Annotated in this window: 91 protein-coding genes and 2 pseudogenes (1 of these 93 cut by a window edge); 25 read left to right on the top strand and 68 right to left on the bottom strand. The window is 73.7% G+C overall.

Annotated features, from left to right (window positions below):
- A protein-coding gene (locus tag IE332_RS29990) for a response regulator transcription factor (RefSeq protein WP_063349384.1) crosses the window boundary here: on the bottom strand, positions 1–188 show its 5' portion. It extends 466 nt beyond the left edge of the window; the window shows 188 of its 654 coding nt (coding positions 1–188); its start codon is at positions 186–188; its stop codon lies beyond the left edge, outside the window.
- 443 nt (positions 189–631) lie between these two features.
- Here IE332_RS29990 and IE332_RS29985 point away from each other — a divergent pair, with 443 nt between their 5' ends.
- Positions 632–817 (top strand): hypothetical protein, encoded by a 186-nt coding sequence (locus tag IE332_RS29985; protein WP_030057688.1) that lies wholly within the window; start codon positions 632–634, stop codon positions 815–817.
- Positions 818–1,075: 258 nt separating this feature from the next.
- Here IE332_RS29985 and IE332_RS29980 read toward each other — a convergent pair whose 3' ends face one another.
- Together IE332_RS29980 and IE332_RS29975 are read right to left on the bottom strand one after the other, a co-directional pair.
- Positions 1,076–1,894 carry an inositol monophosphatase family protein gene (locus IE332_RS29980; protein ID WP_189922422.1) on the bottom strand — a complete coding sequence of 273 codons (819 nt, stop codon included), beginning with the start codon at positions 1,892–1,894 and terminating at the stop codon, positions 1,076–1,078.
- Between the two features lie 76 nt (positions 1,895–1,970).
- Entirely contained in the window at positions 1,971–3,113 is a 1,143-nt protein-coding gene (locus tag IE332_RS29975; RefSeq protein WP_189922420.1) for a ferrochelatase, read from the bottom strand.
- A 154-nt stretch (positions 3,114–3,267) separates the two neighbouring features.
- Between IE332_RS29975 and IE332_RS29970 the strand changes: the two genes are divergently transcribed.
- Positions 3,268–4,524, top strand: coding sequence for an MFS transporter (locus tag IE332_RS29970; RefSeq protein ID WP_189922418.1), 1,257 nt, complete (start codon positions 3,268–3,270; stop codon positions 4,522–4,524).
- A gap of 102 nt (positions 4,525–4,626) precedes the next feature.
- Positions 4,627–5,943 carry a D-arabinono-1,4-lactone oxidase gene (locus IE332_RS29965; protein WP_189922416.1) on the top strand — a complete coding sequence of 439 codons (1,317 nt, stop codon included), beginning with the start codon at positions 4,627–4,629 and terminating at the stop codon, positions 5,941–5,943.
- Here IE332_RS29965 and IE332_RS29960 read toward each other — a convergent pair.
- Positions 5,940–6,794 (bottom strand): hypothetical protein, encoded by an 855-nt coding sequence (locus IE332_RS29960; RefSeq protein WP_189922414.1) that lies wholly within the window; start codon positions 6,792–6,794, stop codon positions 5,940–5,942. The two genes, IE332_RS29965 and IE332_RS29960, sit on opposite strands and share 4 nt — an antisense overlap.
- Positions 6,795–7,311: 517 nt before the next feature.
- On the opposite strand from IE332_RS29960, the gene sepH reads away from it, so the two are divergent.
- On the top strand, positions 7,312–8,391 hold the full coding sequence (gene sepH / locus IE332_RS29955; protein ID WP_189922412.1) for a septation protein SepH: 1,080 nt from the start codon (positions 7,312–7,314) through the stop codon (positions 8,389–8,391).
- A 54-nt stretch (positions 8,392–8,445) separates the two neighbouring features.
- On the opposite strand, the gene IE332_RS29950 is transcribed toward sepH, so the two are convergent.
- The gene (locus IE332_RS29950; protein ID WP_189922410.1) at positions 8,446–9,321 is read right to left on the bottom strand and encodes a sulfurtransferase; all 876 of its coding nucleotides are present in this window, start codon (positions 9,319–9,321) and stop codon (positions 8,446–8,448) included.
- A gap of 166 nt (positions 9,322–9,487) precedes the next feature.
- On the opposite strand from IE332_RS29950, the gene IE332_RS29945 reads away from it, so the two are divergent.
- Positions 9,488–10,231 carry a VOC family protein gene (locus IE332_RS29945; RefSeq protein ID WP_308437617.1) on the top strand — a complete coding sequence of 248 codons (744 nt, stop codon included), beginning with the start codon at positions 9,488–9,490 and terminating at the stop codon, positions 10,229–10,231.
- Between the two features lie 56 nt (positions 10,232–10,287).
- On the opposite strand, the gene IE332_RS29940 is transcribed toward IE332_RS29945, so the two are convergent.
- The 4 genes from IE332_RS29940 to IE332_RS29925 form a co-directional block, all read right to left on the bottom strand.
- On the bottom strand, positions 10,288–10,944 hold the full coding sequence (locus IE332_RS29940) for a thymidine kinase (RefSeq protein ID WP_189922406.1): 657 nt from the start codon (positions 10,942–10,944) through the stop codon (positions 10,288–10,290).
- 61 nt (positions 10,945–11,005) lie between these two features.
- On the bottom strand, positions 11,006–12,193 hold the full coding sequence (locus IE332_RS29935) for an alkaline phosphatase family protein (RefSeq protein ID WP_189922405.1): 1,188 nt from the start codon (positions 12,191–12,193) through the stop codon (positions 11,006–11,008).
- A 32-nt stretch (positions 12,194–12,225) separates the two neighbouring features.
- Positions 12,226–12,825 (bottom strand): DUF5998 family protein, encoded by a 600-nt coding sequence (locus tag IE332_RS29930; protein WP_189922404.1) that lies wholly within the window; start codon positions 12,823–12,825, stop codon positions 12,226–12,228.
- A 91-nt stretch (positions 12,826–12,916) separates the two neighbouring features.
- Complete coding sequence (locus IE332_RS29925) at positions 12,917–15,718, bottom strand: bifunctional acetate--CoA ligase family protein/GNAT family N-acetyltransferase (RefSeq protein ID WP_189922472.1); 2,802 nt, start codon at positions 15,716–15,718, stop codon at positions 12,917–12,919.
- Positions 15,719–15,959: 241 nt separating this feature from the next.
- Between IE332_RS29925 and IE332_RS29920 the strand changes: the two genes are divergently transcribed.
- Positions 15,960–16,238 (top strand): HPr family phosphocarrier protein, encoded by a 279-nt coding sequence (locus IE332_RS29920; protein WP_189922403.1) that lies wholly within the window; start codon positions 15,960–15,962, stop codon positions 16,236–16,238.
- Positions 16,239–16,299: 61 nt separating this feature from the next.
- On the opposite strand, the gene IE332_RS29915 is transcribed toward IE332_RS29920, so the two are convergent.
- The 3 genes from IE332_RS29915 to IE332_RS29905 form a co-directional block, all read right to left on the bottom strand.
- Positions 16,300–17,493: an RtcB family protein gene (locus IE332_RS29915; protein ID WP_189922402.1), complete on the bottom strand. Its 1,194-nt coding sequence runs from the start codon at positions 17,491–17,493 to the stop codon at positions 16,300–16,302.
- Between the two features lie 314 nt (positions 17,494–17,807).
- Positions 17,808–19,172: a M16 family metallopeptidase gene (locus tag IE332_RS29910; RefSeq protein WP_189922470.1), complete on the bottom strand. Its 1,365-nt coding sequence runs from the start codon at positions 19,170–19,172 to the stop codon at positions 17,808–17,810.
- Positions 19,173–19,192: 20 nt separating this feature from the next.
- Entirely contained in the window at positions 19,193–20,581 is a 1,389-nt protein-coding gene (locus tag IE332_RS29905; protein ID WP_229929024.1) for a M16 family metallopeptidase, read from the bottom strand.
- A 274-nt stretch (positions 20,582–20,855) separates the two neighbouring features.
- Here IE332_RS29905 and IE332_RS29900 point away from each other — a divergent pair, with 274 nt between their 5' ends.
- Entirely contained in the window at positions 20,856–23,306 is a 2,451-nt protein-coding gene (locus tag IE332_RS29900) for a DNA gyrase/topoisomerase IV subunit A (protein ID WP_189922401.1), read from the top strand.
- A 133-nt stretch (positions 23,307–23,439) separates the two neighbouring features.
- Positions 23,440–24,342 carry a ferredoxin family protein gene (locus tag IE332_RS29895; RefSeq protein ID WP_189922400.1) on the top strand — a complete coding sequence of 301 codons (903 nt, stop codon included), beginning with the start codon at positions 23,440–23,442 and terminating at the stop codon, positions 24,340–24,342.
- A 119-nt stretch (positions 24,343–24,461) separates the two neighbouring features.
- Here IE332_RS29895 and IE332_RS29890 read toward each other — a convergent pair whose 3' ends face one another.
- The 3 genes from IE332_RS29890 to IE332_RS29880 all read right to left on the bottom strand — a co-directional run bounded on the left by IE332_RS29890 (position 24,462) and on the right by IE332_RS29880 (position 27,330).
- The gene (locus IE332_RS29890; protein WP_189922398.1) at positions 24,462–25,535 is read right to left on the bottom strand and encodes an ABC transporter substrate-binding protein; all 1,074 of its coding nucleotides are present in this window, start codon (positions 25,533–25,535) and stop codon (positions 24,462–24,464) included.
- 96 nt (positions 25,536–25,631) lie between these two features.
- Complete coding sequence (locus IE332_RS29885; protein ID WP_189922468.1) at positions 25,632–26,483, bottom strand: ABC transporter permease; 852 nt, start codon at positions 26,481–26,483, stop codon at positions 25,632–25,634.
- Between the two features lie 37 nt (positions 26,484–26,520).
- The gene (locus tag IE332_RS29880) at positions 26,521–27,330 is read right to left on the bottom strand and encodes an ABC transporter ATP-binding protein (RefSeq protein WP_189922396.1); all 810 of its coding nucleotides are present in this window, start codon (positions 27,328–27,330) and stop codon (positions 26,521–26,523) included.
- Positions 27,331–27,635: 305 nt separating this feature from the next.
- Between IE332_RS29880 and IE332_RS29875 the strand changes: the two genes are divergently transcribed.
- Together IE332_RS29875 and IE332_RS29870 are read left to right on the top strand one after the other, a co-directional pair.
- On the top strand, positions 27,636–29,231 hold the full coding sequence (locus tag IE332_RS29875) for a sensor histidine kinase (RefSeq protein ID WP_189922394.1): 1,596 nt from the start codon (positions 27,636–27,638) through the stop codon (positions 29,229–29,231).
- A complete protein-coding gene (locus IE332_RS29870; protein WP_189922392.1) occupies positions 29,231–29,917 on the top strand; it encodes a response regulator in 687 nt (228 codons plus the stop codon). Before IE332_RS29875 ends, IE332_RS29870 begins: the two co-directional genes overlap by 1 nt.
- 277 nt (positions 29,918–30,194) lie before the next feature.
- On the opposite strand, the gene IE332_RS29865 is transcribed toward IE332_RS29870, so the two are convergent.
- The 6 genes from IE332_RS29865 to IE332_RS29840 form a co-directional block, all read right to left on the bottom strand.
- Positions 30,195–31,985 (bottom strand): solute symporter family protein, encoded by a 1,791-nt coding sequence (locus IE332_RS29865; protein ID WP_229929023.1) that lies wholly within the window; start codon positions 31,983–31,985, stop codon positions 30,195–30,197.
- On the bottom strand, positions 31,982–32,677 hold the full coding sequence (locus IE332_RS41350; protein WP_229929022.1) for a DUF485 domain-containing protein: 696 nt from the start codon (positions 32,675–32,677) through the stop codon (positions 31,982–31,984). The genes IE332_RS29865 and IE332_RS41350 overlap by 4 nt, the downstream gene beginning before the upstream one ends.
- A gap of 130 nt (positions 32,678–32,807) precedes the next feature.
- Entirely contained in the window at positions 32,808–33,497 is a 690-nt protein-coding gene (locus IE332_RS29855; RefSeq protein ID WP_189922390.1) for a response regulator transcription factor, read from the bottom strand.
- Positions 33,494–34,654, bottom strand: coding sequence for a sensor histidine kinase (locus IE332_RS29850; RefSeq protein ID WP_189922388.1), 1,161 nt, complete (start codon positions 34,652–34,654; stop codon positions 33,494–33,496). Before IE332_RS29850 ends, IE332_RS29855 begins: the two co-directional genes overlap by 4 nt.
- A gap of 108 nt (positions 34,655–34,762) precedes the next feature.
- A complete protein-coding gene (locus tag IE332_RS29845; RefSeq protein WP_189922386.1) occupies positions 34,763–35,227 on the bottom strand; it encodes a CcdC protein domain-containing protein in 465 nt (154 codons plus the stop codon).
- Positions 35,228–35,393: 166 nt separating this feature from the next.
- Positions 35,394–37,505 (bottom strand): DNA gyrase/topoisomerase IV subunit B, encoded by a 2,112-nt coding sequence (locus IE332_RS29840; protein ID WP_189922384.1) that lies wholly within the window; start codon positions 37,503–37,505, stop codon positions 35,394–35,396.
- A 537-nt stretch (positions 37,506–38,042) separates the two neighbouring features.
- On the opposite strand from IE332_RS29840, the gene IE332_RS29835 reads away from it, so the two are divergent.
- Entirely contained in the window at positions 38,043–38,276 is a 234-nt protein-coding gene (locus IE332_RS29835) for a DUF7455 domain-containing protein (protein ID WP_189922382.1), read from the top strand.
- A gap of 292 nt (positions 38,277–38,568) precedes the next feature.
- Here the strand turns inward: IE332_RS29835 and IE332_RS29830 are convergent, their stop codons facing one another.
- The 8 genes from IE332_RS29830 to IE332_RS29795 all read right to left on the bottom strand — a co-directional run bounded on the left by IE332_RS29830 (position 38,569) and on the right by IE332_RS29795 (position 49,444).
- Entirely contained in the window at positions 38,569–39,432 is an 864-nt protein-coding gene (locus IE332_RS29830; protein ID WP_189922462.1) for a S1 family peptidase, read from the bottom strand.
- Positions 39,433–39,800: 368 nt separating this feature from the next.
- Positions 39,801–41,453 carry an RNA polymerase sigma factor gene (locus IE332_RS29825; RefSeq protein ID WP_189922380.1) on the bottom strand — a complete coding sequence of 551 codons (1,653 nt, stop codon included), beginning with the start codon at positions 41,451–41,453 and terminating at the stop codon, positions 39,801–39,803.
- Between the two features lie 477 nt (positions 41,454–41,930).
- The gene (locus IE332_RS29820) at positions 41,931–42,863 is read right to left on the bottom strand and encodes a FadR/GntR family transcriptional regulator (RefSeq protein ID WP_308437616.1); all 933 of its coding nucleotides are present in this window, start codon (positions 42,861–42,863) and stop codon (positions 41,931–41,933) included.
- 197 nt (positions 42,864–43,060) lie between these two features.
- On the bottom strand, positions 43,061–43,966 hold the full coding sequence (locus IE332_RS29815) for a hypothetical protein (RefSeq protein WP_189922375.1): 906 nt from the start codon (positions 43,964–43,966) through the stop codon (positions 43,061–43,063).
- Between the two features lie 3 nt (positions 43,967–43,969).
- Complete coding sequence (locus IE332_RS29810; protein WP_189922373.1) at positions 43,970–45,601, bottom strand: ATP-binding cassette domain-containing protein; 1,632 nt, start codon at positions 45,599–45,601, stop codon at positions 43,970–43,972.
- A gap of 256 nt (positions 45,602–45,857) precedes the next feature.
- Positions 45,858–46,136 (bottom strand): hypothetical protein, encoded by a 279-nt coding sequence (locus tag IE332_RS29805; protein WP_189922365.1) that lies wholly within the window; start codon positions 46,134–46,136, stop codon positions 45,858–45,860.
- Positions 46,137–46,365: 229 nt separating this feature from the next.
- Positions 46,366–47,124, bottom strand: a complete 759-nt coding sequence (locus IE332_RS29800) for an NUDIX hydrolase (RefSeq protein WP_189922363.1) — start codon at positions 47,122–47,124, stop codon at positions 46,366–46,368.
- Positions 47,125–47,320: 196 nt separating this feature from the next.
- Entirely contained in the window at positions 47,321–49,444 is a 2,124-nt protein-coding gene (locus IE332_RS29795; protein ID WP_229929033.1) for an amylo-alpha-1,6-glucosidase, read from the bottom strand.
- A gap of 775 nt (positions 49,445–50,219) precedes the next feature.
- Between IE332_RS29795 and IE332_RS29790 the strand changes: the two genes are divergently transcribed.
- Positions 50,220–51,533, top strand: a complete 1,314-nt coding sequence (locus IE332_RS29790; protein WP_189922361.1) for an alpha/beta fold hydrolase — start codon at positions 50,220–50,222, stop codon at positions 51,531–51,533.
- A gap of 30 nt (positions 51,534–51,563) precedes the next feature.
- Here IE332_RS29790 and IE332_RS29785 read toward each other — a convergent pair whose 3' ends face one another.
- The gene (locus IE332_RS29785) at positions 51,564–53,135 is read right to left on the bottom strand and encodes a DUF4192 domain-containing protein (RefSeq protein ID WP_189922359.1); all 1,572 of its coding nucleotides are present in this window, start codon (positions 53,133–53,135) and stop codon (positions 51,564–51,566) included.
- Positions 53,136–53,363: 228 nt separating this feature from the next.
- On the opposite strand from IE332_RS29785, the gene IE332_RS29780 reads away from it, so the two are divergent.
- Positions 53,364–55,559 (top strand): RecQ family ATP-dependent DNA helicase, encoded by a 2,196-nt coding sequence (locus IE332_RS29780; protein ID WP_189922356.1) that lies wholly within the window; start codon positions 53,364–53,366, stop codon positions 55,557–55,559.
- 378 nt (positions 55,560–55,937) lie between these two features.
- Positions 55,938–56,642, top strand: a complete 705-nt coding sequence (locus IE332_RS29775; protein WP_229929032.1) for a hypothetical protein — start codon at positions 55,938–55,940, stop codon at positions 56,640–56,642.
- A gap of 278 nt (positions 56,643–56,920) precedes the next feature.
- Here the strand turns inward: IE332_RS29775 and IE332_RS29770 are convergent, their stop codons facing one another.
- The 3 genes from IE332_RS29770 to IE332_RS29760 all read right to left on the bottom strand — a co-directional run bounded on the left by IE332_RS29770 (position 56,921) and on the right by IE332_RS29760 (position 59,165).
- On the bottom strand, positions 56,921–57,598 hold the full coding sequence (locus IE332_RS29770) for a hypothetical protein (protein WP_189922354.1): 678 nt from the start codon (positions 57,596–57,598) through the stop codon (positions 56,921–56,923).
- Positions 57,599–57,699: 101 nt separating this feature from the next.
- Entirely contained in the window at positions 57,700–58,398 is a 699-nt protein-coding gene (gene rnhB, locus IE332_RS29765) for a ribonuclease HII (protein WP_189922352.1), read from the bottom strand.
- Positions 58,399–58,613: 215 nt separating this feature from the next.
- Positions 58,614–59,165 carry a TetR/AcrR family transcriptional regulator gene (locus IE332_RS29760; protein WP_189922350.1) on the bottom strand — a complete coding sequence of 184 codons (552 nt, stop codon included), beginning with the start codon at positions 59,163–59,165 and terminating at the stop codon, positions 58,614–58,616.
- Between the two features lie 451 nt (positions 59,166–59,616).
- Here IE332_RS29760 and IE332_RS29755 point away from each other — a divergent pair, with 451 nt between their 5' ends.
- Positions 59,617–61,164 carry an MFS transporter gene (locus tag IE332_RS29755; RefSeq protein WP_373313874.1) on the top strand — a complete coding sequence of 516 codons (1,548 nt, stop codon included), beginning with the start codon at positions 59,617–59,619 and terminating at the stop codon, positions 61,162–61,164.
- Between the two features lie 141 nt (positions 61,165–61,305).
- Here the strand turns inward: IE332_RS29755 and IE332_RS29750 are convergent, their stop codons facing one another.
- The 16 genes and pseudogenes from IE332_RS29750 to nrdR form a co-directional block, all read right to left on the bottom strand.
- Entirely contained in the window at positions 61,306–62,826 is a 1,521-nt protein-coding gene (locus IE332_RS29750; RefSeq protein WP_189922348.1) for a DUF4153 domain-containing protein, read from the bottom strand.
- Positions 62,827–63,346: 520 nt separating this feature from the next.
- Complete coding sequence (locus IE332_RS29745; protein ID WP_229929020.1) at positions 63,347–64,378, bottom strand: carbohydrate ABC transporter permease; 1,032 nt, start codon at positions 64,376–64,378, stop codon at positions 63,347–63,349.
- Complete coding sequence (locus tag IE332_RS29740) at positions 64,375–65,442, bottom strand: carbohydrate ABC transporter permease (RefSeq protein WP_189922345.1); 1,068 nt, start codon at positions 65,440–65,442, stop codon at positions 64,375–64,377. The genes IE332_RS29745 and IE332_RS29740 overlap by 4 nt, the downstream gene beginning before the upstream one ends.
- Before the next feature lie 197 nt (positions 65,443–65,639).
- Positions 65,640–67,028 carry an ABC transporter substrate-binding protein gene (locus IE332_RS29735; protein ID WP_189922343.1) on the bottom strand — a complete coding sequence of 463 codons (1,389 nt, stop codon included), beginning with the start codon at positions 67,026–67,028 and terminating at the stop codon, positions 65,640–65,642.
- A 368-nt stretch (positions 67,029–67,396) separates the two neighbouring features.
- Positions 67,397–68,611 carry a cytochrome P450 family protein gene (locus IE332_RS29730; RefSeq protein WP_189922341.1) on the bottom strand — a complete coding sequence of 405 codons (1,215 nt, stop codon included), beginning with the start codon at positions 68,609–68,611 and terminating at the stop codon, positions 67,397–67,399.
- A gap of 124 nt (positions 68,612–68,735) precedes the next feature.
- A complete protein-coding gene (locus IE332_RS29725; protein ID WP_189922339.1) occupies positions 68,736–69,980 on the bottom strand; it encodes a cytochrome P450 in 1,245 nt (414 codons plus the stop codon).
- On the bottom strand, positions 69,977–70,723 hold the full coding sequence (locus IE332_RS29720; protein WP_189922337.1) for a GTP-binding protein: 747 nt from the start codon (positions 70,721–70,723) through the stop codon (positions 69,977–69,979). Before IE332_RS29720 ends, IE332_RS29725 begins: the two co-directional genes overlap by 4 nt.
- A complete protein-coding gene (locus tag IE332_RS29715; protein ID WP_189922335.1) occupies positions 70,704–71,072 on the bottom strand; it encodes a DUF742 domain-containing protein in 369 nt (122 codons plus the stop codon). The genes IE332_RS29720 and IE332_RS29715 overlap by 20 nt, the downstream gene beginning before the upstream one ends.
- Positions 71,073–71,176: 104 nt before the next feature.
- Positions 71,177–71,581, bottom strand: a pseudogene (locus IE332_RS29710) (roadblock/LC7 domain-containing protein); the annotation flags it as partial.
- Entirely contained in the window at positions 71,581–73,365 is a 1,785-nt protein-coding gene (locus IE332_RS29705) for a sensor histidine kinase (RefSeq protein WP_229929019.1), read from the bottom strand. The pseudogene IE332_RS29710 and the gene IE332_RS29705, both read right to left, overlap by 1 nt.
- Positions 73,366–73,746: 381 nt before the next feature.
- On the bottom strand, positions 73,747–74,133 hold the full coding sequence (locus tag IE332_RS29700; protein WP_505744310.1) for a Clp protease N-terminal domain-containing protein: 387 nt from the start codon (positions 74,131–74,133) through the stop codon (positions 73,747–73,749).
- 36 nt (positions 74,134–74,169) lie between these two features.
- Positions 74,170–74,319 (bottom strand): annotated as a pseudogene (locus tag IE332_RS42580) (Clp protease N-terminal domain-containing protein); the annotation flags it as partial.
- A 3-nt stretch (positions 74,320–74,322) separates the two neighbouring features.
- Positions 74,323–74,559 (bottom strand): RNA polymerase subunit sigma-70, encoded by a 237-nt coding sequence (locus tag IE332_RS29695; protein WP_189922329.1) that lies wholly within the window; start codon positions 74,557–74,559, stop codon positions 74,323–74,325.
- Between the two features lie 59 nt (positions 74,560–74,618).
- Positions 74,619–75,386, bottom strand: coding sequence for an SDR family oxidoreductase (locus IE332_RS29690; protein WP_189922327.1), 768 nt, complete (start codon positions 75,384–75,386; stop codon positions 74,619–74,621).
- A 183-nt stretch (positions 75,387–75,569) separates the two neighbouring features.
- Positions 75,570–78,449 (bottom strand): vitamin B12-dependent ribonucleotide reductase, encoded by a 2,880-nt coding sequence (locus tag IE332_RS29685; protein WP_189922325.1) that lies wholly within the window; start codon positions 78,447–78,449, stop codon positions 75,570–75,572.
- A 211-nt stretch (positions 78,450–78,660) separates the two neighbouring features.
- Complete coding sequence (nrdR, locus tag IE332_RS29680; RefSeq protein ID WP_189922323.1) at positions 78,661–79,161, bottom strand: transcriptional regulator NrdR; 501 nt, start codon at positions 79,159–79,161, stop codon at positions 78,661–78,663.
- 528 nt (positions 79,162–79,689) lie between these two features.
- Here nrdR and lexA point away from each other — a divergent pair.
- Positions 79,690–80,385, top strand: coding sequence for a transcriptional repressor LexA (lexA, locus tag IE332_RS29675; protein ID WP_189922451.1), 696 nt, complete (start codon positions 79,690–79,692; stop codon positions 80,383–80,385).
- 169 nt (positions 80,386–80,554) lie between these two features.
- On the opposite strand, the gene IE332_RS29670 is transcribed toward lexA, so the two are convergent.
- Genes IE332_RS29670 through IE332_RS41340 form a run of 5 tightly spaced genes read right to left on the bottom strand, consistent with a single transcriptional unit; the run spans position 80,555 to position 88,374 of the window.
- The gene (locus IE332_RS29670) at positions 80,555–82,684 is read right to left on the bottom strand and encodes an ATP-dependent DNA helicase (protein ID WP_189922321.1); all 2,130 of its coding nucleotides are present in this window, start codon (positions 82,682–82,684) and stop codon (positions 80,555–80,557) included.
- 12 nt (positions 82,685–82,696) lie between these two features.
- On the bottom strand, positions 82,697–84,520 hold the full coding sequence (locus IE332_RS29665; RefSeq protein ID WP_308437614.1) for an IucA/IucC family protein: 1,824 nt from the start codon (positions 84,518–84,520) through the stop codon (positions 82,697–82,699).
- Positions 84,498–85,904 (bottom strand): lysine N(6)-hydroxylase/L-ornithine N(5)-oxygenase family protein, encoded by a 1,407-nt coding sequence (locus IE332_RS29660; RefSeq protein WP_189922319.1) that lies wholly within the window; start codon positions 85,902–85,904, stop codon positions 84,498–84,500. Before IE332_RS29660 ends, IE332_RS29665 begins: the two co-directional genes overlap by 23 nt.
- Positions 85,905–85,912: 8 nt before the next feature.
- Entirely contained in the window at positions 85,913–86,647 is a 735-nt protein-coding gene (locus IE332_RS41345; RefSeq protein ID WP_229929030.1) for a GNAT family N-acetyltransferase, read from the bottom strand.
- Positions 86,539–88,374: an IucA/IucC family protein gene (locus IE332_RS41340; protein ID WP_229929017.1), complete on the bottom strand. Its 1,836-nt coding sequence runs from the start codon at positions 88,372–88,374 to the stop codon at positions 86,539–86,541. The genes IE332_RS41345 and IE332_RS41340 overlap by 109 nt, the downstream gene beginning before the upstream one ends.
- Positions 88,375–88,951: 577 nt before the next feature.
- Between IE332_RS41340 and IE332_RS29650 the strand changes: the two genes are divergently transcribed.
- Together IE332_RS29650 and IE332_RS29645 are read left to right on the top strand one after the other, a co-directional pair.
- On the top strand, positions 88,952–90,151 hold the full coding sequence (locus IE332_RS29650; protein ID WP_189922317.1) for a trypsin-like serine peptidase: 1,200 nt from the start codon (positions 88,952–88,954) through the stop codon (positions 90,149–90,151).
- Between the two features lie 55 nt (positions 90,152–90,206).
- Positions 90,207–91,325, top strand: coding sequence for a trypsin-like serine peptidase (locus IE332_RS29645; protein WP_189922315.1), 1,119 nt, complete (start codon positions 90,207–90,209; stop codon positions 91,323–91,325).
- A 130-nt stretch (positions 91,326–91,455) separates the two neighbouring features.
- On the opposite strand, the gene hflX is transcribed toward IE332_RS29645, so the two are convergent.
- The 5 genes from hflX to miaA form a co-directional block, all read right to left on the bottom strand.
- The gene (hflX, locus tag IE332_RS29640) at positions 91,456–92,958 is read right to left on the bottom strand and encodes a GTPase HflX (protein ID WP_189922313.1); all 1,503 of its coding nucleotides are present in this window, start codon (positions 92,956–92,958) and stop codon (positions 91,456–91,458) included.
- 301 nt (positions 92,959–93,259) lie between these two features.
- Positions 93,260–95,440, bottom strand: coding sequence for a RelA/SpoT family protein (locus IE332_RS29635; RefSeq protein WP_189922311.1), 2,181 nt, complete (start codon positions 95,438–95,440; stop codon positions 93,260–93,262).
- Positions 95,441–95,609: 169 nt separating this feature from the next.
- Complete coding sequence (gene dapF, locus IE332_RS29630) at positions 95,610–96,521, bottom strand: diaminopimelate epimerase (RefSeq protein ID WP_373313873.1); 912 nt, start codon at positions 96,519–96,521, stop codon at positions 95,610–95,612.
- Positions 96,522–96,656: 135 nt separating this feature from the next.
- Positions 96,657–97,169 carry a hypothetical protein gene (locus IE332_RS29625; protein ID WP_189922309.1) on the bottom strand — a complete coding sequence of 171 codons (513 nt, stop codon included), beginning with the start codon at positions 97,167–97,169 and terminating at the stop codon, positions 96,657–96,659.
- Between the two features lie 227 nt (positions 97,170–97,396).
- Positions 97,397–98,356 (bottom strand): tRNA (adenosine(37)-N6)-dimethylallyltransferase MiaA, encoded by a 960-nt coding sequence (gene miaA, locus IE332_RS29620; RefSeq protein WP_189922307.1) that lies wholly within the window; start codon positions 98,354–98,356, stop codon positions 97,397–97,399.
- A 196-nt stretch (positions 98,357–98,552) separates the two neighbouring features.
- Here miaA and IE332_RS29615 point away from each other — a divergent pair, with 196 nt between their 5' ends.
- Positions 98,553–98,798, top strand: a complete 246-nt coding sequence (locus tag IE332_RS29615) for an antitoxin (protein ID WP_189922305.1) — start codon at positions 98,553–98,555, stop codon at positions 98,796–98,798.
- 59 nt (positions 98,799–98,857) lie between these two features.
- Here IE332_RS29615 and IE332_RS29610 read toward each other — a convergent pair whose 3' ends face one another.
- Positions 98,858–99,565 carry a class III extradiol ring-cleavage dioxygenase family protein gene (locus IE332_RS29610; RefSeq protein ID WP_189922303.1) on the bottom strand — a complete coding sequence of 236 codons (708 nt, stop codon included), beginning with the start codon at positions 99,563–99,565 and terminating at the stop codon, positions 98,858–98,860.
- 228 nt (positions 99,566–99,793) lie between these two features.
- Positions 99,794–101,296: a tRNA (N6-isopentenyl adenosine(37)-C2)-methylthiotransferase MiaB gene (gene miaB, locus IE332_RS29605; protein ID WP_268256640.1), complete on the bottom strand. Its 1,503-nt coding sequence runs from the start codon at positions 101,294–101,296 to the stop codon at positions 99,794–99,796.
- A gap of 194 nt (positions 101,297–101,490) precedes the next feature.
- Here miaB and IE332_RS29600 point away from each other — a divergent pair, with 194 nt between their 5' ends.
- Positions 101,491–102,510 carry a TAXI family TRAP transporter solute-binding subunit gene (locus tag IE332_RS29600; protein ID WP_189922301.1) on the top strand — a complete coding sequence of 340 codons (1,020 nt, stop codon included), beginning with the start codon at positions 101,491–101,493 and terminating at the stop codon, positions 102,508–102,510.
- Positions 102,511–102,546: 36 nt separating this feature from the next.
- On the opposite strand, the gene IE332_RS29595 is transcribed toward IE332_RS29600, so the two are convergent.
- Together IE332_RS29595 and IE332_RS29590 are read right to left on the bottom strand one after the other, a co-directional pair.
- Positions 102,547–103,971, bottom strand: a complete 1,425-nt coding sequence (locus tag IE332_RS29595) for a sensor histidine kinase (protein ID WP_189922299.1) — start codon at positions 103,969–103,971, stop codon at positions 102,547–102,549.
- 6 nt (positions 103,972–103,977) lie between these two features.
- Positions 103,978–104,736 (bottom strand): response regulator transcription factor, encoded by a 759-nt coding sequence (locus IE332_RS29590; protein WP_189922297.1) that lies wholly within the window; start codon positions 104,734–104,736, stop codon positions 103,978–103,980.
- 391 nt (positions 104,737–105,127) lie between these two features.
- On the opposite strand from IE332_RS29590, the gene IE332_RS29585 reads away from it, so the two are divergent.
- From IE332_RS29585 to IE332_RS29565, 5 genes are all read left to right on the top strand, one after another.
- Positions 105,128–105,901: an amino acid ABC transporter ATP-binding protein gene (locus IE332_RS29585; protein WP_189922295.1), complete on the top strand. Its 774-nt coding sequence runs from the start codon at positions 105,128–105,130 to the stop codon at positions 105,899–105,901.
- 130 nt (positions 105,902–106,031) lie between these two features.
- A complete protein-coding gene (locus tag IE332_RS29580) occupies positions 106,032–106,931 on the top strand; it encodes a glutamate ABC transporter substrate-binding protein (RefSeq protein WP_189922292.1) in 900 nt (299 codons plus the stop codon).
- A gap of 72 nt (positions 106,932–107,003) precedes the next feature.
- Entirely contained in the window at positions 107,004–107,654 is a 651-nt protein-coding gene (locus IE332_RS29575) for an amino acid ABC transporter permease (RefSeq protein ID WP_189922290.1), read from the top strand.
- Positions 107,651–108,499 carry an amino acid ABC transporter permease gene (locus IE332_RS29570; RefSeq protein WP_189922288.1) on the top strand — a complete coding sequence of 283 codons (849 nt, stop codon included), beginning with the start codon at positions 107,651–107,653 and terminating at the stop codon, positions 108,497–108,499. Before IE332_RS29575 ends, IE332_RS29570 begins: the two co-directional genes overlap by 4 nt.
- A 122-nt stretch (positions 108,500–108,621) precedes the next feature.
- Entirely contained in the window at positions 108,622–110,367 is a 1,746-nt protein-coding gene (locus tag IE332_RS29565) for an FAD-dependent monooxygenase (RefSeq protein WP_189922286.1), read from the top strand.
- A 105-nt stretch (positions 110,368–110,472) separates the two neighbouring features.
- Here the strand turns inward: IE332_RS29565 and recX are convergent, their stop codons facing one another.
- The 5 genes from recX to IE332_RS29540 all read right to left on the bottom strand — a co-directional run bounded on the left by recX (position 110,473) and on the right by IE332_RS29540 (position 115,051).
- Positions 110,473–111,627, bottom strand: a complete 1,155-nt coding sequence (gene recX / locus IE332_RS29560; protein WP_373313872.1) for a recombination regulator RecX — start codon at positions 111,625–111,627, stop codon at positions 110,473–110,475.
- 4 nt (positions 111,628–111,631) lie between these two features.
- A complete protein-coding gene (gene recA / locus IE332_RS29555) occupies positions 111,632–112,756 on the bottom strand; it encodes a recombinase RecA (RefSeq protein ID WP_189922284.1) in 1,125 nt (374 codons plus the stop codon).
- A gap of 196 nt (positions 112,757–112,952) precedes the next feature.
- Positions 112,953–114,209, bottom strand: coding sequence for an AI-2E family transporter (locus IE332_RS29550; RefSeq protein WP_373313871.1), 1,257 nt, complete (start codon positions 114,207–114,209; stop codon positions 112,953–112,955).
- 59 nt (positions 114,210–114,268) lie between these two features.
- The gene (locus tag IE332_RS29545; protein ID WP_189922282.1) at positions 114,269–114,463 is read right to left on the bottom strand and encodes a DUF3046 domain-containing protein; all 195 of its coding nucleotides are present in this window, start codon (positions 114,461–114,463) and stop codon (positions 114,269–114,271) included.
- Positions 114,464–114,466: 3 nt separating this feature from the next.
- Positions 114,467–115,051 (bottom strand): GNAT family N-acetyltransferase, encoded by a 585-nt coding sequence (locus tag IE332_RS29540; RefSeq protein WP_189922280.1) that lies wholly within the window; start codon positions 115,049–115,051, stop codon positions 114,467–114,469.
- Positions 115,052–115,343: the final 292 nt, after the last annotated feature.

The following is a 115,343-nucleotide window of genomic DNA, read 5'->3' as shown; positions in this document are numbered from 1 at the left end:
CAGACGTCGTCGCCGTGGACCAGCGGGAGGTCCCGGTCCAGGACCACCACGTCGTAGTCGTTGACCGCGATGCGCTGGAGCGCGGCCTCCCCGTCGTACACCACGTCGACGGCCATCGCCTCGCGGCGCAGGCCGGTCGCGACGGCCTCGGCAAGCAGCTGCTCGTCCTCGACGACGAGAACCCGCACGGTCGTTGTCCCTTCTCCAGGCCGGCCCCGGAAAGCGGACGCACGGCTCCGACGGTGCCTCCATCCTGCCTGGTCCTGCGGTAAAGCAGCGATAAGCTGCCACTCGGGCAGGACGCCCGGGGCCGCGACGGTGACCGTTCGTGTCGGTATCACTCCGCTTGGAATGTGACACGGGCAACTTTCTTCCGCCGGGAGGTTTCCCGGCCCCCTCCCGGGGGAGGACAGCTGCACACCCGCGATCTGGTTCTTGGCCGATCGCACCCACCCGCCGTGCGTTCATCCGCGCCGGCCCTGGGGCTGGGACATCACCGGGAGCGGCCGAAGGCCGTCTCCGCGCCCGACCGGAGAGCCACCACCTGCCGGCCGGGGCGCATTCACCGGCTGAACCTCCTCGGGGCGGAGAACGCACGACCGTGCACGTCCGACACAGTAAGGGGGCCCGTATGGACGCCTTCAAGGCCGGAATCCTGCAGCGCATAGCCAACGCCGAGCAGGACCTGCACCGCGCGATCGAGGCCGGGGACGAGTTCCTCGCCGAGGTGGAGCAGTCCGAGCTGGACGACCTCCGCCGACTCGCCGCCGAGCACGGCGTCGACACGGTGCTGGAGCGCCACCGCACCGCTGCCTGACCCGTCCGGTACCACCGACCCGTCGCCGGGACTCCGGCACCTGCGGCCCTGTGGGGGCCGTGCGAAACCCCAGGCCCTGGCATCCCCCGTATGCCAGGGCTCTTCGCATGCCCGGGCCCTTCGCACGTTTCGCGCGATTCACGTGTTTCGCATGCTTCGCGTGTTCGGGTTCGCCGCCGGCCCCGGGCTCTTGTCGTGCCCGGGGCCGGTCGGCGGGTGGCCCGTCGGCCGGCCCCGGTCCGGGCCGACCGGAGCCGGTCAGTCCGCCCAGGCGCGCAGCGCGGCCAGGCGCTCCTGCAGCGGCTCGTACACGCCCGGGGCGGCGGCCACGGTCAGCTCGCGGTCCGGGTCGTGCCCGGGGCGGCCGCCGGTCAGGGCGCCGGCCTCGGCGGCGATCAGGCAGCCGGCCGCGCGGTCCCAGGGGGCGAGGCCGCGCTCGTAGTAGCCGTCCAGCCGCCCGGCGGCGACGTCGCACAGGTCCACGGCGGCCGCCCCGCCCCGGCGGACGTCCCGCACCTCGGGCATCAGGGCCAGCAGCACCTCGGCCTGGCGCACCCGCACCGACTGGACGTAGTTGAAGCCGGTGGCGATCAGCGCCTGCCCCCACGGCGGGGCCGGGCGGGCCGAGAGCGGCGCGCCGTTCAGCCGGGCGCCCCGGCCCAGCACGGCGTGGAACAGCTCCTCGCGCGCCGGGGCGTACACCACGCCGACGACCGCCCGGCCGTCCACCTCGGCGGCCACGCTGACCGCCCAGGAGGGCAGCCCGTACAGGTAGTTGACCGTGCCGTCGAGCGGGTCCACGACCCAGCGGACCCCGCTGGTGCCGGACCGCTCGGCGCCCTCCTCGCCGAGGTAGCCGTCCGCCGGGCGGCGTTCGGTGATCAGCTCCAGCACGAGCTTCTCGGACGCGAGGTCCATCTCGGTCACCACGTCGACCGGGCTGCTCTTGGTGCCGGCCACACCGAGGTCGGCGGGGCGGCCGTCGCGCAGCAGGGCGCCGGCCTGCCGGGCCGCGTCCAGGGCGACGTCCAGCAGGTCGTCGAGGAGCCGGTCGTCGGGCTGGGCGGGGGCGGTCACGGGATTCTCCTCCGGAACGGCGGGACGGACGGTCGGCGGGCGGGCGGGCAGGACGGCCGGCACGCGGGACGGACGGTCAGCGCTCGGCGACGGCCGGGCGCTGGGAGCGCGGGTTGGGGCAGCAGGCCACCGCGCACACGTCCTGGCTGGGGCCGAGCCGGCCGAGGGCGCAGCGGGTCACATCCTCGCCGCGCTCGGTCGCGGCCCGCTCCAGGAGCAGCTCGCGCACGGCGGCGGTGAAGCGGGGGTCGGCGCCGACGGTGGCGGCGCGGGCCACCGGCAGGCCGAGTTCGGCGGCCTTGGCGACGGCCTCGGTGTCGAGGTCGTACTTGACCTCCATGTGGTCGGAGACGAAACCGATCGGGACCATCACCACGGCGGGCGCGCCCTCGGCGTGCCGCGCCTCCAGGTGGTCGCAGATGTCCGGTTCCAGCCACGGGGTGTGCGGGGCTCCGCTGCGGCTCTGGAACACCAGGTCCCAGGGCCGGTCGGCGACGCCGGTGCGCTCGGCGACGGCCGCGGCGATCAGCCGGGCCACGTCCAGGTGCTGGGCGACGTAGGCGCCGCCCGGCGTGCCGCGGGCCGGGTCGTCCGGGGCGCCGGAGGTCTCGGCCATGGTGTCCGGGATGGAGTGGGTGGTGAACGCCAGCCGGGCGCCGGCCCGGACGGCCTCGGGGAGCTCCGCCAGCGCGGCCAGGGTGGCGTCGGTCATCGGCTCGACGAAGCCGGGGTGGTTGTAGAAGTGCCGCAGCTTGTCGACCCGCAGCGCGGGCACGCCCTCCGCGGCCAGCGCGGCCAGCGCGTCGGCGAGGTTCTCCCGGTACTGGCGGCAGCCCGAGTAGCCGGCGTAGGCGCTGGTGGCGAGCACGGCGATCCGGCGGTGGCCGTCGGCGGCCATCTCGCGCAGGGCGTCGACCAGGTAGGGCGCCCAGTTCCGGTTGCCCCAGTAGACCGGCAGGTCCAGCCCGTTCTCGGCGAAGTCCTTGCGCAGCGCGGCGAGCAGCTCGCGGTTCTGCTCGTTGATCGGGCTGACCCCGCCGAACAGGAAGTAGTGCTTGCCCACTTCCTTCAGCCGCTCGGTGGGGATCCCGCGGCCGCGGGTGACGTTCTCCAGGAACGGGACGACCTCCTCGGGGCCCTCGGGCCCGCCGAAGGACAGCAGCAGCAGGGCGTCGTACGGGGCGGCGCCGGAGGGGGAGGGTTTGCGCGCGTCGGACATGGCACCGATCCTGCCACTGAGGGGTCGGGTGCCGTCGCCGGGGCCGCGCCGGTGTCCGGAAAATACCGTTTGCCAACGTACGTAAGCTGTGTACGCCAATCTTGTTCCTTACTTCACCCCTGACCCCGGTCCTCACTCCCCACGGAGATCCCCCGTGCTGTCCAGCTACCGCCGGATATTCGCCGCCCCCGGCACCCTGGCCTTCTCGTCCGCCGGGTTCATAGCCCGTCTGCCGATCTCCATGGCGGGCATCGGCATCGTGACCATGCTCTCCCAGCTGACGGGGTCGTACGGCCTGGCGGGAGCGGTCTCGGCGACCATGGCCGTCGCCGCCGCCGCCCTCGGCCCGGCGGTCTCCTGGCTGGTCGACCGCCGCGGACAGCGCCGCATCGCCCTCCCGGCCACCGCGTTCACCGTCGCCGCCGCGACCGGACTCCTGCTCTGCGCCCACTTCCACGCGCCGTCCTGGACCCTGTTCCTCTTCGCCGTCGGCCTCGGCGTCATGCCCAGCGCCGGCGCCATGGTCCGCGCCCGCTGGGCCCACCTCTACCGCGACGACGCGGCCAAGCTGCACACCGCGTACTCCTTCGAGGCCGTCGTCGACGAGGTCTGCTTCATCGTCGGCCCGATCCTCGCCATCGGCCTGGCCACCAACGTCTTCCCCGAGTCCGGCGTCCTGGTGGCCGTCATCGCGCTCGCCGTCGGCATCGCCCTGTTCACCGCCCAGCGCCGCACCGAGCCACCGGTCCACCCGGCCGCGGCCCACAGCGGCGGCAGCGCCATCCTCAACGGCGGCCTGGTCGTCCTGGTGCTGACCTTCGTCGCCACCGGCGCGATCTTCGGCTCGGTCGAGATCGTCACCGTCGCCTTCGCCGACGCCCAGGGGCACAAGGGGCTCTCCAGCGTCGTCCTGGCCGTCTGGGCGCTCGGCTCCGGCCTGGCCGGCGTCGTCTACGGGGCGCTCAAGCCCAAGAGCCCGCTGTCCACCCGCTTCCTCGTCGGCGTGGTGATGATGGCGCTCAGCATGATCCCCATCCTGGTCGTCGCCTCCACCGTGCACGGCGTCGGCGCCCTGATCGCGGCCGGTGCCGCCCTGCTGATCGCCGGCGTCGCCATCTCCCCCACCCTGATCTCCGCGATGGCCCTGGTCGAGCGGCTCGTCCCGGCCGCCAAGCTCACCGAGGGCATGGCCTGGACCACCACCGGACTCGCCCTCGGCGTGGCCTTCGGCTCCTCGGTCGGCGGCTGGGTGGTCGACGCCTCCGGCGCCTCGGCGGGCTACTGGGTGCCGCTGGCCGCCGGCGCCCTCGGCGTGGTCGCCGCGGTCTCCGGACTCGGCCGCCTGCGCGCCGGAGTCGCCGCGAACGAGCCCGCCGACGAGGCCGGACGACCCGTAGACGCCGAACGGTGAACTGACTAATCTCTCGCCCTACCCATGGGTAAGCCCGTGGGTAGGGCGGCCCGCCGCCCTGACCGCGCCGACCCGTTCGGCCACGGAGCAGGAGGCAGCGCAATGCCCCAGGCCAGTACCGCGACCCGCGCCCGGTGGACCAACTGGGCCGGCAACCAGAGCGCCCGGCCGGCCCGGGCCGCCGAGCCCGGCACCGCGGAGGAACTGGCCAAGGAGATCCTGCGCGCCGCCGAACAGGGCCGCACCGTCAAGGCCGTCGGCTCCGGCCACTCCTTCACCTCGATCGCCTCCGCCGGCGACGGCGTCCAGATCCGCCCGCACGCGCTCACCGCCGTCCGCGCGATCGACCGCGAGGCCGTCACCGTCGAGTCCGGCCTGCCGCTGCACCGCCTCAACCGGGTCCTCGCCGCCGAGGGCCTCTCGCTCACCAACATGGGCGACATCGAGGTCCAGACCGTCGCCGGCGCCACCAGCACCGGCACCCACGGCACCGGCCGCGACTCCGGCTCGCTCGCCGCCCAGGTCCGCGCCCTGGAGATCGTCCTCGCCGACGGCTCCGTCAAGCGCTGCTCCCCCACCGAGAACCCCCGGCTCTTCCAGGGCGCCCGGCTCGGCCTCGGCGCCCTCGGCGTGATCACCGCACTCACCTTCGGCGTCGAACCGGCCTTCCTGCTCACCGCGCACGAGCAGCCGATGGACTTCGACGAGGTGCTGGAGCGCCTCGACGACCTCACCGCCGTCAACGAGCACTTCGAGTTCTACTGGTTCCCTCACACCGACCGCTGCGCCACCAAGCGCAACAACCGCAGCCAGGGGCCGGCCGCCCCGCTGCCCCGGTTCAAGGAGTGGCTGGAGGACGACTTCCTCTCCAACACCGTCTGGGAGGGCGCCTGCCGGGTCGGCCGGCGGTTCCCCGGCTCGATCCCCTCGATCGCCGCCCTGGCCAGCCGCGCCTGGTCCGAGCGCAGCTTCACCGACACCGCGTACCGGGTCTTCACCAGCCCGCGCAAGGTCCGCTTCGTGGAGATGGAGTACGCGGTGCCGCGCGAGGCCGTCGCCGAGGTGCTGCGCGAGCTGAAGGCCCTGGTCGAACGGTCCGACTGGAAGGTCAGCTTCCCGGTCGAGGTGCGCTTCGCCCCCGCCGACGACCTCTGGCTCTCCACCGCCTCCGGCCGGGACAGCGCCTACATCGCCGTCCACCTCTACCGGGGCACCGCCGACCAGGGCTACTTCACCGGCGTCGAACAGCTCATGACCGCCCATCAGGGCCGCCCCCACTGGGGCAAGCTGCACACCCGCGACGCCGAGTACCTGGCCGGCGTCTACCCGCACTTCGGCGACTTCACCGCACTGCGCGACGAGGTCGACCCGCGGCGGGTCTTCGCCAACGACTACCTGCGCCGGGTGCTGGGGGCCTAACTCGCAGGGGTGCCGTCGGCCGGCGGCGGGGTCGCGGTCGCCCCGGCCGGCTCGTTGCCGGGTACGGGCGGCCGCGAGGTGGCGCCGCCGGTGGGCTGCCCACCGCCCGCGGACGGGGAGGACCCCGCCGACGGGCTCGCGCTCGGGCTCGGGCTCGGGCCCGCCGAGGGTGAGGCCGTCCCCGCGCCGGTGCTCGGGGTGGAGCTCGGCTCCCGGCTCGGCCGGCTCGTCGCCGGGGCCGAGGCACCGCCGGACGGCGTGGCGTCCGCGCCCCGCTCGCCGCCCCGGGCCGGCCGCTCCGGCGGAGCGTCCTGCGGGCGGGAGGACTTGGGCGTCACCGCGCCGCCGAAGGAGGTGCCGTTGCCGGACTCGCCCTTGACCGTCGCCGACACCGGCTGCCCGGTGGCCAGTTCGAACACCACGATCGGCGTCATCGCCAGCACGAACACCAGCCCGGACACCACCGCGTAGGACTTCCAGCCCCACCGCCGGCGCGCCCGCACCACCTGCGGCTCGTTCCACTCCGCCGTGATCACCGGCGGCCCCGCGGGCTCCCCTGGTTCCGCCGGCACCTGGCGCAGCGTGTTGACGGTCTGGTTCGGCCCGCGGTCCACCGCTTCGCGCAGCTGTTCCCCGGTCCGTCTGAAGACGTGCTGGAACACCGCGCCGCCGGTGGTGGCCCCGATGCTCACCACCGCGGCGCCCATGATCGTTCCGTACACGCCCAGTTCGGAGGCCAACAGCGCGCCCACGACGGCGGCCAGCGCACTCGCCACGACCTGAGCCACACTCAGATCGATTCGCCCACGCTCCTCCTTGCCGCCCTCCTCGGCGGGGCTCCGCTCCGGCATCAACATCCCTCGGTCCGTACGACTGTTCCTCGAACAAGCCACTCCATCTTGCCCAAAGAAGGACACAAGGGGCGAAAATGCGGTTCCGCACGCCCGGATTGTGTGAAGATGATCACCGTTCACCCGACGGCGGTCCGCCATCGGGGGCGCGCGCTCTTGAGATTCCCGTGAATCGCGGGAGACTTGAGCGGCGAGCCGCCCCTTCGGATGCCACGAATGGAGTACTGTTCGTAAAGCCTGAGCCTTGGGTCGACTTGTCGACTGCGCCTACACCGGCAGCTTGACGAGGAGCCACGGACCAGGCACGCACGGCGACGCCCGTCCCGGATCGTCGCGATCACTGCGCGTGCGAGGACGGCCGGGACACCCAGGCGCGACGTCGACGGATGACGTGGCAAAAAGGCAACCGTGCCACAGCGGCATGTCCGGGCCTAAGCCCGACACGCCGGGGAACTCAGCAAGGTTGTGGCCAGTCGCGAGTGGGCAGGCCACACTCAGTACGGGAGCAGCGACGCAGGTGACGTCGGCAGGCACCACCCGGGAGGTAACCGTGCCCGAACTGCGGGTTGTGGCCGTCAGCAACGACGGCACACGGCTGGTGCTCAAGGCTGCCGACAGCACGGAGTACACCCTCCCCATCGACGAGCGGCTACGCGCCGCCATCCGCGGCGACCGGCCGCGCCTCGGCCAGATCGAGATCGAGGTCGAGAGCCACCTCCGCCCCCGGGACATCCAGGCCCGGATACGAGCCGGTGCCTCCGCCGAGGAGGTCGCCCAGGCCGCCGGGATCTCCGTCGACCGCGTGCGCCGCTTCGAGGGCCCGGTCCTCGCCGAGCGCGCCTTCATGGCCGAGCGCGCCCGCAAGACCGCCATCCGCCGCAACGGCGAGTCCACCGGCCCGCAGCTCGGGGAGGCCGTCTCCGAGCGGCTCGCGCTGCGCGGCGCCGAGAAGGACACCGAACGCTGGGACTCCTGGCGCCGCGACGACGGCACCTGGGAGGTCATCCTCTACTACCGGGCCGACGGCGAGGGGCGCAGCGCCTCCTGGACGTACGACCCGCCGCGGCGCCTGGTCCAGCCCAACGACGACGAGGCCCGCGCGCTGATCGGCGAGAACGTCGAGCGCGAGGAGGAGTCGGTCTTCCCGTTCATCCCGCGGATCGCCCGGCTCCCCCAGGACCGGCCGCCCCGCCCGATGATCGACCGGCCCTCGGCCGACCGCATCATGTCGGCCCGCGAGGTCCGCGAGTCGCGGGAGGCCACCGCCGATTCCCGGGACTCGCTGACCAGCCTGCTCGACGTGGTCCCCGCCTTCCGCGGCGACCTCGCCGTCGGCAGCCCCACCGCGATCGAACCGGTGCCCGCGGAGGTCGCCGAGGAGAGCGAGGAGTCGGCCGCGGCCGCCGCCCCGGCGGTCGGCGCGGGCTCGGCCTACGCCGACATCCTGATGCCGCGCGCCGTCGCCCCGCACCGCGAGCGCCTGGTCGGCACCACCGACCGGCAGGCCGAGGCGGACGGCGTCCGGCCCGGGCGCCGGGCCACCGTGCCCAGCTGGGACGAGATCGTCTTCGGCAGCCGGCGCAAGAAACAGGAGTAGCGGCGGACACCGTGACGGGGCGGGAGGCCCGGCCTCCCGCCCCTCCGGCACGGCTCAGCCCGGCTGGTCGGTGACCGCCACCGGGCGGCCGTCGTCGCTCGACCACTCGCTCCACGACCCCGGGTACAGCGTGGCCGGCAGGCCCGCCACCTCCAGCGCCAGGATCTGGTGCGCCGCCGTCACCCCCGAGCCGCAGTAGACCGCGGTCTCCCGCTCCCCCGCGCCCAGCCCCCGGAAGCGGGCCGCCAGTTCGGCGACCGGGCGGAACCGCCCGTCCGGACCGACGTTCTCCGTGGTCGGCGCGGACACCGCGCCCGGCACGTGCCCGGCCTTCGGGTCCACCGGCTCGACCTCGCCCCGGTAGCGTTCCCCCGACCGGGCGTCCAGCAGCAGGCCGTCGCGCGCCCACACCGCCGCGCCGTCCGCGTCCACCGTCGGCAGCTGACCCGGCACCGGCTTGAAGTCTCCCTCGGCGGCCTCCGGCAGCTCGTCCGTCACCGGCAGTCCGGCCGCCCGCCAGGCCGCGAAACCGCCGTCCAGCACCCGGACGTCCCGGTGCCCGGCCCAGCGCAGCAGCCACCAGGCGCGCGCGGCCGCCATCGAGGCCGCGCCGTCGTACACCACGACCGGACGGTCGGCGCTCACCCCGAAGCCGCGCATCGTCGCACCGAACACCTCCGGGTCCGGCAGCGGGTGGCGCCCACCCCGGCCGGGAGCGCCGGGCGGGGCCGCGAGGTCCCGGTCCAGCTCGACGAAGTGGGCACCGGGCAGATGCCCGGCCCGGTACTCCTCGGCCGCGGTCGGGCCGCCCGGGGCGGCACCGACCAGCTGGTAGCGCACGTCCAGCAGCACCGGCGGACGGGCGGAGGCGAGCGCCTCCCCCAGCTCGGCCGCGGAGATCAGCGGGGAACCCTCGTTGTAGGTGGTCATGGCGGCCATTGTCGCGCAGCGCCGCCGACCCGCCGCTCTTTGTGCGGACTTTGCCGGGATTTCCGCGCGGCCCGAGGGTTGGGCGCCCGTCAGGGTGGAAGCATCACCCTCGCGCCCGAGGATTCCCGTGCGCCAATCACCCATGAGGAGGCCCGCATTGCCCGCGGTGGAACTCCGACTGGCCCAGGGGACGCCCTGCTGGGTCAGCCTGCTGACCGATGACCTGGCCGGCGCCCGCGCCTTCTACGGCGAGCTGCTCGGCTGGACGTACACCCCGGGGCCGGGCCAGCTCGGCGACTACGTCCGGGCCGAGCTCGACGGGACACCGGTCGCCGGCCTCGGCCTCTCCACCGCCACCGGCTTCCCGGTGCAGTGGACCACCTACTTCGCCGTCGACGACGCCGACCGCACCGCCCAGCTGATCCGGGAGTGCGGCGGCACCGTCGCCGTCGGGCCGCTCCAGGCCGAACGCGCCGGGCGGATGGCCATCGCCTCCGACGTCTCCGGCGCCGTCTTCGGCCTCTGGCAGGGAGAGGAACACCTCGGCCGGGAGGCCGGAACCGACCCCGGCGAACCGGCCTGGGCCGAACTGCTCACCCCCGACACCGAGGGCGCCGCCGTCTTCTACGCCACCGTGCTCGACCGCTCGGTCCGGCCCGGCGCGGACGAGAGCTCCCTGCTGGTGCACGGCCGGCCGGTCGCCGGCATCCGGCACCGCGCCGACCTGCGCGGCCACCCGCCGCGCTGGCGCACCCACTTCGCCGTCCGGGACGCGGCCCTGACCGCCCGTCACGCGCTGGAGCTCGGCGGCCGGATCCTGGTCGAGCCGCACGAGACCTCGCACGGCCTCGCCGCCCGGCTCGCCGACCCCCAGGGCGGGCACTTCTCCGTCCTGGAACCGGCGGGCTGACACCGCCCCGCGGGCTCGGGCCCGCTCGCCTCCCGGGCGGGGCGGGAGCCCGCGGCTCAGACCTGCTGCTCCTCGAAGGGCAGCACGTCCGGGGAGAGCACCGAGGCGCGGGCCGTCGCCGCGGTCAGCCGGCGGCGGTGGTGGCGGCGGCAGAGCACCTCGTAGCCGATCTCGTCCTCGCTCACCGATATGTCGCCGATCACCACCTGGGCGCCCTCGACCACCATCACCCCGCCGACCGTACGGGCATTGTGGGTCGCCCGCGCCCCGCACCAGCACAGCGCCTCGACCTGCAGCACCTCCACCCGGTCGGCCAGCTCGATCAGCCGCTGCGAGCCGGGGAACAGCCGGGTGCGGAAGTCGGTGGTGATGCCGAAGGTGTAGACGTCGATGCCCAGCTCGTCCACCACCCGGGCCAGCTGGTCGACCTGCTCCGCGGCGAAGAACTGGGCCTCGTCGCAGATCAGGTAGTCCACCCGGCCGCCCGCCGAGAGCCGCTGCACCACATGGGCGTGGAAGTCGAAGTCGTCCGTCACCTCGACCGCCTCGGCCCGCAGGCCCAGCCGGCTGGAGATCGTCGCGGCGCCCGCCCGGTCGTTGCGGGTGAGGATGACGCCCCGCCGGCCGCGCGCGGCGTGGTTGTGGTCCATCTGCAGCGCCAGCGTCGACTTGCCGCAGTCCATCGTGCCCGAGAAGAACACCAGTTCAGCCATGGGTGGAGCAAGGGCCTTTCAGATCAGGGGAGTTCGGGCACAGAGGGGTCAAGGACGCGGCTCAGCCGCGGACTTCCAGCAACGGCACGAACTGCTCGACCGGGGTCATCGAACCGTGCAGGCCGATCATCGCGGATTCGCCGGGCTCGTTGCGGGAGGCGACGATCGCGATGTCGTCGCGCGCCGCGGCGACCACGTCGCCGATCCGGGCGTACACCCGCTCGTCCACGACCGGGCCGAACCAGCCCGCCTCGATCGCCTGGTCCCTGGTCGCGACCCACATCCGGTCGCCCAGCACCTCGCTCCAGACCGTGTGCACGTCGGCCGCGGCCCCCGGCACCGCGTACACGTGCCGGGCCCGCCCCTCGCCGCCGAGCAGGGCCACACCGGCGCCCAGCTCCCAGTCCTCGTCGAAGTCGATCCGGTCCTCCGGCGCGATGTCGATCATGCCGTGGTCGGCCGTCACGTACATCGCCGAGCGCGGCGGCAGCTGCTCGGCCAACCGGCGGGCCAGCCGGTCCACCGCGTCCAGCGTCATCCGCCACTCGTCCGAGTCCACCCCGAACCGGTGGCCCGCCCCGTCCAGCTCGCTGACGTAGGTGTACACCAGCGCCCGGTCGTGCTCGGCCAGCCAGGAGGCCGCCAGGTCCATCCGCTCCTCGCCCGTGGTCCGGCCGAGGAAGGTGCCGCCGGACAGCGCCACCCTGGTCAGCGGGGTCTGGGCGAACAGCGGGGAGGAGACCTGCGCGGTCGCCACCCCCGCCCGGTGCGTCTGCTCGAACACCGTCGGGTACGGCTGCCAGGCGTGCGGCTCGGTCGGCGGCTGCCAGCGCAGCTGGTTCATCAGGTAGCCGGCGCCCGGCACCGCCACCGTGTACCCCGCCAGGCCGTGCAGGCCCGGCGGCGTCCCGGTGCCGACCGAGGCCAGCGAGGTCGCCGTGGTGGACGGGAAGCCCGCGGTCAGCGGACGGCCGGTACCGCCCAGCGAGCTCGCGGCCAGCGAGGACAGGAACGGCGCGTACTCGGGGTGGCGCAGCAGCAGCTCCCAGCCCAGGCCGTCGACCAGGAACACCACCACCCGGTCCGCCGGGGCGATCGGCAGCGTCGCGGTGAACCCGGGGACGCCGAGCCCCGCCGCCACCGAGGGCAGCAGGTCGCTCAGCGAACCGCTGCCGTAGGGGGGCGCGGGGGCCGCGGCCGGGTCAAGGATCTCGAAGGCGTCGTAGCCGTCGGCAGAAACGAAGGACATGGAACCGGATTCGTAGCGTTCGGAGGCGGCGATCAGGCCCGCGGGCCGTTGTCGATCGTCGCGTCGGACAGCGCCCGGGCGAACAGCAGTGCCTGGGACACCGTCTCCGGGCCGTCACCGGCCTCGCTCACCCGCAGCGAGAGGTCGTCGGCCGTCGCCGAGCCGGTGTAGCCGTGGTCGGCCTCGCAGTTCGGGTCCGAGCAGCCGGCCGGCTCCAGGTCCAGACGCTGCACCGCGCCCCAGCCGATCGTCAGCACGACCTCGCGCGGCAGCGTCCCCGGCGTGTACGTCTCCGGGTTCGCCACCATCCGGCTCAGCACGACCGAGCCGATCCGGTCCAGCCGGACGCTCTCCGTCGACGTCGTCGCGAACGGCACCGAGGGGCTGCCCTCGGCCCCCGACTGCTCGTCGGTGTGGCTCACCACGAACCGGGTCGGGGTCAGCACCAGCACGGTCACGTGCCGGCGGACCTCGTTGGCGTCGAAGGTCGTCTCCTGGTGCACCAGGTAGGAGCTGATCGGCTCCGGGCCCACCGCGGCCTCCACCGCCTCGGACACCAGGGCCGGGTAGTAACCGCTGCGCTCGATAGCCGAGCGCAGGTCCTGAGTGCTGGTGGTACCGGTCTTCGCCATATCTCCATCCTGGCATGGTCCGCCGACGAAGCGGGCGGCACGGCGCCGAGCTTCGGACAACAGCGCCCGGGCAGGGCGCAACCAAGGAAGGTTACAGCGTGCTCATCGCGCGCGGGCCCAGATCGCTGCGGACCGGCAGGGGTGCGACCCGCACCCGCGCCCCCAGGATCGCCAGCCCGTGCGGGGCCACGACCACGGGTTCGAGATCCACCGACGCGATCTCCGGGACGTCGTCCACCAGCTGCGACACCCTGAGCAGCAGTTCCTCCAGGGCGCCGGTGTCCACCGCCTCCGCGCCGCGCCAGCCGAACAGCAGCGGCGCCGCCCGTACCTCCCGGATCAGCCCGGCGACGTCCTGGTCGGTGGCCGGAACCAGCCGGTGCGCCGTGTCGCCCAACAGTTCGGCCGGCGCGCCGGCCAGCCCGAAGGAGAGGATCGCGCCGACCGCCGGGTCGACCGTGGCACCGATCACGGTGTCCACCCCGCGCGGCGCCAGCCGCTGCACCACCAGCTCGGCCTGCGCGGCGCCGCCGAGCAGCGCGTCCAGCTCGCGGTGGGCCCGGCGCAGGCCCGGCTCCCCGGTCAGGTCCAGCCGGACACTGCCCAGGTCGGGGCGGTGGCGCAGGTGCGGGGCGGTCGCCTTCAACGCCACCGGGTAGCCGAGCGAGGCCGCCGCCGCGACCGCCGTCTCCTCGTCCGGCGCCGGGAGCGTCGGCGAGACGTCGATGCCGTAGCGGGCCAGCAGCTCACGGGTCCCGGCGTCCGGCAGGGTGATCCGGGCGCCGCCCGGCTGGGTGCGCGCCGCGACCGCCGTCCGGGTGCTCAGCGCCGCCGCCACCAGGGTGCGGGCGCCGGGCTCGTCGATCCGGTCCAGCTCGGGGACGCGCGCCGTCTCCTCCGCCTCGGCCGTCCGGCGGCGCCACTGCGCGTAGTGGACGGCGTGGCCGAGGGCGTTCACGGCCCGCTCGGGCGCCGGGTACGCGGGGATGCCGCCGGGGCGCAGCCGGGCCGGCAGGTCGGTCAGCGCCAGGTGGGCGAGCACCAGCGGCTTGCCCAGCTCCCGGGCGCGCTCACCGGCTTCGAGCAGGGCGACGGCGATCTCCGGGTCGTCGGTGCCCATCGCGGGGTCGTCCTCGCCGGTCAGCCGGCCGCCCATGAAGGCGTGCGCGGAGGTGCCGATCGGCGGGATGGCGACGGCGATCACCGCGTCCACGGCCGGGTCGGCGAGGGCTACGTCCAGCGCGATCCGGAAGTTCTCGCCGGTCGCGGCGGTCGTCAGGTCGACCGGTGTGCGCGGGCGCAGGCCCGCGCTCAGCAGGGCGTCGTAGGTGAGCAGGCCGAGCGAGTCCGAGTTGCCGACCACGGCCACCCGGTCCCCCTTCGGCAGCGGCTGCAGGGCCAGCAGCTCTCCGGTGTCGTACAGCTCGGTGATGGTCGAGACCCGGAGGACGCCCGCCTGTTCGAACAGTGCGTCGACGGTCGCGTCGCGCAGGGCGGTGGCGGTGGCCGGGACGGCGTGGCCGGGCGGCAGGCTGCCGGTGTGCCGGGCGCCCTTGACCACCACGACCGGCTTGACGGCGGCCAGCCGGCGGGCGATCCGGGTGAACTTGCGCGGGTTGCCGAAGGACTCCAGGTACAGCAGCACCACCTGGGTGGCCTCGTCCTCGGCCCAGTACTGCAGGAAGTCGTTGCCGGAGACGTCGGCGCGGTTGCCCACCGAGGCGAAGGAGGAGACGCCGAGGCCGCGCTTGTGGGCGGCCTCCAGCAGGGCCACCCCGATCGCGCCGGACTGGCAGAAGATGCCGAAGCCGCCGCGGCCGGGCAGGCGCGGCGCGAGGGAGGCGTTCAGCGGGTACGCCGGGTCGGTGTTGATCAGGCCGAAGGCGTTCGGGCCGACCACCCGCATCCCGGCCGCGCGGGCCTGGCGGACCAGCGCCCGCTGCCGGTCCCGGCCCTCCGGACCGGTCTCCGCGTAACCGGCGGTGACCACCACCAGGCCCTGCACGCCGTGCGCGCCGCACTCGGCGACGGCCGCCGGGACGGCGCCCTCGGGGACGGCGACCACCGCGAGGTCCACCGGCCCGGGAATGTCCAGAATCGACCGGTGCACCGGGACGCCGTCCAGCTCGGTGCCGGGCGGGGCGTTGCGGTTCACCGCGTGGACGGGAAACCCGTCCGGGGCGGTGCCCAGCAGGTCGCGCAGGATCGCCCGGCCCACCGTCTGCGGGGTGCGGGAGGCCCCGATCACCGCCACCGAGCGCGGGGTCAGCAGCCGCTGCACCGAGCGCGCCTCGGCACGGTGCTCGCGCGCCCGCATCACGGCGAGCGAGCGGTCGGTCTGTTCGAGGTCGAACTCCAGGTGCACCACGCCGTCGGCGAAACTGCGGTGCTGGGTGTAGCCGGCGTCGGTGAAGACCTTCACCATCTTCCGGTTCTCCGGCAGCACCTCGGCCTGGAAGCGGCGGATGCCGCGCTCCTGGGCGACGGCGGCGATGTGCTCCAGCAGCGCGGAGGCCACGCCCCGGCCCTGGTGGGCGTCCTGCACCAGGAAGGCCACCTCGGCGTCGGTCCCGGTGGCGGACGGGCGGCCCTCGGCGTCGATCCGGTCGTAGCGGACGGTGGCGATGAAGTGGTCGCGGACGACCACCGCGAGGCCCACCCGGTTCACGAAGTCGTGGTGGGTGAAGCGGCGGACGTCCTTGGCGGAGAGCCGCGGATAAGGGGCGAAGAAGCGGAAGTACTTGGACTGGTCCGAGACCTGCTCGTAGAACTCCACGAGGCGCCCGGCGTCGGCGGGCGTGATCGGCCGGATCCGCGCCGTACCGCCGTCCCGCAGGAGGATGTCGGCCTCCCAGTGCTGCGGATAGTCCGGTTGCTGCTCGGGGTTCGCCACCGCGGAGTCGTCCACATTCGTCAGGTTATCCGGCGGCGAGCCGAATGGCGCCGGACCAGTGCCCACGGCAGGGTGGACGGGATCCGCCGCGGGGGTTTATGCCCCGAAAAGAAACAATCACAACTCCTGAACACGGCGGCTCGCAGGGGTCACCTGCATGCAACACTGGTCTAGACAACATGGCCGTTCCCCCGCTCCCCCGAGCACGGCCGTGACCAGCTTCACCGGAAAGGCACGTCTCATGGCCGAGCGCCGCGTCACCATCGGTTGGGCCGAGGGCCTGCACGCCCGTCCCGCCTCCGTCTTCGTCCGGGCCGTCACGGCCACCGGCGTGCCGATCACCATCGCCAAGCCCGGCGGCAACCCGGTCAACGCCGCCTCCATGCTCGGCCTCCTCGGCCTGGGCGCCCAGGGCGGCGACGAGGTCATCCTCGCCTCCGACGCCGAGAACGCCGACGCCGCGCTCGACCGCCTCGCCAAGCTCGTCCAGGAAGGCCTCGACGAGCTCCCCGCCGCCTGAGGCCTCGCGAACGCCCGATCGGGGTGCCACCGGATTCCGGTGGCACCCCGATCCGCTGTGGTCAGCCCTTGACGCAGACGACCTGCTTGAGGTGTGCGACCACCTCGACGAGGTCCTTCTGCTGCTCGATGACCTTCTCGATGTTCTTGTAAGCGCCCGGGATCTCGTCCACCACGCCGCTGTCCTTGCGGCACTCCACGCCCGCGGTCTGCTCGGCCAGGTCCCGCGTGGTGAACTTCTTCTTGGCGGCGTTGCGGCTCATCTTGCGACCGGCGCCGTGCGAGGCGGAGTTGAACGCCGCCTCGTTGCCCAGGCCGCGGACGATGTAGGACCCCGTCCCCATCGAACCCGGGATGATCCCGAGGTCGCCGGAGCCGGCCCGGATCGCGCCCTTGCGGGTCACCAGCAGGTCGACACCGTCATACCGCTCCTCCGCCACGTAGTTGTGGTGGCAGCTGATGACCTCGTCGAAGGTCACCTCGGCCTTGGCGAACTCGCGCCGGACGACGTCCTGGAAGAGCGCCATCATGACCGCGCGGTTGTACTTCGCGTACTCCTGCGCCCAGAACAGGTCCTGGCGGTAGGCGCCCATCTCCGAGGTCTTCCCGAGGAAGACCGCCAGATCCCGGTCGATCAGGCCCTGGTTGTGCGGCAGCGAACGGGCGACGCCCATGTGGTGCTCCGCCAGCTCCTTGCCGATGTTCCGGGAACCGGAGTGCAGCATCAGCCAGACAGAACCGGATGTATCGACACAAACCTCGCAAAAGTGGTTCCCGGATCCGAGCGTTCCCATCTGCTGCATCGCCCGCTCGCGGCGCCACTTGACGTCCTCCGCGATGTCGTCGAAGCGCCGCCAGAAGTCGTCCCAGCCGGTGGCCCGGAAGCCCTGCAGCCCCGCCGGGTCGACCGGGTCGGTGTGCAGGCCTCGGCCGACCGGGATGGTCTGCTCGATCTTGCTGCGCAGGCCGGACAGGTCGTCCGGGAGGTCGTCGGCGGTGAGCGAGGTCTTCACCGCGCTCATCCCGCAGCCGATGTCGACGCCGACCGCCGCCGGGCAGACCGCGTCCTTCATGGCGATGACGGAGCCGACCGTCGCGCCCTTGCCCAGGTGGACGTCGGGCATCACGGCGAGGCCGTGCAGCCAGGGCAGCGAGCTGATGTTGCGCAGCTGCTGCAGGGCCTGGCCCTCGACCGTCGCCGGGTCGGTCCACATCCGGATCGGGACCCGGACGCCGGGGACTTCGGTGTACGTCATGATCGAACGACCTCCATGGGTCGGGTGGTTCACGAGAGAGTGGGGTGCCGCGCGAAAGGATCCCGGCGTGGCTCGGGGAAGTTCGGGGTGGGGCTCAGGCGCCCTGGGCACAGGGGGAGGACGGCCTTGGGGAGCGTCGTCGTATGGCTCGCTCGACCCGCATGGTGACCGCCTCCCTTCGTTCGTCAGAGTTCGTACGTGTGTGCCGGGGGATATCTATCCACGGAACGGCACCGGCCTGCAAGGGATTTAGAAACGCCTCCGGCCCGGCGGAGCGGGTGCTCCACCGGGCCGGACGTGAACGGCGAGGGGCGTCAGCTGACGACGGTGACCTCGCCGATGCCGAGTGCCCGCACGTCGTCGGCGATCACGGCCGCGTCGCCGACCAGGACGGTGACCAGGCGGTCCGGCGGGAAGGCCGCGACGACCGCCTCGGTGGCGGCGGCGGTGGGCAGTTCGGCGAGCTGCCGGTAGACCTCGGCCTGGTAGTCGTCCGCCAGGTGCTGCTCGACCTGGTCGGCCAGCGTGCCGGCCACCGAGCCCGCGGTCTCGTACTTCAGCGGGGCGACGCCGACCAGGAACTGCACGGCCTCGTCGCGCTCGGCGTCGGTCAGGCCCTCGGCGGCGAGGGTGCGCAGGATGGTCCAGGTGTCGGCGAGCGCCGGGGCGGTGGAGGCGGTGTCCACCGAGCCGCTGATGGCGATCAGCGAGCGCCCGCTGCCGTCGGCGGCGGAGCGCAGCGGCTGGGCGAAGGCGCGGACGCCGTAGGTGTAGCCCTTCTCCTCGCGCAGGACGCGGTCCAGGCGGGAGGTGAGGGTGCCGCCCAGGCAGTAGGTGCCGAGGCTCTGGGCCGCCCAGACCGGGTCGTGGCGGTCGGGACCGATCCGGCCGATGAGCACCTGGGTCTGGACGGAGCCGGGGCGGTCCACGATGACCACGCGGCCGTGGTCGTCGCCGGTGACCGGGGCGTGCGCGGCGGCCTCGGCGGCCGCGCCCTTCCAGGTGCCGAGGGTGCTCTCCAGGAGGGCGGGCAGGTCGACGCCGGTGAGGTCGCCGACCACGACGACGGTGCTGGTCGCGGGGCGCACGTGGGCCTCGTAGAAGGCCTTGACGGCGGCCCGGTCGATCGACTTGACGGTGTCGGCGGTGCCGGAGCGGGGCCGGGAGAGCCGGTCGGCGGCGTCGAACAGCTCGGCGTAGAGGGCCTTGGCGGCGCGCCGGGCGGGGTTGGCCTGCTCGTGGACGATCTCGTCCAGGCGGTTGGCGACCAGGCGCTCGATCTCGGCCTCGGGCAGCGCGGGGGCGCGCAGGGCGTCGGCGAGCAGGGAGAGGCCGCGCTGGAGCCGGGAGGCCGGGACCTCCAGGGAGACCCGGATGCACGGGTGGTCGGCGTGGGCGTCCAGGGTGGCGCCGGCGCGCTCCAGTTCGCCGGCGAACTCCTCGGCGCTGAGGGTGTCGGTGCCCTCGCTGAGGGCGCGGGCGAGGATGGCGGCGATGCCGTCGAGGCCCTCGGGTTCGGCGGCGAGCGGGGCGTCGAGGAGGACCTCGACGGCGACCAGCTGCTGGCCGGGCCGGTGGCAGTGCAGCACGGTGATGCCGTTGCCGAGCGCGGCCCGCTCGGGGGCGGGGAAGGCCCACGGGCTGGGGGTGCCGGGCTGCGGCTGGGGGTGGAAGGTCATGGCGGGGACGTAGTCGGTGCTCATACGGCGGCACCCTCCTCTTCGGAAGCGGCGTCGGAGTCGGCGTCGGCGTCGGCGGCGCTCTCGGTCGCGGTCGCGGTCTCGGCCTCGGCCTCGGCGGCGGTCGGCTCGTAGGCGAGGACGGCCCGGTTGTCGGGGTGGATCCTGGCCTCGGCGACGGCCCGGACCTCCTCGGCGGTGACGTCGAGGACCTTGGGGAGGGCGTCGTTCAGCAGCTTGGGGTCGCCGAACAGGACGGCGTAGCGGCAGAGTTCGTCGGCGCGGCCGGCGACGGTGGTGAGCCGGTCGAGCCATTCGCGCTCGATCTGGGCCTGGGCGCGCTCCAGTTCCTCGGGCGTGGGGCCCTCGGCGGCGAAGCGGGCGAGTTCCTCGTCGACGGCGGCGTCGATCTGCGCGAGGGTGGCGTCGCCGGAGGTCTTGACGTCGAGCCAGCCGAGGCTGGGGGCGCCGGCCAGGCGCAGCAGGCCGAAGCCGGCGGCGACGGCGGTGCGGTCGCGGCGGACGAGCCGGTTGTAGAGGCGGCTGGACTCGCCGCTGCCGAGGATGGTGAGGGCGAGGTCGGCGGCGTCGGCCTCGCGGGTGCCGTCGTGCGGGAGGCGGTAGGCGGCCATCAGGGCGCGGGAGGGGACGTCCTCGTGGATCTCCTCGCGGATCTCCCGGCCGATGGTGTCGGGGAGTTCGCCGGAGCGCGGCGGCTGCTTGCCGTCGTGGGCGGGGATGGTGCCGAAGTACTTCTCGACCCAGGCGATGGTCTGCTCGGGGTCGATGTCGCCGACGACGGAGAGCACGGCGTTGTTCGGCGCGTAGTACGTGCGGAAGAACGTCCGGGCGTCCTCCAGGGTGGCCGCGTCGAGGTCGGCCATGGAGCCGATCGGCGTGTGGTGGTACGGGTGGCCGTCGGGGAAGGACAGCGCGGTGAGCTTCTCGAACGCGGTGCCGTAGGGCACGTTGTCGTAGCGCTGGCGGCGCTCGTTCTTGACGACGTCGCGCTGGTTCTCCATGGAGGTGTCGTCGAGGGCGGCGAGCAGCGAGCCCATGCGGTCGGCCTCCAGCCAGAGGGCGAGCTCCAGCTGGTGGGCGGGCATGGTCTCGAAGTAGTTGGTGCGCTCGAAGCTGGTGGTGCCGTTGAGCGAGCCGCCGGCGCCCTGGACCAGTTCGAAGTGGCCGTTGTTGGAGACGTTGGCGGAGCCCTGGAACATCAGGTGCTCGAAGAGGTGCGCGAGGCCGGTGCGGCCCTTGACCTCGTGGCGGGAGCCCACGTCGTACCAGAGGCAGACGGCGGCGACCGGGGTGAGGTGGTCCTCGGAGAGGACGACGCGCAGGCCGTTGGCCAGGCGGTGCTCGGTGATGGCGATGCCTCGGCTGGAGGCGGGGGCCGGGTTGGCCATGCGCTCGGGTCCTTCCCGTCGTCGATGTCGGGGTTCGTGTGGCGTCCCCCATTGTGGTGCAACGTGCGGGAGCCGCGTTCGTGTCCGCGCGGACCGGGTCGTTCGCCAGGGGCTGAAGAGGGCCGCTGACCGGGAGTGTCCGCGCGAGGGTCCACAATGGGGGCGCCGCGCCCTGTCGACCGTGTCCGGTTGACGGGTTCGGCGACCGGCCGGCACGGACCGACCGACGTCCGACCGAGACACAGCCAGCGACACGTAAGGGAGCCCCGCCGCGATGGCCCGCCGCAGTTCGCAGACCCCGCCGCCCGGAGACTTCGAGGAGCGGATCCTCGACGTCGACGTCGTGGACGAGATGCAGGGCTCCTTCCTGGAGTACGCCTACTCGGTGATCTACTCGCGTGCGCTGCCCGACGCGCGGGACGGTCTGAAGCCGGTGCACCGCCGGATCCTGTACCAGGCCAACGAGATGGGCCTTCGTCCGGACCGCGCGCACGTGAAGTGCGCCCGTGTGGTGGGCGAGGTGATGGGCCGGCTGCACCCGCACGGTGACGCGTCGATCTACGACTCCGTGGTGCGCATGGCGCAGCCGTTCTCGATGCGGCTGCCGCTGATCGACGGGCACGGCAACTTCGGTTCGCTGGGCAACGACGACCCGCCGGCGGCGATGCGTTACACCGAGTCGCGGCTCACCGCGGCCTCGATGGCGATGGTGGAGTCGATCCACGAGGACACCGTCGACTTCGGTCCGAACTACGACGGCAGCGAGCAGGAGCCGCTGGCGCTGCCGGCGGCGTTCCCGAACCTGCTGGTGAACGGCGCGACGGGCATCGCGGTGGGCATGGCGACGAACATGCCGCCGCACAACCTGTCCGAGGTGGTGGCGGCGGCCCGGCACCTGATCAAGCACCCGAACGCCGACCTGGACACGCTGATGCGGTTCGTCCCCGGTCCCGACCTGCCGACCGGTGGGCGGATCGTGGGCCTGTCGGGCATCCGGGACGCGTACGAGTCGGGCCGCGGCACGTTCAAGATCCGGGCGACGACGACGATCGAGGCGGTGACGGCGCGCCGCAAGGGCATCGTGGTGACCGAGCTGCCGTACAACGTCGGCCCGGAGAAGGTCATCGCGAAGATCAAGGACCTGGTCAACGCGAAGAAGCTGCAGGGCATCGCGGACGTCAAGGACCTGACCGACCGCGAGCACGGGCTGCGGCTGGTCATCGAGGTGAAGAACGGCTTCGTGCCGGAGGCGCTGCTGGAGCAGCTCTACAAGCTGACGCCGATGGAGGAGACCTTCGGCATCAACAACGTGGCGCTGGTGGACGGGCAGCCGCTGACGCTGGGTCTGAAGGAGCTGCTGGAGGTCTACGTCGACCACCGCTTCACCGTGGTGCGCCGGCGCAGCGACTTCCGTCGCCGCAAGCGGCAGGAGCGGCTGCACCTGGTCGAGGGCCTGCTGGTGGCGCTGCTCGACATCGACGAGGTCATCGCGATCATCCGGTCGAGTGACAACGCGCAGCAGGCGAAGGAGCGCCTGATGGAGCGCTTCTCGCTGTCGGAGACGCAGACGGCGTACATCCTGGACACCCCGCTGCGCCGGCTGACCAGGTTCGACCGGGTCGAGCTGGAGCAGGAGCAGGAGAAGCTCAACTCGGAGATCGCGGACCTGACCGAGATCCTGGAGTCGGACACCAAGCTGCGCAGCGTGGTGTCCTCCGAACTCGGCGCGGTGGCCAAGCAGTTCGGCACCGAGCGGCGGACGGTCCTGCTGGAGGCGGGCGCGGCGCCGTCGGCGGCGCTGTCGGTGTCGCTGGAGGTCGCGGACGACCCGTGCCGGGTGCTGCTGTCCTCGACGGGCCTGCTGGCGCGTACGGCGGACGGCGAGCCGTTCGAGCTGTCGGAGAAGCGTTCCAAGCACGACGTGATCGTGTCGGCGGTGCACGCGACGGCGCGTGCGGACGTGGGTGTGGTGACGTCGGCGGGCCGGGTGCTGCGGCTGCCGGTGATCGACCTGCCGGCGCTGCCGCCGACGCCGTCGCCGAACCTGGCCGGCGGTGCCGCGGTGGGCGAGTTCCTGCGGCTGGAGGCCGGCGAGCGGGTGCTGGCGCTGACCACGCTGGACGAGTCCTCGCCGGGGCTGGCGCTGGGCACCCTGCAGGGCGTGGTGAAGCGGGTGGTGCCGGAGTGGCCGGCGAACAAGGACGAGTTCGAGGTGATCGCCCTCAAGGAGGGTGACGAGTTGATCGGCGCGGTCGAACTGCGCACCGGCGACGAGGACCTGGTCTTCATCGCCTCGGACGCCCAGCTGCTGCGCTACCCGGCGGGCCAGGTCCGTCCGCAGGGCCGCCCGGCCGGCGGCATGGCGGGCATCAAGCTGACCGACGGTGCCCGGGTGCTCTCCTTCACGGCGGTGGACCCGTCCGCGGACGCCGTGGTGGTCTCGGTGGCCACGGCCACCGGCACGCTGTCCGACGGCGAGCAGACCACCTGGAAGGTCACCCCGTTCGAGCAGTACCCGCGCAAGGGCCGCGCCACCGGCGGTGTGCGCTGCCAGCGCTTCCTGCGCGGCGAGGACGCCCTCGCCTTCGCGTGGGCCGGCGCCGCCCCGGCCCACGCGGCCACCGCCAAGGGCGTCCCGGTCGACCTGCCGGAGCGCGACCCGCGTCGTGACGGCTCGGGCACCCCGGTCACCACCCCGGTCGCGGTGGTCGCCGGCCCGGCGTAACGGCGCGCGGACGGAGGGAGGGGCGCCCGCGGGTGGCCCTCCCTCCGCCGTTCCCTGGGCTGTCCACCGTTCCCGGGGCTCTCCGTTCCCCGGCTCGGTGGCCGCGGTGGCAGGTGAGGGTAGCCTTGCCCGCGTGAGCACCTGTGCGACCGTGTCGCGTGAACTTTCGGAGCCGCTGGCCGCGACGGCGGCGGTGGCGAGCACCTGGCTGCTGGTGGAGCAGAACGGGCCGTGGGGTGCGAAGGCGCTGAGCGAGAGCCACCTGGACGCGGCGGTCGGGCGGGCGCTGGAGGAGGCCGCGGCGGGGACGGGCGTGCGGGTGGCGCTGGTCCGGCGGCCGGGCCGGCACGCGGACTGCCTGCCGACGGCGCGGCACGAGGTGATCGTGGCCCACACGCTGCCCGGCCGCGGCTGGGTGCGCCGGGCGCAGGTGGCGGACCCGGCGGAGCTGCTGGGGCTGGACTTCGCGGCGCTGGGCGCCGGCGACCACACGGGTTTCGGGGCGGAGCACGTCGGCGGCCCGCTGGCCCTGGTGTGCACCAACGGGCGGCGGGACCGCTGCTGCGCGCTGCTGGGCCGTCCGCTCGCGGCGGAGCTGGCCGCGGCCGGGCACAGCGAGGTGTGGGAGGTGACCCACCTGGGCGGGCACCGCTTCTCCCCGACGATGCTGGTGCTGCCGTACGGCTACGCGTACGGGCGGCTGACGCCGGAGAGCGCCAAGGAGGTCCTGGCGGCGACGGCGGCCGGGCACGTGGTGCCGGAGTGGTCGCGGGGCTGCTCGGGGTGGGAGCGTCCGGGGCAGGCGGCCGAGCACGCGGTGCGGCTGGCGACCGGCGAGACCGCGGTGGACGCGCTGACGCTGACCCAGCGGCCGGACGGCGAGGGCCGCTGGCTGGTGGGGGTGCTGCACCGGGACGGCCGGGCCTGGGAGGTGGACGTGATCGAGGCGGTGAGCGAGCCGGCGCGTCCGGAGAGCTGCGGCAAGGCGGCGGGGACGCCGTCGCGGATGGACGTGCTGTCCGTCCGGGGAGTCTGACGAGAGGCCGGGGAGTCCCCGCGTTCGGGGAACGGGTCACGGCCCCGCGTTCGGGGAACGGGTCACGGCCCCGCGCCCGTGGGGGTGGGCGCGGGACCGCGGCAACGGGGGCGGCCCGCTCAGCCGGTGGCCTTGCCGACGAACTCCGTGGTGTACGTCCTGGACAGGTCGATCGAGCCCTCCTTGCCCTTGACGTCCGGGTGGAAGGCGGCGAGCACCGCGAGCACCGTCTTCGGCCCGTCGGCCGGCATCACGCCGTCCGTGGTGAACATCGGCAGCGTCGCCTTGATCGCCGCCGCGTACTGCTCGGCGCCGCCCTGGCCGTAGTCGGCGGGCATCTTCGCGGCGATCTCCTCGGGGGTGTGGGTGGACATCCACTTGAGGGTCTTCACGAAGGCGTTGGCGAGCTTCTGGGTGGTGTCCTTGTTCTTCTCCACCCAGTCGGTGTTCATGTAGAGCGAGGACGAGGGGTACAGCCCGCCGAGCGCCTGGCGCGAGCCCTCGGGGGTGCGCATGTCGTAGAGGACCTTGCCGAGGCCCTTGTCCAGGACGGTGGCGACGGTCGGGTCGGTGGTCATCCCGGCGTCGATGCTGCCCTGCTGGAGGGCGGCGATGAAGGTCTGCCCGGCGCCGACCGCGATCGGGCTGAACTCGCTGACGGCGGTGCCGTTCTTGACCGCGAGGTACTTGGTGAGGAAGTCGGTCGAGGAGCCGATGCTGGTGACGCCGAGCTTCTTGCCCTTGAAGTCGGCGCCGGACCGGACGGCGTCGGCCTGCTTGGTGGAGACCACCTCGACCTCGCCGGGCGCCTGGGAGAACTGCACCACGGACTCGACGTGCTTGCCCTTGGCCTGCAGGTCGATGGTGTGGTCGTAGAAGCCGACGGCGCCCTGGACGTCCCCGGCGAGCAGGGCGGTGGTGGCGTTGACACCGGCGGGCTCGGTCATCAGCTCGACGTTGACGCCGGCCTCGGCGAAGTAGCCGAGCCGCTGGGTGAGCATCGCGGGGAGGTAGATGACCTTGTCCAGGCCGCCGACCATGATCTTGACCTTGGGCCCGTCGACCTCCTGCCCGGCGGGGGCGGCGACCGCGCCGTGGCCGGCGGCGGCGTCGTTGGCGCAGGCGGAGAGCGGGAGGATCAGGGCGGCGGCGAGGGCGGCGGCGGCGACTCTGCCGGTCGGGTTGGGGCGCATGGGTGGGGATGCCTCTCTCTTCTTGCCGGCGGGGGTCAGCGGCTCTGGCCGGCGGCGGGGTCAGCAGCGGGGGTCAGCGGCTCGGGCCGACGGGGGTCAGCGGCCGTCGCCCGCGTCGGCGGGCTTCCAGCGGAACAGCTTCTTCTCGGCGAAGGTCAGCAGCCCCTCGGTGAGCAGCGCGACGACGGCGAGGATGGTCATGGCCGCGTACACGCCGGCCGCGTTGAAGGTGCCCTGGGCGGCGGCGACCATCAGGCCGAGGCCCTTGGTGGCGCCGATGTACTCGCCGACGATGGCGCCGATCAGCGCGAAGCCGAAGCTCACGTGCAGGCTGGTGAAGATCCAGGTGGTGGCGGCGGGGATGACCACCTGGAAGGTGACCTTGCGGTTGTCGGCGCCCAGGATGCGGGCGTTGGCGACGAGGTTGCGGTCCACCTCGCGGGCGCCCTGGAAGGCGTTGAAGAACACCGGGAAGAACACCAGCACCACGGCGGAGGCGACCTTGGAGGCCGGGCCGAGGCCGAACCAGATCAGGAAGATCGGCGCGAGCACGATCCGCGGGATCGCGTTGAGCACCTTGATGTACGGCCCGAACACGTCGGCCAGGAAGCGGATCCGGCCGAGCGCGATGCCCAGCAGGACACCGCCGACGACGCCGATCACCCAGCCGGTGAGGGCCTCGTACAGGGTGTAGCCGATCTGTTCGCCGAGCGAGCCCTGCGCGGTGCCGTGGGTGATCCACTGCCAGATCTGGTCCCAGATCCTCGACGGCTGCGAGAAGTTGAACGGGTCGATGACGTCCGTGCGGGCGCAGACCTCCCAGAGCCCGAGGAAGGCGACCAGGACCGCCACCCGGGCGCCGTAGACACCCAACTTCCGGTTGCGGGCGGCCCGTTGTCGGGCCTCGGTTCTCGTCGTGACGGCCGGGGGCTTCCCGGCGCCGGGCACCGCGTTCTCGGGCGCGGTCTCGGACGTGGTCTCGGTCTCAAGCGGCACGACCCGCTCCTCTCTCCCGGGTGATGCGCACCTCTTCGCCGAGCGAGGCCCAGATCTCGCGGTACAGCTCGACGAACCTCGGCTCCAGCCGGACGGCCTCCACGGTGCGCGGTCGTGGCAGGTCGACGGTGAAGACCTCCTTGACGGTGGCCGGTCCGGCGGTCATGACGACGACCCGGTCGGCGAGCGCGATGGCCTCGTCCAGGTCGTGGGTGACGAAGACGACCGACGAGCCCGTTCCGGCCCACAGCTCCAGCAGCTGGTCCGACATGAGGGCGCGGGTCTGCACGTCCAGCGCCGAGAACGGCTCGTCCATCAGCAGGATCGCCGGGTCGTTGACGAAGGTCTGGGCGAGCGCGACGCGCTTGCGCATGCCGCCGGACAGCTGGTGCGGGTAGCGGTCCTCGAAGGCGGCCAGGCCGACCCGGCCCAGCCAGTCCCTGGCCCGTTCCCTGGCCTCGGCGGCCGGCACGCCGCGGAAGCGCGGGCCGGCCATGACGTTGGACAGGACGGTGCGCCAGGGGAAGACGGCGTCCTGCTGGAACACGAACCCGACCTTGGGGTCGATCCCGGTGACGGGCTCGCCGTACACCCTGACCTCGCCCTCGGTGGGCTCCTCCAGTCCGCTGACCAGGGTCAGCGTGGTCGACTTGCCGCAGCCGGTGGGCCCGACGACGGCGACGAACTCGCCCTGGGCGACGGTCAGATCGAGATCGCGGACGGCGGTGTGCAGGGCCCCGGACGGGGTGCGGAACCGTTTGGTCGCGCCGGTCAGCTCGATCGCCGGGGTCTTGCTCATGCGTTCCTCCCGGATAAGTGCTTGCCCCGGAAAGGTAGGAGCGCGCCGGCCCCGGCGGGAGCCTTCTCCGCGTAGTGCGGGTTCTCCGCGTTGAGGGCTGTTCTGCTCGTTTTGCTTCCGCTACAACTGCGGGGACGCGGCTGACAGAAACACGCCGGAAACGTAAGGTGTCCCGATCCCCGCCCCCGCGGGCCGACACCACCACCCCCTCGGAACACCCCCACCCCCTCGGAACGCCCCCGGAACGCCCCCACCCCCACGGAACGGTCCGCAGAACCGCCCGAAGCCGCCGAGAGGAGGCCCGGATGAAGCTCCCCCACTGGCCCCGCCGGGTCTTCGCGCAGCTGCTGCTGAGCCAGACCGTCGTCACCGTCGGTGTCACCGCCGTGACCGCCGGGCTGTTCCTGGCCCCGGTCAGCAGCGAGCTGGACCACGACGCGATGCAGCGGGCGCTGTCGATCGCCCAGGCCACCGCCACCGACGAGACCATCGCCCGGGCCGCCGCCGCCCGCGACGTGGTGACCGCGCAGCGCAACGCCGAGCAGATCCGCCTGGCCACCGGCGCCAGTTTCGTGGTGGTCACCGACCTGGACGGGATCCGGCTCTCGCACACCGACCCGGGCCGGATCGGCCACCGGGTCAGCACCGACCCGGAGCCCGCGCTGGGCGGCCGCAGCGTCACCGCGATCCAGCAGGGCACCCTGGGCCGCACCGCCCGCGGCAAGGTGCCGCTGCGGATGGCGGACGGCCGGATCGTCGGCGAGGTGTCGGTCGGGATCAGCGACGACTCGATCCGCCGCCGGCTGCTGAAGATGCTCACCGGCATCCTGCTGTGCGCGGGCGCAGGGTTGGCCGCCGGGACCGTCGCCACGCTGGCCCTGGCCCGCCGGCTCAAGCGCCGCACCCACAACATCGCGCTGGCCGACATCTCCGCGCTGCTGGTGGAGCGGGAGGCGATGCTGCACGGCATCCGCGAGGGAATGGTGGCGCTGGACGAGCGGGGCCGGATCCGGCTGGCCAACGACGAGGCGGTCCGGCTGCTCGGCCTGCCGGAGGACTGCGCCGGCCGCCCGATCGACCGGGTGCTGCCACCGGGCCGGCTGGCCGACGTGCTCACCGGGCGGATCACCGGCGCCGACCTGCCGGCCGTCCGGGACGACCGGGTGCTGGTGGTCAACCGGATGGCCACCCCCGAGGGCGGCGCGGTGGTCACGCTGCGCGACCGCACCGAGCTGGAGTCGCTGGTGCGCGAACTGGACACCACCCGCAGCCTGACCGAGGCGCTGCGGGCCCAGGACCACGAGCACGCCAACCGGATGCACACCCTGCTGGGCCTGCTCGAGCTGGGCCGCCACGAGCAGGCGGTGGCGTTCATCTCGGAGCAGTCCGGCTCGCACGCCGTGGTCGCCGCCCGGATCGCCGAGCAGGTGCAGGACCCGCACGTCGCGGCGCTGCTGGCGGGCAAGACCGCGGTGGCGGGCGAGCGCGGGGTCCGGCTGGCGCTGGCCCCGGCGGCGCACCTGCCGGACACGGTGGTGGACGCCCGAGCGCTGGTGACGGTGCTCGGCAACCTGGTCGACAACGCGGTCGACGCGGTGACGCCCGGTGGGAGCGGCCGGGTGGAGGTGAGCCTGGCGGCGGCCGGCTCCACCCTGCTGCTGCAGGTCGCGGACAGCGGCCCGGGCGTGCCGGAGGAGCTGCGCGAGCAGGTCTTCGAGGAGGGGTGGACCAGCAAGGACGCACCCGCGCACCGTCCGCGCGGGCTGGGGCTGGCGATGGTGCGGCGGCTGGTCGAACGGACCGGCGGCCGGATCGTGCTCGACACCGGGCCGCTGGGCGGCGCCCGGTTCACCGTCGAACTGCCCGAGGCCCTGCTCACCGACCGGCTCGTGGAGGCGTGATGATCGACGTACTCGTGGTGGACGACGACTTCCGGGTCGCCGACGTGCACGCCGCGTACGTGGCCAAGGTGCCCGGCTTCCGGGTCACCGGCACCGCGCACTCGGCCGGGGAGGCGCTAGCCGCGCTGGAACGCCGCCCGGTGGACCTGCTGCTGCTCGACCACCACCTGCCCGACGAGACCGGACTGGCCCTGGTGCGCCGGCTCCGGGACCGCCAGGTGGCCTGCGACGTGATGATGGTGACCGCCGCCCGGGACGTGTCCACGGTGCACGCCGCCATGCAGCACGGCGCGCTGCAGTACCTGGTCAAGCCGTTCACCTTCGCCGGCCTGCGCGAGAAGCTGGTGGCGTACGCGCAGCTGCGGCACGCGTTGGCCGCGCCCGCCCGGGAGGCGGGCCAGGACGAGGTGGACCGGCTGTTCGCGACCCTGCGCAGCGCCGCCGCCCCGACCGGGCCCCTGCCCAAGGGCCACTCGGCGCCGACCACCGACCTGGTGATGGGGGTGCTGCGCCGGGCGGGCCGGCCGCTGTCCGCCCAGGAGGTCGCGGACGCCACCGGGCTGAGCCGCTCCACCGCGCAGCGCTACCTCAAGCAGCTGGAACGCGACAGCCGGCTGCGGCTGACCCTGCGCTACGGCGACACCGGCCGCCCGGAGCACCGCTACGGGCTGGCGGCCCGGGCCTAGGGCGTGTCTGACAATTCGCGTCGGATCAGCGCGCGGCGTTGGGGTGCGTGCATCGCAAGGCGGAGGAGGGAGTCCATGCGGAGCATCGGCGACCGACGACAACGCGGCGAGGTGCGCTTGTGCCCTGGGGGTACCTCCCGGCCGAAGGCTGGGGGAGCGTCGCGCGCCCGGCGGGAATTGTCAGACCCGCCCTAACCCCGGCTGCCCGGATCCGCCCCCGGACAGGCGGGAACCCCGGCGGCCCCAGGCCCGCCGGGGTTCCCCGGGGCGCGACGGCTCAGGCCGCGCCCGCACCGGTGAGGGCACGCACCTCCAGCTCGGCGAAGCGGTCCGGGTCGGCCGGCTCGGGCGAGGTGATCGTCCCGATCCAGCCCGCCAGGAACCCGAGCGGGATCGAGACGATGCCGGGGTTCTCCAGCGGGAACCAGTGGAAGTCGACACCGGGGAACAGCGCCACCTTGGTGCCCGAGACCACCGGCGAGAAGAACACCAGCACGATGGCCGGGACCAGCCCGCCGTACACCGACCAGACCGCACCCCGGGCGGTGAACCGCGACCAGAACAGGCTGTACAGCAGGACGGGCAGGTTGGCCGAGGCCGCGACGGCGAAGGCCAGGCCGACCAGGAAGGCGACGTTCAGCTGCTGGGCGTAGAGGCTGATCACGATCGCCGCCGCGCCGATCCCGCCGGCCGCGAACCGGGCGACCACGACCTCCTGCTGCTCGCCGGCCGCGGGCCCCGGGTCCTCGCCCGACCGGGAGGCCGGGACGCCCTCGGCCGCCGGCCGGCTCACCCGCCCGCGCAGGCCGGCCCGTTGCCGCCCCGTCCGCTCCCGCCGTGGCCGGTTGCGCCAGGCCCCGGCCCAGATGTCGTGGGCGAAGGCCGCCGAGGAGGCCAGGGTCAGCCCGGCGACCACGGCCAGGATGGTGGCGAAGGCGATCGCCGAGATCAGCGCGAACAGCACCACCCCGCCGGTGCTGCCGTTGCCGCCGCCGAGCACCAGGGCGAGCAGCGGGACGGCGGTGTTCCCGGCCGAGTTGGCGTGCCGCACCTCGGCCGAGCCGACCAGCGCGGTGGCGCCGAGGCCGAGCGCGATGGCCATCAGGTAGAAGCCGCCGACCAGGCCGATCGCCCACATCGTGGAGCGCCGGGCGGCCCGCGCGGTGGGCACGGTGTAGAAGCGGGACAGGATGTGCGGCAGGCCCGCGGTGCCGAGCACCAGGGCGAGGCCGAGGCTGAAGAAGTCCAGCCGGCTGGTGAAGGTCTTGCCGTACTTGAGCCCGGGCTCCAGGTAGCGGCGCCCGGCGCCGCTGTGCTGCGCCGCCTGGCGCATCAGCTCGCCGAGGTCGCCGTGGAAGCGGACCACGAGCAGCACGGTGAGCAGCACCGAGCCGGTGACCAGCAGGAAGGCCTTGATGATCTGGATCCAGGTGGTGGCCCGCATCCCGCCGATCGTGACGTAGACGATCATCAGGGCGCCGACCGCGATGATCGTCCAGGTCCGGGCGGCCGGGCTGTCGGTGCCGAGCAGCAGGGCGACCAGCGAACCGGCGCCGACCATCTGGGCGACCAGGTAGAGCAGGGTCACGACGACGCTGGCGCCGCCGGCCGCGGCGCGCACCTTGCGCCGGCGCAGCCGCAGCGCGAGCACGTCGGCGAGGGTGTACCGGCCGGCGTTGCGGACCAGCTCGGCGACCAGCATCAGCACGACCAGCCAGGCGACCAGGAAGCCGATGCTGTAGAGCACGCCGTCGTAGCCGTACAGGGCGATCAGCCCGGCGACGCCCAGGAAGGAGGCGGCGGACAGGTAGTCGCCGGAGAGCGCGAAGCCGTTCTGCAGCGGGGTGAAGTCGCGGCCGCCGGCGTAGAAGTCCTCGGCGGCGTTGCCCCGGCGGCCGACCCAGAGGGTGATGCCCAGGGTGACCAGGACGACGACGGCGAACAGCGCGATCGCGAGCGAGTGGTGGTCGCCGGTGGGGGCGACGGGGGGCGGGGTGGCGGTCGTCAGCACGGTCGTCACCGTGTTCTTCACCGCGCCGGTCATCAGGGTGGTCATCACGCTCGTCATCGCAGTTGGTCCTGGGTGTCCCAGCGCAGCCCCAGGGCGGCGCGGTCGCGCTTGGTCCGGGCGTTGCGGGCGTAGAGCCAGGTGAGCAGGAAGGTGGAGGCGAACTGCAGCAGGCCCAGCAGCCAGGCGACGTTGAACGGCCCGGCCACCTGGATGCGCATCAGGCCGGGGGCGGCGGCCTGGGCGGCGACGTACATCAGGTACCAGCCGAGGAAGACGCCGGAGACCGGGAAGACGAACGACCGGTAGCTGTGGCGGATGTCCTGGAAGGCGGCGCTGGCCTGGACGGCCCGGTAGACCTCGGTGCTGTCGGTGGTGGCGGCCGGGGCGGCCTCGGCCGCCGGGACCGCCGCCGGGACCGGGGTGTCCCGCCGGTCCGCCGGTCCCGCGGACCGGCCCGCCGGAGCGCTGCCGGCCACCGGCTCGGCCGTGGCCGGCGCCGGTGACCGCTCCGCCCGGACGGGGGCCGTCCGGGCGGGTGCGGGCTGCGCCGGTACGGCCGGTCGGCGGTGCGGGGCCGGCGGCTCGGACGGGGTGCCGGACGGGGCACCGGGCGAGGGGACGCCGGACAGAGCGGCACCGGGCACAGGGGGGTCGGACGGGACGGCGTCCGACGGGGTGGCGGCAGCCGGAGCGGCCCACCAGTCGAAACGCTGCCCCTGACCGGGACTGCTCGTCTGCTGCTGTGGCACTGCTGCTCCTGCGACGGGCCGGACGTTCTGTCCCGAACCATGATGGAGGCCGCCGGACGGCCCCTCCGACCATCGCAGATACGTTCACTCGATGAGGTGGTCGATGATCCGACAGGCACTCATCCGACTACTACTGCGTACCGGTGATTCCGTGTCGGAACGCGTACGCGACCGCCTGCGCCCGGTCCCGCACCGCCGTCTTGGCGAACAGGTTGTTGATGTGCGTCTTCACGGTGGCCTGGCTGACGAACAGCCGCTGGGCGATCTCGGCGTTGGAGAGCCCCTCCGCGATCAGCGCCAGCACCTCGGCCTCCCGCACGGTCAGCCCGTCGGGCAGCTCCCGCGGCCGGGCGGCGGGCCGCTCGGCCGCCGGGCCGGACCGGCCCGGCTGCTCCGACAGCCGCTCCAGCAAGCGGAGTTGGACCTGCGGCGAGAGCCCGGCCGCACCCGCGCGGACGTCCGCGACAGCCCGGGCGATCTCCTCGGCGCCGGCGTCCTTGGTGAGGTAGCCGCGCGCTCCGGCCTGCAGCGCCGGGAACAGCGAGTCGTCGTCGGCGTAGGTGGTGAGCACCACCACCTCGGTCTCCGGGTACGCCGCCCGGATCCGCCGGGTCGCCTCCACGCCGTCGCAGCGCGGCATCCGGAGGTCCATCAGCACCACGTCCGGGTGGTACCGCTCCACCAGGGCGACGGCCTCCTCCCCGTCCCCCGCCGCGCCGACCACCTCGATGCCGGGCAGCAGCCCCAGCAGCATCACGATGCCCTCGCGCACCACCGTCTGGTCGTCCGCCACCAGCACCCTGGTGACCGCCTCCGTCATGCCGGCACCCGCAGCAGCACGCGCCACCCTCCGTCCTCCGGCCCCGCCCGCAGCGTGCCGCCGAGCAGTTCCGCGCGTTCGCGCATTCCCAGCAGACCGTACCCGCTGCCGCTGTCGGCGAGCTCATCCCCGGCCTGGGCGCGCGGCGGGCGGGTGTTGCGCACCTCCAGCTCCACCACCCCCTCCAGGTAGCGCAGTTCCACGGAGCAGCGGGCGCCGGGCGCGTGCTTGCGCACATTGGTCACCGCCTCCTGCGCGGTGCGCCGCAGCGCGAGGGCGGGCTCGGCGGCGAGCGGCCGGGGCGTGCCGGTGACGACGAGGGCGGCCCGCTCCCGGCCGGTCAGCTCGACCAGGAACTCCCCGACCGGCGTGAGCTCCCCGCGCAGCGCGGACAGTGCCTGCCTGGTCTCGACCAGCCCGTCCTGCGCCATCCTCCGGGCGGCGACGACCCGTTCGCGGATCTGCTCCCGGTCGGTGCCGCGCTCCAGCATCAGCCGGGCCGCCTCCAGGTGGACGAGCTGCGCGGAGAGGCTGTGGGCGAGCACGTCGTGGATCTCCCGGGCGATCCTGGCCCGTTCGGCGAGCGCGGCGCTCTCCGCCTCGGCCGCCCGGGCGGCACGCTCCTGCACCAGCAGCCGGCGCGCGGTGCCGCGCGCCTCGACGTCCAGCCGCAGCAGGTAGCCGAGCAGAGCGATCCCGACCACGGTGCCGCCGATCCCCACCCAGTCCGCCGGACTGACCGCCGTGTACGAGCCCATGGCCGCCACCGCGACGACCACCGCGGGCACCAGTGGCAACCGGACCAGCGAGATCACGGCCAGCCCGCACCACAGGACGTCGCCGAGCGTGGGGGCCTGCCCCCAGTGGGCCACCCAGCCGGCCCCGAACACGGCGACGGCGGACACCGACGACGGCACCGGGCGCTGCTCCCGGGTGGCGCGCAGGAAACCGACGCTGAGGGCGACGGCCGCGACCAGTCCGGCCACCGCCGCCGCGAGGGCCCAGCCGGTGTACCGGCCGCCGGAGAAGGTGCCCCAGCAGACCACGCTCAGCAGGACGATCCGCCCCAGCACCGTGAGGATCCGCCGTGGCCGGCTCTCGGCCTCGCGTTCCAGCCCCTCGCGGGACGGCCAGCGGGTCCCGTACCACCCGGCCACGGATGCCTCCTCGTGCTCACGGTGGCCCGGGGCTCACCGGCGGTGGTCACTGCGCTGGATCACTGCGGTCGGATCACTGGGGTCGGATCACTGCGGTGCGGCGGACCGCTACGCGGGCTCCAGCATCCGGGCCCGCCAGTTCACCACGAGCGAGCGCACCAGCAGCAGGACCGCCATGCCGAGCATCAGCGAACTGCCCGACTGGTGGACGTGCAGCGCCGAGCCGATCCCGTACAGGGCGACCCGGACGGCGATCATCCCACCCCAGGCGGCCATCGTGGCCTTGGTGCCCTTGGCCAGGACGGTGCCGTCGGCGTCCCGCCAGAGCCGGACGGTCCAGCCCCAGACGGAGCCCATGGCGAGCACCGTGACCAGTCCGGCGGTCAGCAGGGCGACCGAGAGACCGGTGTGCCCGTGGTCGATCAGCTGCGGGTCGCGCAGCGCGAGCGCGCCCAGGATCAGTGGCAGCAGCCAGAAGCGGCGCTCGGTCTCCAGGCGCTGCACCCGCATCTGGCGCTGGACCACCACGATCACCACCACGGCGATGACGAGGAGGTTGGCGAGGGCACTCATCGGCTGTTTCTCCGTCCCGACGGAAAGGGTTCTGCTGACCTCTCCGACGCTACGGACCGGGGCGTTCCCGCTGATCGGAGCCGGGGTGGAGCTCGGGTGGAAGGAAAACGCGCGGGCCCTCCACCCGTGGGTGGAGGGCCCGGCCGGACGGGTCAGCAGACCTGCGTCAGGCGTCGATGCGGGAGCGGTCCAGGGTGGCCGCCGAGTCCACGATGAACTCCTTGCGCGGGGCGACGTCGTTGCCCATCAGCAGGTCGAAGATCCGCTCGGCCTGCTCCAGGTCGCCCAGGTTGATCCGGCGCAGCGTGCGGTGGCGCGGGTCCATGGTGGTCTCGGCCAGCTGGTCGGCGTCCATCTCGCCCAGACCCTTGTAGCGCTGCACCGGCTCCTTCCAGCGCTGCCCCTTGCGCTGGAACTCCAGCAGGGTGGAACGCAGTTCGGCGTCGGAGTAGGTGTAGTGGTACTTCTCCTGGCCACGCTTGGGGCTGGTGAGCTCGATCCGGTGCAGCGGCGGCACCGCGGCGAAGACCCGGCCCTGCTCGACCATCGGCCGCATGTAGCGGTGGAAGAGGGTGAGCAGCAGGGTGCGGATGTGCGAGCCGTCGACGTCGGCGTCGGCCATGAAGATGACCCGGCCGTAGCGGGCCTGGTCGATGTCGAAGGTGCGGCCCGAACCGGCCCCTATCACCTGGATGATCGCGGCGCACTCGGCGTTCTTGAGCATGTCGCTCACCGAGGCCTTCTGCACGTTGAGGATCTTGCCGCGGATCGGCAGCAGCGCCTGGAACTCGGAGTTGCGGGCGAGCTTGGCGGTGCCGAGCGCGGAGTCACCCTCGACGATGAACAGTTCGCTGCGGTCGACGTCGTCGCTGCGGCAGTCGGCCAGCTTGGCGGGCAGCGAGCTGGTCTCCAGCGCCGTCTTGCGGCGCTGGGCCTCCTTGTGCTGGCGGGCGGCGACCCGGGTGCGGGCGGCCGCGACGACCTTGTCCAGCACGGCCCTGGCCTGCAGCTTCTCGTCCTTCTTGGACGAGGTGAGGAAGGCCTTGAGCTCCTTGGCGACGACGGCGGCCACGATCCGGTTGGCCGCGGAGGTGCCGAGCACCTCCTTGGTCTGGCCCTCGAACTGCGGCTCGGCCAGCCGGACGGTGACCACCGCGGTGAGGCCCTCGGTGGCGTCGTCCTTGGTGATGTCGTCCTCGGCCACGCGCAGCAGCTTGCCCGCCCGCAGGGCCTCGTTGACGGTCTTGGCCAGCGAGCGCTCGAAGCCGGTGACGTGGGTGCCGCCCTTGGGGGTGGCGATGATGTTGACGAAGGAGCGCAGGGTGGTGTCGTAGCCGGCGCCCCAGCGCAGCGCGATGTCCACGCCGAGGGTGCGGGTGACCTCGGTGGGGGTCATGTGCCCGAGCTCGTCCAGGACCGGCACGGTCTCCTTGAAGCTGCCCTCGCCGCGCAGCCGCAGCACGTCGCAGACCGGCTTGTCGGGGGCCAGGAACTCGCAGAACTCGGCGATGCCGCCGTCGTAGCGGAAGACCGACTCCTCGACCTTCTCGCTCTCGGTGAGCCGCTCGTCACGCACCACGATGGTCAGGCCGGGGACGAGGAAGGCCGTCTGCCGGGCGCGGCTGTGCAGCGTGTCCAGGGTGAGCTTGGCGTCCTTGAGGAAGATCTGCCGGTCGGCCCAGTAGCGGATCCGGGTGCCGGTGCGGGTCTTCGGCACCTTGCGGGCCTTGGTCATGCCGTTGGCGGGCTCGAACGGCGCGTCCGGGCTGGTCTCGGTGAAGATGCCGGGGGTGCCGCGGCGGAAGCTGATCGCGTGGGTGTGGCCGTTGCGGTCGACCTCGACGTCCAGCCGGGCGGAGAGGGCGTTGACGACCGAGGCGCCGACGCCGTGCAGACCGCCGGAGGCCGCGTAGGAGCCGCCGCCGAACTTGCCGCCGGCGTGCAGCTTGGTCATCACGACCTCGACGCCGGACAGCCCGGTCTTGGGCTCGACGTCCACCGGGATGCCGCGGCCGTTGTCGCGGACCTCGACGGAGGAGTCCGGGTGCAGCACGACGTCGATGCGGTCGCAGTAGCCGCCCAGCGCCTCGTCGACGGAGTTGTCGATGATCTCCCAGAGGCAGTGCATCAGGCCGCGGCTGTCGGTCGAGCCGATGTACATGCCGGGGCGCTTGCGGACCGCCTCCAGCCCCTCCAGGACGAGCAGGTGCCGCGCGGTGTAGTTGGAACCGTCGTCGCCGGCCAGCAGCGCGGACGGCACGGTCGTTTCGGCACTCACGCGGCACTCTCCTCGGTGAAGTTCTGTCTCATCGGTCACATCCGGACGGATCCGGATCAAACGCCAGTGCAGCACGCCGCACCGACACCCGTCGCTCTGCGTGCCCGCGCCCCTCCGCCGGGTGCGCAGCACGACGAACCGGCCCCGCGCAGCTTGTACGCGCTGCGCGAACAAGGACTGCTCCCGGGTGTGGGCCCGGGGGTGCCATCTCCTCCCGGTAGCACCGGTCCTGGCGGTTCGTGGGGCCTGGCACAGGCTCCGGAACTGCCGTTATGCAGGCTACCGGGGCCCGGGACGGGGCTTATGCTCCAACCCGGCAGAGGATTATGCTACGCGGACCTCGGACCCGATCCCGATCGGACGTTCGAGCGACGGGCGGATCCCGGTATCCGGCAGGCATGAACCACCGGCGCCCGGGGCACGTCCTCATCAACACAGCAGAATCCTCAGAGAAGAAAAGCCACGAGCGGGAACGTTTTCGGCCTGGTTGGATGTTGACCCTGGTACGACAGCTCGTCGAGCTAGAGAAGAGGCGACGTGACTACTGTTCTGACACCTGCGAGCCCGCTCACCGCGGCTGACCGCTGCGACCGCTGCGGCGCCCAGGCTTACCTGCGCGTCGTACTCGCCAGCGGCGGCGAGCTGCTCTTCTGCGCCCACCACGGCCGGAAGTTCGAGCCCGAGCTCAAGAAGATCGCCGTGGAGATACAGGACGAGAGCGGCCGTCTCACCACCACCACGACGGCAACGGCCGCCGAGGAAGAGCGCTGATCCCAGGCGCCACCAGCAGCCAGCGTCGAGCTGTGTCCGGTTGCACACCACGTGCGACCGGTGAGCCGGGCGGCCGACCCCTCCGGGGGCCGGTCGTCCGGCTCTGCTGTTTCTCCCGATCCGCTCTCCTGAGCTGTTCGCCCTGAACCGTTCGCCCTGGGCTGTTCCCCCTGAGCTGTTCTCCCGGCGCTTCTCCCGCGTTCAGCCCGCCCTCTGGCCCGTCGCCCGACGCGGCGTCAGAACGTGACCGCCGCCTCACCCGGCGCGACGCCCACGGAGTGCGCCCGACCCCTCACAGCACCGAGCGCACCGCGTCCGCGACCGAGGACACCCGCGTGTAGACGCCCGGGTGGGCCGCCTCGGCACAGCCCGTCCCCCAGGACACCAGGCCGACCAGCCGCCCGCCGACCACCAGCGGGCCGCCGCTGTCACCCTGGCAGGCGTCCTTGCCGCCCTTCTCCTCGCCCGCGCAGACCATGCCCCGGGCGTCGAACTTCCCGTCCTGCCCGCCCGGGTAGGCGTGCGCACAGGTCTGGTCAGGGACGACCGACACGTCCACCCCGCGCAGCACCGGCGAGTAGTCGCCCCGCCCGGTGGTGTCCCCCCAGCCGTACACCTGCGCCCTGGTCCCGGCCGCGTACGGCCCGGTCTCGCCCTGGCCGACCAACTCGACCACCGGCCTCGAACCCTGGGACTCGGCCAGGGTGAGCACCGCGACGTCGTCCATGTTGGCGGCGAAGGAGTACTCCGGGTGGATCCAGACCGACTGCACCGCCACCTCCCGACCGGAGGTCCCGCGCATGTCGTCCCGGCCGACGATCACCTTGAGACCCGGCCGCTCCACCCGGCCCTTGGCCTCGTCGTAGAAGCAGTGCGCGGCCGTCACCACCTTGGTCGGTGTGACCAGCGCACCCCCGCAGAACTGACCGGAGCGGCCGCTGCCGAACTGCTGGCGACTGGCCAGCGCCACGATCCACGGGTGGTCGACGGTGCTCGCGGCGTTGCCGCCGACCACCCGGCGCTGCGCCTGGGCCGGCGCCGCCGCCCCGAGGGCGACCAGCGGGACGGGCACCGCGGCGAGCAGCGCCAGTACGGCGGCCCGGCGACGGCGGTTCGCCCGGGCGGCGGCCGGGTCCGCCCGGAGCGGGGCGGGGATCGACAGGTCAGTGCGGTCCGGCTCGGTCGGCACCGTGACTCCAGAAGGCTCGGCAGCAGGCAACCGGCACAGCGTAGGTGATCGACTACGCGGTGCGACTGCTTCCCGCCGCCCCGCCACCCGGACGAGCGACAACCACCACCCGGACGCTGACACGCCCGGACCCGAACAGCCCCGGAGGCCCCCTGAACAGCCTCTGCACGGCCCCTGAACGGCCGCGACGGAGCCGACGGGGCCCGCGAACCTCCCCGGCACGGACCCTGGACAGACCCTGGACGGACCCTGGACGGACCCTGGACGGACCCGGAAACGCCGGGAGGCCCGGAGCCGTAACGGCTCCGGGCCTCCTCTTCGACGATCGCCGCCGATCAGTCCAGGTAGTCGCGCAGCACCTGGGAGCGCGACGGGTGGCGCAGCTTCGACATGGTCTTCGACTCGATCTGGCGGATGCGCTCACGGGTGACCCCGTACACCTTGCCGATCTCGTCGAGCGTCTTCGGCTGGCCGTCGGTCAGGCCGAAACGCATCGAGACCACGCCGGCCTCGCGCTCGGACAGGGTGTCCAGCACCGAGTGCAGCTGCTCCTGCAGCAGGGTGAAGGAGACCGCGTCGGCCGGGACGACCGCCTCGGAGTCCTCGATCAGGTCACCGAACTCACTGTCGCCGTCCTCGCCCAGCGGGGTGTGCAGCGAGATCGGCTCACGGCCGTACTTCTGGACCTCGATGACCTTCTCGGGGGTCATGTCGAGTTCCTTGGCCAGCTCCTCCGGGGTGGGCTCGCGGCCCAGGTCCTGGAGCATCTGACGCTGGACGCGGGCCAGCTTGTTGATGACCTCGACCATGTGCACCGGGATGCGGATGGTGCGGGCCTGGTCGGCCATCGCGCGCGTGATCGCCTGACGGATCCACCAGGTGGCGTAGGTCGAGAACTTGTAGCCCTTGGTGTAGTCGAACTTCTCGACCGCACGGATCAGGCCCAGGTTGCCTTCCTGGATCAGGTCCAGGAAGAGCATGCCGCGGCCGGTGTAGCGCTTGGCCAGCGAGACCACCAGACGGAGGTTGGCCTCCAGCAGGTGGTTCTTGGCGCGGCGGCCGTCCTCGGCGATGATCTCCAGCTCGCGCTTGAGCTTGGGGGCGAGCTTGTCGGCGGCCGAGAGCTTGTCCTCGGCGAACAGGCCGGCCTCGATGCGCTTGGCGAGCTCGACCTCCTGCTCGGCGTTGAGCAGCGGGACCTTGCCGATCTGCTTCAGGTAGTCCTTGACCGGGTCGGCGGTGGCACCGGCGACGGCGACCTGCTGGGCCGGCGCGTCGTCCTCGTCGTCGTCGGAGAGGACGAAGCCCTGGTCCGACTCCTCCTCCGGAGTCTCGGCCTCGGCCTTGTCGCCCGGCAGAGCGGTCTCTTCGAGCAGCTCCTCCTCGCCGAGCAGCTCCTCCTCGCCGCCCTTGCCGGACTTGGCGGAGGCGGTCTTCTTGGCGGCGGTCTTCTTGGCCGGCGCGGCGGTCTTCTTGGCCGCGGCCTTCTTGGCCGGGGCGGCCTTCTTCGCGGCGACGGCCTTGACCTCGGTGCCGAGGGCGGTCGACTCGTCGACGGTGATCTCGGCGGAGACGGTGGGGGCCGGGGCCGCGGCGGCGGCGACGGCCGGAGCCGCGACGGGGGCGCCGGGGGCGATCCGCACGGGCGGCTTGGTCGGGGCCGACGGAGCGGCCGGGGTCCGGGTGGTGACAGCCTTGGTGGCGGTGCGCTTGGTGGGGCTCTTGGCAGCAACGCTCTTGCGCTTGGCGCCGGCCGGTTCGGCCGCGCTGACCATGAGGTCCACCCCCTCCTCAATCAGCACCTGGTTGAGGCTGCGCATGACGTTCTTCCACTTGGTGACCGGGATCTGGTCCGCCTCGAACGCCTGGCGCACGTCGTCACCGGCGATCTGCCCCTGGGCCTTGCCCCGCTCGATGAGCGCCAGCAGAGCCGCGGACTCGGCGATCTCGGGGGGAAGCGAACGGGATGTGCTGGCCGACACGAACAACCTCTCGGACGATGAGTGGACTCGAACCCGTACCGGCCGCCCGAGCGGGCGGGGAAGGAAATCGCGCGTCGGACGCGCGGTGTCGATTCCGACCGACTCGGGCTTGAGGACTGGGTTTGCAGGACGGCAGCAGCGCCGCGGACCAACACAGCATTCTGACATGTTGGAGTATTCCGGAGCTGCTCCCGCTCAGGAGACATCGCTGCTACTCGTCAAGTGTTACGCATGGCCTTCGTGTCGCGGGTCACACCACGTGGTGCCCGCGGCCACCGGGCCGGATTCCATCATCGCGCACTCGCGCCGAAACCTTTGTCATGGACCGGGCGGGTTGCGGAGGGGTGTCGGCCCACCCCTTCCGGACCCCGGGCCGCCGCACGCATGCGGAGGCCCTCCGGCTGCGCCGCGCGGTGCGACCGGAGGGCCTCCGGCGGAGCGGGCCGTCGGGCCCGCTGCCTCCGCCCGTCGGGAACGGCCCGTTCAGTGCTCCCGGGGCGCGGGGACGGACGGCTCGATCTCGGGGTGGACGGTGAGCAGCGCCCGCATCGCGACCTCGCCCGCGGCGCCGTCGCCGGCCCCCAGCGCATCCACCAGCCGGGCGTGCAGGCCGACCGAGGACTCGGTGGGCCGCTCGCAGGAGATCGCCGGGCCGCCCGAGACCTGCAGGGCACAGGCGACGATCGCGGACAGGTGCTCCAGCATCCGGTTGCCGGCCATCTGCAGGACCAGGCCGTGCAGCTCGGCGTCGGCCCGGGTGTAGGTGGAGAGGTCGGCCTGGGCGGCGGCGTGGCCCATGATCTCGACCAGCTCGACCAGCCGCTGCTGGACGTCCTCCCGGCCGTGGCCGGCGGCCAGCCGGGCGGCCAGCGGGTCGATCGCCCAGCGGAGCTCGAACAGCTCCCGGCGCTGCTCGTCCCGCTGCGGGCCGAAGGCGCGCCACTCGATGATGTCCGGGTCCAGCAGGTTCCAGTCGGTGACCGGACGGACCCGGGTGCCGACGTTCGGCCGGGCGCTGACCAGGCCCTTGGCCTCCAGCACGCGCAGCGACTCGCGGACGACCGTCCGGGAGACCTCGAAGCGCTGGCCGATCTCCTCCGGCACCAGCGGGCGGTCCGCGCCGAGGTCGCCGGAGACGATCATCTGGCCGAGCTGCTGGACCAGCTGGCCGTGCAGACCGCGGCCGCGGCTGCTGGTGGTCTTGCGGCCGACCCGGGCGATGTCGGACTCGGCGCCCTCCCAGCGGGGCGCCGGCGGGGTCGGCCGGTCGGCGTACGAGAAGCGGTCCAGGTCGCCGGAGCCGTGGATGGGCCCATCGGCGGAACGGGCGGGGGTCATGGTGGGGTGCGCAAGGGTACTCACGCCTCCTTTGTCGGCGATCGGCAGGCGCGGCTTGAGAATTCTCGTGAAAAGCACACGAAAGGGTGATCGCCCGTGACTGGATAATTGACTTCTTATCAGGAAGAACCGCTCAATACGGTCACTGCTGGTCGATCTTGGTCCTTCGGGGCAGCCGACCCCCGGTACCCCGTGGCGGCGGGAGTCCGCGGCGTACGACGGCGAGGCTCTACGGCGTACGACGGCGAGGCTCTACGGCGTACGACGGCGAGGTCTTACGGCGTACGACGGCGGGCCTGGACGAGCAGGGCGGCGAGCAGCAGCACGGCCGCGGGGGCCGCGACCGCCGCCAGCAGCGCCGGGTCGGTCAGCGACACGCTCCCGACCACCGCCTCGTGCGCCCCGCCGTACACCCAGCCGTAGGCCCACTCGATGCCGGACTGGAACGGCAGCAGCTCGGCCGCGCGCACCGGCCACGGCCGACCGGTGCGGCGCAGCAGCAGGGCCACGCCGGACTCCAGCAGCGGCGGCAGCGCGCAGAGCAGCAGCACCCCGACGGCGGCGCTGCGGGTCAGCGACGCGGTCAGCACCCCGGTCCAGGCGGCCACGACCGTCAGCAGGACGAACGCCAGCAGCGCGGCCGGCGCCCCGTGACCCGCCGGCAGCGCCAACGGGGCCAAGAAGCCCGGCAGGTCGGACAGGCCGGACAGCCCGGCGCCGCTCACCACCTCGGACACCCGGGCCGACAGTGCGGCCGGCTCCGCCCAGGCCGCCACCGTCACCCCGCCCGGCAGCGCGAGGTGCACGGCCACCGTGTCCAGCAGCAGGGTGGCCAGCGCCAGCAGCGCCGCCACCGGGCCGACCACCAGCAGCTTGGCCAGCAGCAGCCGCACCCGGCGCGGGTACGACACCAGCGAGGCCGGCAGCCCCGGGTGGCGCACCTCGTGCCCGTACGACAGCGCGCCCAGCACCCCGGCGCCGAGGGCGGCGAACGGCAGCGGGATCAGCGGGACGGTGGCGGTCAGCAGCCGCACCCCGGCGGGGGCGGCCAACTGGCCGCCCGGGGTCTGGCTCGCCAGGACGGCGGCCACGGCGGCGTCGCCGATCAGCACGGCGGCGAGCAGCAGCCAGGTGGAACGCAGGCCGCACAGGCGGCGCAGCTCGTAGGCCAGGACACGCACGGTTCACTCGCTCCGGTGGTCGTCGGTGGTGGCGGGGGCCGGGGCGGCGGTCGCGCCCGAGGTGAGGCGACGGAGGCGGACGGTGTCGTCGGTCAGCAGGTCGGCGTTCACCCGGCGGCCCGGGGGCTTGGCACGGGCCGCCTCCCCGGCCGGGACCGGGTGATCGGCCGGGACGTCGGCCGGGACGGGGTCGTCGCGGAAGAGCCGGTCGACGGCGACGGTGGGGGCCGGCGCGCCGATCCCGCTGCGCTCGACGGGCTCGGCGCGGGCGGTGCGCCGAGTGCGGTCGGCGCGTTCGGTGCGCTGGGTGAGCTGGGCGCGTTCGGTGCGGTCGTCGTGCTCGGCGGGCCGGGGTGCGGGTGTGCCCAGGGCCGGGAGGGCCGCGACCACCGCGACGGGCAGGGCACGGGTGGGCAGGGAGGCGTCGTCCTGGGGTCGCGGCACCCGGCGCTGCGGGGTGGTGGCCACGCGGTCGGGGTCGCTGCCGGGTGCGTCAGCGGCGGGTCCAGTTACGGGTTCGGCGGGTTCGGCGGGTTCGGCGGGTTCGGCGGGCCCGACGGCGGACGGCAGCGCGGGCCCGGGGGCCGGCTCGTCGGTCGCCGGTTCAGAAGCTCCCGAGTCCGGAGCCACCGGGTCGAGGGCCACCGGGTCGACGACCGGCTCCGGGCTGGGCTCGGCGCTCGCTTCGGCGTCCGGTACCGGACGGACCCGGAGGTGACCGGAGCGGCCCGAGGCGACCGGCAGGACGACCCTGGGCGCCGGCTGCTCGACCACCCGGTCGGCCAGCTCGTGCAGCAGGATCCCGTGGCGGTAGGCGAGTTCGCCGATCTCGGTGCGGTCGATGCCGGCTACCGCGAGGCCCACGCTGCCGTCACGGCGGACCTCGGCGCCCTGGCTGACCAGCAAGTCCGCCAGCCGCGCCATCTGCGGCCCCCGGACGGCGACCTCGGGGCTGAGCCTGGTCCGGCGGAACTCCGCGACCGGCTGATCGGCCACCAGGCGTCCGCGGTCCAGGGTGACGACCCGGTCCGCGAGCTGCGAGGCCTCCTGCGGGGTGCGGGTGGTCACCAGGACCGTCCCCCCGGCGACGCCGAACGAGCGCAGGAAGGAATGGAACCACTCGACGTTGCGCGGCGACAGCCCCTCGGTGGGCGCGTCCAGCAGCAGCGTGCCGGGGTCGCCGAGCAGGGCGGCGGCCAGGGCCAGCCGACGGTGCATACCGGGCGAGAAGGTGCGCAGCCGCTGCCCGGCGACGGTGGCCAGCCGGGTCTGCTCCAGCAGTTCGTCGGCCCGCCGGGCCGGGACGCCGACGGCCGCGGCGAGCATCCGCAGGTGGCCCTGCGCCTTGCGACCGGGGTGCCCCGCCACCGCGGCCACGCCCTCTCCCGGACCGGGCAGCAGCACGCCGACCTCACGCTCGGGACGGCGCAGCCTGCGGTAGGGGCGGCCGTCGAAGAGTGTGACGCCCTGGCCGCGCTCGAGTTCGAGCATCAGCCGCAGCGCGGTGGACTTGCCCGCACCCTCGGCGCCGAGCAGCGCGGTCACCGCGCCGGGCCTGGCGTCGAAGGTCAGGTCGAGCACCGCGGGCGGGGCCCCCTTGCGGTAGACCTTGGTCAGTCCGGTGATCTGGATCATCGCTGGCTGCTCCCATGCCCTCGGCCGACCTGCTCGGCACGGAGCGCCCCCTGATGGGCCGGCCTGCGCCCGCACGGCTCCGCGCCAGCACATTAGGGGGCGGCGGGGGCTATTCCGGGCATTACGGGAACGGCGCGGGCCCGCCGCCTGCCCGCCTCACCCGATCAGGGGAAAATCCGATCCTGCGATTCACGTGACCGTGCGCTCCGGCCCCTCCCGGACCGCGGGCGGAGGGCCCCGCTCCCGGCCGCCGCTCCTAGCCGGGCGACCAGGGCAGCGGCGGGAGCTTCTCGCCGCCGCAGACCGCCCGGAACTCGTCGACGGCCGCCCGACCCTCGACCGTGAGCTGGCCCAGCTGCTCGCGCTCCGCCGCCAGCCTCTCCTCCACGGCGGCGATCGACTCGGGCGCCGCCCGCCCGGCCTCGAGGGCGGCCAGCTCCTGCTCGGTGGCGGTGGTGGTCGCGTCGAGGCTCTCGTAGTCGGCCACCAGCCCCTCGATGAGGAATCGCTGGTGCGCGCAGTCCTTGGGGACCATCACGGGGCTCCCGGGGTCCGGAGGGCCTTCGGCCCCGGCGGCCGAAGCGTCCACCGGCCACTGTGCGCCAGTCCCCGCGGAACCGCAGCCGGACCGGGCCGTTCGGCTGCCCGCCGACGGGCCCGGGAGGCGGCCGGGGTCGAACTCCGGGGAGCGGCCTGCGGTCGGGCCGCGGGGAGCCGCCTGCGGGCGGGCCCCGGGTGCCCGACCCGGACGAGGCCGGTGCGGCTCAGGACTCCGGGCGGAGCATGGGCGGGTTGAGAACGGTCGCGCCACCGGCGGTGAACAGCTGGGCCGGGCGGCCGCCCTGGCGGGTCGTCGTGCCGCCGGAGGGCAGCAGGAAGCCGGGGGTGCCGGTGACCTTGCGGTGGAAGTTCCGCGGGTCCAGCACCACGCCCCAGACCGCCTCGTAGACCCGGCGCAGCTCGCCGACGGTGAACTCGGTCGGGCAGAAGGCGGTCGCGAGGGAGGAGTACTCGATCTTGGAGCGGGCGCGCTCCACTCCGTCGGCGAGGATCAGCCCGTGGTCGAAGGCGAGCGGCACGCCGTCCACCGGGTTGTCGCCGAGGAGCTCGCCGACCGGGGCCCAGCGGGCGCTGCTGGCGTCGCCGCCGGCCCGGGGCGTCGGCAGGTCGGGGGCGAGCACGAGGTAGGCGACGCTGACCACCCGCATCCGGGGGTCGCGCTGCGGATGGCCGTAGGTGGCGAGCTGCTCCAAGTGGGCTCCGGCCGCACCGGGCCCGACCGCCTCGTGGCCCGGTGCCGAGTGCGCGCGCAGACCGGTCTCCTCGGCCAGCTCCCGCGAGGCGGCCTCGGCCAGGCCCTCGTCCGGGCGGACGAAGCCACCGGGCAGGGCCCAGTACCCCTGGAAGGGTGGCTCGCCTCGTCTGACCAGCAGGGCGCAGAGCGAGTGGTCGCGCACCGTCAGCACCACCAGGTCAACCGTGACTGCGAACGGGGGGAAGGCCGACGGATCGTAACGCGACATGGCGCCGATCATAGTCGTCTCTCTGACGATAAGCACAGGCCTTGCACACGGACCGCGTGAGACCGGCGGGCCCGCCCGCCCGGAACGGTTCGCGCACGGGCGGGCCGGGCCTCTCGGGCCGGTGTCCGCGGAGCGGCGCCGGTCGCCCGGCAGGCGCCGCAGGCGGCTCAGCGGGCGGCCGGGCAGCTCAGGCGGCTCAGCGGGCGACGAGTTGCAGGGCCGCAGGCGCCTCCTCGACCATCGCCACCCCGATCCGGCTCACCCGGACCGAGAAGGGCTCGCCCGCCACCCGCAGTCCGGTCAGCTCCAGCTCGCCGAGCGGGGCGGTGCTGGCCGGGCGGACCAGGACCCGGCCTCCCGGCACGTCGGGCCGGACCCCGGCCAGCGCGAACACCGCGTGCACGGCACCGGCCGCGGAGACCGCCGCCGGGCGGCAGGCGGCCGGGTGCGGCACGGGCTGGCAGCCCGGGGTGCGCTGCTCCCCCGCGTACATCTCCGGCAGCCGCCCCTCGAAGTGGGCGGCCGCGGCGAGCAGGCCCTCCAGCAGGGCGCCGGCCTCGTTCTCGTGGCCGGCCTCGGCCAGCCCCGCGATCGCCAGCGCCGTCTCGTGGACCCGCACCGCGCCGCCGCGGTGGCCCAGCGGGTTGAAGCGGGGGGACTTGGCGCTGAGGGTGCGCAGGCCCCAGCCGCTGTCCAGCTCCGGCGCGACCAGGCGCTGGGCGAGCAGCCGCGTCTGCTCGCGGTCCAGCAGGCTCTCGTGCCGTTCGCCGTCGGCGGCGAGCCCGGTGTCCAGCAGGTGCACCAGGGAGGAGGCGACGGCGGGCAGCGGCTGGCCGCCCGGAGCCAGCCCGGCGGCCGGACGGCCCCCGGAGAGGTCGTCGATCCAGAACCGCTCGCGGAAGCGGCCGCGCAGCTCGGCGGCCCAGCTGCGCCAGCCGTCGGCGCCCGGACGGCCGAAGGCCTCCAGCAGTTCGGCGCCGTGCAGGGCGGCCCGATGGGCCTGCGCCTGGACTTCGGCGCGGGCGGCCGCCGGGTGGGCGGAGCGCTCCTCGGCGGGGCGGCTCAGGTCGATGACGAAGCCGTCGGCCAGGCCCTCGTGCAGGGCGGCCAAGGCCCGTTCGGCGGCGGGGAGCAGCTCGGCGACCTCCGCCCGGGGCAGGCCCCAGCGCCAGGCTTCCGCCAGCACCGTGACGAACAGCAGGGTGGCCTCGGTGGCGGTGCAGGTGGGCGGCAGCTCCGGGCCGCCGTGCCGCAGGGCGCCGGGCAGCAAGCCCTCGGTGCGGCCCGGGGCGGGGGCGAGCTGCTGACGGCGGGCCAGCGCCCGGAGGGTGCCGGCGGCCAGCCGGGTGCCGAGCGGGAGGGTGAGCCGGGCCGCCCAGAGCGCATCGGCCGGGGCGAGGCCGAAGCGCCAGGGCGCGCCGGAGGCCGGGTAGAGATCGGTCGGCCGGTCCGGGTCGGCGAACAGCAGCCCGCCGAGGGCGTCCAGGGAGCGGGAGACCAGCGGGGCGGCCCGGGAGTCGTCGCTGCGGACATCGGGCTCGGACCAGGGCAGCGGCACGCCGGTGCCGCGGCCACCGGGCGGGCGGGGACCGGTGGCCGCGCTCTCCAGCTCGGTGCGCAGCTCGACCGACCAGCGGGCGCCGGGCTGGACCTCCAGGTCCCAGCGGAGCACCCCGGCGCCGGCCAGGACGGCGTGCGGGGAGGGCTTGGCGCTCACTACGGCGCTGTGCACCGGGCCCGACCAGCGCAGCCCGGCGGACTGCACCTGCCCCGGCAGGTCGGGCGGGCGGTGCCCGGCGGCGATCTCGGCGACCGGGCCGAGGTCCGTGCCGACGGCGATCTCCAGCGGCAGCCGGGCGGGTCGGGCGCCGGTGTTGCGCACGACGACCGTCTCCACGCCGTCCGCGTGGCGCAGCCGCTCCACGGTGAGCGCCGGGTCCGGGTCGAGGTCGCCGGGGAGGCGGACGGCGCCGAGGAAGCGGGCCTGCGCGGTGCTGGTCAGCGCGCCCTGGAGCGGCAGCGGCTCCATGCCGCCCAGTCGCAGCTCCATCCGGGCGAGCGCCCGGACGCCGTTGCGGTAGAAGCCGTGCAGGCCGTGGCCGCGCAGCTGGCCGTCGGGGCCGGAGGCGGCCATCGCCGGGGCGTTGACGCAGATCACCGCGTGGTGGACGGCGGGTGGCTGCGGGCGCGGCGGGGCCGCGGGCCGACCCGGGCCGACGGGTGCGCCCCCGGGGCCGGTCGGCGGGACCTGGTCGGAACGCCCGACCGGTCTCGGCGCGCCGACCACGCTCTCGGCCGGCATGGCCTGTGGTGGCCTCATGGCGGTCACCGGACTCTCCTCCCCTCGGCGGTCCGGTGGCCGGGTCAGGCCGGTGGGCCGCGAGCATGCTCGATCGCGTGCTGATGGTGCCGGGCCGGCGGGGTTCCCCGTCGGCGGATGTGCCGTGTCTGGCCGTACCCGGTGCCGGGCCGTGCCAAGCGGTGCTCGGTACCGGGCCGGAACCGGTACCGCCGTGCCTTCGCGTCGGGCCCGGGCGCCGTACCCGGCACACCGTCGGGCCCGGTGTCCCGGACCACCGGTGACGCCCCGCCCCGTGGGCCGCGTCCTCCGGACCGGCTGGCCGCTCGTGGCGACCGGGCCCCGGTGCCGCGTGTGGCCGGGCCGCCGTCGGTGCCCGGGGCGGCCGGGTGCCGCGCCGCCGGTCGGAGTCCGTCCGGGCGCAGGGCCCCCGGGGTGAACGCCGCGCACCGCCGCCAGGTCACGCCCCGCCGTGGCCGCCGCTGGTCGGGACCGGCCCCGTCGGGGCGGTCGTGCCGCTTCCGCCGGAGTGTCACCACGGCCTCGCCGCGGGCCCGTCGTCGCCCGCGACCCGGGCCCGGATCCGGCTTCCCCGACTGCCGTCGGTGCGGCTCGTGGCGGCTCGTGGCGGCTCGTGGCGGCTCCGGCCGGTGCCGGCCGCCCGCTCGGATCGGCGGGGACGGTCGAACCGGCGCTCGACCGCCGCCAGGATACGGTGCGGGGGTCGCGGCCCCGCACCCGGTGACCCCGTGAACCGCGACGCCAGCGCTGTGACCAGCAGAGACCGAGGAGTTGCATGTCCACCATCAGCCGGCTGCCCGGGATTGTCACGACCGACCACGCCTTCCAGGTACCCCTCGACCACGCGGCCCCGCAGGGCGAGCAGATCGAGGTGTACGCCCGCGAGGTGGTGGCCGCCGGTCGTGAGCGGGACGACCTGCCCTGGCTGCTCTTCCTCCAGGGCGGGCCCGGCGGCAAGGCCGCCCGCCCGCTCGGCCGGGACGCCTGGCTGGAGCGCGCCCTGGACGACTACCGGGTCCTCCTGCTCGACCAGCGCGGCACCGGGCGGTCCACGCCCGCGACCCGGCAGACCCTCGTCCGGCGCGGCGGCCCGCAGGAGCAGGCGGACTACCTGGCCCACTTCCGCGCGGACTCGATCGTCCGGGACGCCGAGCTGATCCGCGTCCGGCTGCTCGGCGCCGATCGGCGCTGGAGCGTCCTCGGCCAGAGCTTCGGCGGCTTCTGCACCCTCACCTACCTCTCCATCGCTCCTGAGGGCCTGACCGAGGCCTTCATCACCGGCGGGCTGGCCGGCCTCGGCAGCTCGGCCGACGACGTCTACCGCGCCGCCTACCCGCGCGTGGTCAGCAAGAACGAGAACCACTACGCCCGGTTCCCGCAGGACGTCGAGGCGGTGCGGCGGATCGCCGCGCACCTCGCCCACTCCCCCGCCGCCCTGCCGGACGGCGGGGTGCTCACCGTCGAGGCGTTCCAGGCCCTCGGAATGCTGCTCGGCGGCGGCAGCGGCTCCGGTGTCCTGCACTACCTGCTGGAGGAGGCCTGGGTGGAGGGCGCGGCCGGGCCCGAGCTCTCCGACACCTTCCTGGCCGGCGCCCAGGCCCAGCTCTCCTTCGCGGGCGGCCCGCTGTACGCGGTGCTGCACGAGTCGATCTACGGCCAGCGGTCGGTGGACCAGGGCGGCACCGCCTGGTCGGCCGAGCGGCTCCGCAAGGAGTTCCCGCAGTTCGACGCCCGGGCCGCGCTCGGGTCCGACGCACCGGTGCTGTTCACCGGGGAGATGATCTACCCCTGGATGTTCGACACCGATCCGGCGCTGCGCCCGCTGAAGGAGACCGCGGAGCTGCTCGCCGCCCGCACCGACTGGCCGGACCTGTACGACCGGGCGCGGCTGGCCGCCAACAGCGTCCCGGTCGTGGCGGCGGTGTACCACGACGACATGTACGTGGACACCGCCGACTCGCTGGAGACCGCCCGCGCGGTGCGCGGCCTGCGGACCTGGATCACCAACGAGTGGGAGCACGACGGCCTGCGGGTGAGCGGCGGCAAGGTGCTGGACCGCCTGATCAAGATGGCGCACGGCGAGGTCTAGCAGCCCACCGCCCCGTCCGGCGAGGGAGGTTCAGTGGGCACGGCGACCTCCCCTCGCCGCCCGCCGGACCCCGCGGCACCGGTGCAGGCCGCTTCCGGAGCGAGCGGCCGGCGCGCACCCCGCCGCGCGGCCGAGCCGCAGGCCCCTGGCGGATCGTTCGCCGGCCGGGCGGGCGCACCCGGGGGCCGAGGCCCGGGCGGGTGCGGGCAGCAGGGCGACCGGACCGGGGGCGCCACCGTCCGGCGCCGGCCCGTCGGGACCGGACGGGCGCGGGATGCCGCCCGGCCCGGGGTCGGCCGGGGCGGGTGCCGGTGCCGCGGGCGCGCCCTTCCGACGGCCGCCCCGGCGGCGTCGGCGGGCGCCGGAGGCCCGGCCGGGCCCCCCGTCGGGGACCTCACCCACCGGCGTCGGGGATGCCGTGACCGAGGGCACCGGGGCCGCGGGCGCCGCCCCGTCGGAGGGCGACGGGTCATCGGCCGGTAGCGGGGCACCGTCCGGGGCCGACCCGGACGCGTGCTGCTCGCGCCGCCGCCGCTGGGCCTCGACCGCGGCCAGCAGCGCCCCGGGCCTCATCCCGTCGTTGAGCGACTCGTAGAGCAGCTCGGCCAGCAGGTAGTCCGGGTCGAGCCGCAGGACGTGGCCGAGCACGACCCTGGCCGTCGCCGTGTCCCCCGCGACCCAGGAGGCCCAGGCGAGCAGGGTGAGCGGGGCCACCGCACAGCTCTCGTACGACGGGACGGCCCGCCGGGCGAGGAAGCGCCAGAGCCGCTCGGCGGGAGCCAGCTCGGCGGGCCGGGCGTACTCGACGCCGCGGTCCCGGACGATCCGATCCCGCAGGGCGAGCAGCAGCCGGGCCGTCCGGTCCGGATCGAGCTCCCGGGCGCCGGCCGCGAACTCGGCGACCGCCTGGTCGAGCAGCGCGATGCCCTGCTCCCGGGAGAAGGAGCCCACGGCCGCCTCGGCCCGGACGAGCGCCTCGCGCTGCGCGGCGTCCTCCGGCGGGCCGATCGGGACCAGCCCGCCGAGGATCGCCTTGCGGCTGCCGCGCGGCACCAGGCCGGCGACCGTCGCGGCGGCGGCCGCCGGGCCCGGGTCGGGGCCGCGCCGCACCGGGTTGCCCGCCTGGTCGCAGCACCCGGTGCCGCGGCAGAGGAAGGACCACCAGCGGCCGTCGGAGACGCACAGCGACTCCTTGACCGCGACGCCCCGGCGTCCGAAGGCCGCCCTGAGGTCGGCGGCCAGCGGCCGCAGGCCGTCCACCACCGGCGGGGCGTGCGGCGCGCCGGGATCCTGGCAGAGGTAGAGGAGCACCTGGAGCGGTCGGGCGCCGTGCCGCTCGGCGAGGGCGACCAACAGAGCGGCCGTCTCCTCCGCGGCGGCCGGCCACTGCGCGGGCGAGTCCGGCAGGTCCGCCCGGATCACCCCGCCCTGGCGCAGATCGGGACCGTGGAGGCCGACCGCGACGATGCTGTCGTCGGGGTAGAACCCCAGGAAGTAGGGCAGCAGCTCGGCCATGTCGGCCGGACCGCGCATGACGACCGGCCGGTGCTCGGAAGCCGGGCCGAGGGACAGAATGACGTGTTCGTTGTTCATCGCGTTCATGGCCGCAAGAGTGGACGCAATCCGCGAACGGCGCCGAAACCGACTTTTTTCTGTGGATAACTCCGGCCTCAGATTTTCCTTCGCTCATTCGGAGCAAGCGACACGCCCTCGACCGAGTCGATTTTGACTGCCGTTCAGCGGATCAGCGGATGAAATACACCCGGTCTTCCCCTTGTCCGCCTCCCCGGCATTCGCCGCTTGTCGGCGGCACGGGGTTACATGGACGCCATGCAGCAGCCCGACACCCACACCACCGCCCCCGCCGACCGCGCCGAGGTCCGAGCCCGGGCCGAGGCCGTCCTGCGCGAGCTCGCCGGCCCCGGCGCCGCCCTGCGCGAGGACCAGTGGACGGCCATCGAAGCCCTCGTGGTCGACCACCGCCGCGCCCTGGTCGTCCAGCGCACCGGCTGGGGGAAGTCCGCGGTCTACTTCATCGCCACCGCCCTGCTCCGGGCCCGCGGAGCCGGGCCGACGGTGATCGTCTCGCCGCTGCTGGCCCTGATGCGCAACCAGGTCGACTCGGCGGCCCGGGCCGGCATCCACGCCCGCACCATCAACTCGGCCAACACCGACGAGTGGGACGAGGTCCAGGCCGAGGTCGCCGCCGGCAAGGTCGACGTCCTGCTGGTCAGCCCCGAGCGGCTGAACAACCCGGACTTCCGCGACCAGGTGCTGCCCAAGCTCGCCGCCTCCACCGGCCTCCTGGTGGTCGACGAGGCCCACTGCATCTCGGACTGGGGCCACGACTTCCGCCCCGACTACCGCCGGCTGCGCACCATGCTCGCGGACCTGCCGCCCGGAGTCCCGGTGCTGGCCACAACCGCCACCGCCAACGCCCGGGTCACCGCGGACGTCGCCGAGCAGCTCGGCACCGGCACCTCCGACGAGCGCGCCCTGGTGCTGCGCGGGCCGCTCGACCGGGAGAGCCTCACCCTGGGCGTGCTGGCCCTGCCCGACCCGGCACACCGGCTCGCCTGGCTGGCCGACCACCTCGACCGGCTCCCCGGCTCGGGCATCGTCTACACCCTGACGGTGGCCGCGGCCGAGGAGGTGACGGCCTTCCTGCGCGAGCGCGGCTTCCCGGTGGCCTCCTACTCCGGCCGCACCGAGGACGCCGAGCGCCGCACCGCCGAGGCCGACCTGCTGGCCAACCGGGTCAAGGCGCTGGTCGCCACCTCCGCGCTCGGCATGGGCTTCGACAAGCCCGACCTCGGCTTCGTCGTGCACCTCGGCTCGCCCAGCTCGCCGATCGCCTACTACCAGCAGGTCGGCCGGGCCGGGCGCGGCGTGGACCGGGCCGAGGTGCTGCTGCTGCCCGGTCGCGAGGACGAGGCGATCTGGCGCTACTTCGCCTCGCTGGCCTTCCCGCCGGAGGAGCAGGTGCGCCGCACCATCGACGCGCTGGCCGAGGCCGGCCGCCCGCTCTCCACCGCCGCGCTGGAGCCCCGGGTGGACCTCCGCAGGGCCCGGCTGGAGACCATGCTCAAGGTGCTGGACGTGGACGGCGCCGTCCGCCGGGTCAAGGGCGGCTGGACGGCCACCGGCCAGAGCTGGGCGTACGACACCGCCCGCTACGCCAAGGTCGCCGCCTCCCGAGAGGCGGAACAGCGGGCGATGCGCGACTATGCGGCGGCCACCGGCTGCCGGATGGAGTTCCTGCGCCGCCAGCTGGACGACGAGCAGGCCGCGCCGTGCGGGCGGTGCGACAACTGCGCGGGGCCGCTGCACACCCCGGACGTCACCGCCGAGACGCTGGCCGCCGCCCGCGCCGCGCTCGGCCGCCCGGGCGTGAGCTTCGAGCCGCGCCGGCTCTGGCCGACCGGGATGGACGCGCTCGGGGTGCCGCTCAAGGGCCGGATCCCGGCGGGCGAGCAGGCCGAGTCCGGCCGGGCACTCGGCCGGCTGTCCGACATCGGGTGGGGCAACCGGCTGCGCACCCTGCTCGCCGACCAGGCACCGGACGTGCCGGTGCCCGGCGAGGCGGTGGACGCGCTGGTGGCGGTGCTCGCCGACTGGGCGCGCGGGCCGGGCGGCTGGGCCGGGCCCGAGACGACGGAGGGCTCCCGGCTGGCGCGGCCGGTCGGCGTGGTGACCATGGCCTCCTCGTCCCGGCCCCAGCTGGTCGGCAGCCTCGGCGCGCGGATCGCCGAGATCGGACGGCTGCCGCTGCTCGGCCGGATCGAGTACGCGGGCGGACTCCCGCCGCACGGGGCCCGCAGCAACAGCGCCCAGCGGCTGCACTCACTGGCCGGGGCCTTGGTCCTGCCGCCGGAGGTGGAGCAGGCGGTGGCGGCCGCCGCCGGACCGGTGCTGCTGGTGGACGACCTCGTCGACTCGGGCTGGACGGTCACCGTGGCCGCCCGGCTGCTGCGCCGGGCCGGGGCGAGTGCGGTGTTGCCTCTGGTACTGGCGGTGCAGGGGTGACAGAACGGCAGAAGGCCGTGGAGAGCCCAACGGCCTTCACTCGAATGGCCTAACAGAAAGGATCAAGCGGAGCGATTTCGATCACACCGGCTGACGGACCCCGGAAAGGAGTGGTCACCGTGCCGACGACGGCTCACCTCGCACTTCGGGCGTTGTGGATCAAGGCCCGGCAGCACCCCGGCGGCACCCGGGCCACGGTGGAACATATCCGGCAGACCATGGGCTATCGGGTGGCGTTCATCATTTCATCGTTGCCGCTCCGGCCCCGATGCCCCGAGAATTGGGGGGTACCCGAAACTCGGTCCGCCGGACCCACCTTTCGGCGTACCCGGGCACCCGTCTTCCCACGGGTCAGGAAGGAGGATCGTGATCAACGGCATCGACCGAGGTCAGCATCCCCTCTCCGGGAGCTCGGTACCCAGACGGGTGCTGGACTTGGAGGCCTGGGCCGCCTCGGGGATCCCGTTGCTGCGCGACCCCCGCGAGTTCGTCCTGGAGCTGCACCAGCGCCACCTGCCCCAGCCGGGCACCGTCGTGGTCGCCGTCCTGGACGCGCTCCACCGCCTCGCCGCCTCGGCATCCTTCACCCCCTGGCCGCACGACACCGACGGCTGGCAGCACCGGAACGCCCTGCTGGCGCACCTGCGCCGGGTCGTCCCGCACGACCTGCGACTGCCCGAGCCGACCCGCACGGCCGTCCTGGTGCGCTGCCGCGACGGCGCGCCCGGCTGGACGGAACAGGACGGCGCCTGGATGTGGGCACTGCGGGACGCGTCCGTACTGCACGGGATGCGCTGCGGGGCGTACATCGGACTCACCCCGGCGGGCTGGCAGGTCCTCGGGGACGGGCGCAACGGGCGCAACCCGCACGCGGGGTCATGGGCGGACGGGCCGGTGCACACCGTGACGGAGCTGCCGCCGCGCTCGTCCCTCGACGTACCGCGCGGCCAGCGCACCCGCCGACCGGCGGCGGAGCAGGCCGAGCACCTCGGCGAGGCGCAGCGCTCCCCGCAGTCCGAGCCGCCGTGGATCCCCGCGCGGGTCGCGACGACCGAGCCGACCCGCCGCACCGGCACGCGCTGACCCGGCCGGGCGGACACTCGGCGGACACCCCGCGGACACCCGGCAGGCGGCGCGCACCGCGGGAGCGCCGACGGTCGGACCCTCCGACCGCCCCGGCGCCCCGGTGCCTCGTCGTTTCGACCGCACGGCGGAGGGACGGACACGGGACCGACTCCGACACTCGCACCGGCACCGGCACCGGACGAGTTCAGGACGACAACCGCCCACCGCGGGAACGGACTTCGGGCCCGGCACCGTACGGCACCGGGCCCGGAACGAAACGGGAGGGAACGGCTGGGTCAGGCCTTGACCGGGCGCGCGGGCGCGGCTCCGGTCGCCACCGCGGTCGCCGGGCCGGCGTCGCCGCAGACCAGCAGCAGGGCGGTCGCCCGGTCGAGCGCCTCGGCGTACGCCTTGGCGGCCCGGGCGGGCGTTCCACCGTTGACCACCAGGACGACCACCTCGCGGCGAACCGGACGGTCCAACGCGGCATCCGCGTAGAACACGTCCCCGCCGTCGGTGAGCTGCGCCCAGTAGCGCTCCTCACCGAAGGACAGCTCGTGCTGCTGCCACGGGTGCGCCTCGCCGACCGTGAGGACGAGGACCTCGCCCGGGTCACGGCCGGAGTCCAGCAGCCGGTCGACGGCGTCGTCCGCGCGCTCCACCGCCTGGGCCGGGGTGGCGGCGATCCGCTGGACCTCGGCCTTCGGGGCGGCGGGAGCCGGGCGGCGCGGCGCCGGACCGGGCTTGGGGATCAGCCCGGGCGGACCGGGCCTGGCGGCGCGCGGCGGTGCCGGACGCGGGGGCGCCGGCCGGGGGCCGGGCACCGCGGCCGGGGCGGCGACGGTGGTGGGTGCGGTGGCGGGCGCGCCGGTGGCAGGCGCGCGGAGGGCTTGTGCGTCCGACTCTCGGGGGAAGGGAACGCCGGGGCCCGGGAGGCTCTCGTGAATCTCCGGCTCCTCGGGGAAGACAGGCATACCCGGATATCTATCAAATGCCGGTCGAACGCGCACGGGCGCCCCACCCTTCGGGCACCAGATCGCCGCCACCCCCACCTGGGGCAATTCCAGACGGACCGTCAGAAACCGAGCGTCAACTGTTCGTCGGCGGACGCGTGACCCGCGCCGACGACCTCCCGGACACGCTTGAGGTGACGCCACTTCGGCAGTCCGTCCATGTACGCCCAGGAGAGCCGGTGGTGTTCGGTGGGGCCGAGTTCCTCCAGCGCCGCACGGTGCACCGGGGACGGGTAGCCAGCGTTGGCGGCGAAGCCGTACTCCGGGCACGATTCGCCCAGTTCGGCCATCAGGCCGTCGCGGTGGACCTTGGCGAGCACCGAGGCGGCGGCGACGCAGATGCAGGACTGGTCGCCCTTGATCACCGTGCGCACCCGCCAGGGGCCGCCCAGGTAGTCGTGCTTGCCGTCCAGGATCACCGCGTCGGGCTCGACCGGCAGCGCCTCCAGCGCGCGGACGGCGGCCAGTCGCAGCGCCGCCGTCATGCCGAGTTCGTCGCACTCCTGCGGCGAGGCCTGCCCGAGGGCGTACGCGCTGACCCAGTCGGCGAGGACCGGGGCGAGCGACTGGCGGCGCAGTTCGGTGAGCAGCTTGGAGTCGGTCAGCCCGTCCGGCGCCTTGCGCAGGCCGGTGACGGCCGCACCCACGGTGACCGGTCCGGCCCAGGCGCCGCGCCCCACCTCGTCCAGGCCGACGACGATCTTGGCGCCGGCCCGGCGGAGCGAGCGTTCGACGGAGTGCGTCGGAGGGACGATGGGCATGGCGGCTTCCGTTCAGCTGGGGCGGCCTCCAGCCTAAGCCCGCCCCACACCCGCACCCGAACTCCGTCCCCGCCCCCGAACTCCGTCCCCGGCCCTGGCCCAGGCCCCGCGCCCGCAACCCCGCCACGGCCACGACCGCGCCCCCGACCTCGCCCCGACCACCGGCCTGGCCTGGCCCGGCCCGGCCAGGCCGAGCCCCGGCTCCCGCCGAGCCCTCAGGCGCGGATGATCGGCTGGAGGACCTCGTCCACCAGCCTGGCCGCGAAGTCCGGCCCCAGGTCCTGGAATCCGCGGATCTTGGCCTGGTAGAGCAGCATCGCCGGGATGACGTCGGCCACCAGCGGGGTGGCCGCGCCCGGCCGGACGTCCCCGCGCTCGGCGCCGCGGCGGAGGATCTCCAGGATGGTCGCCGTGGTCGGCCCGATGACCCGGTCCTCGATGAAGCCCTTGAAGACCTCGGCCTGCTCCTGGTCGATCTCGGCCATCAGCGCGTGGAGGGCGGCGCCCACCCGGGAGGTCACCGCGGTCGTGAACGCCCCGATGAGCTGCAGGAGTTCGTCATGGGCGGACCCGAGGTCGGGGGTGTCGTAAGGGCGTGGAAGAGTGGCGTCCAGGGCATCGATGACGAGTTCGTCCTTGGACGCCCAGCGCCGGTAGAGCGCGGCCTTCCCGGTCCGCGCCGCGCCGGCGACCCCTTCCATGGTCAGCCGCGCGTATCCGCCGGAGGTGAGCTGGTCGAGCGTGGCCTCGAAGATCGCGTTCTCCAACTCCTTCCCCCGGCGCCTCCCGGGCCGCGTCAGGGCCTGATGGGCGGCCCGCACCGGACAGAGGGGCGACTCGGCCCCCGGGCCCCCCGACACCGGGACGTCGGACACAACCGAGACAGCCGGAACACCGGGGACGCCCGGAACACCGGGGACGCCCGGAACACCCGCGGGCCCCGCAGGTGGGGCCGCCGCACCCGCCGCCCTGCCGGTCGACCGCCCCGCGGACCGACCGGACCGGTCCGCCACCAGGCGTCGCACCAACCGTTCCATCGCCACCACCCTTAAGGAACGCTTGCGTTCACAATCAAGCACAGGTTATCGTCCAGATTAGTGAACGATCCCGTTCCTTCCCGGTCTGCGCAAGGGCGCAGCACCGCGCCCGGACACCGGCGGGTCCGGCGGGTCCGCCGGGTCCACAGCACCGAGCACATAGCCAGCAGGGGGCACATTCGTGGCTATCTCCGACACGCTCAGCAAGAACCCACCACCGAAGGCCACGAAGGGGCGGGGCAAGGGCATCACCCTGACCGTCATCGCGGCCACCCAGCTCATGGTGGTGCTCGACGCGACCATCGTGAACATCGCGTTGCCGCACATCAAGGACGCCCTGAGCTTCTCGACCACCGACCTGTCGTGGGTCATCAACGCCTACACCCTGACCTTCGGCGGGCTGCTGCTGCTCGGTGGTCGTGCGGGTGACATCCTCGGCCGCCGCCGGGTGTTCATCTTCGGCACCCTGCTCTTCGGCCTGGCCTCGCTGCTCGGCGGTTTCGCCCAGGACAGCACCCTGCTGCTGGCCGCCCGCGCGCTCCAGGGCATCGGCGGCGCGATCTGTTCGCCGACGGCCTTCGCGCTGATCGCCACCAACTTCGAGGAGGGGCCGGAACGCAACAAGGCGTTCGGCGTCTTCTCGGCGGTGGCCGGCTCGGGCGCCGCGATCGGCCTGCTGGCCGGCGGTCTGCTCACCGAGTACCTGAACTGGCGCTGGGTGTTCTTCGTCAACGTGCCGATCGCCGTGCTGATCGCGGTCGCCGCGCCGCGCTACATCGCCGAGTCCAAGCGCTACCCGGGCCGCTTCGACCTGCCCGGCGCGCTCACCTCGACGCTCGGCCTGGTCGGCCTGGTCTACGGGTTCATCCGGGCCGCCTCGGACGGCTGGTCGGACAGCATCACGCTCGGCTCCTTCGCCGCCGGCGTGATCCTGCTGGCCGCCTTCCTCGTGATCGAGAGCCGCACCGACCAGCCGATCACCCCGATGCACCTGTTCGCCGACCGCAACCGCACTGGCGGCCTGGTGATGATGCTCTGCCTGGCCGCGGCCATGTTCGGCATCTTCTTCTACGTGGTGCTGTTCGTGCAGGGCCCGCTCGGCTACAGCCCGCTGATGGCCGGCGTGTCCTTCCTGCCGATCAGCGTCGCGATCATCATCGCCGCGCAGATCGCGTCCACCCTCCAGGCCAAGTACGGCCCGAAGCCGTTCATGGCCGGCGGCGCGCTGCTGGTCACCGTCGGCCTCAGCTGGCTCACCCAGATGAGCAAGGACAGCGGCTACCTGGACGGGGTGCTCGGCCCCACGGTGGTCTTCGGCTTCGGCATGGGCCTGATCTTCGTCCCGGTGATGCTGCTCGCGGTCGCGGGCGTCCCCGGCGAGGAGACCGGCGCCGCCTCCGGCCTGCTCAACTCGATGCAGCAGATCGGTGGTTCGCTCGGCCTGTCGATCCTGACCACGGTCTTCGCGCACTACGCCACGGCCGAGGCCGCCACGCAGATGCCGAAGTTCATGCAGAGCGCGAGCCCGAACCAGCTGGCCTACCTCCAGCAGCACCACGAGTTCCCGGCGGGCACGGACGCCGCCAACACCGTGCTCACCGAGGGCATTTCGCACGGCTTCATCGTGGGTGCCGCGCTCGCGGCGGTCGCGCTGCTGGTCGCGGTCTTCGCGATCAAGGCCAAGGCCGGCGACCTGCCGAGCGGAGACTCCGCCGTCGCGATGCACTGACGCCGGAGTACGGCGCCGGACAGCGACGCCGGAGAACGACGCCGAGGGCCGGCCGGGAGCAGCACGCTCCCGGCCGGCCCTTCCGCTGTCCGCAGGCCACCCCGCCACCCCGGCACCCCGGCACCCTCGCGCCCCGACGTCCTACCGCGGCCCCGTCAGGTCGCAGAGCCAGCGCACTTCCGCCGGCGACTGCACCAGCAGCGGCCGCTCCTTCAGGACCTGCCGGGCCCGGGCGGCCGCGAGGTCGGTCGCGTACCAGGGCTTCGCCTTCCCGCGCAGGTCCTCGTTGATCAGTTGCATCGCGCAGCTGCGCTGAGGCTCGGGGAGGCGGTCCAGGGCGGGCACCGCGTCCGCCGAGAGCGTGCGGACGTTGCGCAGGTCCATGGTCGCGGTGGCCAGGTCGGTCTTCAGCGCCCGCTCGTACCGGGTGACGTTCTGGTTCGCGATGATCGCGTCCGGGCCCATCAGTCCGTAGACCGCCAGGGTGAGCACCCCGCTGAGGACGACGACGCGCGGCAGCCAGCCGGTGCGGCCGGTCAGCCCGGAGGCGATCAGCAGCAGGAAGACGACGCCCAGCCAGACCTCGACCACGAGCACCCAGAGCCGCAGCCGGGTGAGCCCGGAGGCGTCCACGTAGAACCACATCCGGCCGAGCGCCGCGGCGACCACGGCCAGCGCCAGCACGCAGAGCAGCCCGAGCAGGACCTTCGCCAGACGCCGGTCAGCGCCGGTGGTGCGCGGCGCCCAGCGCTTGGCGACGGCCACCACGGCCAGGGTCAGCACGGTGATCACGCTCAGCTGCCAGAAGCCCTGCCGGGCGTACGCGGCGCGGCTCATCCCGGTGGTGCTCAGCACGGCGTCCGCGCCGCCGAGCACCACCACGGCCTGGATCACCGTGAAGGCGCCGAACATCAGGTTCAGCGCGACCAACGGCAGCGCCCACTCCAGCCGGCGCCGCTCCCGGCCCGGCCGGATCTCGGTCCGGTCCCAGCGGCGCGGGCCGGCCGCGATGTGGGCGAAGCCCAGCGCGGTCACCGTCCCGAGCACGAAGAGCGCCGCGCGCGCCGGGAGTCGGCCGAGGTCGAGGTCCGGGCTGAGGTTGCCCATCAGGTCGGCCATGCCGGCGTCGGCGCTGGCGAACAGCAGGCCGAAGACGGTCAGCAGGACGGCGGCGACCGCGAGCGCCTTGAGCACCGGGACGATCCGGTCGCGTCCGGGCAGCGAACGCACCTCCAGGCCGACCCGGACCCAGCCCACCGCGGGCACCGGCTGCCACAGGAAGCCGGGCAGGGCGAGCAGCACACCCGGCCAGCGGCGCCCCCCGTGCAGCGCCAGCGAGGCCAGGCCGAGCGCGCCCACGGCCGCCAGCACGGCCGGCCAGCCCGCGTTCCAGACGGCCGGGACGACGAGCAGGGCGACGGCGGCCACGCTCCAGACGGCCGTCCAGGGCCGGATCCGGCGACCTGCCGTGCGGGCGGCGGTACCGGCCCCGACGGCGACGACGACACCGCAGACCAGCAGGTTGACCCCGAGGCCGTCGTACAGCAGCCAGGCCGTCAGCAGGCCGGTGAGCAGGGCGGCCAGCATCACCCGGGGCGTGGCCGCCGCCCGGCGCTCGGGGTCGCTGCGGCGCAGCCAGCTCTCCCCCACCGCCACGCGCACGCCGGGCGAGCGCCGGGGACCGGCCGCGCCGTACGGACGCGACGAACCGTACGGACCGGCCGCGCCGTAGGAGCCCGACCTGTCGTACGGACCCGACGCGGCGTACGGATCCGAGGCGGCGTACGGACCGTACGGGTCGTACGGGTCGTCCGAGGGGTACGGCCCGTCGGGACCTTCAGGGCCACCCGGGCCGAGCGGTCCCCCCGGCCCCTCCGCGTAGGCCGCACCACCGACACCGCCAGCACCATCAGCATCGCCGGCACCACCAGAACCGCCGGGACCACCAGAACCGCCGGGACCGCGCGGGCCGGCCGCCCCGGGCAGGGGTGGCGGATCGGCTGGGGCGGGCGTGGGCAGAGCGGACATGAGTCCCCCTCAGTGGTCAACGGGCATGCGGAATCCGCCCTCGGGGCAGTCCGCCGGCGGGCGCGACGGGCGCCGCCTCCGCTGCCGACTGTAGACCATTCTGAACAGGTTCAAAAGTTGGTTCTGAACACGTTCAGAACCCTCCCGCCATCGACTACCCCTTCACCGACCCGGCCAGCAGCCCCCGGACGAAGTACCGCTGGAGGCTGAAGAAGACGATCAGCGGCACGATGATCGACAGGAACGCCCCGGCCGTCAGCAGCTCCCAGCGCCCGCCGAGCGAGCCCGACAGCTGCGCCAGGCGCACCGTCATCGGCGCCACCTCCGGCGTGCCCCCCGCGAAGGTCAGCGCGACCAGCAGGTCGTTCCAGACCCACAGGAACTGGAAGATCGCGAACGAGGCCAGCGCCGGGGCGCTCAGCGGCAGCACGATCGAGCGGAAGATCTTGAAGTGCGAGGCGCCGTCCACCACCGCCGCCTCCATCAGGTCGCGCGGCAGCTGGGCGATGAAGTTGTGCAGCAGGAACACCGCCAGCGGCATCGCGAACATGGTGTGCGCCAGCCAGACCGGCGCGTAACTGCCCTTCAGGTCCACCGCCGGGATCAGCGTCAGCGAACCCAGGTGCGCGCCGCCGGCGAACAGCCGCAGCAGCGGGATCAGCGCCATCTGGAGCGGCACCACCTGCAGCGCGAACACCGTGAAGAACACCGCGTCGCTCCCCCGGAACCGCACCCAGGCCAGCGCGTAGGCCGCCATCGCCGCGAGCACCAGCGGGAAGACGGTGGCCGGGACGCTGATCGCCAGCGAGTTCACCAGGAACGGCAGCAGGCCCGTGGAAGCCCCGGAACCTCCCTCGAACAGCACGGAACGGTAGTTGCCGAGACCGAAGTCCGGGTGGAGCAGGGCGGTCCACCAGCCGCTGGAGGTCACGTCCTGCTTGGGCCGCAGCGAGGTCACCAGCAGGCCCAGGGTGGGGATCGTCCAGAGCACCGTCATCGCGATCACGAACACCGAGGCCAGCGGACTGCTGAAGGCCTTCCGGACCGGACCGCCGACGCCCGCCGGGCCCCCGGGACCACCGCGGCCACCGCGCCCGCGCACACGTCGGCCCGGTACCGCGCCCTCCGGTACGCCGTCCTCCGGCACCGGACCCTCCGGGACGGAGTCCTTCCGAAGCGAGGTCACCGCACCTCACGCTCCTTCCGCAGCTGGACGATGTTGTAGGCCACCAGCGGCAGCACCGCGAGGAAGAGGATCACCGCGAGGGCGCTGCCCCGCCCGGTGTTGAACTGCACGAAGGACTGCGAGTACATCTCGTTGGCCAGCACCTGGGTGCCGAAGTTGCCGCCGGTCATGGTGCGGACGATGTCGAAGGCCTTCAGCGTGATGATCATGACGGTGGTCAGCACCACCATCACCGTCGTACGGATCATCGGCACGGTGACGTACCAGAACAGCCGCAGCCCGCTCGCGCCGTCCAGCCGGGCCGCCTCCACGACCTCGTCCGGGATCGCCTTGATCGCCGCCGACAGCACCACCATCGCGAAGCCGGTCTGCACCCAGACCAGCACCGCCATCAGCAGGAAGGTGTTCAGCGGCTGGGAGAGCAGCCAGTTCGGCGGGTCGTCCCAGCCCACCGCGACGGCGAGTCGGCTGAGCAGGCCGATCTGCGGCTGCCCCGGCCCGCGCGACTCGTAGACGAACTTGAAGATGATCGAGGCGCCGACCAGCGAGATCGCCATCGGCATGAAGATCAGCGACTTGTACACCGCCTGGCCGCGCATCCGGTCCACCAGCAGCGCCAGCACCAGCCCCAGCCCGGTCGCCACCAGCGGGGCGACCACCAGCCACAGCAGGGTGTTGAGCAGCACCTCCTGGACCGAGTCGGTGGTGAGGGCCCAGCCGAAGTTCTCGCCGCCGACGAACCGGCTGCCGTCGTCGTTCTGCAGGCTCAGGTAGACCGTGCGGACCAGCGGCACCACCAGGCCGACCGCCAGCAGCAGCACCGCCGGGCCGAGGAAGACCCCGACGGCCAGTGGGCGGGCCAGCCGGCCGCGGGCCCGCCCGGCGACCAGGAAGACCACCAGCAGGATGCCGAGGAAGCCGGCGACGGCGCCGAAGGTGTTGCCGAACTTGACCGCCGCGTCGCCCCAGGCGCCGCCCGCCAGTCTCCCGTCGGCCAGCGCGGCGACGGGTGACGCGGCGCCGGCCAACGCGGCGACGGGTGACGCGGATCCGGATACGGACATGGCTGCGTGTCCCTTCGAGTCGGTGGGAAGGGGCGGGCGGTGCGGGTGGGTGGCCCCGCACCGCCCTCGACAGGTGGTCCTCGGTGCGCCGTGCCCGCACCCACCGCCCGTGCCCGCGCCCGCGCCCGTGTCCGCACCCGCGAACAACACGGGCCGGGCGACGAACCGGGCGCCGGGCGGCGGGCGCCGGCCCCCGGCTACTGCGGCCAGGCGGCGTCGATGTCGGCGGCCGTCTTCTGGATCGACTGCCCCTCGGCGAACCAGGCGGTCAGCGACTTCCACTCCTGCCCGGACCCGACGGCGGCCGGCATCAGGTCGGAGCCGTCGAAGCGGAAGGTGGCGGCCGGGTCGGTCAGCGCCTCGGCCGACAGCTTGTCGATCGGGTCGGTGTACAGGCTCTTGTCCACGCCCTGGTTGGCCGAGACCCAGCCGGTCGCGGTCTTCACCCGGCTGCTCGCCCAGTCCGAGCTGGACAGGTAGTTCTGCACCGCCTGCACCTCGGGCCGGCCGGCGAACGCGGCCAGGAACTCGCCGCCGCCCTCGACCGGGTTGGCGACGGACGGGTTCACCGCGGGCAGGTGGAAGGCGAAGACGTCCCCGTCCGGGCCGACCTTGGTGCCCTTCGGCCACTGCGCCTCGTAGAACGAGGCCTGCTGCAGCATCATGCACTTGCCGCTCAGGACCGGCGTGCCGGCGTCCTGGAAGGTCGTGGTGGCGATCGACTTCACGTCGCCGAAGCCCGCGTTGACCCAGGCCGGGTTCTGCATCCAGTCGGCGACCGTCTTCATCGCCGTGGTGATCTTCTCGTCGGAGAACTTCACCTGGTGGCCGACCCACTGGTCGTACACCTCACCGCCGTAGCTGCCCAGCACCACCTCCTCCAGCCAGTCGGTGGCCGGCCAGCCGGTGGCCGTACCGGAGGCGATGCCGCCGCACCAGGGCTTGGCGCCGCCCGCCTTCGCGATCCGGTCACTGAGCGCCATGAGGTCCGCCCAGGTCTTCGGCGTCTCGTAGCCGGCCGCGGTGAAGGCCTTCGGCGAGTACCAGACCAGCGACTTCATGTTGGCGCTCATCGGGGCCGCGTAGAAGGTGCCGTTGACCGAGCCGTAGGTCTTCCAGATCGGGCTCCACTTGTCCTGGTTGGCGACCGTCTGGGCGGGCGGCTTGACCACCTTGCCGCTCTTCACCATCTGCGCCAGCAGGCCCGGTTGCGGGATGATCGCGAAGTCCGGGGCGTTGCCGCCGGCCACCCGGACCGGGAGCTGCGACTCGAAGTCGTTCGACCCCTCGTAACTGATCTTGATCCCGGTGCACTTGCTGAACTCGGACCAGGACTTCTCCAGGTTGTCCGACTCCGGGCTCAGGATGGAGGCGAACATCGTCACGGTCGTGCCCGAATGCCCGGCGTACGGCTGGTACTTGGCGCAGTCGCCGGACAGCGTCTGGGCCGCACCGCCCCCGCCGTCACCCGAGCCGCCGGAGCTGTTGGAGCAGGCCGCGGTCAGCGCCAGTGCCGCCACCAGGGCGGGCACGGCGGCCAGACGGCGGCGGTGCCTCGGATGCGGCGCGGTCGGGTTGGGAGTCAATGCGGTCCTCCTCGCCAGGGCATTGCTGCCGACGGTGGCTGAACGACATCGCGCTGTACCGGAGACGGGCGTGCAGGGATCGCGGACGGCCGCTGACGGGCGGCGACCGGCGGGCGGGCCGGACTGATCGAAGACGTTAACGCAGCAGCAGCCCCCCGCCAAGGTCCACGTTCGACCTTCACGACCCGGTGTCCCGACCGTGACCCGCGACCAGGCGATTTCCGAACCGCCGCCACCAGAAGTCGAAGGCCCCGCCCGGAAACCCGGACGGGGCCCATGTCGTGACGGTACGTCAGAACGACATGTCACGACAGCATGTCACGACAGCGCGCCACAACAGCACGTCACCGGCGCGTCAGACCAGCACGTCAGAACAGCCGGATCGGCAGCTCCAGCAGGCTGTTCACCACCAGCGACCCGCTCGACCGGAGCTCGGCGTCCGGCACCGCGAGCGACAGGTCCGGGAACCGCTCGAACAGCGCCGGCAGCGCGATCGCCGCCTCCAGCCGGGCCAGCGGCGAGCCCGGGCAGACGTGCGGGCCGTGGCCGAAGGACAGGTGGCGGCTCGGGTCCCGGGTGATGTCGAACAGCTCCGCCGTCACCCCGTGCTGCAAGGGGTCGCGGCCGATCGCGTTGTACGACACCAGCACCGGCTCGCCCGCCGGGATCACCACGTCGCCCACCGCGACGTCCTCGGCGGTGAAGCGGAACAGGAAGTTGCTGGTCGGCGGGGTCCAGCGGAGCGACTCCTCCACCACCGCGTCCCAGGACACCTTCCCCGCGCGCACCAGTTCCAGCTGCTCCGGGTGCGCCAGCAGCGCCCGCACCGCGTTGCCGATCAGGTTCACCGTGGTCTCGTGACCGGCCGCGATGATCACCCGCAGGGTGGCCGCCGCCTCCGCGTCGGTCAGCGCCCCGCCCTCGGTGTCGGCCGCCAGCAGCACGCTCGCCAGGTCCTCCCCGGGGGCCGAACGGCGCTGCGCCACCAGGTCGTTGACGAAGGCGTTCAGCCCGGCGATGGTCGCCTGGATGCCCGCCGGGTCCGGCTTGACGCCGAAGAACCGCTCGTACAGGTCGCGCAGCACGCCGTGCTCCGACTCCGGCACGCCCAGCAGCGAGCAGATCACCGTCATCGGCAGCGGGAAGGCGAAGGCCGTCTTCAGGTCGACCTCCGCCTCCCCCGCCGCCAGGGCGTCCAGCAGCGCGTGGGTGATCTCCTCGACCCGCGGACGCATCAGCTCCACCCGGCGCGGGGTGAAGGCGTGCGCGACCAGCGCCCGCAGCCGGCGGTGCTCGGCGCCGTCCGTGGTCACCATGCTCGGGCCGGGCACCGCCAGGCCGATCAGCGGCCAGGTCTTCGGCACCTCGCCGCGCTGGTAGGCCCCCCAGTGCGCGGCGTCCTTCACCACCCGGGCGTCCGTCAGCAGCTCGCGGGCCGCCGCGTGCTGCGTCACCGCCCAGGCGGCCACGCCACCGGGCAGCTCGATCGGCACCACCGGGCCGGCGGCCCGCAGCAGGGCGCCCTCGGCCGCGTTGTCACGGGCCAGCGGGTCGAGGACGATCGGGGCCGGGGCAGCAGTCATCGCAACTCTCTTTCGGACGACGGGCGTCGACGGGTCCCGGCCGATCGGGCCGGGTGTCGACGGACAGCGACGGGTGTCGGCGAACGGCGACGGGTGTCGGCGAACGGCGACGAACGTCGACGGATCAGGCCTGGTGGCCCGGGGTGAACGCGACCGGCAGCGCCACCAGCCCGCGCACCCAGGCCGACGGCCGCCACACCAGCGCGTGCTCCGCCACCGCCAGCCGCAGGTCCGGCAGCCGGTCCAGCAGCACCTCGATCGCGGTGGTCGCGATCACCTCGGCCGCCTCCTGCGCCGGGAACGGGCAGCCGTGCTCGCCGTACGAGTAGCTCATGTGCGCCCGGTTGCCCTCGGCCGGGCGGCCGTCGGGCTGCCGGACCGACGGGTCCGCGTTGGCCCCGGCGAAGCCCAGCAGCACCATGTCGCCCGCGCCGATCCGCTGACCGCCCAGCTGGGTGTCCCGGACCGCCCAGCGCCCGGCGAAGATCTGCGTCGGGGTGTCCTCCCAGAGCGCCTCGTTGAGCGCCTGGCTGATGCTGCGGCGGCCGCCCGCCAGCGAGGCGGCGAACCGCTCGTCGGTGAGCATCAGCCGCAGCGCGTTGGAGATCCAGTACGAGGACGGCTGGTGGCCGGCGATCAGCAGCACCCGCAGGTCGCGCATCACCTCGTCGTGGGTCAGCCCCGCCTCGTGCTCCAGCATCCGCGAGGCCACGTCGGCGCCGGGGTACTCGGCCTTCTCCTCGACCAGCGCGAGCATCAGCTCCAGCAGCCGCTGCGCGCCGGCCGGCGCGTCCGGGCCGCCGTCCAGCATCGCCAGCAGCGCCGCGATCAGCTGCGGCGCCTGCTCCTCGTCCAGGCCGAACACCCGGCACAGCACCAGCAGCGGCATCCGGTGCGCGTACTCGGCGACCAGGTCTGCCTCGCCGCGCCCGGCGAACTCGTCGATCAGCTGGTCGGCGATCTCCTCGGAGTGCTTGCGCAGCTCGTACGGGTCGATCCCGGCCAGCGCGTCGGTGACCGCGCGCGAACGCCGCACGTGCTCCTCGCCCTCGGCGTACAGGATCGAGGGCACCGGCGCCATCATCGGCTTCAGCGGCCAGTCGGCGGGCAGCGTCTCCCAGGCGTGCCAGCGGCTGGAGTCCCGGCCGAACAACTGCGGCTGCCCGGTGACCAGCTGCAGCTCGCGGTAGCCGATGACCAGCCACGCGGGCACGCCGCCGGCCAGCTCGACCGGGGCGACCGGGCCGTGCGCGGCACGCAGCTCGCGGTAGAGCTGGGCCGGGTCGGTCTGGAAGCGCGGCCCGTACAGCGGCGTGGCGCCGGCGTGCGCCGGGCAGCCCGGGGGCGGGGTGGCGGCGGGCTCGGTCACGGGGTGCTCTCCTCGTACATCGCGGTGGGGGCCGCTGCCGGGGCGACGGCCTCGTCGGTCCCGGCCAGGGCGGTCTCGTCGGCCCCGGCGGTCTCGTCGGCCCCGGCAAAGACGGCCTCGTCGATCCCGGCCAGGGCGGCCTCGTCGGCCCCGGCCAGGGCCGCCAGGTGGTGGACCAGTTCGATCAGCACCCGCTTGCCGGACTCGCGGTCACGCGCGTCGCAGTCCACCAGCGGCACCTCGGTCGGCAGGTCCAGCGCCTCGCGGACCTGCTCCAGGGTGTGGGTCGGCTCGCCGAAGTTGTTGCGGGCCACGATGAACGGGGTGCCGTGGTGCTCCAGCCGGTCGATCGCGTACCAGGACTCCTCCAGCCGCCGGGTGTCCACCAGGACGACCGCGCCCAGGGCGCCGCTGAACAGCCGGTCCCAGAGGAACCAGAAGCGCTCCTGTCCGGGCGCGCCGAACAGGTACAGCACCTGGCGCGCGGAGAGGGTGATCCGGCCGAAGTCGAAGGCGACCGTGGTGGAGCGCTTGCCCCAGTCACCGGCCGGGTCGATGCCCTCCCCCGCCCGGGTCATCACCTCTTCGGTGTTCAGCGGGCGGATCTCGCTGACCGAGCCGACCAGCGTGGTCTTGCCCACGCCGAAGCCGCCGACCACGACGATCTTCAGCGCGTTGTCGGCGGTCGCCCGCAGCGGGGTCCGCGGGGCGGCGGGCCGGACGTCAGAGCCGTTGGAGGCCATGCAGCACCTGCTTCAGCGTGTCGAGGTCGGGCAGCCGGGCCTTGTTCGGCGCGAACCTGGGGTGGCGGGCGGTGACCGCCCCGGACTCCAGCAGGTCGCCGAGCAGGATCTTCACCACCGAGATCGGCAGCGCCAGCTCCGCCGCCACCTCCACGACGGCGGTCGGGGCCTCGCACATCCGCAGGATCCGGACGTGCTCCGACTGCATCCCCGACGCCGGCTGCCGTTCGGCGACGATCAGGGTGACCAGGTCGAAGGCGTTCTCGGGGGAGCGGCTTCGGCCCTTGGTGATGGTGTAGAGGCGGTCCGGGTCGTCGTCGCGGCCCGGCAGCACCGGCCCGTCGGTCATATCCCCGCGCCCTCCTGTGTGGCGGCGCTCGGGCCGGCGGCGCCGTCCGGGGCTCCGGCCGCGGCCCCGTCCTCCGGTCCGCCCGCCGAGCCGTCCACCGGACCGCCCGCCGTGTCGCGGGCCGGCGCGCTGAGGTGGACGCCGATCTGCTCGATCAGGCCGTGCATGTTGTGGCCGACCACGCCGACGTCCGCCTCGTCGTCCGTGACCACCGCGAGGTGCGCGCCCTCGCCCGCCGCCACGATGCACAGGATGCCGCCGTGGAATTCGGTCATCGACTGCCGGACGCCGCCGCTGCCGTCGCCGAACTCGATCGAGGCGCCGTGCGCCAGGCTCTGCAGACCGGAGGCGATCGCCGCCAGCTGGTCGGCCTGGTCGGTGCTCAGCCCGGCCGTGTGGCAGAGCTTGAGGCCGTCGGCGGAGAGAACCAGGGCGTGCCGGGTGCCGGGGGTTGCCGCCAGCAGGTTTTCCAGCAGCCAGTCGAGGTCGCGATCGGGGGCGCTGCTCATCAGGTGTCCTTCTCGGTGACGGGGGAAGCGTCGGGCGTGGTGTCGGGGTCCGTGGTCGGCGTCGGGATCCCGGTGGAGCGCTGCTCGCCCTCCACCGGACGGGCGGCTGCCCGCCGGAACGCGCCGAACCGGGCGGCGGCGGTCGCCGCGTCGGCCCGTACGGGCTTCGCGGTCCGGTCGGCCGCCGGGGTGGTGGCCAGCGTCTGCCCGCGCCGGCGCTGCGGCAGGCCGCTGTCGGTCATCCGGGCGGGCGCGGGCGGCCGGGGGGCCGCGGCGAGGGGGGCGGGTACGGGCGGGGCGGCGAGCGCGGCCGGGGCGGTGAGCGCGGTCGGTGCGGCGGGCGCCGGCGGCAGGGGCGCGGGAGCCGGGCGGGCGGGGGTGAGCACGGGGCGCGCGGACTCCACGACCGGCGCCTTCGTCCGGGCGGACGCCGGGCCGGACACGGGAACGGACACCGGGGCGGGCGCCGGAGCCTGGTGCGTGATCAGCTGCTGCGGGATCAGCATCACCACCCCGGTACCGCCGCGCGCCGACGGCCGGAAGGAGATCTGCAGCCCGTGCTTGCGCGCCAGCATGCCGACCACCGCGAGGCCCAGCCGGGTACCGGCGGAGAGCGTGGTCAGGTCCAGCGGCTCGGCGGAGACCGCCCGTTCGGCCCGGCGGAGCCAGCTGTCGCCCAGGCCGAGGCCGCTGTCCTCGACGGTGACCGCCAGCCCGGCGGGCACCTCCTCGACGTAGACGTGCACCTCGGCCGGCGGGGCCGAGAAGTTGGTGGCGTTGTCCAGCAGCTCGGCCAGCGCGTGCATGACGCCCTCGGCGGCGTACCCGGCGACCGCGGCGGAGCTGGCGTTGTGCAGCCGCACCCGCTGGTAGGCGCCGATCCGGCCGAGCGCACCGCGCAGCACCGACTCCACCGCGATCGGCTTCGCCCAACGGCGGCCCGAGCGGGCACCGGTGAGCACCGCGATGCTGTCCGCCATCCGGCCCGCCTGGGCGGTCGAGTGGTCCAGGCTCAGCAGGTCGCCGAGGACCTCCTCGTCGTGCCGGTGCTGCATCTCGCGCAGCTCCGCGTGCATGCTCGTGGCCAGCGCCTGGACCCGCCCGGCGGCCGTCGCGCACACCGCGAGCGCGGCGGCCCGCAGCCGCTCGCCGCGGCCGATCTCCTCGCCGACGGCCCGCAGCAGCGCGTACTGGGGGTGCTTGCGGTGGGCGGCCAGCGCGCTGTCCACGGCCGCGCCCGCGCGCAGCCTCTCCACCACCTCGGGCAGGACCCCCTCGGCGATCAGGTCCAGCTCGGCGCGCTCCGCCTCGGCCCGCGCCCGCTCCGCCTCCAGGCCGGCCCGCTCGGCGTCCAGCTCGGCCCGCACCCCGGCCAGCTCGGCCCGCACCGTGGCGACGTCCGCCTCGGCCCGGGCCAGCTCGGCGCGGGCGGCGTCCCGCTCGGCCTCGGCCGCGCCGGCCCGTCCCCTGGCCGCCGCCTCGGACTGCCGGGCGGAGCCCGCGACGACGAGCGCCGTCATCGCCTCCTCGTGCTTCTCCGCCACCTCCTCGGCGAGCCGGCGGGAGCGCTCGGCGCCGATCGCCGCCAGACCGACGGCGATCAGCCAGAGGACGGCGACGGCGCCCACGGCGAGGGCGGTGAGCGGCTGGTTCGCGTCCAGGGCCCGGCTGACACCGACCGGTGCGGCGGCCAGTGCCAGCAGGACGGCGGCCGCCGTCAGGGCGACGGTGCGCGGCGCGGGCCGTCGGCTCGGCCGGCCGTCGGGGCTGGTGGCTTCTCTCATCGGTGCGGTCCTCGGCAACGTCGGCGGGCGGCGGGCGGCGGCACGGCGGCGGGTCGGCGACTCTCGCGACCGCCGACAGCTGGTCGGGCGCATGCCAGACCGCCCGGGGACGCGACGAAACGTCTCCGGGCGGCTGATCGGTTCACGCTTTCGGCCGATCATATCGATTCAGACATTGGCCTCAAGTGGCCAGTTGACGGGCAGTCTCCTTCATCCACGTCCCGTACACCGATTGACGACGCAACCGCCGCACCGCCGAGTGGCCGGATTCACACCCGCACGTTCACAGCCGATGGGCCACACCCGACGGTTCACAGCCGAACCGTCGTGCCATCGGTTCACGGCCGAATCCTCGTGCCCGAACGTTCACGCCCGAACGGTTCAGCCCAGCGTCCGCTCGACCGCCCGCCGGACGGCCCCCGGGTCCAGCCCGTGATCGAGGAGCACCCGCACCGCCGGCCCCTCCCCCTCCCCCTCCCGGAGCACACCCAGCAGCAGGTGCCCCACGCCGATCTCCCCCGACTTCAGCCGCAGCGACTCCCGCAGCGACAGCTCCAGGGCCTTCTTCGCCCGGGCCGTGAACGGGCTGCGCCCGACGGAGGAACCGCCGGAGCGGAACCAGCCCCGCCGCTTCGGCTCCTCCTCGGGCCGGACGTCCAGGGCCCCCTCCCCGAACGCCGACTCGACCGCTTCCCGCACCGCGTCCAGGTCGACCCCGATCGCCGCCAGGGCGGCGGCGTCGTCCCCCGGCCCGACCAGTCGGCGCACCGCCCGCCGCGCGGTCTCGTGGTCCAGGCCCGCCTCGACCAGGACGGCGGCCGCCGGGTCCTCCGGCACGCCGAGGATCGCCAGCAGCAGGTGCTCCGTCCCGATGTAGCCGTGCCGCAGTTCCCGCGCCTCCTGCTGCGCACCGGTCACCACCCGCCGGGCCCGTTCGGTGAAACGCTCGAACATCGCTCAACCTCCGTCCTGGTCGCCACCGGCGCCGCGCTTCGCGTACTTCTTGTGCACCGCTTGCCTGGTCACCCCGAGGCAGACCGCGATGTCCTGCCAGGACCAGCCCTGCGACCGGGCGTTGCCCACCTGCAGGGCCTCCAGCCGGTCCGCCAGGTCACGCAGGGCGCGGACCGACCGGAGCCCCACCGCAGGGTCACGACTGCTCGCCGCGGCCGCGAGTTCTCCGCTCTCGCTCATGCTGTCAACTTTGGTTGACAGCCACGACGATGTCAACCCCGGTTGACAAAACCCCGGCGTCAGCGCTGCCCGAACCTCCGCTCCAGCGCCTCCTCGAAGGTCCCCCGGCCCACCGCTCGCCCCGGCGCCAACAGCCCGCCCCCGCGCAGCCCCCGGCCCCCCGCCCCCGGAATCCACAACGGCAGCAGCACCCGCCGCTTGCCCGCCGCCCGCAGGTACGCCCGGGCCAGCTCCCGGTACGACCGCACCTGCGGCCCGCCCACCTCCGGCGCGAACCCGACGGGCTCCTCCCCCACCAGCCCGGCCACCGCCTCCGCCACCTCCCGGACGTCCACCGGCTGGAACCGCACCCCGCCGAGCACCGGGAACACCGGCAGCCGCACCCCGGCGTCGAAGAACCTCAGCAACAGGTCGTGGAACTGCGTGGCCCGCAGCACCGACCACCCCAGCCCCGACTCCCGCACCACCGACTCACAGGCCAGCTTCGCCCCGTAGTACGCGATCGGCACCCGGTCGATCCCCACGATCGACACGTACACCAGGTGCCGGACCCCCGCCTCCCGCGCCCGCGCCACCAGCGTCCGCACCCCGGCCACGTCCGCCTTCTTCTGCGTGGTCGCGCAGTCCACCACCACCTCGACCCCGGCCATCGCCTCCGCGATCCCCGCCCCGGTCACCAGGTCCCCGACCACCCACTCGACCCCGTCACCCCCGCCCCGCACCCGCCGGCTCAACCCCCGCACCGCCACCCCGCGCGCCACCAGCAGCCGCACCACCTCCCGCCCCAACGTCCCCGTCGCCCCGGTCACCAGCACCGTCCCGTTCACCACACCACTCCTCCCGTCGACTGCCCTTCCCCCTACAGACCGACCACGGCCCCGATCCGTGACATCGACGACATCGACGGCCCGGAAGAACGGAGGAGAACGCGAAAAGGCGGGGCGAGGACGTGAAGTCCTCGCCCCGCCTCAGGGATTCACCTCAGCGGGTGAAACCGGGGTCGAACGCGATCAGCTGCAGCCGCTGGTGGAGCCGCAGCCCTCGCAGAGGTAGCAGCTGCCGGCTCGGCGCATCTTGGTGCCGCAGGAGAAGCAGAGCGGGGCGTCGGCGTTGAGGCCGAGCTGAATCTCCATCAGCTCCGTGGAGTTGTGGGCCTGCTTCGGGGCGGCCGGCTTGGGCGCCTCGACGGCCGGGGCCGGCTTGGCGGCGACCACCGGGGCGGACTGGGCGAGCGACTCGGTGTCGAGCTCCTCGGCCTCCAGCGGCTCGTACGAGCCCGTCTCCAGGTGGCGCTGGCGCTCCTCGACGGAGTGGATGCCGAGCGCCGAGCGGGTCTCGAACGGCAGGAAGTCCAGGGCCAGGCGGCGGAAGATGTAGTCGACGATCGACTGCGCCATCCGCACGTCCGGGTCGTCGGTCAGACCGGCCGGCTCGAAGCGCATGTTGGTGAACTTCGAGACGTAGGTCTCCAGCGGCACGCCGTACTGCAGGCCGACCGAGACGGCGATGGAGAAGGCGTCCATCATGCCCGCGAGGGTCGAGCCCTGCTTGGACATCTTCAGGAAGACCTCGCCGAGGCCGTCGTCCGGGTAGGAGTTGGCGGTCATGTAGCCCTCGGCGCCACCGACCGTGAAGGAGGTGGTGATGCCCGGACGGCCCTTGGGCAGGCGCTTGCGGACCGGGCGGTACTCGACGACCTTCTCGACCGCGACGGGGGCCTCGGCCTGCTCGGCCTTGGCCTCGGAGTCCTTCTTCTTGGCCGAGAGCGGCTGGCCGACCTTCGAGTTTTCGCGGTAGATCGCGAGCGCCTTGACGCCCATCTTCCACGCCTCGAAGTAGATCTCCTCGACGTCCTCGACGGTCGCGGCGGCCGGCATGTTCACGGTCTTGGAGATGGCGCCGGAGATCCACGGCTGGATCGCGGCCATCATCCGCACGTGGCCCATCGGGGAGATGGTGCGCTCGCCCATCGCGCAGTCGAACACCTCGTAGTGCTCGGACTTCAGGCCCGGGGCGTCCACCACGTTGCCGTGCTCGGCGATGTGGGCGACGACCGCCTCGATCTGCTCGTCCTGGTAGCCGAGGCGCTTGAGGGCGCGCGGGACGGTGCCGTTGACGATCTGCATGGAGCCGCCGCCGACGAGCTTCTTGAACTTGACCAGGGCGAGGTCGGGCTCGACGCCGGTGGTGTCGCAGTCCATCATCAGGCCGATGGTGCCGGTCGGGGCGAGCACGGAGGCCTGGGCGTTGCGGAAGCCGTTCTGCGCGCCGACGCGCACGACGTCCTGCCAGGTCTTGTTGGCGGCCAGCCAGACCGGGGCGTCCAGCTCGTCGACCGAGACGGCGTCGAGCGAGGCGTCCGCGTGCTGCTTCATGACCTGCTGGTGAGCGGCCGCGTTGCGGGCGTAGCCGTCGTACGGGCCCACCACGCCGGCGAGTTCGGCGCCGCGGCGGTAGGCGGTGCCGGTCATCAGCGAGGTGATGGCGCCGGCCAGGGCGCGGCCGCCCTCGCTGTCGTAGGCGTGGCCGGTGGCCATCAGCAGGGCACCGAGGTTGGCGTAGCCGATGCCGAGCTGGCGGTAGGCGCGGGTGGTCTCGCCGATCTTCTCGGTGGGGAAGTCGGCGAAGCAGATGGAGATGTCCATCGCGGTGATGACCAGCTCGACGACCTTGGCGAAGCGCTCGGCGTCGAAGGAGTCGTCGTCGCGGAGGAACTTCATCAGGTTGAGCGAGGCGAGGTTGCAGCTGGAGTTGTCCAGGTGCATGTACTCGGAGCAGGGGTTGGACGCGTTGATGCGGCCGGACTCCGGGCAGGTGTGCCAGTGGTTGATCGTGGAGTCGTACTGGATGCCGGGGTCGGCGCAGGCCCAGGCGGCCTCGGCCATCTTGCGGAACAGCTTCTTCGCGTCGACGGTCTCGATGACCTCGCCGGTCATCCGGGCGCGCAGGCCGAATTCGGTGCCGTTCTCGACGGCGGTCATGAATTCGTCGGAGACGCGGACGGAGTTGTTGGCGTTCTGGTACTGGACGGAGGTGATGTCGTCCCCGCCGAGGTCCATGTCGAAGCCCGCGTCGCGCAGGGCGCGGATCTTCTCCTCCTCCTTCACCTTGGTCTCGATGAAGGCCTCGACGTCCGGGTGGTCGACGTCGAGGACGACCATCTTGGCGGCGCGGCGGGTGGCGCCGCCGGACTTGATGGTGCCGGCCGAGGCGTCGGCGCCGCGCATGAAGGAGACCGGGCCGGAGGCGTTGCCGCCGGAGGACAGCAGTTCCTTGGAGGAGCGGATCCGGGAGAGGTTGAGGCCGGCGCCGGAGCCGCCCTTGAAGATCATGCCCTCTTCCTTGTACCAGTCGAGGATCGACTCCATGGAGTCGTCGACGGACAGGATGAAGCAGGCGCTGACCTGCTGGGGCTGCTTGGTGCCGACGTTGAACCAGACCGGCGAGTTGAAGCTGAACACCTGGTGGAGGAGGGCGTGCGTCAGCTCGTGCTCGAAGATCTCGGCGTCGTCTTTGGTGGCGAAGTAGCCGTGCTTCTCGCCGGCGGCGCGGTAGGTGAGCACCACGCGGTCGATGATCTGCTTGAGGCTCCACTCGCGCTGCGGGGTGCCGACGGCGCCGCGGAAGTACTTGGACGTGACGATGTTGACGGCGTTGACCGACCAGAAGTCGGGGAACTCGACGCCGCGCTGCTCGAAGTTGATCGAGCCGTCGCGCCAGTTGGTCATGACGACGTCACGACGCTCCCAGCGGACCTCGTCGTACGGGTGCACGCCGGGAGTGGTGTAGATGCGCTCCGTCCGGAGACCGCCCTTCGGGGCCTTGGCGCCCTTGGCGACGGCCTTCTCGGACTTCGACCCGCGTGCGGAACCGCTCGTGGTGTCTGTCACTTCTCGCTCCTCCTCCTGGGCAAACGCCCGTAGTGCCCTGAAAAGTCCGGGCACCGCTGGTTCGTTCTTCCGGTGTGCGGGCAGGCGGAGACCCTGCCTGTTTTCGCACGGTTTGTAGTGTTCTGCGCGCCGTTTCCGGGCACGCGGGGGCCCCGTGGGGCCGTTGTGGTGCGGCTGGACCCCGCGGCGGGGGCCGGTGCGCCGGCGCCTCCTAGGGCGCGGCGGCGGGGACGGAGACGCAGGCGTCGTCCGTCTCCGGGGTGAGGGGCCGCTCGGCGCGGAGTTCCGCGATGGCGACCTCGAAGTCTTCCAGTCCGTCGTAGGCCTGGTACACGCTGGCGAAGCGCAGGTAGGCGACCACGTCGAGTTCCTTGAGCGGGCCCAGTATGGCCAGGCCCACGTCGTGGGTGGTCAGCTCGGCGCTGCCGCTGGCCCGCACGCACTCCTCGACCCGCTGGCCGAGCTGGGCGAGCGCGTCCTCGGTGACCGGTCGGCCCTGGCAGGCCTTGCGGACGCCGGTGATGACCTTCTGCCGGGAGAACGGCTCGGTGACGCCGCTGCGCTTGATGACCATCAGCGCGGCCGTTTCCACGGTGGTGAAGCGGCGGCCGCAGTCCGGGCACTGCCGGCGGCGGCGGATACAGCTGCCGTCCTCGGTGGTCCGGCTGTCGACAACGCGGCTGTCGGAGTGCCGGCAGAAGGGGCAGTGCACCTGGGGATCCCTCCCTGGCAGATCGTGCGGACCTCTTGAGTCTATGCGATGTGCCCCCGGCCTCGGCAAGCTGATCATGCGCGGCAACCACTAGTACTGGGCACGGAGAGGACTGTAGCCACTACATCTAGGTCTCCGGGGGAGGTGACACCCCTGGCGTGTCGGCGCCGATTAGACTGCCCGGGTCGGGTTCTGGTCGAACATTTACTCGATGTACAACAAAGCCTTGATCGAGTCAGCCAAGTCCCGAATAATTCACTCGAACGTGTGTTTGGCGCAACCTTTCGATAGGAGGTGCGTTGGGCTGGAAAAGGGAGAGGACAGCCGTCGAGAGGGGCCGCCGTGAACACGATCGAAAGCAACACCATCCCGGTGCAGGAACACTCCCAGTTCAAGGTGGGGCAGCGCACCACGAATCAGCAGAGCGTGGACATCAGCATGGACCGCAGCGAAGACCACCGCCTCTCCGGTACGGCCCTTTCCGGCTCGAACCGGGTGCCCGACCAGCCGATCGAACACTCCGCCACCATGGATGACTCCCACCCCTCGCCCGCCCGGGCGATGCCCGGCCGCCCCCCCGGCATCCGGACCGACGAGGCCGGGCTCACCGAGCGCCAGCGCCGGGTGATCGAGGTCATCCGGGACTCCGTCCAGCGCCGGGGCTACCCGCCGTCCATGCGCGAGATCGGCCAGGCCGTCGGCCTGTCCAGCACCTCCTCGGTCGCGCACCAGCTGATGGCCCTGGAGCGCAAGGGCTTCCTGCGCCGGGACCCGCACCGTCCGCGCGCCTACGAGGTCCGCGGCGTCGAGGTGGCCCGTCCCAACACCGCCGAGACGGCCGGGCGCCCGTCCACCTCGTACGTGCCGCTGGTGGGCCGGATCGCCGCCGGCGGGCCGATCCTGGCCGAGCAGACGGTCGAGGACGTCTTCCCGCTGCCCCGCCAACTGGTCGGCGAGGGCGAGCTGTTCGCGCTCACCGTGCGCGGCGACTCGATGATCGAGGCGGCCATCTGCGACGGCGACTGGGTCACCGTGCGCCGCCAGCCGGTCGCCGAGAACGGCGACATCGTGGCCGCGATGATCGACGGCGAGGCCACCGTCAAGCGGCTCAAGCGCGAGGACGGCCGGATCTGGCTGATGCCGCACAACCCGGCGTACGAGCCGATCAACGGCGACAACGCGACCATCCTGGGCAAGGTCGTCGCGGTCCTGCGCCGCCTCTGAACAGCGCCCGCGGTCCGCTGCCCCCGCGGGGTCACGGCGGCCCCGCGGGACCGCCCAGGACCACCCCCAGGCACCACCCACGCACCACGACACCGGGAAGGGGCTCACCGCTCACGCGGCGAGCCCCTCCGGCGTTCCGTCTCCCCGGGCCGCCTCAGCGCCGGCCGCCTCAGCCCCGCTTCGCCACCGGCCGCACCGGCGCCGCCGAGGCGTCGATCGCCGCCAGCGAGCGGCGCACCTGGTTGCGGTCCGTGGTGTACCAGAACTCGGGCATCGAGGAGCGGAAGAAGCTCCCGTACCGCTTGGTCTCCACCCGCGGGTCGAGCACCGCGACCACCCCGCGGTCGTCCGCCGCGCGCACCAGCCGGCCCGCGCCCTGCGCCATCAGCAGCGCCGCGTGCGTCGCGGCGACCGCCATGAAGCCGTTCCCGCCGCGCTGTTCGACGTCCCGCTGGCGGGCGCTCATCAGCGGGTCGTCCGGCCGGGGGAACGGGATGCGGTCCATCACGACCAGCTGGCAGGCCGAGCCGGGCACGTCCACGCCCTGCCAGAGCGAGAGCGTGCCGAACAGGCAGGTGGTGGCGTCCGAGGCGAACTCCCGGATCAACTCGCCCAGGGTGTCCTCCCCCTGGAGCAGGATCCGGTGGTCCAGCCGCTCGCGCATCGCCTCGGCGGCGGTCTGGGCGCCGCGCATCGAGGAGAACAGGCCCAGCGTCCGGCCGCCGGCCGCGTCGATCAGCTCGGCCAACTCGTCGAGCATGTCCGGCCGTTCGGGGTCTCGCCCGGGGTCGGCCAGGTGCTTGGCGACGTACAGGATGCCCTGCTTGGGGTACTTGAAGGGCGAGCCGACGTCGATCCCGCGCCAGTGCGGCACGGCGTCCTCGCCGAAGCCGGGGCCGGGCTCCGGGTTGTCCCCCTCCGTGCGGGCGTCCGGCAGCCTGGTCTCGGAGGGCAGGCCGACCGAGGCGGCGACGCCGTTGAAGTCCCCGCCGAGCTTGAGCGTGGCCGAGGTGAGGACGACCGAGCGCTCCTTGTACAGGCCCTCGCGCAGCAGCCCGGAGACGCTCAGCGGGGCGACCCGCAGGGAGGCGGTGCCCAGTCCGTAGCGGTCGCTGCGCTCGATCCAGACCACGTCGTACTCGGAGCCCTCCAGCAGCCGTTCGGCGGTCTCGTGCAGCGTCTCGGCCGAGGCCATCGCCTGCTTGCGGACGGCGTCCTCGTCGCTGAGCCCCTTGTCCCTGGTCTCCCCGAGCGAGGTGATCACCTGGCGGGCGGCGTCCCGGATCGCGGTGACCGCGTAGGCCAGGTACTCGGGCAGTTCCTCGACCCGGCCGGGCTGGGCGGTCTCCATCAGGCCGTGGTAGTTCTCGGCGGCGGCCTGGAGGAGGTCCACGGCCTTCTCGTTGGCGAGCCGGGCGGCCCGCTTCACGGCCCGGTTGACGGCGCCGACGGTGAGCTCGGCGGTGGCCGCGCCGGTGACCCGGTTGACCAGCTCGTGGGCCTCGTCGACGATCAGCAGCCCGTGCTCGGGCAGCACCGGCGCGCCCTCGATCGCGTCGATGGCGAGCATCGCGTGGTTGGTGACCACGACGTCCGCGAGCTTGGCGCGCTCCCGCGCCTTCTCGGCGAAGCACTCCTGCCCGTAAGCGCAGCGGGTGGCGCCCAGGCACTCCTTGGAGGTGACCGAGAGCTGGGCCCAGGCCTTGTCGGAGACGCCGGGGCTCATGTCGTCCCGGTCGCCGGTGTCGGTCTCGTCGGCCCAGTCGCGCAGCCGCAGCACGTCCTGCCCGAGTTTGCCGGTGGGCCCGCCGAGCGCGTCCACCGGGTCGAACAGGCCCTCGCCCTCCTCGCTCGGGGTGCCCTCGTTGGCCCGGTGCAGGCACAGGTAGTTGGAGCGGCCCTTGAGCATCGCGAACAGCGGGCGGCGGCGCAGCACCGGGTGCAGCGCGTCCACGGTGCGCGGCAGGTCGCGCTCCACCAGCTGGCGCTGCAGGGCCAGGGTGGCGGTGGCGACCACCACGCGGTCCCCGTGGGCGAGCGCGGGCACCAGGTAGGCCAGGGACTTCCCGGTGCCGGTGCCGGCCTGGACGAGCAGGTGCTCGCCGTGGTCGACGGCGTCGGCGACGGCCTCGGCCATCCGGACCTGGCCGGGGCGCTCGACGCCGCCGACGGCCGCCACCGCGGCGTGCAGCAGTTCGGGGATCCGCGAGCGCGGGACGGCGACGGCTTCCTCGGCCTCGTCGCCGAGGTCCACCGCCCGCTGGGATTCGGAGTCGTGGGATTCGGAGTCGTTCGTCATGACCCTCCCACCCTACGGGGCGGGGGTGACAATCCGGTCCCGTCGCGCGGGAAGCCGCACGTCCACGGCCACCAGGGCGTTCGGTACGGTCCCGAACCGGGCGGCGTGCGGGCGGTGCGGGCGGTCCTGGTAGCCGTCGAGGAGCAGCCGGTTGCGGTTGAGGCAGAGCCGGTCGATCCGGGGCCGGAAGAGGTCGAACAGCTCGAAGCGCTCGCGCAGCTCGGGGAAGCGGTCCTGGTGGCGGAGGACCTCGGCGCGCAGCAGGGCCCAGAACTCGGTCTCGGGCAGTCCGGTCTGCGCCTCCAGCAGCGGGGCGAGGAAGCGGAAGACGCCGATGAACAGCCCGGAGTGGATGAACTGGCAGAGCCCCTGGGCGCCGTCCCGCAGCAGCACGTCGGCGACCTCGGCGGGCACCTCGCTCAGCTCGGGCAGGTCGGCGTTGCTGAGGTTGACGTCGTCGACGAAGTCCTTGACCGCGAGCCGGCTCGGGGCGTCGCGCCGGTCGAAGACCACGATGGCGTTCTCGCCGTGCGGGGAGAAGACCAGCCCGTAGCGGTAGAGGAAGTGCAGCAGCGGGGGCAGCATCGCGGCGAACAGCCGGCCGGTCCACTCGGCCGGGGTGAGGCCGGAGCGGGCGATCAGCTCGGCGGCGAGCGCCCGCCCGTCGGAGCCGGTCTGCAGCAGGGCGGCGAGGGTGCGGGCGCGTTCGTCGTCGTCCAGGAAGGGGCCGAGCGGTTCGCGCCAGATCGCGCCGAGCAGCTCCTTGTACTGGTAGGGGGCCTCGGGCATCTCCCGGTAGACCGGGTGGTCGACGGTGACGGAGGCGATCTCGCCGAGCAGGATCACCCGGCACTCGTCGCGCAGGAAGGGGTCGGCGTCGCGCAGGCCGTGCAGCCAGGCGGTGACGGCGGGCGCGGCGAGGGTGCGTTCGGTGGGCAGGCCGCGCCAGACCAGGGTGTTGAGGATGGACAGCGGCAGCTTGACGGTGCAGCGCTCGGGGCGGGCGGTGTTGAAGAAGGAGCGGATGGACTGCTGGGGCAGTCGTGGGTCGCCGTCGGTGGGGAGCGGGACGATCTCGCCGGAGGCGATCCAGGGCGCGAACAGCGGCAGGACCGTCTCGTCCCACTGCCAGGGGTGGACGGGCAGCAGCAGGTAGTCGTCGGCGTCCGGGCCGAGCGCGGCGCGCAGCGCGTCCACGTCGTCCAGCTCGCGGGCGTACAGCTGCTCGGGCCGTTCCAGGCCGGGCACGCCGCGGTACTCGGCGAGCCGGCGGTGGACGGCGATCCAGGGCAGCGGGCGCGGGCTGCGGGCCTCCGGGGCCCAGCGGGCGGCGTCGGCGGCGGAGAAGCCGATCCGGCCCTTGTTGGGGACGATCCAGGGGTGGCCGCCCTGCCGTCCCTCCAGCGCGGCGTGGTCGAGGTCGGCGAGTTCGGCGGCGGTGAGGGCGGTGGCGAGCTGGCGGGCGTCGGCGGTGAGGGTGGCGGAGAGCTCGCGGATCAGGTGGGCGGTGGTCTCGCCGCGCATCCCGAGGGTCTGCCGGGCGTACGGGAGGAAGCGCAGCGGGTCCAGGCCGTCCGGTGCGGAGCAGTGGATCGACTCCGGGTCGACCTGCCAGCCGTCGTAGGCGCCGCGCCGGGCGGTGAAGCGGTACTCGGCCTCGGGGAGCTTCAGCAGGTACTCGCCGTCGAGGGCGCCGGGGACGGGCTTGAGCAGTTCCTCGTAGGCGAACTCGCCGAGCATCTTGGCCAGCAGGGCCCGGCCGGCCCGCTGCCAGTGCCCGGTGGTGAGGTGCGGGGGCAGGTAGAGCGGCGGTTCAGCGGCCGGCTGTTGCGGCACGGGTCAGCTCCTGGGGGCGAGGGAGGACGGGGGTCCGGTCGAGGGGGGCGGGGGCGGGCGGTGCGAAGCCGGTCCAGGCGGTGCGCTCGGGCAGCCGGTGGACGGTCCGGCCGGTGACGGCGTTGAGGATCACGGCGGCCCGGTGGGCGCCGAGCCCGAGGTCGGGGGTGCCGACGCCGTGGGTGTGCAGTTCGGCGTTCTGGACGTAGAGGCCGCCGGTGAGCCCGGGCCGGGTGGCGACCCGGTGGTCGAGGTCGACCCGGTAGCGGCCGGCCTCGTCCCAGTCGATCAGGTCGGCGAGCGGTTCGAGTGCGGCCGGCCGGGCGGCCCGGTAGCCGGTGGCGAGCACCACGGCGTCGGTGCGCAGGACGTGCTCGGCGCCGGAGTCGGTGTGCCGGCAGTGCAGTTCGAGGCCGCCGCAGGGGCCGGGGCGGGTCCCGGTGACGGCCGTGCCGGGGGTGATCTCGACCGGGGCGGTGTCGATCGGGCGGCCGATGGTGCGCTCGTAGAGGTGGTCGTGGATCTCGGCGAGGGTCTCGGCGCTGGCGGCCTTGTGCAGTTGCCACTGGGCGGTGACCAGGGCGTCCCGGACCGGGCCGGGCAGGCCGTGGAAGTAGCGGGTGTAGTCGGGGGTGAAGTGCTCCAGGCCGAGCTTGGAGTACTCCATGGGGGCGAGCGCCCGGGTGCGGGTGAGCCAGCGCAGCCGGACGCCGTCGCCCTCGTGGCGGCGGAGCAGGTCGAGGAAGACCTCGGCGCCGGACTGGCCGCTGCCGACCACGGTGATGTCCCGGGCGTCGGCCAGGCCGGCGCGGCGGTCCAGGTAGTCGGCGGAGTGGAAGGACCGCGGGTGGCCGGCCAGGCCGGCGAAGGCCTCGGGCAGCACCGGCCGGGTGCCGACGCCGAGGGCGAGGTTGCGGGCCCGTACGGTGGACCGCCGGCCGGTCGCGGTGTCGGTCAACTCGACCCGGTAGCAGGGCTCTTCGCCCGGCGCGGCGTCCCAGTGCAGGGCGGTGACCTCGGTGCCGAAGCGGCAGTTGGCCAGCCGCTCGGCGGCCCAGCGGCAGTAGTGGTCGTACTCGCGGCGCGGCAGCTGGAAGCGCTCGGCGAAGTAGAACGGGAACAGCCGGTCCTGTTCGCGCAGGTAGTTGAGGAAGGACCACCGGTTGGTCGGGTCCACCAGGGAGACCAGGTCGGCGAGGAACGGCACCTGCATCCTGGCCCCGTCCACCAGCATCCCGTGGTGCCAGCGGAACTCCGGGCGCTGGTCGCAGAAGAGCGTGCGCAGGCCGGGAACGGGCTCGGCGAGCGCGGCGAGCGAGAGGTTGAACGGACCGATGCCGACGCCGAGCAGGTCGTACGGCGGCGGCGGTGCGGGGGTGTCCACGGGGTGTCCTAGGCGGGGTCGGGGCCGGGGCCGGGGTCGGACGGGCCGGGGTGAGCCGGACCGAGGTGAGACGGGCCCGGGCCGGGGGCGCGCGGCCGCACCATCAGGGCGGCGCGCTTGTCGGGCAGGTCGAGTTCGGCGGCCGCCCGGAACCCGGCCCGTTCGAAGGCCCGGACCGAGCGCCGGTTGCGGACGTCCGGTTCGGCGACGACCCGCTGGCAGGACGGGCGGCGGCGCAGGATCCGCTCCGCGAGGGCGGCCAGCAGGACGGCGCCCAGTCCCCGGCCGCGGCTGGCGGCCGGGCCGAGCAGCAGGTGGACGCCGGTGTCGTGCGGCCGGGCGGGGTAGTGCGCGGCCAGCGGGTCGAGGTCGGCGCGGTAGACCTCCCAGTAGCTGACCGGCTCGCCGTCGAGCAGGCCGAGGCAGGGAACGCTGCGGCCGTCGCCGTCCAGCTGGGCCCGGACGTGCCGCCCGGTGACCTCCGGCGGCCCGGCGAGCTCCCAGAAGGCGGCGACCTCGGGGTCGTTCATCCATCCGGCGAGCAGGTCCAGGTCGGCCGGCAGCCGGACCGGGCTGAGCCGGAACTCGCCGGCCGGGGTGGGGATCGCGCCCCACCCGGGCAGGTCGTCCAGCATCAGCCGCCCGCCACCGGGTTGGGGATGTCCACGTAGACGGACTGGCTGGCGACCGGGCCGACCAGCTCGTCCATGCCGTTGATCCGGGTGAGCAGGTTGGCCTTGCAGGGCAGCGTGGGCGCCTCCAGCAGCAGCCCGGGCAGCGCCGAGCCGGTGGCGGCGGCCCGCGGCCCGGCGAGGAAGCGGCGCAGCGCGGCCAGCAGCACCGGCTCCTCGGCCAGCCCCTGGGAGCCGAGGGCGCCGATCAGGCCGAGCACGTGGTTGATGCCGAGGTAGTAGGCGAAGTGGTGGTCGATCACCGGGTCCGGCAGGAAGGTGTCGCTGTCGGCGCCGAGCCCGGGCAGCCGGGCGGTGAGCCGCTCGGTGGCGCTCTCCCGGTAGTAGTAGCCCTGGTTGTCGCGGTAGCGGCCGCCGCTCGGCCAGCCGTCCTCGTCGAGCAGGACGAGGCTGTTCTGCTGGTGCGCCTCCAGGGCGATGCCGCCCCGGCCGTCCAGCCAGAGGATGGGCAGCACGACGGCGTCCAGGTAGCGCAGGAACCATTCGGCGGCGACGGTCGGCAGCGGGCGGCCGCTGCGCGCAGCGAGCGCCCGCAGGATGTCGCCGAGCCGGGACGGCACGGTGTCGCCGGTGCCGAGCGGCTGTTCGGCGACCAGCCCGGCGACGCACAGCGCGCGCTCGGCGGGCGCGAAGGGCTGGGCGCGCAGCACGGTGTCCAGGCCGCCCGGGTCGCCGAGGGTCGGATGGTCGACGCCGATCCAGGCCGGGTCGCGGACGATGTCGAAGCCGGGGTGGGCGGCCCGCCACTCGGCGGCCAGCCCGCTCTCCAGCAGCCGGTGCATCTCCAGGCCGCGGTGGAGTTCCTTGCGGAGGTTCTCCCGGCGGGAGTTGGTGATCCGCAGGCCCAGCGAGAGCTTGAGCATCCAGGGGGTGCCGGGCCGGTAGACGGTGCGCACCGAGGAGGTGGGGTGCCAGGGCTCGCCGGCCGGGCCGAGGTCGTGCAGCAGCCCGTCGGCGAGCAGCGCGGCGACGGCCGGGCGGTGGGCGAGTTCGCGGGCCTGCCAGGGGTGCAGCGGCAGGGCGGCGGTGCCGGGCGGCAGGGCGAGGCGGCCGTCGAGCAGGCCGGCGGTGAGCTGTTCGGCGCTCTCGGCGACGGCGGAGCCGGCGGCGAGCAGTTCCCGGTCCACGGCGTACCAGTGGAGTTGGAAGGAGCCGTGCAGTTCGGGCGAGTAGGCGACGCTCTGGGCCGGGCCGAGGCCGTCGCGGCTCTTCGGGGTGGGGTGCAGCGGGTGGCCGAGCAGCAGGGACTGTTCGGCGGCGAGGAAGTGGGAGCGTTCCGGGCCGCCGGGCTCGGCGGCGGTCCGGCGGTGGGCGAGGATCTCGGCGGTGCGGACGACCGAGTCGGCGACCCGGGCCGCGAGGTCGGCGACCTGCCCGGGGTCGGGGCGGTCGGCGGCCGCGGCGGCGAGCAGCGCGGCGGCGGTGACGGCGTCCACCGGGGCGGCGGCCCCCTCCCCCGCCGCACCGCCCTGGCCGGCCGCGAGGCTGGCCGGGCCGAAGCGGTGCCAGCCGCCGGGCGACCAGTAGCGCACCGGGGCGGTGAGCCGGGCGGCACCGCCGAGGACGGCGATCCGCAGCCGGCCGTCGGGGCCCGGCCGGGCCCCGGTCTCCCGGGCCCAGCAGCGCAACAGGGCTTCCAGGGCGGCCTGTTCGGCGGCCACGGCGGGATCGGGGTGCAGCAGCGGGTCCGGCTCGGGCCGCCCCTGGCCGCCCGCCTCCGGGTGCTCGGGCCGCTGCGCCGACGCTCTCCCCCGGCCTTCGACCGGGGGTGCCCCCACCGTTCGCTCCTCGCTCGTCGCTTGCGGTGTCCGCTCGCCCTTGGACGCCCGGGGGGGCTCCGTCGGCTGCGGCGGTTCGGGCGGGGCTCCGGTGAGGGCGGTGCTCAAGGCTGCTCCTTGGGGCGCGTGGGGGTGCGGACGCGCTCTGCGGTGGAGGGGGCGGCGGGCGCTCGCACCGTCGCGTCAGGTAAGGGTTACCTATCCCTGAGGGGTGATCACAAGGACCGCTCACTCGTCCGGGTGAGAATCGGGGATTGTCCGCCACCCGGGCGAAAGGGCCTGCTGTGCCAACGAGCCGACCGGGCCCGCGTCACGGATCGGAGTCCTCCGGCCCGCGCCGCAACCCGGGGGGCGGGCACGGCCGTCCTCATCCCCGATGGAAGACTCCAGGACGGCGGGCCGCCGCGGCACGGACCGGCCGGACACGGACGAGCCGTCACCGACCGGACCCGCACCGCCGACCGGGCGCCGAGCACCGAGCAGCCACAGAGCGACAACAGCGCACCGAGCACCGAGCACCCAGCACCGAGCACCGACAGAAACCACAGACCGACCGAGCACAGGGGGAAGCGCACAGATGCCTACGATCCACCGGTCAGCCCTGGCCGCCGCCGCGGTCGCGGGAACCCTGCTCGCCGTGAGCGCCTGCGGGCCGGACGGCCCGGCGGGCGACGGCGGGGGCAGCGCCGCGCCGCCGCCCTCCTCGGCCGCGGCGAGCGGCGGCGCGGGCGGAGGCGGCGTGATCGGCGGGATCACCCTGCCGTCCGGCCTTCCGACCGGTCTGCTGGAGGGCCTGCCGAAGACCTGGGACGACCTGAAGAAGTGGAAGTTCGAGGACTGGGACACCTGGGCGTCCAAGCACGTCTTCAACAACCCGGTGGTGAAGGACTTCTGGGACCCGGACAAGATGGGCGACTCCAAGCCCGCCGACCCGGCCCCGCCCGCCAGCAAGCCCTCGCCGGCCACCCCCAAGCCCGGTGACGACGGGGTGACCGACCCGGAGCCCGCGGTGGTCAACGCCGTGGCGGTGCCCCGCCCGTACACCAAGCAGCCCTCCGGCAAGGTGTTCTTCTCCGCCAAGGGCGGCCGCGGCAACTGCTCGGCGACGGTGATCGCCGACCCGCAGCACCCCGGCAGGAGCAACCTGGTCTGGACGGCCGGCCACTGCGTGCACGAGGGCAAGGGCGGGAACTTCTACAAGGACCTGGTCTTCGTGCCCGCCTACAACAACTCGGGTGCCTCCAGCGGCGGCAAGCGCGCCCCGCTGTCCGAGCTGGCCCCGCTCGGCACCTGGTGGGCCGACCAGGTCACCACCTCGCCGCAGTGGATGGTCGAGGGCGGCGGCACCGGGGACGCCGCCAACCAGTACGACTTCGCCGTCATGCGCGTGCACAACCAGAACGACACCGGCAAGTCCCTGGAGGAGACGGTCGGTTCGGCCGTCCCGGTGTGGTTCGACGCCCCGCGCGACAAGCTGAACGTGTCGGCCACCGGCTACCCGCTGCTCAAGCCGTTCGACGGCCAGGAGCTGTACAGGTGCGACGGCGGCAAGCCGACCCGGCTCTCCTTCGACGCCAAGCGCCCCACGATGCTCACCATCGGCTGCAACATGACCCAGGGCTCCAGCGGCGGCGGCTGGTTCGCCACCATGCCCGACGGGAGGACCGCCCTGGTCAGCAACACCTCGATCGGGACGCAGGACCACACCTCGCTCAGCGGCCCCTACCTGGAGGCGGTCGCCAAGCAGGCCCTGGACTGGATCTCCAGGAAGCAGTGATCCGCCACCGGGGGGCGGTACGGGAACACCAGCACAGCACGGGGGACGATGGAGCATGCCGAGAACCACCAACCGGGGGCGCCGGGCCGGGACGGCCGGCGCCGCGCTGCTCGCCGTGACCGCCCTCGCCGCGGCCGGCTGCGGCCCGGACGGCCCCGCCAGGCCCGCCACCCCGCCCCCCGCCCTGCCCAAGTCCGCACCGACCAGCCTGGGCGACCTGACGGGCTGGAAGCTGGAGGAGTGGACCAAGTACGTCGCGGAGAGCGGGTTCGCCAACGAGGCGGCCCCGGGCGCCTGGACGACCGCCCGGATGGACGCCGCCAAGCCCCGGCCCACCCCGGAGTACTCGCTCACCGCCACGGCGGCCCCCGGTGTCGAGCGGGACGCCCCGCCCGCCGCCGTGCCCGCCCAGCCGCAGCCGCACCCGTACGGGCAGGCCACCGCGGTGGTCGGCCGGCTCTTCATGACCACGCCGCAGGGCGACGCGGCCTGCTCCGCCACCGTGGTCTCCGACCCGGTCAACCCCGGCCGCAGCAACCTGGTCTACACCGCCGCGCACTGCCTGCACGACGGCAAGGGCGGCGGCTGGCTGAAGAACCTGGTCTTCGTGCCCGGCTTCAACCGGGACGGCCGGGCGACCCGCGGCAAGCCGTACCCCGACGCGCTGGCCGCCCCGTACGGCCGGTGGACGGCGGTGCGCGCGCTGGTGTCGCCGACCTGGCTCCAGGAGAGCGGCGTGGGCGCCCACAACCAGTTCGACTACGGGGTCCTGCGGGTGCGCGCCGAGAACGACACCGGCAAGTCCCTGGAGGAGACGGTCGGCGGCTCGGTCCCGGTCTGGTTCAACGCCCCGCGCGACCAGATCACCTCGGTCGCCGCCTACGGCTACCCCGCCGAGCGGCCCTTCGACGGCACGGAACTGGAGCACTGCGACTCCCCGGCGCCGCCCGTCCGGCTCTCCTTCGACCGGACCCGCCCGCCGATGTACGTGCTCGGCTGCACCATGACCGCCGGTTCGAGCGGCGGCGGCTGGTTCATCACCAAGGACGGCAAGCCCAACCTGATCAGCGTCGGCGCGATCGGCAACCGCAACCCGGCCGGCTACCAGGCCGGGCCCTCCCTGCAGGAGCAGGCGAAGCAGGCCTTCGACTTCTTCGCCAAGAACGTCCGCTGACCTCCCGGGCACCGACCGCGATCGCCGACCCGCGCGCGCAAGGGCCCCCGCAACGCCGGCCTCCGCGCGCCCGGCACGCGCAAGGGCCCCCGGACCGTGCGGTCCGGGGGCCCTTCCGTGCGGTCGCGCCTCAGCCGTGCAGGGCCACCGCGAAGTGCTCCAGCTCGGCGGCCAGCTCGGCCGGCACCTTGGCGTGCAGCAGCGTGCCCTCGCCGGTGTGCTCGGTGGCGATCAGCTCGCCCTCCGCGTGCACCCGGGAGACCAGCGCGCCCTGGGTGTAGGGCACCAGGGCCCGCACCTCGACGGCCGGTCGCGGCAGCTCGTCGTCGATGAGCGTCAGCAGCTCCTCGATGCCGGCGCCGCTGCGGGCCGACACCACGATGGCGTGCGGCTCGCGGCGCAGCAGCCGCTGCAGCACGTGCGGGTCGGCGGCGTCGGCCTTGTTGATCACCACGATCTCCGGCACGTTCTGCGCGTCGACCGAGACGATGACCTCGCGGACGGCGGCCAGCTGCGTCTCCGGCTCGGGGTGCGAGCCGTCGACCACGTGCAGGATGAGGTCCGCGTCGGCGACCTCCTCCATGGTCGAGCGGAAGGCCTCGACCAGGTGGTGCGGCAGGTGCCGGACGAAGCCGACCGTGTCGGCCAGGGTGTAGACCCGCCCGCTCGGGGTCTGGGCCCGGCGCACGGTCGGGTCCAGGGTGGCGAACAGCGAGTTCTCCACCAGCACGCCCGCGCCGGTGAGCCGGTTGAGCAGGGAGGACTTGCCGGCGTTGGTGTAGCCGGCGATGGCCACCGACGGCACCTGGTGGCGCCGGCGCTCCTGGCGCTTGGTGTCGCGGCCCTTCTTCATGTCCGCGATCTCCCGGCGCAGCTTCGCCATCTTCTCGCGGATCCGGCGCCGGTCGGTCTCGATCTTGGTCTCACCGGGACCACGGGTGGCCATGCCGCCGCCGGACGAGCCGGAGCCGCCACCACCCATCTGCCGGGACAGCGACTGACCCCAGCCTCGCAGCCGCGGCAGCATGTACTGCATCTGCGCGAGCGAGACCTGCGCCTTGCCCTCCCGGGACTTGGCGTGCTGGGCGAAGATGTCCAGGATCAGGGCCGTCCGGTCGACGACCTTGACCTTGACCACGTCTTCCAGGTGGATCAGCTGGCCGGGGGTGAGCTCACCGTCGCAGACCACGGTGTCGGCGCCGGTGGAGGCGACGATGTCGCGCAGCTCCTTCGCCTTGCCGGAGCCGATGTAGGTGGCCGCGTCGGGCTTGTCGCGGCGCTGGATCACGCCGTCCAGCACCTGGGAGCCGGCGGTCTCGGCGAGCGCGGCGAGCTCCGCCATGGAGTTCTCCGCCTCCTCCAGCGTGCCGTCGGTCCAGACGCCGACGAGCACCACGCGCTCCAGGCGGAGCTGGCGGTACTCGACCTCGGTGACGTCTTCGAGTTCGGTGGAGAGGCCGGCGACCCGTCGCAGGGCGGCGCGCTCGCTGCGGTCGTACTGGTCGCCGTCGTAGTGGTGGCCGAGGTCCTCGTCGATGGCCGCGAGGTCCTCGTCCATGAGGGCTTCCGCCCGCAGACCGTCGATGCGGCGCGTGGCGTCGGCGTGGTCGCGGGTGTCGAACGTGGAGGTCATTCTGTCCTTTGGCTCGCTGGTGAGGGTGGCCTTCCGGGACCGCCGCGCGGTCCCGTACGGAGTCTGCCCAGCTGCCGCCCCGGCTACCGTCCGGGCGGGGGTGAGCTAACCCCTCGGGTCCTCGGGTGCCACCGGGACTCCTGTGCCCTGTGAACGCCGTGGACCGGCCGTGAATTCCCCACGATGGTCGCACGCCCGGCCGGGACCGGTCATCCCCATTTCGCCGCGCGGCGGCGCCGGCCCGGCGGCCCCGGGCCCGGCGCCCGGCCCCATGGCCCCGGCCGACCGGGCCGGGCGGGCCCTACCCCACCTCCGGGGCGTGCGGGCGGCTGACGTCGTAGACCCCGGAGACCCGCAGCATCGCCCGCATCAGCCCGGGCAGCGCGCCCGGCTCGGGCAGTTCGACGGTGTAGGTGTGCCGGACCCGCGACTCCTGCGGCGGCTCGACCCCGGCCGAGACGATGCCGACGCCGGCCGCGGAGATCGCCGCGGTGATGTCGGCGAGCAGCCGGGGCCGGTTCAGCGCCTCGGCCCGCAGGGTGGCCCGGTGCCCGGTGGCCGGGGTGGACTGCGGCTGCCAGCGGACCTCCAGCGCGGTCCGCCCGTCCGCCCGCATCCGCTCGCCCGCCGGGCAGCCGGTGCGGTGCACGGCCACCGCGCCGCCGCGGATCGGGTAGCCGGCCACCTCGTCCGGCGGGACGGGCGTGCAGCAGCGCGCCAGCCGTACGGTCGCCCCGGGCCGTCCGGTCACCGCGACCGGGGCGGACCGCTTCTCGGCGGTACGGCGGCCGGGCGGGGCGGGCTGGGCCCCGGCCGGGCCGGTGCGGACGGCGGGCAGCCGGGCCGGGGGGTCGGCCAGCCAGCGTTCGATGGCCAGCCGGGCGGCCGGGGTGCGGGCGTGCGCCAGCCACTCGGGGGCGGGGCCGGAGGGCTGTCCACCGCCGGCCGGGGGGCTCTCGGTGAGCACCTCGACCAGGTCGCCGTCCTCCAGCACGGTGGAGAGCGCGCTGAGCCGTCCGTTGACCCGGACGCCGATACATCGGTGGCCGGTCTCCTCGCCGAGCAGGTAGGCCGCGTCCACACAGGTGGCGCCGGCCCGCAGCTGAAGCGTTTCGCCGCTCTCCGTGACCACGGTGATCTCGCGGTCGCCGGCCAGGTCGGCGGTGAGCGCGGACCAGAAGGCGTCCGGGTCGGGCGTCTCCTGCTGCCACTCCAGGAGCCGGCTGAGCCAGCCGGGCCTGGCCGGGTCGGTGCGGTCCAGTTCGTCGGTGTCCTGGGCGGCGCCGGCCGGGGACGGGCCGCCCAGCGTGACCACCCCGGTCTCGGCGACCTCGTGCATCCGGCGGGTGCGGACCAGCACCTCGACCACCGCGCCGTCGCTCAGCGCCACGGCGGTGTGCAGCGACTGGTACAGGTTGAACTTGGGCGCGGCGACGAAGTCCTTGAACTCCCCGGGCAGCGGCGTCCAGCAGGTGTGCAGCTCGCCGAGCACCGCGTAGCAGTCGGCGTTCTCCTCGACCACCACCAGCAGCCGCCCGAAGTCGGCGGGCCGCGGCCCCTGCGGCCGGCCGTCCGGCCCGGGCGCGCCGGACCGCTTGAGCAGCACCCGGTGCAGCGAGACGCAGTGCCGGGGGCGGACCGTCACCTCGGCGGCCACCCCGGCCTCGGCCAGCTGCCGGGCCAGCTGCCGGGCGAAGGGCTCCAGCACGGTGTCCGGCTCGGCCTCGTGGCCGGCCATCAGGGCACGGGTGCGGGCGTGCTCCTCGGGGTGCAGGGTGGCGAAGACGATGTCCTCCAGCTCCGCCTTGAGCACCTGGATGCCGAGCCGCTCGGCCAGCGGGATCAGCACGTCCCGGGTGACCTTGGCGATCCGCACCTGGCTGGCCGGCTTCATGTGCCGGATGGTGCGCATGTTGTGCAGCCGGTCGGCCAGCTTGATCACCATCACCCGGACGTCGTCCCCGGTGGCGACCAGCATCTTGCGGAAGGTCTCCGCCTCGGCGGCGGCGCCGAAGTCGACCTTCTCCAGTTTCGTCACCCCGTCGACCAGGTAGGCGACTTCGGGCCCGAACCCGGCGCTCACCTGGTCCAGCGTCAACTCGGTGTCCTCGACGGTGTCGTGGAGCAGCGAGGCGACCAAGGTGGTCGTCCCGGCGCCGAGTTGGGCCAGGATCATGGTGACGGCCAGCGGGTGGGTGATGTACGGCTCGCCGCTCTTGCGCTTCTGGCCGCGGTGGCTGGCCTCGGCGAGCCGGTACGCCCTGGCGAGCAGGCCGAGGTCGGCCTGCGGATGGTGCTGCCGGTGGACCCGGACGAGCGGTTCCAGGGCGTCCGGCACCGGCGGCCGGCCGGTCGCCAGCAGCGCGGCCCGGCCGGCCCGGCCGAGGGCTGCCCGGCCGAGCTCTCCGAGGGGCCTCCTGGCCCCGGCCTGCCGTACGGTCGTCGGCTGCCCCGTCAGGGACTGCCCGGCTTCGATGGTCATCGGCACCTCCGGCAACGGTCGCCGGGCGGCGCCCCTCCCCGTGGGGTGATCGACCCGGTGGTCCATGCTACCGAGCAGAGCACGTTCCGCGACGCCGTGATTCCCGTCCGCGACCGGTATCACCCGATCGGGGGGATTCGTCGCCGTACGAATTGGGCAAACCGGGCTGTCAGCTCCGGCGGACGGACTCCCACCAGCGCTCGTCCAGCCGTCCCTCGGCCACGATCACGGCCGGCCCGGTCATCTCCACCCGGCCGTCCGGGTGCTCGGTGATGACCAGCCGGCCGCCCAGCACGTCCACGGTGTACGCGACGGCCTCACCGGTGACCGCCGGGTCGACGCCGTCCCGGCGGATCGCCGCCACCGCGACGGCGCAGGCGCCGGTGCCGCAGGAACGGGTCTCGCCCGAGCCGCGCTCGTGCACCCGCATCGCGACGTGCCGCGGGCCGCGGTCCACCACGAACTCGACGTTGACGCCCTGCGGGTAGGTGCCCTCGGGGCTGGTGAGCGGCGCGGTGTACAGGTCGCCCGCGTGGTCCAGGCTCTCCACGAAGGCCACCGCGTGCGGGTTGCCCATGTTGACGTTCAGGGCCGGCCAGCGCCGCTCCCCGACCGCGACCTCGATGCCGTCCGGCCCGGGCAGCCGGGCGCGGCCCATGTCGATGGTGACGTCACCGGGCGTGCCGTCCCCGGCGTCCTCGGCGACCCTCGCGGTGAGCACCCCGGAGCGGGTGGCGATCGCCAGCTCACCCGGCTTGGCCAGACCGGCCCCGACCAGGAAGCGGGCGAAGACCCGCAGGCCGTTTCCGCACATCTCGGCGAGGCTGCCGTCGGAGTTGCGGTAGTCCATGAACCACTCGGCCCGGTCGGCCATCCCCGCGGCGGCCGGGTCCGCGGCCGCCCGCACCACCCGCAGCAACCCGTCCCCGCCGATGCCGGCCCGCCGGTCGCACAGCGCGGCGACGGCCGCGGGACCGATCTCCAGCGCGCCGTCCGGGTCCGGGACGATGACGAAGTCGTTCTGGGTGCCGTGCCCCTTGAAGAAGGGGATGCCGCCGTGCTGGGAAGAGGATGCGCTCACCCTCCCGATGGTACTGATACTCGCCCGCTCGCCTCCGGGGCGCTCCGGCCCGGTGCCGACGGTCGGCGCTCCCTCGCGCTCTCCCTTTCGGCACCGGCGCGCCCCTTCGGCTCGGGGCGGGGACCCGGGCGGAGCTCAGCGCAGGTAGGCGACGCGCCAGACCGCGAGCGCGCAGGCGGCCAGCGCGATCACGGTGTAGAGCACGATCGCCTTCCACCCGGCGCGCTGCCCGGAGCCCCGGCGGGGCAGCCCCGGCCACTTGTAGCCGGCGTGCCGGGCGGCCATCGCGCCCCAGCCGACCGAGGCGGCGGTGAGCAGCAGCCCGAGCATCCCGACCATGGTGGCGCGCGCGCCGGCCGAGCCGAAGGCGAGCGGGAAGGCGAACATCAGCGAGCCGAGGGTGCCCAGCAGCGCGATCGGCAGGGTCTGCCACCAGCGCAGCCGGCGCAGCGGCCGGATCTCCCGCTCGTGCACCGCGCCGCCGGGCGGGGTACGGGTGTCCAGGGCGGGCATCGCGACCGCGTACGAGGTCGGCGCCTCAAGTCCGGTCAGCACGGGGAGGTCGCCCATCGTCGACTCGTCGAAGGCCTCGGCCGGCGCGGTGACACTCCCGCTCTGACCGGGTTCGGGGCCGGTACCCGTCGACACACGGCCTCCCCTGACAGTTCGACACGAGCGGACTCGCGGCCGGGCTCGGTCGGCCCGTTCGGCCGACTCCTATGCCTTCGATGATGGCATGTCCAGACGGTCATTCCGGGCCTGACCGGGGTCGACGGGTGATCCGTGGCCATCACGTGATCGGGCCGTGACCGCCGGTTCGTCCTGCACGGTCACCTGCCCGCGCAGGTGCACCGCCGAATTGGCCGGAACCCGTCCTACGCGGCCGGAACACCCTGACGGCCGATCAGTTCGAGGGACCGTTCCAGCATCTCGACGGGGTCGGTTCCGGCCGGTCGGGAGAGCCAGTGGATCCGGTCGTCGCGGCGGAACCAGGACTCCTGGCGGCGGGCGAAGCGCTTGGTGGCCCGGACGGTCTCGGCCCGCGCCTCGTCCTCGGTGCACTCGCCGGCGAAGTGGTCGAGCACCTGCTGGTAGCCGAGCGCCCGGGAGGCGGTCCTCCCCTCCCGCAGTCCGGCCTTCTCCAGCTCCCGCACCTCGTCCAGGAGTCCGGCCTCCCACATCCGGTCGACCCGCAGCGTGATCCGCTCGTCCAGCTCGGGACGCGGCACGGCGACGCCGATCTGCACCGCCTCGTACACGGCGGTGTTGCTCGGCAGGTTGGCGGTGAACGGCTGCCCGGTGATCTCGATGACCTCCAGCGCGCGGACGATCCGCCGTCCGTTGCTCGTGAGGATCGCCTCGGCGGCCGCCGGGTCCAGGCCGGCCAGCCGGCCGTGCAGCGCGTACGGGCCGAGCTCCTCCAGTTCGGCCTCCAGCCGGGCCCGGACGGCCGGGTCGGTGCCGGGGAACTCCATCTCGTCGATGGCCGCCCGGACGTACAGCCCGGAGCCGCCGACCAGGACGGGCGTGCGCCCGGCGGCGAGCAGCCGGTCGATCTCGGCCCGGGCCAGCCGCTGGTACTCGGCCACGCTGGCGGCCTCGGTGACGTCCCAGACGTCCATCAGGTGGTGCGGGACCCCTTCGCGCTCGGCCATGGTGAGCTTGGCGGTGCCGATGTCCATGCCCCGGTACAGCTGCATCGAGTCGGTGTTGATCACCTCGCCGTCGAGGCTGCGGGCGAGGGCGACGGCCAGGTCGGACTTGCCGGCGGCGGTCGCGCCGACGACGCAGATCACACGGGCAGGGGCGACACGCGGGGTAAGGGAGCTGCTCACCGCTCCAGTCTCGCAAAACCGCGGCGGGGACGGGGACCGGGCTGCCGGTCGCCCGGAGCTGCGCGACGATATGACTGTTCTCCGGACCGTTTCCGGACGTTTTCCCAGTTGGCGCCCGGTTTGCGAACGCTTCGCCGAGCGCGGACGTTGTGCAGGGGACGGGGATGGACGGACGACAGGGAAGGGTGAGACCGCCATGGGTCTGATGGACAACCTCAAGGGCAAGGCCGAGGAGCTCAAGGAGAAGGCGAGCGAGCTGGCCGGCAAGCACAGCGACCAGATCGAGAAGGCCGTGGACAAGGCCGGCGGCGCGATCGACAAGGCGACCAAGGGCAAGTACAGCGACAAGATCGAGCACGGCGCCGGCAAGGCCAAGCACGCCGTCGACGACTTCGCGCACAAGCCGAAGCCGGGCGAGCCGGGACAGCCCCCGAAGTCCTGACCCGCCGGGGGCCCGACCGGGGCCCGCCAGGAACCCGACCGGAACCCGCCAGGGACCGGCTAGGCCCCCTGGGCCCAGCTCGCCACGAAGTACCCGACGCCGTACGGCGCGTCCTGGTAGCCCAGCCGCCCGGTGAGGCCGGCGCCCTCCGCGGCGCCGGCCAGCACCTGCCAGGGCGCCCGGCCCTCGGCCTTGAGCTCGGCGGCCAGGCCCGCGTCCAGGGCGGCCAGCGCCGCCGGGTCGGCCGCGCCCAGGGCGGCGGCCAGGGCGGCGTCGAAGTCCTCGGCCCGCTCGTCCAGGTAGCCGGGCGCCTTCACCGAGCGGCAGGCGCTGCCGTCGCCGAGCACCAGCAGGGCGACCCGGTCGGCGAGCCCGGCCAGGCCCTGGCCGAGGCCGAGCATCCGGTCGGCCGGGGCGTCGGCGGGCACCGCGCAGGCGTGCGTGGGCAGGGTCACCCCGGCGCGCTCCAGCAGCCAGGCGCCGACGGTCAGCGAGGGCGCCAGCTCCGGCCCCTCGACCCGGTCACCGGGCAGCTTGGCGACCAGCGGCACCCCGTAGCGGCGGAAGGAGCCGGCCCCGCCCTCGGTCCACACCTCGGCCTCCGGCCCGGTGCCGACCACCACGACCAGCTCCGGCTCGGCCGCGACCAGTGCCGCCAGCGCCTCGTCGCAGGCGGCGCGCAGCGCGTCCAGCTCGGCCGCCGCCCCGGCGGCGACCTCCGGGACGAGCAGCGGCGGACAGGGGCACACGGCGGCGGCTACCAGCATGTGGATCACTCTAGCCAACGGGAACGGCGGCCCCGCAGAAGCTGTGACTCGCGCGCTCGCCTCCGGGGCGCTCTTGGCCCGGTGCCGACGGTCGTCGCTCCAAGGCCCTCTCCCCCAGCCTTCGGCCGGGGGGACCCCCGTCTCGGGCCTCCTCGCTCCTCGCTTTCGGCACCGGCGCGCCCCTTCGGCTCGGCGCGGCTCTCACCGCACCGAGCCGGAAGCAGGCCGTCAGTCGCCGCAGCAGGCCCCGCCCGCCGGCGCGGCGAGCGGCAGCGCGGCCGGGGCGCCGATGGACGGCAGGCCGAGCATCACGCCGGCCGGCTTGGCGGCGGGCTTGGCCTGGCGCTTCTCCCAGGCGTCGCCGGCCCGGGTGCGGCGCACCGAGAGCGCCGGGCCCTCGGCCAGCAGGTGGTGCGGGGCGGCGTAGGTGATCTCGACGGTCACCATGTCGCCCGGGCGCACCGGCTCCTCGGGCTTGCTGAAGTGCACCAGGCGGTTGTCGGGCGCGCGCCCGGAGAGCCGCCGGGTCTGGTCGTCCTTCTTGCCCTCGCCCTCGGCGACCAGGATCTCCAGGGTGCGGCCGACCTGCTTCTTGTTCTCCTCCCAGGAGATCTCCTCCTGGAGGGCGATCAGCCGGTCGTAGCGGGCCTGCACGACCTCCTTCGGCACCTGGTCCTCCATTTCCGCCGCCGGGGTCCCGGGGCGCTTGGAGTACTGGAAGGTGAAGGCGTTGGTGAAGCGGGCCTCGCGGACGGTGTGCATCGTCTCCTCGAAGTCCTCCTCGGTCTCGCCGGGGAAGCCCACGATGATGTCGGTGGAGATCGCCGCGTCGGGCATCGCCTCGCGGACCGATCTGATGATCCCGAGGAAACGCTCCTGCCGGTAGGAGCGGCGCATCGCCTTGAGCACCCGGTCGGAGCCGGACTGCAGCGGCATGTGCAGCTGGTGCATCACGGTCGGGGTCTCTGCCATCGCGGCGATCACGTCGTCGGTGAAGTCGCGCGGGTGCGGCGAGGTGAAGCGGATCCGCTCCAGGCCCTCGATCTGCCCGGCGGCGCGCAGCAGCTTGGAGAAGGCCTCGCGGTCGCCCAGGTCGGAGCCGTAGGCGTTGACGTTCTGGCCGAGCAGGGTCACCTCGATGACGCCCTCGTCCACCAGCGCCTCGATCTCGGCGAGGACGTCGCCGGGGCGGCGGTCCTCCTCCTTGCCGCGCAGGGCGGGGACGATGCAGAAGGTGCAGGTGTTGTTGCAGCCGACCGAGATCGAGACCCAGGCGGCGTACGCGGAGTCGCGGCGGGTCGGCAGGGTGGAGGGGAAGGTCTCCAGCGATTCGAGGATCTCGACCTGGGCCTTCTTCTCGATCGCGGCCCGCTCCAGCAGTGCGGGCAGGTGCCCGATGTTGTGGGTGCCGAACACCACGTCGACCCAGGGGGCGCGGGTGACGATGGTGTCGCGGTCCTTCTGGGCCAGGCAGCCGCCGACGGCGATCTGCATGCCCTTGTGGCGGGTCTTGACCGGCGCCAGCTGGCCGAGGTTGCCGTACAGCTTGTTGTCGGCGTTCTCGCGCACCGCGCAGGTGTTGAACACCACCAGGTCCGGGTCGCCCTCGGGCCCGGCCTTGACGTAGCCCGCCTCCTCCAGCAGCCCGGACAGCCGCTCGGAGTCGTGGACGTTCATCTGACAGCCGTGCGTGACGACCTTGTAGCTCTTCAATCCGCTCTCACCGCTCACCAGACCAGGGTACGGGCAGCCGCGAAGCGCTTTTCCCGGAGCGGGCCCCGTCCGTTCCGGGAAACTCCCCCGCCCCTCCCCGGCAGCTCCCCGACCTCTCCCCGCTCCCTCCGCAGCCCCTCCCCGCCCTTCCCCGGAGCTTTCCCCGGCCCGTTCCCCTCCCGTTCCGCCGGAGCGCCTGGCAGTATCCCTGCATGACCCCCACCACCCCGTCACGTCTCGGCGCCGCCGTCCGCACCGCGGCCCGCAGCCCGCTGTGGCGGACGGTGCTGGTGCTGGTGCTGCTGGTCGCCGGGTTCGGCGGCTGGTGGCTGTCGGCGGGCCGCTCGCCCGGGTACCCGCGCGGGGAGGTCCGCTTCGCCACCGGCGTGCAGCGCGGCGTCTACGACCGGTACGGGCAGCTGCTGCAGACGCACGTCTCCGGGACGATGCCGGGGGTGCGGCTGGCCCTGGACAACACCGAGGGCTCGATAGACAACCTCACCCGGGTGATCACCGGCCGGGACACCTTCGCGATCGCCACCGCCGACGCGGTCGCCGACTACCAGGGTCCCGGCAAGGACCGGCTGCGGGCGATCGCCCGGCTCTACGACGACTACCTGCAGCTGGTCGTCCCGGCCTCCTCCCCGGTGCACCGCACGGCCGACCTCAAGGGCCTGCGGGTCGGCGTCGGCCTGAAGCAGTCCGGGGTGAACCTGGTGACCAAGCGGCTGCTGACCGCCGCCGGGCTGAACCCCGAGCACGACGTCGTCGCGGTCCCGGCCGGGGTCGGCGAGGCCGCCGACGCGCTGCGCGCGGGCCAGCTGGACGCCTTCTTCTGGTCCGGCGGCCTGCCCACCAGCGCGCTCACCGACCTCTCCGACCACGTCAAGATCCGGATCGTGCCGCTGAACGACCTGTCCGAGGCGCTGCACAAGGCGGAGGGCGGCGGCATCGACGCGTACCGGGCGGCCACCATGCCCAAGGGCACCTACCCGAACGCCGAGCCCAAGGACGCGGTCGCGACGATGGCCGTGCCCAACCTGCTGATCACCCGGGACGACGTGGACCCGGGCCTGGTCGAGGGCATGACCCGGGCGGTGATCGACAGTCGCGACCAGATCGGCGCCCAGGTGCACGCCGCCCAGCTGGTCGACCTGCGCACCGCCGTCTACACCGACCCGCTCCCCCTGCACACGGGCGCGGCGCGCTACTACCGCTCGGTCAAGCCGTAGCGGCCACCGTAGCGCCCGCCGTACCGCCCGCCGCCGTCACTTCTCCGGCCGCGGCACCGCCAGCGTCACCGCGAGCCCGGTCGGCTTGACCGGTGCGAAGGCGAGCGAGCCGCCGCCGGCCGCCAGCAGGGTGCGGGCGATGGACAGGCCCAGCCCGGAGCCGTCCACGTTCTGGTGCCGCGGGCTGCGCCAGAACCGGTCGCCGGCCCGGGACAGCTCGTCCTCGGTGAGGCCTGGCCCGGCGTCGACGACGGTCACCGCGACCTCGTCCCGGCGGACCGCGACCCGCACCCGCACCTCGCCGCCGGCCGGGCTGAACTTGATCGCGTTGTCCACCACGGCGTCCAGGGCGGAGCCGAAGCCGATCGGGTCGGCCATGCCGATGGCCAGCGCCGGGCCCTCCCAGCGCAGCGCGATCCCGCTCCGCTCGGCGACCGGCCGCCAGGCGTCCATCCGGGCCAGGGTGAGCTCGGCGAGGTCGGTGCGCTCCGGCTCGGGGCGGGCGTGCTCGGCGGTGGCCAGCCCGAGCAGGTCGTCCAGCACCCGGGCCAGCCGGGTGCCCTCCTCGCGGACGCCGCTGAGCTCCTCCTCGTGGCCCTCGGGCAGCTCCAGGCCGAGCAGCTCGACCCGCAGCAGCAGCGCCGAGAGCGGGTTGCGCAGCTGGTGCGAGGCGTCCGCGACGAAGGCCTTCTGCTGGTCCATCGCGAGCACCACGTGGTCCGCCATCTCGTTGAACGAGCGGGCCAGCCGCTGCAGCTCGGGCGGTCCGCCGCCGGGGGCGACCCGGGCGGCCATCCGGCCGGTGGCGATGTCGTGGGTGGCCCGGTCCAGGGTGCGCACCGGGCGCAGCACCCACTCGGTGAGCCGGACGGCCAGCAGGACGGCGACGATCATCGCGGCGGCCTCGCCGGTGACGAGCACCAGCCACTTGTGCAGCACCCGGGTGCTCAGCGCCCCGGTCGGGGACTCGCTCAGCACCACCGCCACCACGTCGCCGTCGCGCACCACGGGGGCGGCGACGGTGATCGTGCGGTCCGGGGTCCAGGGCCAGACCTGCGGCGGGTTGTGGCTGCGCCGCCCGTCCAGCGCCTCCTGGAAGGCCTGGGCGCCCCAGCCGGCGGCGGGCACCCGCCAGTTCGCGGGCGCGGCGGCGATCGGCAGGCCGTCGCGCTGGAAGATGCCCAGCCGTACGCCGTACAGGTCGAAGTAGCGGTTGACCTCGGCGTCGATCGAGTGCTGCCGGCTGAGGTCCCCGGGGGCGGGTTCGGGCTCGCCCTTGCGGGCGGCGTCGTTGGCGCCGGAGGTGGGCAGGTCCTGGGCGAACCGCGCGGCGTCGTCGAGCCGGTCGACGACCACCTTGGTCTGCTCGGCCGCCGCGACCGCCGCCGCGAGCGGCAGCCCCAGGGCTGCCAGGACGCAGAGCATGAGGGCGATCAGGATGCCGAGCAGGCGGGTGCGCACGTGCGGTCAGTGCTCCGCGGGGGCGTTCGGGGCCTGGTCCGCCGGGGTGGCCGCCGGGCACTCGGGGATCAGCCGGTAGCCGACGCCGCGGACGGCCTCGACCAGGCCGGGCAGCGCGAGCTTGTTGCGCAGCGAGCCGATGTGGACCTCCAGGGTGCGCCCGTTGCCCTCCCAGCCGCTGCGCCAGACCTCGCTGAAGATCTGCTCGCGCCGGTAGACCACGCCCGGGCTCTGCGCGAGCAGGGCGAGCAGGTCGAACTCCTTGCGGGTGAGCGGCACGTCGCGGCCGTCCACGCTGACCCGGCGGCGCTCCCGGTCGATCCGGATGCCGCGGGACTCCAGCGGGCCGCGCTGCTGCGGTACGGCGTCGGGCGCGGGCACCGGCACCACGGAGGGGGCGGCGCCGCGGCGGGCGACGGCGTGGATGCGGGCGAGCAGCTCTCCCATGTCGTACGGCTTGGTGACGTAGTCGTCGGCGCCCAGGTTGAGGCCGTGGATCCGGGAGCGGACGTCGGCGCGGGCGGTGACCATGATCACCGGGACGCCGCTGCCGGCCCTGATCCGGCTGCACACCTCGAAGCCGTCGCGATCGGGCAGCCCGAGGTCGAGCAGCACCACCCGGTACGGCTCGTTTCCGTCCGGCACCAGGGCGTCGAGCGCCTCGTGCCCGCTGCGGGCGTGCCGGACCTGGAAGCCGTGCCGGCCCAGTACCGCGACCAGCGCGGCGGCCACGCGTTCGTCGTCCTCGACGAGCAGCAGTCGCATCCTGTTCTCCTCCTTCCCCCACGTGATCACCGGTGATCATCGGACCGATCGGTCCGGTCCGGTCCTGCGCAGTATGAGCCAGCGGACGGCCCGACGCCAGGTTCGACCTCGCACCGGGCTCGTGGGGGACGGGGAGCGCCGGCGCGGATTCCCGCTGTGACATGCCCCGTCGGCACCCGTGCGAACAGTGCGCGCGCACCGTGTGGCCGTTTCGTGATCCTCAAGTTCCGCTCAGATCGGCTGACGGGGTGCCGTCACGGCTCCTAAGGTCGGCCCACCGGGGGCTGCGGCTCCGCCGGTCGCGGCTCCCGGATTCGCACCACCATTGCCTCCCAAGGGAGTTGAGACTTCTCAGGTAGGCACGATTCGATACACAGAGGGAGCAGGCGCGATGACCGAGAGCCCGGTCCAGGACTCCACCCCCGCAGCCGCCCCACTGGTCGTGCTGAGCAACGTCAACAAGCACTACGGCGCGCTGCACGTGCTGCAGGACATCGACCTCTCGATCGCCCAGGGCGAGGTGGTCGTGCTGATCGGCCCGTCCGGCTCGGGGAAGTCCACGCTCTGCCGGACGATCAACCGGCTGGAGACCATCGACTCCGGCGCGATCACCATCGACGGCCGGCCGCTGCCCGCCGAGGGCAAGGAGCTGGCCCGGCTGCGCGCCGAGGTCGGCATGGTGTTCCAGAGCTTCAACCTGTTCGCGCACAAGACCGTGCTGGAGAACGTGGTCATCGGCCAGGTCAAGGTGCGCAAGGTGCCCCGCCCGGAGGCCGAGAAGACCGCCCGCGGACTGCTGGAGCGCGTCGGCGTCGCCGCGCAGGCCGACAAGTTCCCGGCCCAGCTCTCCGGCGGCCAGCAGCAGCGCGTGGCGATCGCCCGGGCGCTGGCGATGAAGCCCAAGGTGATGCTCTTCGACGAGCCCACCTCGGCCCTCGACCCGGAGATGGTCAACGAGGTGCTGGAGGTCATGCGCCAGCTGGCCGCGGACGGCATGACGATGGTCGTGGTCACCCACGAGATGGGCTTCGCCCGCTCCGCCGCCAACCGCGTGCTGTTCATGGCCGACGGCAAGATCGTCGAGCAGAACACCCCGGACGCCTTCTTCACCGCGCCGCGCTCCGAGCGCGCCAAGGACTTCCTCTCGAAGATCCTGCACCACTGACGCCCACCGGACGTCTCCAGACCACACGGGCCGCCACCGGCGACTGTGCCGACCGGCCCTGCCCGTGCACGAACTTCCAGACGCCAGAGCCCGGTTGCGACCGCGGCCCAGCCCCAGGAGAACAGCCCTCATGAGGACTTCCCGCACCCTCGCCGTCGCGCTCTGTGCCGTCGCGCTCACCGCCACCGCCGCCTGCGGCAAGGACGGCACCCCCGGCGCCGCCGCCACCGCGAGCGACGCCCCGAAGCTCCCGACCTACACGGTCAAGACCGACGCCAAGGTCGACTCCCCGATCATCGCGGAGGCCAAGAAGCGCGGCCAGCTGATCATCGGCGCCAAGGCCGACCAGCCGAACCTCGGCTGGGAGGACGTCGCCAGCGGCGACCGCAGCGGCTTCGACATCGAGGTCGCCAAGATGATCGCCGCCGACCTCGGCTTCACCCCGCAGCAGATCAAGTGGCAGACCCTGGTCTCCTCGCAGCGCGAGCCCGCCATCGCCAAGGGCCAGATCGACTTCTACGTCGGCACCTACAGCATCAACGACGAGCGCAAGAAGACCGTCTCCTTCGCCGGCCCGTACTACATCGCCGGCCAGGACCTCCTGGTGAAGCAGGACAACACGACGATCACCGGGGCGGAGAGCGTCAACGGCAAGAACGTCTGCACCGCCACCGGCTCGACCTCGATCAAGAACATCCAGCAGTACAGCCCGAAGATCACGCAGTTCGACACCTACTCGGCCTGCGTCGAGAAGCTCCTCTCCGGCGAGGTCGACGCCGTCACCACCGACGACGCCATCCTCAAGGGCTACGCCTCCAAGTACGCCGGCAAGCTCAAGGTCGTCGGCAAGCCGTTCACCAAGGAGAACTACGGCGTCGGCCTCAACAAGGACGACGCGGTGCTGCGCAACGCCATCAGCGACGCCCTGAAGGCCCACGAGGACAACGGCGACTGGAAGAAGGCCTACGACGCCACCCTGGGCGCCTCCGGCTCCCCGGCCCCGGAGGTCCCGGCCCTCGACCGCTACTGATCAGCCCGCACGACATCCCCGATCGACCCGTCGATCGACATTCCCGACCCTGATTGAGAGGAGGGCCGCCGGATGGGGTTCCTGTTCGAGGACGACAACTTCGCGTTGTTCCGCGACGGCTTCCTGCAGACGATCGAGCTGAGCGCCCTCAGCGCCCTGCTCGCCCTGCTGCTGGGCACCCTGCTGGCGGCCTTCCGGGTCTCCCCGGTGCCGGTGCTGCGCGCTTTCGGCACCACCTGGGTGACGCTGTTCCGCAACACCCCGCTGACCCTGCTGTTCTTCGCCGTCACCTTCGGCCTGCCGCCGCTGGGCGTGCACTTCAGCCACCTGGTCTTCGCGGTGCTGGCGCTCGGCGGGTACACCGCCTCGTTCGTCTGCGAGGTGATCCGCTCCGGCATCAACACCGTGCCGCTCGGCCAGGCGGAAGCCGCCCGCAGCCTCGGCATGACCTTCGGCCAGACCCTCACCCTGGTCATCCTGCCGCAGGCCACCCGCACCGTCCTGGCCCCGATGAGCAGCGTGTTCATCGCCCTGCCGAGGAACTCGGCGATCGCCGGCGCGTTCAGCGTGGGCGAGCTGTACAGCGCCCAGCAGACCTTCTCCGAGCGCGGCTACTCGATCTTCGCGATCTTCTTCTGGGTGGCCTGCGCCTACCTGCTGATCAGCGCGACGGTCGCCACGCTCTTCCGCTTCCTGGAAAACCGACTGGCGGTGGCCCGATGAGTCTTCTGAACCGCCCCGCGACGGCCAGCGTCCTCTACGACGCCCCCGGCCCGAAGACCCGCGCCCGGTACCGCCTGTTCGGCGCCCTCTCCCTGATCGGCGTCGCCGGGCTCCTCTGGTACGTCGTCACCGCGCTCAGTGACAACGGCCAGTTCGACGCCGACCTGTGGGACGCCTTCCAGTACACGTATGTCCAGCAGATGATCCTGGACGGCCTGGTCTCCACCCTGAAGGCCTTCGGCCTGGCGGCGGCGTTCTCGCTCACGCTGGGCGCACTCCTGGCGGCCGGGCAGCTCTCCGACCACAAGCCGGTCCGCTGGCTCTGCGTCGGCATCGTCCAGTTCTTCCGGGCGATGCCGCTGCTGATCCTGATCGTCGGGCTCTACTACGCCTTCTTCGCCAAGGACCCGATGTGGGCCCTGGTGCTCGGCCTCACCCTCTACAACGGCTCGGTCCAGGCGGAGATCATCCGCAGCGGCGTCAACGCCGTCCCGCGCGGCCAGGGCGAGGCCGCCTACGGCCTCGGCATGCGCAAGACCCAGGTCATGACCAGTATTCTGGTGCCGCAGGCCGTCCGCTCGATGCTGCCCTCGATGATCGGCCAGCTGGTCGTCACCCTCAAGGACACCTCGCTCGGGTACATCATCACCTACAACGAGCTGCTGTTCATGGGCAAGAAGATCGCCAGCCAGCCGCTGAACGCCGCCGGCTTCCCCTACATCCCCGTGGTGCTGGTGATCGGCCCGATCTACATCGCCCTGTGCCTGCTGCTGACCGCGCTCGCGCGCTGGATCGAGGCACGCGGCCGTCGCGGCGCGAACCGGCGCACTTCAGCTGCTGCTTGACGGACACGCAGGTGAACTGTTGCATTGCTCTTCGTGACACCTCCCGGGAGCATCCACGCGGCATATGCGGCAGCGGTAACTGACGCCGGCCGATCGGCCGGTTCGTGCCCGGAGGTCCCCACATGGACCCGGTGATCGTGGTCGGGGCCGGACCGGTCGGTCTGGCCCTGGCCCTCGCCCTCGCCCGGCACGAGGTGCCGACCGTCGTCCTGGACGAGGGCTCCGGGCTCTGCCCCGAGGGCCCCCGCAGCCTCGTCGTCGGCGCCGACGGCGCCGCCTTCCTGACCCGGATCGGCTACCCCCGGGCGGTCTCGGACTCCGCCCTGTGGGACTCCTTCACCATCTGGCGGCGCCGCCAGGAGGTGCTGCGGATCGACCTCACCGACTCGCCCACCTTCCACCTCCCCCAGCACCGCCTCCAGCGCGGCCTGCGCGACGCCCTGACCGGCACCCCGCTGATCAAGCTGGTCCCGCTCAACCGGGTCCTCGAACTCGAACAGGACCGGGACGGCGTCAGCGTCCGCACCGTGGGCACCCAGGACGGCACCACCACCTGGTGGCGCGGCAGCCACCTGGTCGGCTGCGACGGCGCGAGATCCGCCGTCCGCAAGCTCCTGAAGATCCGCTTCCCCGGCCGCCCGGCGGTCGACCGCAACGCCATCGCCACCGTCCGGGTCGACCTGCCCTTCGACGGCGCCCGGCTGCACCGCGAGCCCCCGTGGCGCGGCGACCGCGAGGCCTCCGCCCGTCCACTGCCGGACGGCGTCTGGCGGCTCGACTGGCGGCTGCCCCCCGGCCGGCCCGCGCCCACCGAGAACGTCGACCCGCACGCCACCTGGCCGGGCATCGTCACCGGCGACACCCTGCTCACCCGGGTCACCTCCACCCTCACCGGCTGGTGCGGCGAACTCCCCCGCTTCGAACTGCTCGCCGCCGCCGACCACACCGCCCAGCAGCGCCTCGCCGCCCGGTTCCGGGTCGGCCGCTGCTTCCTGGCCGGCGACGCCGCCCACCTGCACGGCGCGCTCGGAATGCAGAACCTCACCGACGGGCTGCGCGACGCCGACAACCTCGCCTGGCGGCTCGCCCTGGCCTGGCACCTCCACTCCGGCGGCCCGCAGCCCGGCGGCTCCCTGCTGGACGGCTACGAGGCCGAGCGGCGCGGCGCGGTCGGCGCCCGGCTGCGCGCCGTCGACCAGTCCATGCCGCTGCTGCGCCCGCTGCGCGGCTGGCAGCAGACCCGGCGCTCGCTGCTGGTCGGCGGCTTCCGCAAGCACGCCCCGCTGCTCGCCGACGGTCAGCTCGGCACCGGCCGCTTCGGCGGCGCGCCCGCCTACCCGGCGGCGCCCTCCGGCGTGCCCGCCCGGGTCCCGGTGCAGCGCGGCGCGCGCGGCGCGACCTCGCTCAGCGAACTGCTGCCCGCCACCGCACCCGGCGTGCTCGTCCCGGACCTGCCGGTGCTCGCCACCGACGGCACCCCCGACCACCTGCACGCCCGCCTCGGCGCCACCTTCCTGCTGCTGCTGGTCGCCCCCGGCACCGCCGTCTGGTCGTCCGAGCACTGGCTCGGCGCCGGGCTGATGCCCCGGCTCGCCGAGGTCGCCGCCGCCCTGCCGGTACCCGCCGAGGTGCTGGTCACCGAGGAGTACCCGGGCGCCGGCCCGCACACCGTGCTGCTGATCCGCCCCGACGGCCACCTGGTCGGCGCCACCCAGGGCGCCGTCGCCGAGGACCTCCTCGCCCTGGCCGACCACGCCCGCGGCGGCCCGGCCCCGCTCGAACCCGCCCCGGAGCCCGTCGCGGACCACGAGCCCGAGCACGAGCACCTCGACCGGCACGCGCCGCAGCAGGTCGACTCACCCAGTTAGGAGTGCCCGCCCGGCCGGGGAAAGGACGCCGGCCCACGGTGCCCCGGATCCGTCCCGGGTGGGCGAGCGCGGCTCCGAGGCCGTCCGCCGCATCCGGGCGGACCGTCACTCCCACGGGCCCTCCGACGGTTCACCCGCTTCCTCGTCCAGCGCGGCGCGCACCACCCGGAACGCCAGCCCCTCGGAGTAGCCGCGCCGGGCCAGCATCCCGACCAGCCGTCGGGTGCGGACCTGCCGGTCCAGGCCCCGGGTGGACCGCAGCTTGCGCTCGACCAGCGCCCGGGCCGCTTCCTCCTCGTCGTCGTGGTCGACCTGGGCGACGGCCTCCTCGACCAGGTCGGCGGCCACCCCCTTGGTGCGCAGCTCCTGCGTGAGGGCCCGCCGGGACAGCCCGCGGACGGCGTGCCGGGACTCGACCCAGGCCGCGGCGAAGGCGGCGTCGTCGATCAGCCCGACCTCCTCCAGCCGGGTGAGCACCCCGTCGGCGACCTCGTCCGGGATCTCCCGCTTGCGCAGGGCGTCGGCGAGCTGCTTACGGCTCTTGGCGGCACCGGTCAGCAGCCGCAGGCAGATGTCCCGGGCGCGGGTCTCCGGATCGACCGAGTCCTCGGCCTGCTTCCTCCGCGAGGCGCGGCCGGCGCGCCCGCCGCCGGACGGGTCCTCGCCGGGCGTCTCCGCCCCGAACGCCCCCTCACCCGACGGACCCTCGGCGGAACGCCCGCGCCGGGTACGGCCGCGCCGGGGACCGGAGCGAAGGGGCGAGGCGGCCGCACCCCCGTGACCGGCCGCCCCACCATCGCCGAAACCGCGTTCCATCCCCGCGAAGCCGTTCGCCTCGGAGCCGTCCGCGTCGAAGCCGTTCCCCGCCGAGCCGTCGGGTGCCGGGGCGGGCAGGCCCGCTCCGGGCTCCTCGGCTGCCAGGGCCGAACGCCGTCGGCGGCGGCCGGTGGGCAGCTCGGAGGCGGAGACCAGCCCGAGCGTCTCGATCGGGGCCTCCGCCGACCGCTCCCACTCCGAAGCCGGCCCGGGCGCCGCGCCGCGCGCCACCCGGGCCGGGGCCTGGTCGGACTCCGGCTCCTGACCGGATGTCCGGCGTGCGGTGGACGGGCGTTCCCGCCGCCCCCGGCGCGAGGACGGGGGCGCGGGCGGCTCCGGCACGGACTCCGGCTCCTCCGCGACCGCGGCGAACCAGTCCGGCGGCCCGTAGTCGTCGTCCTCCGGGCCCGCCGGGCCGTCGCCCACCGTGTCGTACTGCGTCAACGGCTCAGGCCTTGGCCGCCGCCGTCTTCTTCGCCGCGGCCGTCTTGGCGACGGTCGCGGTGATCGGCTTCGCGGCGCCGTCGGCGGTCGCGGCGGTGGCGGCGTCCGCCGAGGCCTCGGCCGGCTCCTCGACCTTCGGGCCGATGCCGAGCTTGCTCTTGATCTTCCGCTCGATCTCGTCGGCGAGCTGCGGGTTGTCCTTCAGGAAGTTGCGGGCGTTCTCCTTGCCCTGACCGAGCTGGTCGCCCTCGTAGGTGTACCAGGCGCCCGACTTGCGGATGAAGCCGTGCTCGACGCCCATGTCGATCAGGCCGCCCTCGCGGCTGATGCCGACGCCGTAGAGGATGTCGAACTCGGCCTGCTTGAACGGCGCGGCGACCTTGTTCTTGACCACCTTGACGCGGGTACGGTTGCCGACCGCCTCGGTGCCGTCCTTCAGGGTCTCGATCCGGCGGATGTCCAGCCGGACCGAGGCGTAGAACTTCAGCGCCCGGCCACCGGTCGTGGTCTCCGGCGAGCCGAACATCACGCCGATCTTCTCGCGCAGCTGGTTGATGAAGATCGCGGTGGTGTTCGACTGGTTCAGCGCACCGGCGATCTTGCGCAGCGCCTGGCTCATCAGCCGGGCCTGCAGACCGACGTGCGAGTCGCCCATCTCACCCTCGATCTCGGCGCGCGGGACGAGCGCCGCGACCGAGTCGATGATCACCAGGTCGATCGCGCCGGAGCGGATCAGCATGTCGGTGATCTCCAGCGCCTGCTCACCGGTGTCCGGCTGGCTGACCAGCAGGGCGTCGGTGTCCACGCCGAGCTTCTTGGCGTACTCCGGGTCGAGCGCGTGCTCCGCGTCGACGAAGGCGACCGTGCCGCCCGCCTTCTGGGCGTTGGCCGCCAGGTGCAGGGTCAGGGTGGTCTTGCCGGAGGACTCGGGGCCGTAGATCTCGACCACGCGGCCGCGCGGAATGCCGCCGACCCCCAGGGCGACGTCCAGGGCGGTGGATCCGGTGGAGATCACCTCGACCGGCTCGTTGGCCTTCTCGCCGAGGCGCATCACCGAGCCCTTGCCGAACTGCCGCTCGATCTGGGCGAGCGCGGTTTCCAGGGCCTTCTCGCGGTCCGTACCTGCCATGGCTTTTTCCCTCGGGTTCTGTGCTGTGCGCTTCATCGTCATCGACGCTAGCGCGTCCCACTGACAAACGAGACCGACCGGGCTCGCCCTGTGGAAAACTCTTCGCCGGAGAGTACAAAGAACATCTGTTCGATTCAAGCTTCGCACGTCCGCGCCCCGGCGCCCCGGGACTCACCCCCGGGGCGCCGCCCCCGCCTCACTTCCCGTCCCCGCCGACCATCCGCCGCAGCCGCCGCGCCGCCTCCCGGCGCAGCTCCCGCCGGGCCCGCCGCTGCTCACCCCGGTCGATCCGCGGATCGACGGCCACCTCGTACCGCCGCACGTACGTGCCGACGAAGCCCTGCAGGGTCGCCGCCGCCGGGATCGCGATCAGCGCGCCCACCGCGCCGAGCAGCGCCGCGCCCGCGATCACCGCGCCGAAGGCCACCGCCGGGTGCACGTCCACCGTCCGCGCGGTGATCCTCGGGTGCAGCAGGTAGTTCTCGACCTGCTGGTAGACCACCACGAACACCAGCACCCAGAGCGCGTCCACCGGCTCCACGGTCAGCGCCACCAGCACCGGCAGCGCCCCGGCCAGGTACGTCCCGATGGTCGGCACGAACTGCGACATGACGCCCACCCAGATCGCCAGCGCCGCCGAGTACGGCAGGTCCAGCAGCGCGAACATCACCCAGTGCCCGGCGGCCGACACCACCGCGAGCAGCGCCCGGGAGTAGAGGTAGCCGCCGGTCTTGGCGAGCGCGATCTCCCAGGCCCGCAGCACCTCGCCCTGCTTGGCGGGCGGCAGCAGCGAGCAGACCGTCCGGCGCACCCGCGGGCCCTCGGCGGTGAAGTAGAAGGTGAACAGCCCGACCGTGAAGGCCTGGAAGAGCCCGCCGATCACGGTGGAGGAGACGCCCCAGACGTTGTCGGCGGCCTGCTGGGCGTAGTTCTCGATGGTCCCGGAGTCCTTGAGCAGCTTCTGCTGCAACTGCCCCAGCGACAGGTCCTGGTGGAAGGTCCGGTTGATCCAGCCGATCAGGTTGTCGACCAGGTGCGGCAGATCCCCGGCGATCTTCGCCACCTGGTCGACCAGCAGCGTGCCGAGCGCCGCCAGGAACCCGAGCACCGCGACCCCGACCGCGACGAACACCAGGAAGGCACCGACCCCCCGACGCACCCCGCGCGCCGCCATCCGGTCCACGGCCGGCTCCAGCGCGAGCGAGAGGAAGAAGGCCACCAGCAGCATCACGAAGAGGTCGATCAGCTGCCGGAAGGCCCAGTCGGCGAGCTGGAACAGCCCGACCAGCACCAGGAACAGCACCATCGCCCGGGGCAGCCAGCGCGGCATCCCGCCACCCCACAGGGCCCCGCCGCCCTTCCAGGCCTCCGCGGCCGGGCCGTCGTCGACCCCCACGCCGTCCGCGGCCCGCCCCGCCCTGTCCGAATTCGTCTGATCTGCGCTGCTTGTCACCCGGACAGTCTGTCCCATACCGACCGGGCGGCCCCGGCCGACTCAGCGGCGCCGGAGGGTCAGCGCAGCAGCGTCGAGACCCCCTGGGTCGCGCAGACGACGCGCCAGACGTCCTTGGCCTCCCAGCCCGCGTCCAGCGCCTGGCGCACCGTCCGCCCGCCCAGCTCGGTCATCACGTGGTCGGTCGCGAACGACTCCGCGTACGCCTCCCCGAAGTGCTCGTACATCCGTCGCCAGAACTCCGTCAGCCTCATGGCTCAATTATCCCGGGCCCGCCACTGCTCGGCGGTCAGCGCGTACTCGACCTCGCCGTGCTCACTGCCGGGGATCATCTCCGGGTAGTCCTCGTGGAAGGTGCGGACGTACCCGAGCCCGCACTTCTCCATCACCCGCCGCGAGCGCTCGTTCACCGTCATGGTGTACGCCACCACCCGCTCGACACCCGACCCCGCGTCGGTGAAGCCGCGGCGGATCAGCGCCCGCGCGCCCTCCGTCGCATACCCGCGCCCCCACCCCGCCCGACGCAACCGATAGCCGAGCTCGACCTCGGCGCGCACACCCTCCACCGTCGGCCGGAACTCGAACCAGCCCAGGAACTCCCCACTCGCCCGCTCCTCCGCCGCCCACCAGGCGAGGTCCCCGTACCGGCGGTAGTGCTCCAGGTACCGCGGAATCAACGTGGACTCGACCCACTCCCGCGCACTGGGCTTCCCCCCGGTGAGGAAGCGCATCACCTCCGGGTCACCGTCCAGCCCCACAAGGTCGTCGGCATCCGCGGACGTGAAGCGACGCAACACCAGCCGCTCAGTAGTGAGGTGCACAGACCTGCCCAGATCATCCATCCCCCGATCCTCACCCGCCCCCCACCACCCCGTCACCCGCTTTTCCCGAAGCCCACCACCCCACCCCACCCCACCCGCACCTCACCCCCAACACCCACCCACCCCCACTCCCACCCACCCCCACTCCCCTCCCCCTCACCGGCGAGAGGGACGCGCCGCGGAAGGGGCGGCGCAGGGGGTGGGTGCGGAGAGGGGCGTTGCGGGTAATTTTCAGACTGCCAACGACGCCCAACCCCCACCCCACAGAGTCGGCAGTCTGAAAATCATCCAGCCCCCGGAGCACCCACCCCCG

Origin of the sequence: Kitasatospora xanthocidica (assembly GCF_014656195.1) — a bacterium.
GTDB lineage: Bacteria > Actinomycetota > Actinomycetes > Streptomycetales > Streptomycetaceae > Kitasatospora > Kitasatospora xanthocidica.
This window is presented reverse-complemented; position numbering and strand designations above follow the sequence as displayed.

Coding starts and splice junctions, on each gene's coding strand:
- IE332_RS29985 (WP_030057688.1), top strand. CDS start 632: ATGGACGCCTTCAAGGCCGGAATCCTGCAGCGCATAGCCAACGCCGAG.
- IE332_RS29975 (WP_189922420.1), bottom strand. CDS start 3,113: ATGTCCGACGCGCGCAAACCCTCCCCCTCCGGCGCCGCCCCGTACGAC.
- IE332_RS29965 (WP_189922416.1), top strand. CDS start 4,627: ATGCCCCAGGCCAGTACCGCGACCCGCGCCCGGTGGACCAACTGGGCC.
- IE332_RS29960 (WP_189922414.1), bottom strand. CDS start 6,794: ATGCCGGAGCGGAGCCCCGCCGAGGAGGGCGGCAAGGAGGAGCGTGGG.
- IE332_RS29950 (WP_189922410.1), bottom strand. CDS start 9,321: ATGACCACCTACAACGAGGGTTCCCCGCTGATCTCCGCGGCCGAGCTG.
- IE332_RS29940 (WP_189922406.1), bottom strand. CDS start 10,944: ATGGCTGAACTGGTGTTCTTCTCGGGCACGATGGACTGCGGCAAGTCG.
- IE332_RS29935 (WP_189922405.1), bottom strand. CDS start 12,193: ATGTCCTTCGTTTCTGCCGACGGCTACGACGCCTTCGAGATCCTTGAC.
- IE332_RS29930 (WP_189922404.1), bottom strand. CDS start 12,825: ATGGCGAAGACCGGTACCACCAGCACTCAGGACCTGCGCTCGGCTATC.
- IE332_RS29920 (WP_189922403.1), top strand. CDS start 15,960: ATGGCCGAGCGCCGCGTCACCATCGGTTGGGCCGAGGGCCTGCACGCC.
- IE332_RS29915 (WP_189922402.1), bottom strand. CDS start 17,493: ATGACGTACACCGAAGTCCCCGGCGTCCGGGTCCCGATCCGGATGTGG.
- IE332_RS29910 (WP_189922470.1), bottom strand. CDS start 19,172: ATGACCTTCCACCCCCAGCCGCAGCCCGGCACCCCCAGCCCGTGGGCC.
- IE332_RS29905 (WP_229929024.1), bottom strand. CDS start 20,581: ATGGCCAACCCGGCCCCCGCCTCCAGCCGAGGCATCGCCATCACCGAG.
- IE332_RS29900 (WP_189922401.1), top strand. CDS start 20,856: ATGGCCCGCCGCAGTTCGCAGACCCCGCCGCCCGGAGACTTCGAGGAG.
- IE332_RS29890 (WP_189922398.1), bottom strand. CDS start 25,535: ATGCGCCCCAACCCGACCGGCAGAGTCGCCGCCGCCGCCCTCGCCGCC.
- IE332_RS29880 (WP_189922396.1), bottom strand. CDS start 27,330: ATGAGCAAGACCCCGGCGATCGAGCTGACCGGCGCGACCAAACGGTTC.
- IE332_RS29875 (WP_189922394.1), top strand. CDS start 27,636: ATGAAGCTCCCCCACTGGCCCCGCCGGGTCTTCGCGCAGCTGCTGCTG.
- IE332_RS29870 (WP_189922392.1), top strand. CDS start 29,231: ATGATCGACGTACTCGTGGTGGACGACGACTTCCGGGTCGCCGACGTG.
- IE332_RS29865 (WP_229929023.1), bottom strand. CDS start 31,985: ATGACGAGCGTGATGACCACCCTGATGACCGGCGCGGTGAAGAACACG.
- IE332_RS29855 (WP_189922390.1), bottom strand. CDS start 33,497: ATGACGGAGGCGGTCACCAGGGTGCTGGTGGCGGACGACCAGACGGTG.
- IE332_RS29845 (WP_189922386.1), bottom strand. CDS start 35,227: ATGAGTGCCCTCGCCAACCTCCTCGTCATCGCCGTGGTGGTGATCGTG.
- IE332_RS29810 (WP_189922373.1), bottom strand. CDS start 45,601: ATGATCCAGATCACCGGACTGACCAAGGTCTACCGCAAGGGGGCCCCG.
- IE332_RS29805 (WP_189922365.1), bottom strand. CDS start 46,136: ATGGTCCCCAAGGACTGCGCGCACCAGCGATTCCTCATCGAGGGGCTG.
- IE332_RS29800 (WP_189922363.1), bottom strand. CDS start 47,124: ATGTCGCGTTACGATCCGTCGGCCTTCCCCCCGTTCGCAGTCACGGTT.
- IE332_RS29795 (WP_229929033.1), bottom strand. CDS start 49,444: ATGAGGCCACCACAGGCCATGCCGGCCGAGAGCGTGGTCGGCGCGCCG.
- IE332_RS29790 (WP_189922361.1), top strand. CDS start 50,220: ATGTCCACCATCAGCCGGCTGCCCGGGATTGTCACGACCGACCACGCC.
- IE332_RS29785 (WP_189922359.1), bottom strand. CDS start 53,135: ATGAACGCGATGAACAACGAACACGTCATTCTGTCCCTCGGCCCGGCT.
- IE332_RS29780 (WP_189922356.1), top strand. CDS start 53,364: ATGCAGCAGCCCGACACCCACACCACCGCCCCCGCCGACCGCGCCGAG.
- IE332_RS29770 (WP_189922354.1), bottom strand. CDS start 57,598: ATGCCTGTCTTCCCCGAGGAGCCGGAGATTCACGAGAGCCTCCCGGGC.
- rnhB (WP_189922352.1), bottom strand. CDS start 58,398: ATGCCCATCGTCCCTCCGACGCACTCCGTCGAACGCTCGCTCCGCCGG.
- IE332_RS29740 (WP_189922345.1), bottom strand. CDS start 65,442: ATGTCCGTATCCGGATCCGCGTCACCCGTCGCCGCGTTGGCCGGCGCC.
- IE332_RS29730 (WP_189922341.1), bottom strand. CDS start 68,611: ATGACTGCTGCCCCGGCCCCGATCGTCCTCGACCCGCTGGCCCGTGAC.
- IE332_RS29720 (WP_189922337.1), bottom strand. CDS start 70,723: ATGGCCTCCAACGGCTCTGACGTCCGGCCCGCCGCCCCGCGGACCCCG.
- IE332_RS29715 (WP_189922335.1), bottom strand. CDS start 71,072: ATGACCGACGGGCCGGTGCTGCCGGGCCGCGACGACGACCCGGACCGC.
- IE332_RS29705 (WP_229929019.1), bottom strand. CDS start 73,365: ATGAGAGAAGCCACCAGCCCCGACGGCCGGCCGAGCCGACGGCCCGCG.
- IE332_RS29695 (WP_189922329.1), bottom strand. CDS start 74,559: ATGAGCGAGAGCGGAGAACTCGCGGCCGCGGCGAGCAGTCGTGACCCT.
- lexA (WP_189922451.1), top strand. CDS start 79,690: ATGGATGACTCCCACCCCTCGCCCGCCCGGGCGATGCCCGGCCGCCCC.
- IE332_RS29670 (WP_189922321.1), bottom strand. CDS start 82,684: ATGACGAACGACTCCGAATCCCACGACTCCGAATCCCAGCGGGCGGTG.
- IE332_RS29650 (WP_189922317.1), top strand. CDS start 88,952: ATGCCTACGATCCACCGGTCAGCCCTGGCCGCCGCCGCGGTCGCGGGA.
- IE332_RS29645 (WP_189922315.1), top strand. CDS start 90,207: ATGCCGAGAACCACCAACCGGGGGCGCCGGGCCGGGACGGCCGGCGCC.
- hflX (WP_189922313.1), bottom strand. CDS start 92,958: ATGACCTCCACGTTCGACACCCGCGACCACGCCGACGCCACGCGCCGC.
- IE332_RS29635 (WP_189922311.1), bottom strand. CDS start 95,440: ATGACCATCGAAGCCGGGCAGTCCCTGACGGGGCAGCCGACGACCGTA.
- IE332_RS29615 (WP_189922305.1), top strand. CDS start 98,553: ATGGGTCTGATGGACAACCTCAAGGGCAAGGCCGAGGAGCTCAAGGAG.
- IE332_RS29610 (WP_189922303.1), bottom strand. CDS start 99,565: ATGCTGGTAGCCGCCGCCGTGTGCCCCTGTCCGCCGCTGCTCGTCCCG.
- IE332_RS29600 (WP_189922301.1), top strand. CDS start 101,491: ATGACCCCCACCACCCCGTCACGTCTCGGCGCCGCCGTCCGCACCGCG.
- IE332_RS29590 (WP_189922297.1), bottom strand. CDS start 104,736: ATGCGACTGCTGCTCGTCGAGGACGACGAACGCGTGGCCGCCGCGCTG.
- IE332_RS29585 (WP_189922295.1), top strand. CDS start 105,128: ATGACCGAGAGCCCGGTCCAGGACTCCACCCCCGCAGCCGCCCCACTG.
- IE332_RS29580 (WP_189922292.1), top strand. CDS start 106,032: ATGAGGACTTCCCGCACCCTCGCCGTCGCGCTCTGTGCCGTCGCGCTC.
- IE332_RS29575 (WP_189922290.1), top strand. CDS start 107,004: ATGGGGTTCCTGTTCGAGGACGACAACTTCGCGTTGTTCCGCGACGGC.
- IE332_RS29570 (WP_189922288.1), top strand. CDS start 107,651: ATGAGTCTTCTGAACCGCCCCGCGACGGCCAGCGTCCTCTACGACGCC.
- IE332_RS29565 (WP_189922286.1), top strand. CDS start 108,622: ATGGACCCGGTGATCGTGGTCGGGGCCGGACCGGTCGGTCTGGCCCTG.
- recA (WP_189922284.1), bottom strand. CDS start 112,756: ATGGCAGGTACGGACCGCGAGAAGGCCCTGGAAACCGCGCTCGCCCAG.
- IE332_RS29545 (WP_189922282.1), bottom strand. CDS start 114,463: ATGAGGCTGACGGAGTTCTGGCGACGGATGTACGAGCACTTCGGGGAG.
- IE332_RS29540 (WP_189922280.1), bottom strand. CDS start 115,051: ATGGATGATCTGGGCAGGTCTGTGCACCTCACTACTGAGCGGCTGGTG.